Origin of the sequence: Brevibacillus parabrevis, assembly GCF_022701015.1 — a bacterium.
GTDB classification, from domain to species: Bacteria; Bacillota; Bacilli; order Brevibacillales; family Brevibacillaceae; genus Brevibacillus; species Brevibacillus parabrevis.
In genome coordinates this window covers 1,629,138-1,744,480 of the sequence record NZ_CP064090.1, presented here as the reverse complement: position 1 = coordinate 1,744,480, position 115,343 = coordinate 1,629,138, and the positions used below count along the sequence as shown (strand labels likewise).

The following is a 115,343-nucleotide window of genomic DNA, read 5'->3' as shown; positions in this document are numbered from 1 at the left end:
GGCAATGCGCGTTGGGGCTGTCGTCCAAAGATTTTGGTCAAATTCTCTACTTTGATCTTGGGCATATGGTCACCTCCAACTTTTACGCCCGTATCCGGACTGTTCTTTACCCTTACAATTGTAACCAGCCCACTTTTTTACCTCAAACTGGGTGAGGCTCGATAATCGGGCATTTTCAGCGTTCAGAAAAAACTTTACGTACTTTTCTTTCTGTATTCGCAGTTTATCTCGTATATACTGTTTGATATCTCCATTTACATTTTGCTGTAAGGAACGTACAATTCTAGTCAGGTAATATGACTAGAGGAGCTGCTTTTTTCAAAATGGATACGAATCAGGAAAGAATCCTCGAAAAGGCTCAAGAACGCGTGATTGAAACACTTGCCCGCAACATGGATTTGTACGGCATCACCATGTCGACGGGGCTCTTGTATGGCACGCTGCTGTTTCAGGACAAGTCGATGACGCTTGATGAAATGGGAGAAGCGCTGGGAATGAGCAAGACCAGCATGAGCACCGGCGTTCGCACCTTGATGGACTTAAATATGGTAGAAAAGATATGGAAAAAAGGAACACGCAAAGACCACTACGAGGTCAATCTGGACTGGTACCAAAACTTCATCGACTTGTTTTCCGTGAAGTGGCGCCATGCCAGCGAGCAAAATGTGCACAGCCTGAAAAAGTCGCTTCAGGAGCTGCGCGCCCTCCAGCAATCCGAGGAGTTGACGGACGAGCTGCGAGAACGCGTGGAGCTTAGCATCCGCCGGATTGAAAACGGACTGGATTACTACTTGTGGCTATCGCGCCTGATCGACTCTTTTGAATCCCATGAAATTTTTCAGTTTGTGCCGAAAAAAGAAAGCGACTCGTAAAGACAGCTTTCTGACACGTGCAACACAAACAGCCCCCATCCTTGACTGGCAGCCAGCAGGATGGGGGCTTTTTTTACCTTCCGTTCGATTGTTCAAAAAAATCCGAATGATAAAACAGGCGATGTGTTACAATGGTTCCAGCGGATGCAGCCGCCTCTGGCTGTCCCGCTGCCATAAGCGAAGGAGCTGATGAAATATGAAAACAAATACGCAACGGCATGCTCATAGATCGATGAAAACACCCAAGAAAGAAACGGGGGACTGCCCCGGTAGCCCCCTGCATTTTGAGGAGGAACGTGAATGACGCAAAAAACAGCTCTGCTCATTATTGACGTACAAGTAGGGATTGTGGAAGGCCCGATCGGCCCTGTTTATCAAAAGACCTCGCTCGTTCAGACGATCAAAAAGCTGAGGGAAGACGCTTGGAAAAGAGCGATTCCCGTCCTGTACGTGCAGGACACAGATGTCGCGGAGCTTGGCGCTGACGCTTACGCCATCCACCCCGAGCTTGCCCCGCTCCCGACGGAAACCGTGATTCTCAAACAAGCGACGGATGCTTTTCACGAGACCGATTTGCATGAACAACTGCAATCGCTCGGGATTACGCATCTCGTCATGACGGGCTGCAAAACGGAATTTTGCGTAGACAGCGCCTGCAAGCGAGCGACCACCTTGGGCTATGACGTCACACTCGTCAGTGACGGCCATTCCACAACCGACAACACCGTGCTGCGTGCAGAGCAAATTATCGCCCATCACAACGTATCGATGCATGGACTCGGGAACATCGGGCCGTTCATCCTCGTGCGCGATTCCACGGAAGATGTGCTTACACCTGCTCACGATACATATCGCTGATCGATCAGGCTCGTCTTTTCCGGAAGAAGCTGCCTGTCGCTCGCGATCAAAAAACGGGATTGCCCTCGCTGGCATCCCGTTTTTTACGTTTACTCGCCTTTTCGAATAATCTCCTGCACTCGTCCGACCTGGCCATTGGTCAAGCGAACCTTGATCCCGTGCGGATGCGTGCTGGAATTGGTCAAAATGTCCTTGACGATTCCCCGCGTCCGCACCCCTGTGCGCTGATCCTGCTTCAGGACGATATCCACTTCCAGTCCTGCTACGATATCTTTTCGATTTTTTCCGTTCATCGTCATCGCTTCCTCTCTTGTCTGTATAGCCTTTTCGTTCTTTGTTCCACCTATGATATAATCGACGGATAACCTTATTCACATCGGAGGAATCCATGCTTACTTTTGAACAAAAACTGGCGATTATCGAATCATTCCCGGAGTTGTCTCGCCACAACGTCTCGCTCAAACGGGTTAATTTTCACTACGAGGCAAGTCTTCACGACAAAAAGACAGTCGTTTACCATCTGCATCCGAACGGCAACGGCTTTGTGTTCGCAGCGTTTTTGAAGGGCTACCAAAAAGACGACAAAGGCTACGTAAACATTCGCGACTTCTCCGCAGACGAGCTGCGCCAAGTAATCGAAGCTTCCATCCAGTCGCTCTCCGTCAAGCGCGAGCCGCAGCAACCAGCAGCAGATGCCAGCGAACAAGTCGAACAAACCTGGGTCGACAAGCAAAACCGCACGCTGCTTTTGCAGCAAGAAGATTCCCTGTGGAATGTCTACCACGGCATGAACCTGGAAGCTTCTTTTGAGTCTTACGTGGAAGCGGCGCAATATTTGAAGGAAGAAGGCTTTTCTCTTTCGTAAACCGCTTGTAACAGAGTTGTCACGTCCTGTTTTTTTCCTGCCTCCCAGTGCAATCCTTTCGTTGGAGAACCCCTCTTAATATGGTACACTTCCACCTAGCTAGATGTACAATACCTATTATGATCTGGCCCGGCAGTCTTCGAGACTGCGCAGGGCCTTCCCGAAAACAGGGGGATAATTCGGAATGATCAAATACAGGGACACCCTTCTTTTTCAAATTCACAAACAACTGGAAGGCTGGCTCGCTCAGGAAGAGCCTGTCTCCCATGAAGAATTATACCGTTTTGTCCACTCGCTGAAGGGTACAGCCGGAACGATTGGTTTGCACGATTTATCCGAGCTTTCCCAATCCTTGCTGGAACAACTGGACAAGCTGGAGGCGAAGGATTGGCCGACACACGAGTGGAGCGATTTTTTGCGAGAGCTGATCACTCTCTGCTACGAGCATCGGCCCGAGCAAGAGATTTTATTAGAGGACCCCACATTGCCGCAAGAATCCACCTACGAAAACCAGCCTCTTTTGCTCATTCTAGATGATGATGTGACGCTTTTGATGTACCTCAAGGAATATTTGGAGAAGCAAAACTGGTCCGTCATCGCCACTGTGTATCCGCACAAGGCACTCGACTACTTCCACGACCTTAACCCGGATTGCCTGATACTCGACTTGAACATCCCGGAAACAGGCGGTTTTCAAGTCATGCAAACACTCAGCGAGAAAATTAAAAAGCAATACGTCCCGACGACGATCATCAGCATTGATTGCGACCGGGACACGCGCATGCGCGCTTTTCGTCTGGGGGCGGACGACGTCATGTGCAAGCCGCTTGACCTGGAGGAATTGACGGTTCGGCTGGAACGGCAGTTGGGCAGAAAACGCTGGATGGATAAAATCTTGTTCATCGACGAATTGACGGGTGCGTTCAACCGCAATTCTCTTACGGACACGTATCAACGGCTGCTGTCCGATTCGCTGCGAAATTCAACCCCGTTCTCGCTGGCCTTTATGGACATCGATCATTTCAAAAAGGTCAATGACACGCACGGGCACCTCGTAGGCGATGTTGTCTTGAGCCGCTTCGCCTCTTTCATCAAGACAAACTCCGGGAAGTACGACATCTTTTTCCGTTATGGCGGGGAAGAATTTTTGCTGCTCATGCCAAGAACGTCCGGACAAGATGCAAAGCTGCGCATCAAACAGCTGCTGGTCGACTTTCAGGCACTTTCTTTTGAATCGGCGGAAGGCAGCTTTTCTTTGAGCTTTTCTGCAGGAGTCGTGCAAATCGAGGATGGACAAAAGCCTCTCTCGCACTGGATAGACGCCGCTGATACCGCTTTATACGCTGCGAAAAACAACGGGCGTTGCCGGGTAGAGATGGCCAAGCGCAACGACGATCCAGATACGCGCACCGTGAGACTGAAAGTGGCGATTATCGACGACGATTCCTTGACCCGCACCTTGCTCGCCGACTGCGCTCGCGCCAGTCTGGAAGGATGGATTCATACAGACATCCGAACGTTCCACGAAGGCGCCGCCTTTTTTGAATCGTCCTGGCATCAAGGTCCGGAAGCGTACCTTGTCATTTTGGACGGCATCATGCCACACATGGACGGGCTTGATGTCCTGAGACTGATCCGCGCCCTGCCCAACAGCAAGCAGTACACGGTGCTCATGCTGACGGGACGCAGCGGCGAACAGGATATTGCCCGCGCCCTGCAACTGGGTGCTGACGACTATATGACCAAGCCTTTCAGCATAAAAGAGCTGGAAGCGCGCATCAAACGTTTGATCAAACGAATGATGTAGGAATGACATGGAGGAAGAAAAATGGCAACGATCTTATTAGCCGAAGACGAAGCAGTGCTGCGCATGCTGATCGGGGATACGCTTGAAGATGAAGGCCATCAGCTCGATATCGTCTGCGACGGTGAGGAAGCCTTGCAAAAAATTGGCCAGAATCAGTACGATTTGGTCATTCTCGATTACATGATGCCCAAGCTGACAGGCTTTGACGTCTTGACCCAGATGAAACAAATGCCTGAGAAACAGTCTGTGAAAGTGCTCATCCTGTCCGCAAAAAGCCAGCATGCCGAACAGGAAAAAATGCGCTCTGCCGGGGCGGACGACTTCATGCCCAAGCCGTTCAGCCCGCTGGAGCTGGTCCGCAAAGTGGAGGACATGCTAGCATGACTTCATTTCGAAAATACGTAAGGGAAAGCATTACCCGCCGCTTCGCCATCATGATGATTCTCTTTTTCTCGCTGATGGTCGCCGGGGCGCTGGTCGTGCAGATGCTGAACAATCAAGCCTTTACAAACTTTCAATCAGCCGCGCAAACTTCCAGACAGAAGCAGGAGCTGATTACGCAAATCTCGGAGCATACGAACCAGATTTTCTTTCGTGCCCGCGGCTATTATGCTTTTTTAAGCCCATATGAATACAATGAATTGTTCCTCGAAAAGAAAAAGCTGGAACAGTCGCTTCATGCTTTCAAGCAGCTTCCGCTCAGCAGCGAAGAACTTAAAATTGCCACATCCATCGAATCATTTGTAGACAATTTTTTCACCCGCGTCTTCCCTACCTCGTCAGGGTATGCACAGTCGGGTGATTACGAAGGTTTGCGCAAATTTTCGTCCAGCGGGGTAAACATGGAGGTCAACAATTTGATCAGCTATGCCACCCGCTATCAGCAAACGAATGAGCAGCTCATTTCGATGCAAAACCAGCAGTTGTTCCAGGAACTGTCTGCCCAAAGCTTGTGGTTCATCATTTACGTGCTGATGGCTCTTTTGGTATTGATCTGGGTAACGATCAAAACGACGCGCGATATCGGCCGACCGTTGATGCGGCTGACTGCCGATGCCAACCGCTTTTCGCTTGGGGAGACGCCGCAGTTGAACGGCCTGGAGCGTGACGATGAGATCGGCAAGCTCTCCCGCTCTCTCGACTACATGATGCGGCAAATCCAGAACAAAGAAGAGGCGCTGATGGCGCAAAACGAAGAGCTGCAAGCCCAGCAGGATGAACTCGTGATGCAGCAAGAGGAACTGACGGAAGCGCTGGAAAAAATGGCGGAGAACGAGCGCCATCTGGAGAAAAAGAACCAGTTTATTCTCGCGCTCACGAATACATTGGACAAGCAAACGCTTCTGTCGAGCATTGTATCCAACGCTGTGGACAGCATGGAGGCGGACAAAGGCGTCATTCTCGTGCTCGATGCCGATCGGGCTGTTGCCAGTTTCGGTGTGTCTCCGCAAGGAATCGAGCAGCTTTTGCAAGGGATTGAAGACGGTCCGCTCGTGCGCATCAAGGAAACGCACCAGCCGTATGTCATCAATCGCGAAAGCACCATGGGAGAGCGCGGTTTCCTCATGACCCCTTCCCGCACATACGAGCTGTATCTGCCTGTTTTGGACTCGAACGAAGAAGTCGTGGCCTGCATCATTCTTGCCCGGATTGACCGCAAGTTCTCCGAGCATGAGCAACAGGTGGCAATCGGCTTGGCCAAACAAGTCTCGTTGTCATTGGACAAGCTCGCCATGTTCGAGGAGACAAAACGGCAACGGCAAGTCACGCAAGACATGCTCGATTCGGTGCAGGAAGGGATTCAACTGCTCGATCTCGACGGCGGAACGCTACAGGTCAACCGAACCTTCCGCGACCTTATCGGCTTCGATAACTCGCACTCAACAGCGGACTTCAACATCGACCCGTTTCTCGCCCATTTGCAAAGCTGCACGGCGGAACCAAAACGTCTCGCCCAGTATATAAAAGCGGTCACACTGAACGAGGAAGATCCGCAGGAGGACAGCATTGTTTTCGAACTGACCTCCCCTACCAAGCGCTATATTCAGCTGTATGCCGAGCATCTGTACCGCGCGTCCCACAAATGGGGCACTCTCTTGGTCTATCGGGACATCACGAAGGAATACGAGATTGACCAGATGAAATCGGAATTTGTCAGCACGGTAAGCCACGAGTTGCGCACTCCGCTCGCCAGCGTGCTCGGTTTTGCCGAGCTTTTGCTGCACAAAGACTTGAAACCGGAAAGACAGCAGCGCTACATGACGGCTATTTATCAGGAAGCGACGAGACTGACGACCTTGATCAACGATTTTCTTGACTTGCAGCGCATGGAATCCGGCCGCCAAAGCTATGAGTTTGAAAAAGTCGAGATCGACTCCCTCGCCCGCGAAGTGTTTGGGATGTACCGTGCCCAATCTACGCCGCATTCGTTTGAGCTTGAGCTGCAAACGGAGCAAACGACCATCTGCGGAGATCGCGACAAGCTTCGCCAGGTGCTGGTCAACCTGATCAGCAATGCAGTCAAGTATTCACCGGACGGCGGAAGCATCCGCGTCGTTATTCGTGAAGCAAACCAAAAGCTGTTGATCGAGATTCACGATGAAGGGCTGGGCATCCCTGCGGAAGCTCTCCCTCATCTGTTTACCCGTTTTTATCGCGTAGACAATTCCGATCGCCGGGAGATTGGCGGTACGGGCCTCGGGCTTGCCATCGTTCAGGAGATCGTGCGCATCCACCACGGCGAGGTCACCGTTGCTTCCGAGGCTGGAAAAGGCAGTACGTTTACGGTCGCCCTTCCTTTGCCGGAGCCGGCGGTCCGTGCCGAGCTGTTGGCGAACAACGCAGCCGCGGCGCTCGCTCCTTCCGGCCAGTCCAACGGAAAAGTCGTGATTATCGAGGACGACATGAATCTGGCCGAGCTTTTGCGTGAGGAACTGCTCAGCTCAGGCTTTACGGTCTATCCTTGTTCTACGGCCCAAGAGGCGCTCGCCGCCATTTCGGAGCTGCGTCCGGACGCCGTTGTCCTCGATCTGATTTTGCAAGATGGAGAAAGCGGCTGGCAGGTCATTGAAGCGATGCGGGAAAATCCCGAGCTGCAGACGATCCCGATCGTCATCTCCAGCGCTTTTGAAGAGAAGAAAAAAGCGTTTGACCTGGGGGCCAAGGGCTACTTGATCAAGCCTTACCACCCCGACACATTGTCGAAAGCGATCTTGCTCGCTGTGACCAGCCATGAAACGACCGGGCAAATTTTGATCCCAGATCAACTGTAATCCTTTCATAGAAAAAAGGCAGCGGATGCGTTCCGTTGCCTTTTTTCTGTGAAAAACGTCTCGATGTTTTTCATGAAATGGGATGTGACCGCTTGCGGTCAACAAAACGGTCATGACCGTTTTGGGCAGTTATTTCCTTTCTTTTATGCAGTCGGGCAGAAAATCCTGGTATATTCATGGACTTTCCATCACACATTAATAGAGGTGTTACTGTAAGCACGATGCCCTGCAAAGGAGGAGTTCATGTGTATTTCTCGAAAAAAGCAATTGTTCCGGTCGAAGAAGAGGAAACAGATGTATGGACGTGCAGCAATGATGGGTGTACGTGCTGGATGAGAGATAACTTTTCCTTTGACAAGAGCCCGAGCTGCCCTTTTTGCCATTCCGAAATGATTAAAGATACCCGGGTGCTTCCGGTTTTGACCAATCACAGCAAGCGAAACTCCTAATCTCTCCCCTCTTTTTTCTTGCGGGCACCCGCCCTCTTCTCTACAATTAAGCACATAACGTGTACGACTGATTGTTAGAGGAGCATATCTATGAACCGAAAAGAGATGGAAGATCAAGTCATCCAGGCTTACCAGCGCGACGAAGGAATGATGATTCTCGTCTTTGCCCAATGGTGTGTCAACCATGGGCTTGATGCACGTGAGCTGTATCGGGCCGCTTATCCCGCTCAAGGCGAAAATCCACTGCTCGCACAAATGCTGGAAAACACGGTGCCGAAAGAGGAAGCAGAAGAAATCCCTGATGCCACCATCCTCGGTGTCCTGTCGCTCTTTGGCAACGATGATCTGGCCTTCGTGGTCAGCCAAGCGATTGAGGAGCGGAACAAGCCGCAAAAATAAGGCCGAAAGCCACGCACAGGTGTGGCTTTTTTCCTGTCTTCCCAAACATTGGCTTGCACAGATCACAAAGATCAAATCTCTTTCAAAATTTCATTATCTAAGATAGACGCATTCGCAATTTATTGTGTTGGCTGTCCGCAGGGTTGGACGCAGACGACTCGCCAGACGACGAACAAGTAAATGGAGAATGCCTATGTATACCGATTCGAAAATTTTGAAATCGCTGTTTTACGTCCAGTTGTTCTCAAGCTTTCTGGTCGTGGTCGGCCATTTTACTGCTTCTGTGCTGTATTTCAACGATCCGTTCTGGGTGGTCGCTCTCAATCAGATCAGTCGCTACGGCACTGTGCTTTTGACGATCGCCACCGGCTATTTGACCGCTTACTCGTTTGAGGCGAAAAGCCCGACGCCCCGCGACTTTTTTACGGGCAAGCTCCTGTACATTTTCTTGCCTTACCTGGTTTCCGGTATTCTGTACCACTATTTGCTGAAAAAAGAGATGCCGCATACGACCCTTGATTTCACAAACATCCTGATGGGGAAAACCGGCGATCATCTTTATTTTGTGTTCATGATTTGCCAGTATTACGTGTTTGCTTACTTTTTCCGCAACTGGATTACCAAACGCAACATTTTGTATGTCATCTGGCTTCTGCTCGCCGTGCAATACGTCTACATCAACTACTTGCACAAAGGCTGGCTGGAGCTGTCGACGCGGCACATGCTGCCCAGCTGGATTTTCACGCTGTACATGGGCCATCTGCTGTACTGGTACCGGGAGACGATTTTGTCCTTTTTGCGAAACAACCGCTCGATCCTGATGCTGCTTACAGGGATCGCGACCGCTGCCGCCATGTTTTTTGTCGTTTCCAGCAAGCTGTACGTGGCGGTGCATCTGACTTTTGTCTTTGCTACCTTGCTGTCTTTTCTCGTGCTGATGGTCTTTTTCCTGGAATTGGTCGATCATCTGCGTCTCAAGTTTCGCAAAGGTTTGACGTACTTTATTTTCCTGTTTCACTCCGCTTTTTTGATCCTGTTCAAAGATTTTCTGTTTGAGCAGTACGGCGAAGTCGCCTGGGTGTTCCAAAACACCTGGTACTCGCTTTTGTACCTGGGCTTGATCTTCGGGTGCAGCTTCCTGCTCTCCCTCCTGTTGGTCTGGCTGGTCAAAGGGCTGGAGCAGTTGGGCCGATTCGCCGGGAAAGCGCGACGGGAGCGGCTACAGTAAGCGTGTGTCTTGCTTGCTTTTTGTCCCATTCGGTAGACAGTAAACAAAGGGTTCATGCTGTCATGGATTCAGTCACTGTCGACCGGGTGGGGCTTTTTTTGTCAGGAAAAAGGAGGATACTACGCTGGGGGCCATCCACTTGCATCGTGTGGAGGAAAATAAAAAAAGCCATCAAAGTTGATAGCTTTTTTTGTATGATACGTATCGCCTTGCTTTGAATCTTATGTAAACTTGACTCTCCTGATCGCTTACGTGGTTAAGGAGACATCGATTTCCTGGTTCCGGTTATTTGCCCGAATGATTTTTTGCAGCTCTTCCTCATTCAAGCTCTTGATCATGGTCACAAAATTCGCTGCGATTTCAGCATCAAACTGGGTGCCGGCTCCTTCCTGAATCCGCCTCAAAGCTTCTTCCACGGACATGCCTTTCCGGTAAGGACGATCAGAAACCATGGCGTCAAACGCGTCACAGACAGCCAGTATGCGGGCTATGAGCGGGATTTCGTTTCCTTTGAGCTTATCGGGATATCCTGTCCCGTCAACCCGCTCATGATGCCAGCGAATGGCAGGGAGCAGCTCGGGGAAAACCGACGTCCTTTTCAAAATCTCGTACCCGATGACCGGGTGCTCCTTGATGCGTTCAAACTCCTCTTTGGACAGAGCGCCTTCCTTGTTTAAGATGTTGTCTTCTATACCGATTTTGCCAATGTCGTGAATGATCCCGCCATAGTAAACTTCCGTCGACTGCTTTGGCGGAAGTCCCATGAATTTTGCTGTTTCTCTCCCCCAGTGCGCGACGCGAAACGAGTGTCCGAGCGTGTATGGATCGCGCGCATCGATCGATGCCGCCAGGGCGATCAAAAACGAATCATTCAGGTTTTTGATCTCTTCCATCTTTTTCTGCTGATCGCTTATACTCGCAAAATACTGATGGAAAACCGAGCGAAGCAGCAAAACCGTCCCTAGCAATATCGTCAAGGAATACCCCTCGTAAGCTCCTACAAATCGCGCCCCTATCTCCCCCACTGCCATGAGCAGGAGATAAGTCATGCTGCCGCCTTGCAACATGCTTTTTATAATGACTTGAAAAGACACCTCTCTAAAATAGGAAATGCCGGCCGCGGCCAAAAGAGTGTTGCTCAGCCAGTAGACCAGGATCAGCCCGATATCCGTCAGAAACCAATAGTCGGGATAATAGGTGCGGAAAAACTGATCCAAAGTTCCCACCAGCCAAACCGTAATCAAGACTTGGCCACTATTCGCGAGAGCTCTCGATACTTTCGATTTGAATATAAACGAAATGATGATAATCTCCAAAAGCGCTGACCAGACGCCGATCCAGGTGCCATACAGGACAATTCCCGAGAATATCACGGCATTGTTCAAGGTTAAAGGCGAATTTAGCGTGCGAATGGGAGTAAACGAGCTGACCAAGGTCAAAATGGTGTAAGTCGCCATGACTCCCCAATGTTCATTCACACCCCAAGAGGTAATGATTGAAATGATCACCAGCAGCCCGGCTACCGGAAATAAGCATTGAACAAGTAATCCTAGAGCAAAATGACTAAAGTTCTTGGTTGGTTTCATGGATTTTACCCTCGCGGAGTCTGATTAGAGATATTGGTTTTCCCATTACGCGTTGTACAAGCAAGAACGCGCCTATCATAATGAAAATATCGCCAATACTGATGACTCTTGCAATTGGGAACGGCATAAACATTATGTCTGTCAAAAATGGCAAATTGGTTGAATTATCCAAAACCGAGTGCTTGAAATCGGTCCCGTTTACAATCGGATCGACCGAGTATTTCAGCTTCTTTGCAAGTTCGAGGTCAATGGGCATTTTCCCAAAGTTCGACCAGATTGCGATCGCATTAAAGAACCAGCCAATCATGAAAAATCTGATATCTTCATGCTCTCTGTTGGAATAGAAGAAGATGAGTAGACACAAATACGCAACTGAGACAAAAACTCTTCCCCACGTTGGCATGAGCGCGGATAGAATCTGCAAAAGCACAGCGATTCCAAAAACAGAAAATTTATTAAATTTTGGTAATTCTTTTATTCTGCCTCCCCGTATCAATGCCACAACAAAAGAGATGAATATAATATCTAGCAACATGATAGAACCATCCTCCGATACAGTAAAAAAACACCACTAAGAAGCGGTGTTTTCTTACTTCATTCACGCTGTTATGTAATATGCCAGTTTGCAGATGTTGCTCCTACGATTGCCGCAACGAGGAGAAATGCGTAAACTATTTTTTTCATAAAGACATCCCCCTTTTGTATGGTATAAACATGCATTACAATTGAATTGGTATACATATCCATAATAGAGTGCTACGTAGCTGCTACGATCAATTTTACAGTATTAGCCAACTATCGACATTAGTTATCTTAACCTATTTTCAGCACTCTACCTCTGTTTACCTTAGGTATATTTTCCCCCTACTTCATCGGAATTTCAATAGGGAATGTCGTTTTCATAGCTTGTTTTCATAATTTTACCTATTGTATAAAAGAATGCAGTCTTGATCGCTCATTTGCCCTTAGTGCTTTTTCTCTATTCTTCCTGGTTAATGCGGTCCAGGTCGACATGTATGCATATGGGAAATGTTGAATCTAGCAGGAGTTACTGCCATGTCGAGAAAAGGTAGCTCTAGCTGTAGTCAGCATGTTCAGCGGCGCACGTATTGGCGCTGGCCGAGCGTGAGCCATTCCCAGCTTGGAAACTGCTTTTGGGGATTCTTGCCCATCTTAACCGAGAAGCGCTCTCTTGAAAAGCCTGTAACCGGGACAAAAGCCCGGATGTTCCTTGCAGACTCTAGCCAATTTTACAACAAAAATCGCGTTCAGAAAACTCGGCGACCTCTCCCCCGCAGATTACAAGGAAGCGACCGCCGTATCATTCGAGCCTTTTTCGTTGTCCACTCGACAGGGAGATGCGCATAAGCTTAGCCGCAAATGCAGGTCGTTTTGATTGCGCTGGCTGATCAAGTATGTCTGAAGTACATGGAAAAGACCGTCTGCTGATCAGACGACTCGCATGCGATCATCCCGCCATGGCGCTCGATGATCTCCTTGCAAACGTACAACCCGATCCCCGTTCCCAGCTCTTTCGTTGTAAAGAACGGCTCGAAGATGACTGACAGCAGGTCGGGCGGGATGGGAGCGCCATTGTTGGAAATCGTGATCACGGCCATTTCTTCGGTTTGGGCCCCTTTGATCGCCACTTCTTTCTCCCCGTTTTTCCGTTGCAGCGCGTCCAGCGCGTTGGAAATGATGTTGATGAACACTTGCCTCATCTCGTCCCTGTAGCCGACCAAAAGCAGGGCAGGGTCAATCGAGCACGTAATGTGCGCGTTGACATCCACGATGTTTGGATAGAGGAAGGACAAAATCTCCTCGAACAGTAGAGCTATGCTAAAGACTTCTGTTTTTTTATGTACAGCTCCCTTTTTGGATACAAGCAAAAATTGGGAGACACGGTAGTTCAGCTGATGAAGCTCGTTCTCGATAATATCCACGTACGGCAGGTTCGGGTAATCTTCTTTTAGCAATCGGGAAAATCCCATAATGGAAGTTAGCGGATTGCGAAATTCATGGACAAAGCTCGAAGCCATCTGTCCCAAGATCGTCAGCCTGTCTTTGTGAGACCGCTCAATAAACAGCTTCTTTTCCTCCAGATCGCTGTCTTTCAGTTCGGTATATTTGGACACGGCATGCACCAGAAAGACATCGAAGCATTCGTTTATTTTAATGAGTGCTGGAAGCAGAACATTTGGAGAAAAGGGGCCTTTTTGCAAGGTATCAATCACCAGCTCACGCCCCATGCAGACGTTAAAAACAAAATCGCCAATGTTAATTTGGGCTTGATTCCGCTCATGTGCTACTTTATAGGCAAGATCCTTGATGTCCTCATGAGTAATCTTCGAACGAAGATATCCGGCCACCATGCGATACATGGCTTGTCCGTTCAAAGGAATAATCTCGTTGAACTGATCGTGCTCAGCCACCTTAATCCGTCTCCTGAACTCTTCCACTGCCGCATCCTCATGCTCGTCCAAATATAGTGCCAAGTCGTCCATCGCCATCTATCCCCACTCCGAATGATCGGCATACTAATTCCGATAATATTATACTATCGATTCAACATTTATTGACTAAATATTTTTACTACTCCTATCATTGTACACCGTTCGACGCTGAATTACATTTGAAAGTCATTCTTATTGAGAAAACAGCTGAGAAAACTTTTTACGGGGCGACAGAATCGGTGCGCTGTTTTTTTCGAATAAAAAAGCAAAGGGACGGTTGCTCGTTCCGTCCCTTTGCCTGTAAAGCTTTAGTTTAGTCTGACAATAGTTAGCGTGGCCCCGGCGCCAGTCAACAGCGTAGCTGCTCCCAACAGGCCGAAGAGCTGAAGCGTGATCGTCGAGTTCGCTCCCAACGGGGCAATGATTGTGTTGTGGAAGGAAGAGAGGGACAGCGTTGGTGCAACGATTGACGGAGTGAATGGAGAGCCGTTAATGACAAGACGTGTACTGACCAGCAAAGCGGCTGTCGTATTGATCGAATACGACAAGAGGTAATTCCCCGCTGATGGCACGGTAAAGGTGGTGTTGGCGCCATTGACGGTTACACCGTTCAGGATCTGATTGTTGGGCAAAGGTACGTTCGTGCCGCCCAATACAACTGCGATGAGCGCCCCGCTTGTATTTGCACCGAACGCGTTGATGTTTGTGAAGACGGTTCCGGTGGCGCCTGTTGGGCCGGTGGGTCCTGTTTCTCCGGTGGCGCCTGTGGCTCCCGTGGCTCCGGTGGCTCCCGTGACTCCAGTTGACCCCGTGGCTCCCGTGGCTCCCGTAGCTCCAGTTGACCCCGTGGCTCCGGTTGATCCCGTAACTCCGGTTGACCCCGTGGCTCCGGTTGATCCCGTAGCTCCAGTTGCTCCCGTCTCTCCTGTGGCTCCCGTGACTCCAGTTGCTCCCGTAGCTCCAGTTGACCCCGTGGCTCCGGTTGCTCCCGTGACTCCAGTTGACCCCGTGGCTCCGGTTACTCCCGTTTCTCCGGTTGACCCTGTCTCTCCGGTTACTCCCGTAACCCCGGTTGCTCCCGTAGCTCCAGTTGACCCCGTAGCTCCAGTTGACCCCGTGGCTCCGCTTGATCCCGTCTCTCCTGTCGCTCCCGTAACCCCAGCTGCTCCCGTGACTCCAGTTGCTCCCGTAACTCCGGTTACTCCCGTTTCTCCGGTTGCTCCCGTAACTCCGGTTACTCCCGTGGCTCCGGTTGATCCCGTAACCCCAGCTGCTCCCGTGACTCCAGTTGCTCCCGTAACTCCGGTTACTCCCGTTTCTCCGGTTGCTCCCGTAACTCCGGTTACTCCCGTGGCTCCGGTTGATCCCGTAGCTCCAGTTGCTCCCGTCTCTCCGGTTGCTCCCGTAGCTCCAGTTGACCCCGTGGTTCCGGTTGATCCCGTCTCTCCTGTTGCTCCAGTTACTCCTGTTGCTCCCGTAGCTCCAGTTGACCCCGTGGTTCCGGTTGATCCCGTAGCTCCAGTTGCTCCCGTAGCTCCAGTTGACCCCGTGGCTCCGGTTGCTCCCGTCTCTCCCGTGGCTCCCGTCTCTCCCGTGGCTCCCGTCTCTCCCGTGGCTCCAGTTGACCCCGTGGCTCCGGTTGCTCCCGTAGCTCCAGTTGCTCCCGTAGCTCCAGTTGACCCCGTGGCTCCGGTTGCTCCCGTAGCTCCAGTTGACCCCGTGGCTCCGGTTGCTCCCGTCTCTCCCGTGGCTCCCGTCTCTCCCGTGGCTCCCGTCTCTCCGGTTGCTCCAGTTGCCCCCGTGGCTCCGGTTGCTCCCGTAGCTCCAGTTGCTCCCGTAGCTCCAGTTGCTCCCGTAGCTCCGGTGGCTCCCGTAGCTCCAGTTGCTCCCGTCTCTCCGGTTGCTCCCGTGGCTCCAGTTGACCCCGTAGCTCCAGTTGACCCCGTAGCTCCAGTTGACCCCGTGGCCCCGGTTGCTCCCGTCTCTCCTGTCGCTCCCGTAACCCCAGTTGCTCCCGTAACCCCAGTTGCTCCCGTGACTCCGCTTGCTCCCGTAACTCCGGTTGCTCCCGTTTCTCCGGTTGCTCCCGTAACTCCGGTTACTCCCGTGGCTCCGGTTGATCCCGTGACTCCGGTTGACCCCGTGGTTCCGGTTGCTCCCGTAACTCCGGTTACTCCCGTAACCCCGGTTGCTCCCGTAGCTCCAGTTGCTCCCGTGATTCCGGTTGACCCCGTGGCTCCGGTTGCTCCCGTCTCTCCGGTTGCTCCCGTGACTCCGCTTGCTCCCGTGGCTCCGCTTGCTCCCGTGGCTCCAGTTGCTCCCGTCTCTCCGGTTGCTCCCGTAACTCCAGTTGCTCCCGTCTCTCCGGTTGCTCCCGTGACTCCAGTTGCTCCCGTCTCTCCAGTTACTCCCGTGGCTCCGGTGATCCCAGTTGCTCCTGTCTCTCCAGTTACTCCCGTGGCTCCGATTGCTCCCGTGGCTCCGGTTGACCCCGTAGCTCCGGTTGCTCCCGTGACTCCGGCTGCTCCCGTGACTCCGGTTGCTCCCGTAGCTCCGGTTGCTCCCGTAGCTCCGGTTACTCCCGTGGCTCCAGATTCTCCCGTGGCTCCGGTTACTCCCGTAGCTCCAGTTGCTCCCGTGGCTCCAGATTCTCCCGTGGCTCCGGTTGACCCTGTCTCTCCGGTTACTCCCGTAACTCCGGTTGCTCCCGTAGTTCCAGTTGCTCCCGTAACCCCGGTGGCTCCCGTAGCTCCAGTTGACCCCGTGGCTCCGGTTACTCCCGTAACCCCGGTTGCTCCCGTCTCTCCGGTTGACCCCGTGGCTCCGGTTACTCCCGTAACCCCGGTTGCTCCCGTCTCTCCGGTTGCTCCCGTAACTCCAGTTGCTCCCGTTTCTCCGGTTACTCCCGTGGCTCCAGTTGCTCCCGTCTCTCCGGTTGATCCCGTAGCTCCAGTTGACCCCGTGGCCCCGGTTACTCCCGTGGCTCCGGTTGACCCCGTGGCTCCGGTTGCTCCCGTAACTCCGGTTGACCCTGTCTCTCCGGTTACTCCCGTAACCCCGGTTGATCCCGTGGCTCCTGTTGCTCCCGTAGCTCCGGTTGTCCCTGTCTCTCCGGTTGCTCCCGTAACTCCAGTTGCTCCCGTGGCTCCAGTTGATCCCGTAGCTCCAGTTGACCCCGTGGCTCCGGTTACTCCCGTGACTCCGGTTGACCCCGTGGCTCCGGTTGCTCCCGTCTCTCCTGTCGCTCCCGTAACCCCAGTTGCTCCCGTCTCTCCTGTCGCTCCCGTAACTCCGGTTGCTCCTGTAGCTCCAGTTGACCCCGTGGCTCCTGTTAACCCCGCCTCTCCGGTTGATCCCGTAACTCCAGTTACTCCCGTGGCTCCAGTTGCTCCCGTGGCTCCGGTTGACCCTGTCTCTCCGGTTACTCCCGTAGCTCCGGTTGCTCCCGTAGTTCCAGTTGCTCCCGTAACCCCGGTTGCTCCCGTCTCTCCGGTTGACCCCGTGGCTCCGGTTACTCCCGTGGCTCCAGTTGACCCCGTGGCTCCGGTTGCTCCCGTAACTCCGGTTGACCCTGTCTCTCCGGTTACTCCCGTGGCTCCAGTTGCTCCCGTCTCTCCGGTTGCTCCCGTAGCTCCAGTTACTCCCGTGGCTCCGGTGGTTCCGGTTGCTCCCGTGGCTCCGGTTGACCCTGTCTCTCCGGTTACTCCCGTAGCTCCGGTTGCTCCAGTTGACCCCGTGGCCCCTGTTGACCCCGTAGCTCCCGTAACCCCGGTGGCTCCCGTCTCCCCGGTGGCTCCCGTAGCTCCAGTTGCTCCCGTGGCTCCAGTTGCTCCCGTCTCTCCGGTTGCTCCCGTAGCTCCAGTTACTCCCGTGGCTCCAGTTGCTCCCGTCTCTCCGGTTGCTCCCGTAGCTCCAGTTACTCCCGTGGCTCCGGTGGCTCCGGTTGCTCCCGTGGCTCCGGTTGACCCTGTCTCTCCGGTTACTCCCGTAGCTCCGGTTGCTCCAGTTGACCCCGTGGCTCCTGTTGACCCCGTAGCTCCCGTAACCCCGGTGGCTCCCGTCTCCCCGGTGGCTCCAGTTGCTCCAGTTGCTCCCGTGGCTCCGGTTACTCCCGTAACTCCAGTTGACCCCGTAGCTCCGGTTCCTCCCGTGGCTCCCGTCTCTCCGGTTGCTCCCGTCTCTCCTGTCGCTCCCGTGGCTCCGGTTGTCCCTGTGGCTCCGGTTACTCCCGTGGCTCCAGTTGCTCCCGTGGCTCCGGTTACTCCCGTAGCTCCAGTTGCTCCCGTGGCTCCAGTTGCTCCCGTCTCTCCAGTTGCTCCCGTCTCTCCAGTTGCTCCCGTCTCTCCAGTTGCTCCCGTAGCTCCTGTGACTCCCGTTGACCCTGTGGCTCCGGTTACTCCCGTGGCTCCGGTTGACCCCGTGGCTCCGGTTGCTCCCGTAACTCCGGTTGTCCCTGTCTCTCCGGTTACTCCCGTAACCCCGGTTGATCCCGTGGCTCCTGTTGCTCCCGTAGCTCCGGTTGTCCCTGTCTCTCCGGTTGCTCCCGTAACTCCAGTTGCTCCCGTGGCTCCAGTTGATCCCGTAGCTCCAGTTGACCCCGTGGCTCCGGTTACTCCCTTGACTCCGGTTGACCCCGTGGCTCCGGTTGCTCCCGTAACTCCGGTTGACCCCGTGGCTCCGGTTGCTCCCGTAACTCCGGTTGACCCTGTCTCTCCGGTTACTCCCGTAACCCCGGTTGATCCTGTGGCTCCGGTTGTTCCCGTCTCTCCTGTCGCTCCCGTAACCCCAGTTGCTCCCGTCTCTCCTGTCGCTCCCGTAACCCCAGTTGCTCCCGTAACTCCGGTTGCTCCAGTTGACCCCGTGGCTCCTGTTGACCCCGTAGCTCCAGTTGCTCCCGCAACCCCGGTGGCTCCCGTCTCCCCGGTGGCTCCCGTAGCTCCAGTTGCTCCCGTGGCTCCGGTTACTCCCGTGGCTCCAGATTCTCCCGTGGCTCCGGTTACTCCCGTAGCTCCAGTTGCTCCCGTCTCTCCTGTCGCTCCCGTAACCCCTGTTGCTCCCGTAACTCCGGTTGCTCCCGTGATTCCGGTTGCTCCCGTGATTCCGGTTGACCCCGTCTCTCCGGTTACTCCCGTGACTCCAGTTGACCCCGTGGCTCCAGTTGACCCCGTGGCTCCGGTTACTCCCGTCTCTCCTGTCGCTCCCGTGACTCCGGTTGACCCCGTAGCTCCGGTTGATCCCGTGACTCCGGTTGCTCCCGTAGCTCCGGTTACTCCTGTGGCTCCGGTTACTCCCGTAACTCCGGTTGACCCTGTCTCTCCGGTTACTCCCGTAACCCCGGTTGATCCTGTGGCTCCGGTTGTTCCCGTCTCTCCGGTTGATCCCGTAACTCCAGTTGCTCCCGTGGCCCCAGATTCTCCCGTAGCTCCAGTTGCTCCCGTAGCTCCGGTTACTCCCGTGGCTCCAGATTCTCCCGTGGCTCCCGTGGCTCCAGTTACTCCCGTAGCTCCAGTTGCTCCCGTGGCTCCAGTTACTCCCGTAGCTCCAGTTGCTCCAGATTCTCCCGTGGCTCCGGTTACTCCCGTAGCTCCAGTTGCTCCCGTGGCTCCGGTTACTCCCGTCTCTCCGGTTACTCCCGTAACTCCAGTTGACCCCGTAGCTCCAGTTGCTCCCGTCTCTCCGGTTACTCCCGTAACTCCGGTTGCTCCCGTGATTCCGGTTGCTCCCGTAACTCCAGTTGCTCCCGTAACTCCAGTTGCTCCCATAGTTCCGGTTGACCCCGTGGCTCCAGTTGCTCCCGTTTCTCCGATTGCCCCCGTGGCTCCGGTTACTCCCGTGGCTCCAGTTGCTCCCGTAACTCCGGTTGACCCCGTGGCTCCAGTTGATCCCGTAACTCCGGTTGACCCCGTAACTCCAGTTGATCCCGTAACTCCAGTTGACCCCGTAACTCCAGTTGACCCCGTAACTCCAGTTGACCCCGTAACTCCAGTTGACCCCGTAACTCCAGTTGATCCTGTGTCTCCGGTTGCTCCCGTGGCTCCAGTTGACCCCGTGGCTCCAGTTACTCCCGTGACTCCAGTTGCTCCTGTCTCTCCGGTTGCTCCCGTAGCTCCAGTTGCTCCAGTTGCTCCAGTTGCTCCAGTCGCCCCCTTCCCCGCCCCTGTCGCTCCGGTTGGACCCGTTGCTCCGGTTGGACCCTGCATGGTGGAGGCGCTCAACACCGTCTGCAGCTTTGCCTGGAGGAGCATGTCTTGTTTGATCGTCGCATCGACCATTTCTCGTACGCTCTGGTCAATCGCCAGCAAATCATCTATCGTCGCTCCCGCAGGTCCACTCACCCCAGGAAGCGTTCCTAGGACATACTGAATTTTTTCGCCTTCCGCATTCAGGATATGGCTTAGCCCCAATTCCTCCATGGCAAAAGAAGACAGCAACAAGTTAATGGCGTCTTCGCGCGTAATCGTAATTGTCGGGCTGATATTTGGGATATTTGGAAATGACAAAACTCTCCCCCCTTCCCCGTGAAAAGCGCAGCCTCCCATTCCGCTTATTCAATAGCCAAAAGAACACCATCAAACCTCACGGATTCTTCTTCCACTTCTTGGACTGGACCACAACCTTGTGGCTTTTGGTCACGGCGGGCAGTACCTCCCTGTTTAACCAAGGAGCTTGATAATGGCGATTTGTCTCGATAACGGAACGGACGCTCCCCCCGAGATCGCCGTACTTTTTCAATGGCAGGACAATGTCCTTCAATTTCACTTTAAAAGCAGAAGAAAGCGCGCTCGAAGGCGAACCATACCTTTCCAACTGCTGCAAAGCCGAACCAAGCATGGAGCGTTTTTCCCGCTGTGCAGCTTCCCCCTCAATCCCTCGATTGGCAAAAGGCACTCCCCAAAAATCCGCTTTCCGCACACAAATGCGAAAAAAATCATCCAACTGTTCGAGCAAATGAATAAGCTGCTGCTCGGACGATCGGTGACAGGGCGACGTTTGCTGGAGAGCAATGACATGCAAAATGATCTGTTCCACTAGGCCAATGGCCGCTAGACCAAACGAGTACACAGCCGTCCATGACCTTTTGCAAACCTCCGCAACCTGCTCCGATTTCTCTGCCATATGATCTTGCCATGCAAAAAAAGAAGCCATCCCCTTTATCCGGCTAAAAGTTATCCAATGCAACATAATCATCGCTTCCAGCCAAAGACTTGACGATTTCAGCGCCTGGAATAAAAGTGGGATCGCTTCTTCCTTTGGATGTGTTTTGGCGGCAAGCAAAAAAGCTTTGGTGTGACACGCTTGGCATTCCGCCAGAGAAGCCATGGCTTTTTCCATGGCGAAGGCAGCGGCCAAAAGCCGCTCATATCCGTCTGTTCCCCCTGTCGTTCCCTGGCGATTCGTCCAATGAACCACACCCGCAATCATTCGGTCAAACGAGCTATTCCTCATGACAATCCTCGGCAGGATCTCCCGAATCGCCCAGCTTTCGTTCCATTTCCAAAATATTATCCAGCTTGAATTGCAGCAAAATTTGCTTGCTGATGATGCTGCGCAGCATTCTTTCGACGCTTTTGTTAATGCGCAGCATATCTTCCAGGCAAACCTCCTCTTTTTGCAGCAAACGCTGAATTTTTTCCCCCTCCGCATTCATAATATGAGACAGGCTGATTTCCTCCATGGCGACAGAGGTAAGCAACAGATGAAACACTTCCTCGCGCTTCAGCGTGATGCGCGGCGTTATGTCAGGCACATTTGGCAACGACATGTCTCATGACCTCCGTTTCCAGCCGCCGGAAAAAGCAATTCTCTCACACAGACGGCTGCGCTTCTTCCCGGCTGGCAAAGTACCTTTCGTTGTGCAAAACGCTCGGATGCGTAGGATGGTGCAGCTTTGACATCTCGTGGTGAATTTTTGCCCTTCCGTACTCCCCGATCTGATCATAGCAGTAGCACAACTGCAAATGAGGCAGCCACGACCAGGCAGGTTCATCTGTCATCCCCATCATGTTTGGTGGCCGTTCAAGCAAAGTCGCTTGCCGGAACCAGTAAATCGCTTTATGAATATCCTTTTTCTCCAAAAAATAAGCCCCTACCTTGCAGCAAAATTCCGCCCGCGGCGCGTCAAAAGCCAATGTTCTCACCAGGGACTGAATCTGTTTTTCCGGCTGCTGCAAGTTCGCATAACATTCCGCTTGTTTATAGCAAGCCATAATCTGGTCCTCGATCCAGCCCTGTCCGCCATCCAAAAAGGCTTGATATTGCTCGGCCGCTTCCTGATAGCGGCCATGATCGTAAAGTTCGTTGGCAAAGTAGTACTGATCCCTGGGGGAAAACGATTCGTTTCGCTCCTGCCGCCGCAAATAAATTTGCAAATTGCGGTCGGTGTACGCCTTCTCCTTGCGATGCGTGACCGCAATGTCGCTGTGATAAATCTCCCCTCCCACCTCCAAATATTCGTGGACAGCGCCGTGCCAGACAAATTGGCGTTGCCGCTTCACCAGCCGATTTCGCCGCAGGAACTTCACAGGCTGGCCCCGATCGTCAAAGGCAAGGTGATAAGGCATGGAGACACTGTCGTACTCAAAAGGCTCCATTTTCCGCAGCGCCAAAAACCGTTCCCGGTCAGCTTCTTCCAACACATCGTCGGCATCGAGCCAAAAAATATAGTCTTTGCTCGCCTGGCTGAAAGCAAAGTTGCGCGCTGCCGCAAAGTCGTCGATCCACGCAAACTCAAACAGCCTTGCCCCGAATGACCGGGCAATTTCGCGCGTCTGATCTTCAGACCCTGTATCTACAATGATGATCTCATCCACCAAATCGCGCACAGTCGACAAGCATCGACCCAGTGTCTGTTCTTCATTGCGAACGATCATGCACAGGCTGACTGTGAACATGCAGATCGCCCTCCTTAGGCGCAAAATCTTTTTTACATCCTATTTTCCGGCCAAGCCCAATATGTATATCGCTCCTCACATAACTTTGGCTTTCAAAGAATAAGGTTTATCGAAAGCATGATGAAAGAACAACCCAAAGAAGGTGATAGCGTCCATGACACCTCCGCTCATTTCGCTATGCATGATTGTCAAAGACGAGGCCGATCAGATCGAAGCATGTCTGAGAAGCGTTCATTCTGTTGTAGATGAGATCATTGTCGTCGACACAGGTTCAACAGACGGCACACAGGAGCTTTGCCGCAAATACGGTGCGAAAGTCATCGAAGCTCCGTGGGAAAACAGTTTTTCCAAAGCGCGGAATATCGGATTGAAAGAAGCCCGCGGGGAATGGGTGTTGTGGCTCGATGCGGATGAGCGATTGGAGGAAGCAGATCAGGAGGCGTTGCGTCAGGCGGCCATTGCAAGCAAATCGGACGTTCTGTTTCTCAAGCTCCTTCATTACCAAGGCCCGAAAAAAGAAACGGCCTCTCTGCATCTGGCAAGCCGCAACGCGCAAATCCGCCTTTTTCGCAACAAAAAGGGGTTTCAATTTGCAAGGGATATTCATGAAGTGCTGCAATGGCCCGAAACGGTTCCGCAGGACGGGGCGATCCCGCTGATTCCTGTCCGCCTTCACCATTATGGCTACATAGAAGAAGTTGTTACGAAGAAAAACAAAGCCAGACGCAACCTGAAGCTGCTTTTGGAAGAGAGGGAAAATCCCGATCGCGACCCGTGGTGCGACTACCACCTGGCCAGCGAATTTTATCGCGCGCAAAAATGGGAGCACGCCTTCATTCTCGTCAATCAGGCGCTGGAAGGCTTTTTGGGCAAAAGTCAGTTGCCGCCGTCTCTTTTTTACAAGCTAAAATACGAGATTTTGTTCCGGCACGGCAGCATGCGGGGGGCATGGCCCGGCATCGAATGCGCCATTCGGCTCTATCCGGATTACGTGGACCTGCATTTTTACAAAGGGGTTTTCTTGATGGAGCACGGGCTGTACGCCGAAGCGATCCAATCGTTCGAGCGTTGCCTGGAGATCGGGGAAGAGCATTGGGAGCATCTCAGTCAGCAAGGGATGGGCAGCTTTCATGCCTTGCACTATCTCGGACGTTGCATGGAGCGTCTGGGCAAATCAAAAGAGGCGCACGTATACGACCAGACCTCGGCCAACATGGTGCGTACATGTGCCCACACGCCATCGACCAAGGGGTGATAAAATGACGACGCAAACGCGGATTTTGATTGGAAGCCCGGTTTGCCAACAACCGGACGTGCTGCGCATGTTTTTGTTTTCGCTGGAAAAGCTTTCGACTTCCGATATGGCCGTCCACTACCTGTTTGTTGATGACAATAACGATCCTGCTTCGAGCAGACTCCTCCACCATTTTGCCGAAAAGCACTCCGGCCAAGTGGAGATCATCCGCAGCCAGGAAGCACCCTCTACCTACTCTTGCAACGAGACGACCCATATTTGGACAGATGAGCTGGTCTGGCGGGTAGCTTCCTTCAAAAACCAACTGATCGAGCGCGCCAAATCAGGCGGCTACGACGGGCTGTTCCTCCTCGACTCAGACTTGCTGCTCCAGCCAGCTACGCTGGAAACTTTGCTCGCATCGGAAAAAGACATCGTCTCGGAAGTTTTCTGGACGAGTTGGACGCCAGACACGCTGCCAGTTCCCCAGGTTTGGCTTACGGACCAGTACACGCAGTATGAAATCAACCATCGGCTGGAAAGCATCTCTGCCGAGGAACAATACCTCAGAAAGTACGCCTTTTATGGAAAGCTGCGCGTTCCCGGCCTGTATGAAGTGGGCGGCCTCGGCGCTTGCACCTTGATTCGCCGGAAGGCATTGGAATCCGGCGTGAACTATTCGCGTATTCACAATGTCACGTTTTGGGGAGAAGATCGCCATTTTTGCATACGGGCTGTGGCGCTAGGGTTCTCTTTGTTCGTAGACACCCACTACCCCGCGTTCCATCTGTACCGGGAAAGTGACTTTGCGGAAGCGACCGTCTGGATGAAACAAATCTACGGTTCCGCTCCGCTCCGCGTCAAAAAATCCCCCTCTCTTGCCGTGCCCGCTGTGCCCACGTCCCGTCCCAAAATTACTTTGTCCATGGTCATCCACAACGAGGCAGACAAACATCTCGCCCACGTGCTCACCAAGCACAGGGAGTACATCGACGAAGCCGTTATTATCGACGACGGCAGCACAGATGACAGCGCCGAAATTTGCCATGAGCTGCTAAAAGGCATTCCCCTCCACCTCGTCCGAAACCCGACGCCGCAATTCACCAACGAAGTCGCCCTGCGCAAACAGCAATGGAAAGAAACCATTTCTCACCAGCCAGAGTGGATCGTCAACATGGATGCCGACGAAGTTTTTGAAGACGGGTTTGCCACAGGTGTACATGCGCTGCTCTCCAGACAGCATGGCGATGTGTGCTGCTTCCGCCTGTATGATATGTGGACTGAATCCCACTACCGTGAAGACCCGTATTGGCGCGCCCATTATGTATACCGCCCATTCATCGTCCGCTACCGCCCCAACCTTCGCTATCTGTGGAAAGAACAGCCCTTGCACTGCGGACGCTTTCCCGGCAATATTTTCGAGCTGCCTTCCTTTCTCAGTTACTACCGGGTGAAGCATCTGGGCTGGTCATCTGAAAAGATTCGCCAGGAAAAATACGCCCGCTACAAGCTGCTGGACCCAACCGCCCTGTATGGCTGGAAAGAACAATACGAATCGATTTTGGACGCCGAGCCAAATCTCGTGCCGTGGAGAGAATAAGGGGGTTGGTAACATTAACCAGTTGTGGTAAAATCGTTTACAACTATTTGGATAGGAAGGTACGGGTGCGACGTATGCCAACGACAACTTTGTAATGGCCTAAAAAACTGGATAGCCTTGCTCCTGGAAAAACAACGCGTTTTTTCGCCCAGGTGCAGTCTGCCCTTTTTTCCCATTACAAAGGAACGTAACGAAATCTGTAGGCTGTCCTTCTTACGGAGATTCGCTATGGGGAATCTCCGTTTTTTGCGTTCAAAAAAGCCAGTCTGCAAGACATCCAAATAGCAGGTACGTTCCTTACCCTTTTTCACGAGGTGAAGGATCATGCTAGTCATGGAACATACGTGGGTATTAACTCAAACGCCATGCACTCTCCCCGTGCTGCGGTATTGCCGGAGCTGCGGACGCACCGTACCCTTTTTCGATACCAGCATTCGCCGGCACAACGCCAACGGCAAAAACATTTATCGTTTCGCTATCTACAAATGCGAGCGGGACCACACATGGAACGAGAAGCTCGCCATATACAAATCGTTTACGGAGCATGTAGAAGTACCGGAGCAGGAGACAATGGCAGAAAATCTCGCCTTGCCCGTCCTCCCTGTTCTCGATTACAAAGAGCAAGGCGTACAGGAAGTCCGCATCACGATTGAAAGCGCAGATGCGCGGTATCGCCTCGACAAGCTGCTCGCCAGTCGACTGGATGGCTGGAGCCGCAGTCAAATCGTGCAAAAGATCAAGGATGGCCGCATCCGCGTCAACCAGCGGGAAGCGAAGCCGAGTGCGATTTTGTCCGCCAGCGACGTCATCGTCATTGTGATCGGCTGACACTTGCTTGCACCATATTCAATAGCAAAAGGGGCTGTCCCAAAAGTCGAATTTTCGGCTGAGCGACGCCCTTTTTCCTTTCATACGCGTCGATGAATCAATGTTTCCGCTTGCTTGACGTTAGCTAATTCGCCTTTTTGGGCAGCTCCTTTGTGCTCTGTTGGGTCGTGCTGCCAACGCCGCTTATTTTCGCCTTCTGTTACTCAGGCTTATTCTCGCAGCACTACCGTTTTCCTCGCTGCGTCCCAGCTCACTTCCATCCCTAGCAGGGCAGCCACCTCTCTTGCCGGAGCATAAGCGGTTCCATTTTCATGGAGACAATTCAGTTCGTGACCGTTCACCGTTACCGTTTTGGTAGTCGGCTCCCACCCGACCGTTGCTCCCGCTGCCTCCGCGACCAGCCGGACCGGAACATAGGAAGTTCCTGCAATCAGCTTGCCTGTCGTCGCCAGCGTCAGCTCGACAGTGCAGTTATCAACAGGTGCCTGTGGTTTTTGTGGAAAACCTGTTAGCAACCTGTGGACATCCTGTTTAAAACTTTCCCAGGCAGCTTGCGCATTTTTGCCAAAATAAGCTTGCGCCGTGCGCTCATCGACAAAAAAGGCCGGGCAGTTTTTCCCGGTAATGTCGTAATGCCGCCACAACTTATCCACAGCCCAGCCATAACGTTTTAAAAGCTCTGCTGTCAAAGCTACGGTCTGCTCGTACATTTTTGTAAAGCTGCCGTCCGCGTTGACACACATCTCGATGCCAATCGTGCAATCGTTCGGGTACGCGCTCAGCTTTTGCAGCGCCTCTGCCTTGTACGATTTCGCCCCCACGTGATAGCCCATTTCCGTCTCAGGCAAGCACCTGATGATTTGCCGGTCATCCACGATGTAGTGAGCGCTGGCTTCTGTCGTCGGCTTGTTGAAGTAGTTCCGGTTTGCCACCGCATCGGCGCCTTTTTTCTCGTTGGCTGTCCAGTGGATGACCAGTCCTTTCGGGACAATCTTTGTGCCTGGTCTGGCCGTTTGGTTCGTGAGCAGCATTTCCGTGATTTGCATGTTATTTGCCCTCCCCTCTCCCTTTTAGCACCTCTACTGCTCGCTTAATCAATTCCGGAACGGGCAGGCCAATGCGTCCCGCGTTCTCGATAATGCTTAGCAGCTCATTTGCCAGGTAAAAAAAGATCGTCGCGTCGCGGATGAAATTTTGGTCACCAAGCGACATGTCGATCAGATGGGCAATCGCGACCATGCAAAAAATGAACAACTTCCGCGCAATGCCGATCATACCGACCTTGCTTTTTAACTTTCCTTCCATTCCGGCTGCAATCAGGCCAGTGACAAAATCAAAAATGACGAATGCGAGTAGCACACTGAGCAATGCTGACCAGCCGCCAAAAAGAAACGAGGCTGCTGCGCCTCCGATAGCAATTCCTGTTTTGATAAAGTTGTCCATTCGCTCTTCTTCCTCTCTCCCCTCGGTGCAGTAAAAATTGCCCCGGTCGGCTCGGGGCTGGCTCTCGGTCTTGGTGATAAAAAAATACCCTCGGTTTTACCCGAGGGCCGTTGATGGCGTTTTAAAATGGACCACTTAATGGTGTTTCATACGTTATGTTCTCGTGTTTATCCTTTACTGCCCCGGGAACAAACTTTACTTGATAGAAAAACCCGGTATGCCAAGTATCAGGATTATAACGCATGTAAACCTTGAGAATGGGCTTTTCCGGATCGGTTGTATCCCATTCAATACTCTGGTTCCAATTTTGTTTTTTTAAGTTGGCTCCAGTATGACTGTTAATGTGGGTAATGAGCTGATCAATATCAGTAATGGATAAGGTGTCCTCTGATAATTCTTCATTAAAGCTAATCAGCAAAATACTCGCATTCATAACAGTGATTGTGCCAACTGCCGGGCTGGTATCGCTATTCTCGACTTATCCCCTTCTCTCCACGAGGGGTTTCGTTCGAGCCTACACCGCGCGAGCGACTTTCATCGCACACGGCGTTCCATCAACGGATAAAAAGCAAAAAACCTACAACGGGCAAATGTGATTATAAGCTCATAACGTATAACTGGTCCTCTAACTAAAGTTATGCATTGAGACAAATTTGAAGCTAACGGAAAGGAGCCACTCAGCAGCTCCCCCATGAAAAACGCCCTCTCCGCTTGGGAAAAAGCGCTATGCTACTGGTGCTCCATCGGCACTCAGCCTGATAGCTTCCAGGTCTTCTTTTACTGCCAGCTTCAAACCAGTTGGCACACTGTCGTATGTGCGGCGGCCAATACGATCAGAGCTACCTAGCCCCGAAAAGATATGAGCCGGATGCCCAGATTAACCAGTGCTGCTTTCAGCATCAAGCATCGCCTGTACTTCCTCTTGAAGATGTGCGGGAACTTGGTCCATCTTCCGCCTGCCAGCCTTGACCAAACTGTAGTAAATTGCTGCCACTAAGATGTCCCTCCCATCTGCTCTTTCAATAGAAGCAACTCCTCATACAGTTGAGCAGTTGCCTCCATGATTGTGAGCTTGTCATTTTTTTCGGCGACCAGTTCCGCCTCCAGCCTGACAATCTTTTGTTCCGGCGTTTCCTGCTGCTTTTTGCGAATTTCCGTGATGGACTCTTGATTGCTGAACTTCATCAGTCAAAAGCACCCCCATATCCATAGACGTGGACTCGCTGCGTGGCAGAACCTTTTGCAAGGGTGACCCATACGCAAATAGCCCAGTCGGCTGCTGTCTTCGTCTTGTTTGTGAAAATGTAGCCGCGGCCACCGATTACGGCATTGCAAGCATCTTCCCAGGTAGGCGTAGCATCGAGATAGTTATTTGTGACCAGCACACTCTCGATCTCAGAGTCGGGCGGCAAGTATCGCTCCAGCGTGAACAGGATTCGCTCCGGCATGCCGTCTACTGTGAAGAAGGCAGCGACATCCGGGTTGTTGTAGTCCAGCATGAACTCCAGATGTGTCTCGGTGCGGGTAAAAGTGTATACGCGCTCGGATGAAATGCCTGCGCTGTCCGTGGCGACGATCTTCAACTGGTGCTGCACGTCGAGATCAAGCTTGATCCATGCATCATGTGTCAGCTCGAAGGTGTTCTGCTGACCACCTGCGCCTGCAAATGACCTGATTTGCTGCCCATTTACATACTCCGTGAAGGTGAAGGAGTTGCCTTCCGGGTCTGCGGCTGAATACGTGACTGTCGGCCGCTCCGTAAGCGTTCCAAGGTCGCTGTTCTGGCCGCTGATCGTCGGCGGACGGTTCCAGACCACGCGGAACTTGCGCGTGACTTCCGCGCTTTTGCCGCCTTTGTCGTCTTCGGCCCAGACTGCCAGCGTGTGATCGGTGTTCTCCGCCAGATCGACGCCAGCGACATCGACCGCGCCGTCCCACATCCTTTTGCCGCTGTACCTCAGATCGCGAGCAAAAGAAAGAGGCGTGCTGCCGTCTGAAACTCCAGATGCGATGTTTCGGATGGTGCCGCCGTTGATGCGGTATTTGATGGTGACTGCGTTGTCTACGTCCTGATCCAGTGCGCTACCAGCTACAGAAAGTGTAGCGTTTTCGGTCAGCGTCTGGTTGTCAGACGTAGTCAGCGTGACGACAGGCTTCTTGTTCGGGTTTAGGACGCCGTAGTATTTTACTGCTCCGGCCGCTTGGTAAAGCGTTGGCGGCACCGAGAAGTCAGTCTGGAATAATTGGTCATAAAGCGTCGCTGGCTTGGTTCCTGCGCCGACAACAAACGGACCTTGATATGTGACGAACTCGTCCGTTGACTCGATGCGCTTGATGTAGCCGCCGTCTTCGTAGGTTATCGATAGCTTTCCGTTTTTGTCAGACGTGATGCTAGCGTTCTGTCCTTTTACCAGCTTTCTCGGCGCGGCGGGCCAGGTTATGGCGTCTGTTGAGTTGCTGTATCGAATGTAAGGGCTAACCGTATTATCGGAATCTGTACCGTGCCAAACAACATGCAGTTTGTCGTTTGGTGTGGTAATTGCTTGAGGACTTGCTTGAGGGTAGCCCCCGCCGTCGCAAATCATCACTCCACGTCCGTCATTGGATGGGTCCCAGGCGAAACCGAGATAAAAGTTAATGTAAATTCCGTAGTTGTTTGGGGCACTTGACCATACGCTAATGATCGCAGGATTTTCTAATACATACGCTACACATGGACTGGTGATGTTTGTACCTGAAGCATCATAGTACGTCAACTGACTAGCTGAACCAGGCGACGGATCAAGCGTCCCGTTCGACAAAAATACAAGGAAACCAGTGCGAATGTTGAAACTGTTTGAGAGTGTTGAGTTTTTCGTGCTGGCTGCCCACCAAAGTTCGGAACCGTAAGAGTTGACTATTAGGTCAATGCCATTAAATGCGGTTTGTCCCGAGTCGATTGCACCTTTATACAGAACCCAACTTGCATTCAATCCCCATAGATTCGTGTTCGTTGCGCCCGTTGCGTCGATTGCGATAAGGTTGATATCTGCGGTTCCTGTAGTAAACGCAATATACACTACACTATCCTTTGATGCGATCGAGAAGTAGGTCAAGTCACTACTTCCGTTACTCACGTAGCACAATTGCGCCCATGCTTTTCCGTTATTGGTTGACTTGTATAAATAAATGGTTTTTCCTGTAAAATCATAAACGGCCCCCACTAGCCACCCATTGTTCAGCCGAACAGGACGAGCCATCTGCGACACGAGATAAGCCTGGTTGACGACGTTGATCGGGACATACAGCCTTGCATCTTCTTGCTGAATCGTGAAGCGTCGAGTCACTTTGGTTGAGTCGTCACTGCCATCGTTGGCCCATATTTGAATCGATGATGCCTCTGCTGGCAGCAGGCCCGAGACGTCTGTGGAGCCATCCCAGAAACGCCCCGCGCTGTATAGCAATGTTTTGCTAAACGCCTTCGCTGTTGTGCCGTCGGATGTTCCAAGCGTGATGGTCTGTGTTGGGCCTCCGCCGATGGAATACTTGACTGACAGGGGTTGTCCAGCGTCTGCATCAGACACGCTGCCTTCCAACTTGTATGTGTTGCCTTCGGTCAAAGCAAGGTTGTCAGTTGGCTGCGCCAATGTGATGGAAGGGAGACTATTATCAATATAATCAACTGTGACATTATATTGATAGTAGTATGCGTAAGTTCTAGTGTCTTGAGCTGGCCTTGTAACCGTTCCTTCATACCAGATTATAAATGTGGATGGGGTTAAAGCTCCTACTTGTTTAGTCAAAGTCCCGGAGTACCCTCCAGAACTATAGAACTGTGAGTTAGGCATAGAATGATAACCAGCTTCATCAACTGGCCCCGTCTCCGCAGTTTTCACAGTCTTCGAGTCAGCGGGAATATAACTCCCTCCTGTTTGAACTGTCCGACTAACAGCACCGTTTGTAAGCGTAAAGGTTAGTGTATTGCCAGTTAACGAATAGGAAACTGCACCTGTATTTACAGTTACTGTATTTACCTTCTTGAGATTTGGCAATCTTAGTACCTGAGTTTGTGATCGAGAGGTACTCTCTGGATAAGAAATTGACTTTATTGCCACGTTCCTCCCCCTTTCCAAAAGCTACTCGGTTGAGCACCTGTTTTTGCATTCTTCGTTTGCACTCCGCTATACCTCCAACCTACTTTGCGCCTTGTTGTAATAACCCCGAATCACCTTGATCCCGATAATCGTAGAAAGATCATCCTTGAAGTGGTTATGCAAGAAATTTTCCGGCAACGTGCTCTCGATAACGTTCACGCGAGTTTTCAGGTTCGATACATCAGCGGTGAGCACTGCAATAGCAGCGTGAGCGTCCGCGATACCTTGTTCCCAACGGTTTATGTCCACTTCCGTTACTGGGTCATCTTGTTTCCAGTCCATTTTGGCATTGTATGACATCTTACGCCCCTCCTCTCACATCGACAACGAAAGTCAGGTTCACGAATTGCGCACCGTTCATTTCAATAGTGGCCGTCTTTTCTGCGACGACTACCCCTGTACTCGTTCGGATTTTTGCATTAGTGATAACCGAAACGCTGGTGACGTTCTGCGTCGACACCTCTAAGGCAATTGCATCATGAACACCCGCAGTCGGATGCTGCGAAATAGATGCAGCATGGATTGGGACGGAAACAGTGTTATTCAGCAGGATATCGCCTCCCGTTATCCGCGCCAACAGGTCGTTTCGTATAGTCTGTAGATAACTGTGCGTAATCATCTGACCACCTCCTCGTATCGTTTGATTGGGGTCATCCCTACACGAAACTCGCTGACCTTGTGGTACTCTTTAATTCCAACAACCAGCACGTCCCGAAGTTCAACTCTCTCCAGCGACACAGGCTCAAATGCAACCCCGTTGCAATGAACGGGCCTGATCTTCTCGACAGCCTGAACGGCGTTCTTTGTATCGAATCGATCCTCAATCGGGTAAACGTACCGAATCACTTTCTTTTCAAAATCCTCGACCATTCGTACCTGCTTGAATGCTGACGAACTGTAGCCAATCGCCCGCAATACACCTGGAGTAAAGCCAAGGTACGCCCAATGCTTCTGCCTTATATTTTTCCGCCGCTCCTCAACACCCAGCAACTGCTTTTGACCAAAGTAAATCCAATCCCAAACATCCAGCCCCCAGGTCGCTGACCACGGATGGAACTGCCGCAAAACGTCTTCCCGCTCCGCATGAAAAGCATCGACTGCGGTTGCTGCGCCTTCGAAATGATACTCCGCTACCTTGTTCTCGTACCATTGCGGCGGCAACATTTGCCTGTAGCGTTCTGGGATCATGTCGTCACCGCCAAAGCGAGCGAAGCGACAGAGTCAGCAGGCACGGTTAAATTGGCTTCCTGGCCGTTCAGCGTGTAATCCGCAAAGTCGACGACCCCGTCCACGAAAAAGAGCGCCCCGATCTGCTGGTACACGATCTGCGAACGCCCTTTCAAATACGTTTTCACTTGGGCAGCAATCTGTTCCTCGATCTTCGCCTGCTCAGCATCGGGGCGCAGCGCCAGCTTCACTGCAATCGAAACGGGATAAACCTTGGCTGGCAGCACCCGCAGTTCGTGCAAAGCCCGCCTTTTGTCTTCCAGCTTGGTACGCACAGTATTCGCCAGCTCTTCCGTGGCGGGCTGACCGCTCGCATCCGTGATGTACAGATCAATCGACAGATCGTGCCGCGCTTTCTCTACAGCGACTGCTCCGCCTACGCCGTCAACGTTTCGCGCCCAGCGCTCATAGTCCTGGCGGCGGCCGTCGCCTTCTTCGGAGCGCGCCCGATCCAGCAAACGTTTGCGATAGGCATCGTCAGTTTCTCCCTCGTTGCGAGGGAGGCCGAAAAAGACGCCTGACGCGTCCAAATATTCACCGTCTGCCCAAGGAAGAAAGGCTTGCAAAAAGCCGTACTCCAAAAGCTGCTGCTGCTCGCTAAGCTCTTCGGCAATCGGGTAGGCCAAATCGTAGTGGATTTCCCCCTCTCCCGTAGCCGGCGGCGTCTCCCCGCGCTTCTGCGCGAGCACAGCCATCCGGTTCGCGATCCGCTGGTAAATCTGTTCGGGCGTCTCCCGCAAAATCGGCATTTCAGGTCTGTCTATCGTTGCCATGCATCCACCTCCAATCGGGTTGTGCCTCTTGTTCCTTCTATCTCCAGTTGCAAAATGACCCGGCCGCTCGCAAAGCGAATGTCCTGCACGACAGCGCGCTCAATCTCGCTGTGTGCCTCCAGCGCTTCCTCGGTCTGCGCCTTGATCGTCGGCAATGACAAACCGGAGCGCATCCGGCCTTTTTCCGCCAAAAAGTCCACCCCGTACCGCTCCGAGTAAATCGCGTAGCGAAAGCGGCGGGTGTGGAGAATTTTGTGCACCGTCTCCTGCAAGTATTCTGCATATGTTCTCGTGCGCAAATAGCGGCCATCTGGCCCTTGCTTCAACTGCTTCGTCTCCCAATCGAACTGATACGTCCAGGGAATCGGCTCGTCCGTTTGCGCCGTCAAAATGTCTTCCGTGCCCGTCAACTGGGGAAACATCATTCCACCACCCCGAGCAGGAGGTATTGATCGTTCGTGCAGGAAAGCAGGGCAACCTTTTTCCCTACGTCCTCCTGGCGCAACTCCGCAGAGCGCAAGGCGACAATTTCATCCGGCTCCAAAGGCGTTGGGTCTTCGTCGAGCTTGACGGACAACGGCGTGAGCGACAAAAGCTGTCCGAACTCCCCTCGGGTGTTCACCAGCCCGTCCTGTGTATATCCCCTGAGCTTTGCAATGACGGATTGCATGGTTACGTCCTCCTTTCCAGTTGCAGATCCATTGTGTATTGCCCGCCTTTCCAGTGAGCGTTGCAACTGGTGACGATCCAATCGGTAATGGTCTGATTGTTCTTTTCCATGATCTTGATCAGCCAGCCTGCGCGAAGCCTTGCCGCCTGCTCGTCCTCATGACGGACCGAGATCGACCTTGTCAGCGGGATTTTGGACAGCTCGGCAAGCTGCTTCGCTGCCAAAGCGGCAACATTTTTGTCCTCCCCGGCGTCGATGACCTTTTGCATGCGACCAATTTGCTTGACGAGGCTCTCGTTCGCTTTCGTCGCACTGCTCGCCACCTTGTCGTCCTGATAGCGCTCTGCTGTCACCACCGTGTACACATCCTCGATGCTCTCGCCTGTGGAGCTTGTTGAAAGCAAGCTTGCCTTGAACAGCGGAACGATCGGGTTTGCCCCCTCCGGCAAAACGGTCAGCTTGTCGCGCTGGTACTGCACGAAATAGCGGGCGCCTGTTTTCTCGTACGCTTGCTCGGTCAGCGATGTGAACAGAGCCGTATATGATTGGGGAGCAATGCGCTCTTTGGTCGTGAAGCCAAAAGGCGGGCAGCTTATGTTCACGCCCGCCGCCTTGATGACTCGCGCCAGCTCCGTTCCGGCATCGCCGTCCAGCTTGATGCGGGAGACTTCGTTTTTTTGCAAATACCAGCCAAGCTCGTAAGCTGTCGCGGACAAATCCCCAGTCCGATCGTCGCGATCGAGGCGGACAAGCGGACCGTGGAAGATTTGCTGCGCTTCTTTTAGCTGATCGCCGGAAAAGAGCATCAAAAAGCCCGCCGCTTGCAGGGGCGGGGCTTCCTTGATTTGCACACTCAACTGCCCGGCGATTTGCCCGCGGGACGATGACCAGGACAGCTCTGTGACAGCCGGGGAAAGGTCATATCGAGTCTGTTCCTTCCCATATATGACTTTCATCTCATCATCTCCGTTAAAATCCGTGTGCGTCTTCCAGCTTTTTTTGAATCCGCATGCGCATGTCCTCAGCCCGGCTGCTGCCAGCAGATTGAGTCATCGCCTTCTGCTTCTTCGTCTTTTTCGCTACCTTGCCGCTCGTATTGGGACGAGCCGGCTGCTGCCGCGAGATGACGGCGCCAGGGGAGAGAAGCTGCGTCTGGTTGCTCCAGGTAATAAATTCGTCTTTTACAAACAGCGGCAGCTCAATCGAGCCGTGAAAATCGACGTTTTTCCCCTGAAACTTGCCATCGCACGGCCCGATCAGCACATTCCAGGCGAGATTCAACTCGTCGATCGTCAGCAGCACCTCTGATCCTGTCAACCGCTCCAATCCGGCAAGCCACGGTCTCGGACCTTGGTAGCCTTTGACCTCGATGTAAGGAGCTGTAATGTCTCCCGGCAAAAAGAAATCGAAACTGATCGATTTCGGACGTCTGGCCGAGATGCGATTGGCGGCGAGCAACGTGATCGACGTGGTGCCTTCGACATCGTTACCGTAGCCGCGAAATTGGATTTCGGCTGGAGTGACCGGGAATGTCAGTGTGTATTTGCCTTGCATGCGAATCATGTCACCACTCCTCCTCTTGTCTCCAGCGCGTCCAACAGTGCCCTCTCGATGATCGCTCTGATTCTTTGGCTGACAGTTGGATCATTGAGCATTTTCAGCATCGTCGGAATATCTTGCAGCACACCGTCCGCATGCAAAGAAATTGTCAGTTGTGGGATCGTCAAGGAGACGCTCTGTGTTTTTGCATTCGGATTTCCTGCTGGTGAATAGGCAGGGGCAGTTGACCTTTGCGGCGCTGCTTGAGGTGCGCGTGTCCTGCGCCGCTCCTTTCCGAAAAGCTGCTGCTTTTGTGCTGTATCTCCTTCTTTCGCAAGCGACCTGTTCTGCCACCAATTTTTTGCTGTGTCATAGATCGCGCCTCCCGCCATAGAACCTCCGAAGCCACCAATGATGCCGCCGATCGCTCCTCCGATTGCTGTCCCAAGTCCCGGAACAATGGAGCCTACAGCAGCTCCCATCGCCGCGCCAGCAGCTGCGCCTCCCCATCCACCAAGCGCTTCTGCACCTACTTGTGCTGCCGTATCCACTTTATTTTCCGATCCGGCGATTGTCGCAACACCGAGCAAGGTTCCAACGAGCGGTACCCTTCTCAATCCTGCCTTCGCGATCTTTTTCCAGGAGCCTTTTCCTCCGGCTTTTTCGGTTTTATCCGCTTTCTCTCGGCCGCCACTATCCAGTTCAGTCATGTCCGGCAGTTCAGGCATCATGTCTAGAGGAGAAGCACCTGGCACAGCTGCACTGATGCCAAGAGGAGCTGCGCCTGCGACTGCACCAACTGCGGTTGCATTGCGTTTGCCTCCCGTCTGCTTGTTCGCTTCATTACCAGCAGCAGACTTGTTCGACCCGTTCCTGTTTTTATTGCTGTTATTTTTTTTGTTACCCTTATTGTTGGATTTATTCCCCTTTTTACCACCTGCGCCAGAACCGTCGCAGCAGCAACAGCAGCAGCACTCTCGTTTTCCTCCTGCATCCGGATTGAGCGGTTTTTCTTCCTCCGCTGCTTTTCCTTTTTTGCCTATTCTGGCTATAAGCCCCCCTACCGTAGTGAAAAAAGCTTTCGTTTTCGTCCAGATGTTTGTTGCAAGGGCACCGACTGTCAAAATGACGGTCACAGCCGTTACCATATATACGGCACCTTTCCTTACCGTCTCATCCCAACTGTTGAACCAGCCGGTGAAAAGTGCAGCTGTTTTGGAGACCAGCGCAGTGACACCCGACAAATCGCTAGTTACTTTTCCGATCGCGTCCATCGCCTCATGCTTCGCCTCTGCCTGAGCCTGAAGCGTAGCAAAAAACAGGTCGGCCTGGGATGAAGCTGCATATGCTTTATCTACCTCGTTATTCATCTCTGGCTTCATATCGCCGGAGGCAATCTTGACCGTCTTCTCCACAATATTTCCCGAATCGCCGCCCAGACTGGCCATGGCTTTTTGCTGTTCCGCCGCGTTCGAAGAGGCAGCAATCAGCATCATCATTTTTCCCAATGCGATTCGCTGCTCGTCTTTGTCTGTAGAAGCCAGCCCTATAGCAAGCCTTTTGGAATCTTCCTCGGCTCTTTGTTGTGCCATGGCTTTTTTCTGCTCGTCGGTTAGTTTCTTTTCCGGGTCAGACTCCTGAATTTGCTTTTCGTATTTGGATGCAAGAAGCTGTACAAGTCCACCATTGGCGTTATATTCCTGACCCTTGATCAACAGGGCGCCAAACTCCTTGCTATTCAGGGACAGCTGGCTGATTTCTCCGACCACGGCAGCCAGTTTCTCTGGGGTATTCAGCATTTTGCCATTCGCTGTGTTGAATTGCGCGAGGGAATCTACCAGCTTGAGGCTAAGATTGCCTGCTCCCGCATTGTTCATATACTGAAGCGCATTCGCCAGTTGTTCAGGTTTGGCATCAGCCTGTGTTGCGGCGCCAATCGCTGTCATCATTCTTACACTTTCTTCCCCGGCAAGACGAGTCGTGACAGCCAGTCTTGCTGCCTCTTCCACCATTTTTGGATCGACGTTCCCGCTTTTTGCAATCAGAGCCATCGCCGCGGGTTCGGTCAGATAAGGATTGAGCCTTGTCAATTTCGCGGCCATCTCTTCGAAAACTTTCATTTCCGCAGCGCTTTTTCCACTGCCTGCATAAATAGCCCGCTCTTGCCCCGCAGCCTTGGCTTCCGTTTTGACTCCATCCATCGATGTGCCAAAAGCAACACCATTCCAGAGTCCCCCTAAGTTGGCCCACTCCTTTTTCATGTCGTCAAACTTGGGGGCAATGTCTACAAATTTGACTTTGGGCTTCACTTTGTTCAGCTCATCCATGCTGGCCCTGACTTTCTGAACGTCGCTCTTCATTCGACTAAGTCCTGCGGAGAGCTTATTGGTCATGCTCTGCATTTCCCGTCCTGCTCGGCCTACTTCCTTGGTCATCGCGCCCATTTCGTGCAGCATGCGCTTCATTTCCGAACGCGTATCTTTCAATCTAGCAGCATCTGTTGCCATTCATTTCACCTCCTGTCTTAACTGTCATCCAACTTCCTTTTATATCCTAAAGCGGGATCGGAAAAAGCCAAGCCCCTTCACCCGGCCCTTTCCTCATCTTCCAGCTCGACCATCTGGCAAGCCATCACGAACAGCTTTTGCTTGTACGCGTCCACATCGTACTCCAACAGATCCGACGGACGGCCCCGGCCTCTTAAAAAAGCGCGGCACATGTGCCAAGCCTCTCCGTCAGATCGGATCAGTTTTTTGCTTCTTCAATGGCCTCTTCTTCCGACTGGCCTGCGTTTACATCGCGCACTGCCTGGAGCAGCTTGCTGTATCCCTCAGGATTGTCGCGGAAAATTTTCTCCACCAGCTCGTACTTCGTTCCGGCCTTGTACGCCTTTTTCAGCTCTTCCTGGTTCCACGGAAACTCATGCTCGGTCGCCTTGACGATTCGGGCGTCGTTGTAGAGGAACCAGTCCGTTTTTTCTCCCTTGTCTGCCATGCGCTCGCATTCGCGCAGCTCGGACAGGTTCAGTTGGCGCACTTTCCATTCGTCGCCGTCGATGACGACAACCACCTCTTTGCGCGGCGCTTGTTCATTCGCTTTTGCCAAATATTTTTGCAGTTTGCTCATGTCTCTTCCTCCTATTCGATGTAAGCTGGCAATTCATCCAGGTAGTCCGGCTTGTCGATGGACATCCCTTTCAGGTCGTAGGTAGCGTGATCGTTGCCGTCTGCCTTCGCTTCCCACAGCGTGATTTCTTCCGGATTCAACACGATGTTGGAAATGCGGACGCGCTCGGAGTTGCCCGCTTCCTTGTCCAGCGTCTCTCCAATCAAAAACGGCAGCACAGGCGTTTTACCCTGGGTCAATTGCTCGACGCAGTAGTATTTCAAAGCGGCGTTGGTAGCCGTAATTTTCAGCGTGACTTCTACATGCCAGTCATTGACCGTCTGGATTTTCCCTTTTTGCAGACGGTTGGTGTCGCCGTACTCGACCTTGAGGACCATCTTGCCCTCCAGTGTTCCGTAGATCGGATCTCCATTTTCATCGTAAACTTGGCAATTTTTCAGTTTGATATCGCGTGCAATAGCCAATTACAGCACCTCCCAGTCAATGTCAAAGTATTCGATTGCATCCAATGGCTTGGCCGACAGCAGGAAGCCGCGGCGATCGCCGTTTCCGTTCTTTTTGTCTGTAAACGTCCAGCCTGTCTCAATCGCGCCTTGCTGCTCGCGCACGGTCAAATAAGCGTTGACCGCAGACACAAACACCGCACCGCCCAGGTCGTTGTTGCCCAGCTTGCCTTTGTACTTTTTGCCGACTGCATTGATGTCGTTGACGATCTGGTCGAGCGTCATGCTGACGCGGATTTTGCCGTAATCTTCCCGCTCGTGTGCACCCAAAACAGCCAACGTGTTCACGGCGCTCTCGATGATGTACACCTCGCCGTCACGGGTGGCGACCAAGGTTCCCGAGCTGAGCGCTTGCAAAATGTCGGTGTGGCCCCAGTCTTTCAGCGCTTTTTTCAGCGGCACGACAACCGCCGTCAACGATTCGTGCGCAGGCGTCGCCGCGATCATGCCCGCTACCCATGCCGCCCACTGCAGGCTGCCGTATGTGTTTCCATTGTTGTGCTGGCCAGCGATGGCGCAATTGACGACATAACGGGCATTTTGCGCGACAGAGCGCTCCACATGCTTCTCCATGTTTTCATCGTCCGCAGCCTTGCCGCCAATGACCAGCGTGCTCAGCTTTTTGCCCAGCTTGCGGCGATCGCTCATAAACTGCTTGGCCGCTGCCTGCACGGAAGCATCGTCGAACGGCAAGTACATGGCGTCAAAATCCGCACCGGAAACAGCCATGAACAGCTTGCTGGAATCCGCTGCCGAGAGTGGCGCTGTCCCGCTGGTGCCGCCTGTCAAATTCGCTTCGGAAGCTACGGCAATCGCCGCATCGCCCAGCTTTTTCACGCGCACGTAAAGCGACTGGCTTGTTTTCGCCACCAGCTCATCTGCATCCGCAAACGAAAACTTCTCGGTTTGCAGCGGCCCTTTTACTTGCAGCTCCTTTTTGCCCGGCTCGGAAGTAGAAGCGACGATGACGACGCGCAAGTCGTTGCCCAGCAATCCCGGATAAAGCGCCTCGATCCGCACGGCATTCGCCTGCTCGTAAGCTGCCTTCGCCGCTGTTCCGTTCGTCATGCGATACGCCAGGACGGTTGCCCCGCCTTCTGCCGCAAGTTCGACCGTATCCGCTTTGCCAAACGTTTGCGCCATGCGCTCCTCGTAGCTGCCCAGCTTCACCAGTTCATCCGGCGCTCCCCACTCTGCCTGGTACGGAACCAGAACAACACCGCTCTTTGGTACTACTCGTTCTTTTGCCTTTGCGATCAGTTCGACCGTTACGCCCGGCCGTTCACGTTGAATTGTCATGCTTACACCCCGCCTTTGTATTTGGTCAATCGATTTTTTACTTGCCCTTCCGACAGCTGCTCGTTGTCTGCCGCCATAAAAAGAGCGCCTGCTACCTCGAACCGTTCGGCTTCCAGATAGGCGGCGCTCAAAATCCACTCCTGTTTTGTTTTCACAACATCAGGTTGCTGCTCTTTTTTTGCCACTAGGAACGTCCCTCCTCAATCTCAAATTCGTTGATGGTCGCTTCCGCCGCTTTCGGCACCGTGACGACGTACGTAAACCGAAACGCAATTTCCGTGCGATCCCGCTTATCCCGCCAGATTCGCAATGTCGAGCTGTCGATGTCGATGGACAAATCCGACGCCGTACCGCGATAGCTGTACTGCGACTTGCGCAAAAGCTGGCGCAGCGGCTCGTCCGACAGCCTCTGGTACACGCCAGCTGTTTTCGGATAATGCAGCACGATCCACGCCTCTGACTGCACTTGATAGGAAGCATGGCTCCTGCCCGTCTCCCCGATGCCTTGCGTCAGCAAAAACGCGGCCGGTGCGGAAAAACGCTGAGCCATCCAGTCGTCGACGTTGACGACCGTTGCCAGCTGCGGATAAGCTTCCCCGATCAGTTCGGAAAGAACGGACAACTCGCGATCCTCCATCCTCCCACCTCCCTTGGTTGCACTGCTTGCCTGCTGTTTGTCACATGCCAGCTCCCTCCTTCGTCGGATTAGCGAACAGGAAAAGCCACCTGGCAATTGACCAGATGGCTTCTTGTGTCTCTTACTTGATTCGCTTGAGTCCATTATAACCTTTTGCGCGGATCAAAATGGATTTTTCACGTAAGTGTCAGGGAGTGTCAGCTCTTGTCAGCCTTGTTAGCCAGTGATTCGCCCGCCCTTTTGGAAAAAGCCGCTCGAAGATCGTTCCAGCTCTTTCAACGATTCCAGCTACTTCATTCCAGCTCCAGAAAAAAAGCCCGATCCTGGCATGTCGCGCCAAAATCGAGCTTCTCGCATCTTCTGCGTATTCACTTTTCGCTTTTTCATCCCGTCTGCTGCATTTCATCCCCGTACATCGCCCACGCCATTTTCAGCACAGCACTCCGCTTAATCTCGTAGTAGCGTTGGCGGGACACCCCGATCGCTTTGGCGATCAAATTGTTTTTCTCCCCATCCAGCAGCGCTTCCACAATCAGGCGCTCCTGTTCGCTGCGAATCGTTTCTACCGCTCTGTTGATCCGCTCGATTTTGTCCTGCAAATTTTGCAGCCGCTTCTGTTTCCGTTCCCGGCGAACGACTTCCGCGTGTGTTTTGTCGCTGTGGGAGCCTTGGCCTTTTGGCATGGCTGAATCCAATCCGTACTGGCTGACCATGCCTTCCCCGGCTTCCCGCAAATAGCGCTGAATGCGAACAATCTCGATTTGCATGTAGCTGTAATCGCGAATTTCTTCTTCCGTCTTTTGCAAAACAGAGAGGGCTGGAGCCAACTCGTGCAAATCAAAGCGGACTTCCCGTTGTTTACTCGCCTCTTTCTGAATCGGCCGTGCTGGCTTTGCTTGCTGCTGCTGCAAATATCTGTCCCACTCCGGGCACGATTCAATTTTGCCGATATGCTGGTCATGGACCTGGCAATGCGTCCGCTTCCCCCAGCACGTCGCCGGGCAACCTTCGCACACCGCTTCCATCAACATGTCTTTACTGATCAAAGTTGTCGTCGTCATTCTCTTTCCCCCTCGTTCTCTCGTAAAAGCTGTAGAGATACATCGTTTCGTTTTGCTGCTATCTATCTTTTTCGTACCTTTTCTGCTAAAATGCTCTGCCCGATGATCACTCCGACCAACAGGGCGCAAGCAACGATCAATGCTGCCTGTATCATCTCTGCAAAAATCCCCTTCCCCCATGGAATGATATGGAAACAAAGGACAGCGCCGACTCCTCAACTATTCTTGCGGATGCTGCTTTTCATGGACAGGAGGATCGATTTTTTTCTCACTCGGTTCTGCCTCCTTCTCTTTCTCCTTGTTCGCTTTCAACTGCACATCCAAAATGTTGTTGATGCGAATCTGCAAATCGACATGCTTGAACGTCACTACCAACACGAGAAAACAAACGACCACAGCGAGCACCTGGACATAATCCATCGACATCATCGCTGCCCATCCTTACTTTGAATCAATAGGCGCTCTCTGATCGTGCTTCCTCGGCTGAGCTTCGTGCTTGTCCATTCGCCTGCCAAAACGAGATTCTTCTTCGGGGAGAGCACAGGGAACTGGCTCGTGAGTACCGCTTTGCACTCTCCTGACCGTCCTCTGCGCACTCGGCAATGAGAACTCTCGCCTATGCAGCCGATACGGCCTATCGCTTGTTTTTGCATACTCTCACTCCTTGCCTGATTCCATTTTTGGAAATAAGATAGTTTGCTTCCCCTAAAAGATAGACAGGAACGTTTGTTCTCTTTGTTAGTACAAGTATCTCATACAATCCATTTCAGTTCAAGTTATTTCCAATCATTTTTTTCCTTGACTTTTCTTGATCGAACGGGGTTAAATGCCCCTGTATTTATTGCAAAATTCCGCATAAAAAGAAGCGCGATTCTCTGGAAAAGAACCGTGCTTTGAACGATAGCCACAACTCAAAAAGTACACCACTCTCATACTTCGTTGGTTACGTAATGCTTTCTTGCTGCCTTTCTGCCTGAGCGTTCCCAACCACGCCATCCACCATGCATAGCTGAAAAGCCGTGCGCAAAAAACGCAAAAGAGCCAGCGTCTCCTCCCGATGCAGAGAACGCTGGCTCTTTTGCGTTATTCCCCAAGCTTCTTCCGTTCTACTCAATCCCAAATGTTCGGACGTTCGATTCCCATCGTCCTCATGTAATCGAGCAACTGCCCGGTATGAACCGATTCATGGTACGCAATCCGGAGCAGCATGTCGCCCAACGTTCTGACGTACCCGACATCGGAACGGTCGATGCGGATGCTCTCCAGGTCGCTTTTGTCCAACTCTTTGACAAAGGCGAGAAACTCGTCCCGATACGGCTTAGCAAAAGCCAACTCTTCCTCAATCGAGGTGAACGGCTTGGTGTCATACGGATTCGGCAGAGCAGACAGAGCGGAGCTGCCTCTTTGAATCAAAATCTGATGGTACAAAAACTCGCCCTCGATGACGTGCCGGATCATTTCCCCGCAAGTAAACGCTTTGTTGTCGGGCTTCCAATCCAGCTTGTCTTCCGGGATCGCCCTCCACACCTTGATGCTGCGGCGTCTGACTTCCTCGAAATTCAGAATCAAAAGATCAGTCGCATTCATGTCTGCTCCTCCTCTCATTGCCTGTGCTTTAGTCTTTTTGATACAGATCGCACGTCTTCACGTGGTCATTTACCATCCCTACTGCTTGCATGAACGCATAGCAGATCGTCGAACCGACAAACGTAAACCCGCGCTTTTTTAAATCCTTGCTCAGCTTGTCGCTGATCTCGGTGGAGGCAGGCACATCTTTTAGCTCCTGAAAGTGGTTGTGAATCGGCTTGCCGCCAACAAACGACCAGATGTAGCTGGAAAAGGAGCCGAACTCCTCCACGACCTTGAGAAAGGCGTGAGCGTTTTTGACGACGCCCCTGACTTTCAGCTTGTTCCGCACGATGCCCTCATCCTGCAAAAGCTGCTCGATCTTGTCCTCGTCGTACTGCACAATCTTTGCCGCTTCGAAGTTGTCAAAAGCCCGGCGGTAGTTCTCCCGCTTTTTCAGGATCGTGTACCAGCTCAGCCCCGCCTGCGCGCCTTCCAGATTCAAATATTCAAAGAGCAGCCGGTCATCGTAGACAGGCACTCCCCACTCCTGATCGTGATAATCCAAATACAACGGGTCCTGATTCACCCAGCCACATCGATTCATCAAAAGGAACCTCCCAGCAAATGCGAACATATATTCTTATACAAAGAATATACAATCTTTGGCTATTCTGCAAGTTATTCTTGCTCATTCTCGCAATTTTTCTCCCAAAGCAAAACGGTCATGACCGTTTCGTTGACCGCAAGCGCTCACATCCCATTTCATAAAAAACGTCGAGACGTTTTTCACACAAAAAAGACCCTATCAGCGCAATAGGGCCTCCTCTCTTTGTTCACGCTCGCAAAATCACCGCGCGCGGTGAAAAAAAACGCTCAAGCCGTCAAAATAATCGGCTTGCCGCGCGTTATGACGACGGTGTGCTCGTACTGGGCGGTGTAGCTTCTGTCCGGCGTCACCAAAGCCCAGCCGTCCTTCCCGTCCTGCACATACTCGGCTCCTGTGGAAATAAACGTTTCGACAGCGAGCACAAGCCCGTCCGTCAGCAGCCGTTTGTCCCATTTGTCGTAGTAGTTCAGGATGTCCGTCGGCTCCTCGTGCAAGCTTTTGCCGATGCCGTGGCCTGTGAGGTTTTTGACGACCGTAAATCCTTTTGCCTTCGCTTCATTGTGGACGATGCGCCCGATCTGGCTCAACTTGGAGCCAGCCCTGGCCGAATCCAGCGCCTTGTACAGCGACTCCTCTGCGCATTTGCACAGCGCCTGCTTCACAGGTTCTCCCTGTCCCACGACAACCGAAGCGCCTGTATCCGCAAAGTAACCTTCCAGCTCTGCGGAAACGTCGACATTGACGATGTCGCCTTCCTTCAATACCGTTCCATCGGGAATCCCGTGCGCCACGACATGATTCACGCTGATGCACGTCTGCCCGGGGAAGTCGTACGTCACCTGGGGTGCGGAGCGCGCGCCGTACTTCGCCAAAATATCGCCGCCGATCCGGTCCAGCTCTTTTGTCGTGATCCCCGCCCGAACGGCCTGCAGCATCGCTTCTCTCGCTTCTGCCACGATTCTCCCGATCCGCTGCAAAGCGAGCAAATCGTGCTCATTTTGAATCGACATGTCATTTCCCCCTTCATTAAATATATGGCCAAAATCTATTTCCAGCTCCGCTCCCATTTATTGGAACACACTTCCGCGCAAATCGCAAATGCCAAAGGCTTGAACCAAACGGCAAACCAGGCGCGCTAGGCCGGACTGACCACGTACTGTCCTCCCCCTGCCTGCTGCCTGATAAATCCGATCGAGACTCGATTGAACTCTTCCGGCTGATCCACATTGACGACATGGCCGCAATTGTCCAGCATGCAAAGCTGGGCGTGCCTTCTGCGGCTTACACACGACTGGACCGAGGGCAAAAACATATAGTCCTCATCTCCCATGATAAACAGCGCGGGAATCGCAGGCTCTTTCGTCAGCAGCCCCGCGAGAAACGCATTGATTCCGTACGTCAGCCTGAACCAGCGCTTGAACTCCTTTTGACAAAGCTTTTTCGCTTCTCTGACAAATAAGGAGCGGGATTCGCGATGGCGTTCCCGCGGCATGATCACCCAGGCAAACAGCTTGTACAGCCACATGTACGGAACGATATGCTTGACGAGATTGCCCAGCGCAATCAAGATTTGCGAGCGCAAGTTCAGCTTCGTCACGGCTCCCGCCAAAACCATCGAGCGTATTTTTTGCGGCGCAAGCTCGGCGATGATCTGGACGATGATCGTGCCCAGCGACACCGCTACGAAATGAGTGGAAGCAATGTTCTCGTGCTTGAGCACCTCAATGATATCTTTGCTGATGTCTTCAAACGTGTATTTAGCCCTGGGCTTCCCCATATGCTGCTTCGACTTGCCGTGACCGCGCAAATCGACGAGGAGAATATTGAAATGCTCTTTGTAAGCTTTGATCTGTTTATACCAGATGGATGAGCTGCCGCCCGCCCCGTGGACGAAGGTTACCCATTCATAGGCATCTCCGCGTATGTACGTCTTATAATGGATCACTTATATCCCCCCAGAGTATTATAGCGGAGGGATGCTGCATGTGAAACATTTTCCATTTTATTGAAAAGAAAAAGGCAGGATGCCTGCATTCCCGCAGCTCCCTGCCTTGCCTGTACAGCCATGTTTTACGCTTTTCTTTTCCTGCGCAACTGATAGTACGTCACCGCAAGAGCAAGCGCCAGTACCGTTCCTTTAATAATATCGTAGGCGTAATACGGCACGTTCAGCATCGTCATGCCGTTCAGCAACACCCCGATCAAAATCGCGCCGACGAACGTACCGAATACGTTCGGCTTGCCCGCGCCGAAAACGGAGAAGCCGACAAACGCCGCCGCCACTGCATCCATCAGCATCGAGCCGCCGCTGCTCACCTGGCCCGTACCGATCCGCGCTGCCAGAAGCATCCCGCCCAGTCCGGCGAACAGGGCAGACAACACATAAGCGAGCGTGCGATAGCGATTCACGGGAATGCCGGAGAGACGCGCCGCTTCCAGATTGCCGCCCGTCATGTACAGCATCCGCCCTTGGCGAGTATACGCCAAATAGACGTGTGTGACCGCGACCAATAAAAAGGTCAAAATGACGGGAACAGGCAGGGATAAAATTTTGCCTTGTCCGAGCCAGAGGAACCATTCCTGGAATTTCCCCGGAGCCATCGAACCGTCTTCCAACGGCATGTTGGCGTAAATCGAGTAGCCTTTTGAATAAGTCATATGAAGTCCGTTGACGATGTACAGCATCGCCAGTGTCGCCAGCAGATCGGGAATGCGGATTTTGACGACCAGAAAAGCGTTGACCAATCCGACAATCAGACTGAGCGCGATCGGGACGACCAAAGTGGCAAACACGCCCTGCTCGTACCAGACCATCATGGAAGCCGAAACGACTGTGGTCAACGACACCGTCGAACCGACAGACAAGTCGAAGCCTCCGACAATCAGTGAAAACGTAACGCCAATCGCGACGAACGTTACGATCGAGATGGAACGCAAAATGTCTGTGATGTTGTCGTACGTGAAGAAATACGGATTGGTCAGACTGAACAACAGCATGACGATCACAATTACTGCGACTGTACCGTATTTGTAAATAAAATCAAACAAGCTGAATTTTTTACCTTCCACCTTACTCACCCCCGCTGGCATAATACATCATCGTCTCCTGTGTCGCGTCCGCGCGGCTCAGCTCCTTGACGATTTTCCCTTCAAACATGACCAAAATCCGGTCGGCAATGCCCAATACTTCGGCAAACTCGCAAGAAAAGTAGAGAACGCCCTTGCCCTGCTCCGCCAGCTTTCCAATCAGGCGGTAAATATCGCTTTTCGCCCCGATGTCGACGCCTTTGGTCGGCTCGTCGAACATGAACACTTGCGCATCCGTATCCAGCCATTTGCCAATCGCGACTTTTTGCTGGTTTCCTCCGCTGAGGTAGCCAACCAGCTGTGTGATGTCTGCCGTCTTTACGCCCAGACGGCTCACCAGCTCCCTCGCCTGCTTCGCTTCTGCCCCTCTGCGGACAAATCCGAGCCGCGACCACTTCTCCAAAGCGGAGACAGACAAGTTGTTCTGGACAGATTCCTCGACAAAAATGCCTTCTTTGCGCCGTTCTTCCGGTACGAGGACGATTCCCGCATCAACAGCGTCCTTCGGCGACCGCAGCCGCACCTCTTTGCCGCTCAGCCTGACTTGTCCCGCCTCGGCGGTATCCGCTCCGAACAAAAGTCTCGCCAGTTCCGTCTTCCCGGCTCCAACCAGCCCGACAATCCCGACAATCTCGCCTTCGCGAACGCTCAAATCGGCGCGGCGAACCTTGCCGCCAGCCACTCCCGCAGCTTCCAGAAGCACCCCGCCTACAGGCACTTCGACTTTCGGGAACTCTTCCTCGAAGCTTTTGCCCAGCATGTTGCCGATGACCTCATCCATCGTCGTGTGGGACGTCTCGCTCGTCACGATCAGTTGACCGTCCCGCATGATCGTGATTCGGTCGCATATCTCAAAAATTTCCGGCAGGCGATGGGAAATGTAGATGATCCCGACACCCGCTTTTTTCAACTGGTCAATGATGAGAAACAGCCGCTCGCTCTCCTTCGTGCTCAACGGAGCTGTCGGTTCGTCAAAAATGACGTACTTCGCTTTTTGCACGGTCGCGCGGGCAATCAGGATCAGTTGCTTTTCGGACAGCGTACATTCCTCGACGAGCATGCGCACAGGGATGGAAAAGCCGAAGCTCTGCAAAATGCTTTCCGCTTCCTTGTGCAAGCTCGGCCAGTTCATGAATCCTTTGCGGCCTGCCGAGACAATCTGATCGAGCAAAATGTTTTCCGTCACGCTCAAGTACGGGATCAGCGCCGTATCCACTTCCTGGTACACGCACTGGATACCTAAAGCTTTCGCATCCTGGGGCGATTGGATCGACACCTCTTTGCCATCAATCGTGATGCTCCCCCCGTCAGACTGATACGCGCCCGTCAAAATTTTCATCAAGGTACTTTTCCCCGCCCCATTCGCCCCTAAAAGCGCATGAACCTCGCCAGCCTTGACCTCAAAATCGACCGAACGCAGCGCAGGAACGCCGGAGAACTGCTTCACAATCCCTTTCATCTGCAAGCTGGACACTTTTCGCCCCCCCTTAAATAAGCAAGATTCCCGTTGACTGATCAACGGGAATAGCCAAATCAACCAGCTCTATATGCTTACTTGCCCCACTCTTTCACGTACTGGGACAAGTCGCCCATTGTCACTTTTTTGTCCTTAGGCAAATCTTCTTGTTTCACCAGCACCGGATTCAGCTTCACGCTGTCTGGCACTTGCTCGCCTTTGATTTTTTGGAAAATAGCCGCTGCGTGAGTGCGTCCGATGTTCGATGGATCTACGGCTGCAGTCGCTGCCCATGGCGAATTTGCTTCCTGGATCAGTTGCAGGTCTTCATCACTCAGGTCGATGCCGTATACTTTGATTTCTGTGCGGCCTGCTTGCAAGATCGCACGGGTTGCCCCTTTGGCAAATTCATCCCAAGATGCCCATACAGCCGTGATGTCGCCTTTGTTCGGATATTTTTTCAGGATGGCTTCCATCTGTGCTTGGGTATCCAGCGCCGTGTTGTTTGTCGCGGAACCGAAAGCGGCGACTTCCTTGATATCCGGATATTTTTTCAGGAACGCTTCATAAGTCACCTGACGTTTTTCCATCGGGGCAAAGCCTGCCACCCAAATTTTCACGATGTTGCCTTTGCCGCCGGAATCTGCCGCCAGCTTTTCCAGGCTCAGTTCTGCCAGCTTGTTGTCGTCTTGCTCGACAATCGGCACGCCAGGCAGCTTGATGTCTGTGTCGAACAGAACGACCGGGATTTTTTTGTCGACAGCTTTTTGCGTACCTTGTTGCAACGCTTCCGCTGTACCGTGGTCGATCAGGATGCCGTCGAAGTTTTGGTTGACCGCAGCGTCAAGATTCGACGCCATTTTCGACAAATCCGTATCTGCGTTGAATACTGTCAGCTCTCCGCCGTTTTTCTCGACTTCCTGCTTCACACCGTTAATGTATTGAGCCGAAAACGTTCCTACATTTTGGCGCATGATCAGGGCAATCCGTTTCGCTTTTTCGCCGGAAGCGCCGTTTGCCGCCGTGTTTTTCGTATCGGCTCCGCCGCCGCACGCGGTCAAGGCCACCGATACTGCCAGTACGAGTGATGTGATAAGGCCCAGTTTCTTTTTCATCGAAAAATCCCCCTTTTTCTTTGTTCCTTGTTGTGCTGCAAGCCGAGGAGGCGACGACCTTCCCTTTCCAAAAGGAAAAGCCTCTTTCAACAGATGAAAGAGGCTTGATCGACAAGATTCGCGCCTCTTATCTGTCAGGTATCGCTACCTGTTGGAGTTAGCACCTTGGCTCGCAAGACATTGATCTTGCCAGCTAGGTTGCCGGGCGTCATAGGGCCATTCCCTCAGCCTTCTCTGGATAAGAGTAGTTATTATTTTCGAAACCTTTGTATTAGTATATAGAGACTATAATCCGTGTTTTACCCATCTGTCAACTAGGTTTTTAAAACTTTTCTCCTTTAAATTTATTCCGTCGGCGCGTCCAAATTTTGGAGGAATCGTGTAGGCTCTTGTCGAAATATCGTAGATTGAAGCAGCCATGCAAATTTGCGATGGGGATGTCCGATGATTCTACTAAAAGAAGTAATTTTGCAGATGTTTTTTGCTCTGACGCCATTTGTCCTGTTCAATATTTATTACCGCGACCGAATGCGCAATTACAGCCGCGCTTTCATTCTTGTGACCAGCTCGATTTGCATGTTTCTGGCCATGACCTTCGCGACCAGCGTCTCGGAAGGCGTGATTTTCGATATCAGGCACATCATCGTATTTTTTGCCCTAGTCTATGGGGGAGTGCGGATCGCGCTGGTCTTGCTGATCGAGTCCGCGCTATACCGCTATTATTTGGGTGGTGAAGGCATCTGGCTCGCGCTGCTTGCCCTGGTTGTCACCTTTGCCATCTCCCTCCTGATGTATCGGCGTTACAAAGCCAGTTATCGGAAAACACTGTATATTTTTTTGACGGGCGCGCTCTTTTCCCTGGTAGCTTTGGGGTTGACCTATCTATACTTTCCCACCTATGTATCCCATCATCCTGCCTACTACTTGTTCGTGATCCCCGTTCAAAACTTTGTCGGAATTTGGCTTTTGTTGTCGCTATTTAGCAAGTGCGTATCCGACAAAGAACTGTTTATTCGACACGCCCAAAATGAAAAAATCGAAACGATGAGCCATGTCGCCGCATCGCTTGCTCACGAGGTGAGAAATCCGCTCACAGCGGTCAAAGGATTTTTGCGCCTGATCCAGGAAAATCCCGAGAATATTACGAAAACCGATCAGTACATCCGCATCAGCATGGACGAAATCCAGCGGACGGAAGCGATCCTGACCGAGTATCTCGCTTTGTCCAAGCCGCTCAAGGAGCGCACCGAGCTAATCAACGTATGCGACCAGCTTTACGTCGTGCGGGAAGTCATGCTGCCTTTTGCCAATATGCACAATGTCGAGCTGGAGCTGCAAGCTTATGAAAAGCCTGTCACGATTCTGGCCAATCCCGACGAGTTCAAACAAGTCTTGGTCAACTTCATCAAAAATGCGATCGAAGCTTGTGAGGAGACGGTCAACGGCAAAGTGTCCCTCTCGCTGTTCATTGAGAAAAGCAACGCCATGCTGATCATCAAAGACAACGGCATCGGGATGGACGAAGGCCAGATCAAACGCCTCGGGTCCATTTATTTCTCGACGAAAACAAGCGGAACCGGTCTCGGGCTTACGTACTCCTATCACGTCATCCACGCGTTCGGCGGGTCGGTAAGCGTGTCCAGCAAGCCAAAAGTCGGAACCAAATTCACGATCACGTTTCCGTATCACGCGCAACCCTAGCCGTCAGTCGAGTGATCTGGGCTTAAACGAGCGACCTGGTCATGAATACTTGCTTGGCCATCACGTCAAAACCCGCCCTTTGCAAAATGCGGATGGTCATTTCGTTGGAAGCTGGCAAATTGACCGTGAGGCGATACAGCTCCTTGTCCCATGGCGAAAAGACATGGGCAAGAGCACTTCTGACAATCGCCTCCCGGTCGGCCCGTTCCGGCCTTGCCTCACACTGAAACAGCAAGGCTGTCGTTTGTTTTCCGTTTTCAAAAATCCGTCTGTACAAGGCATAGCCGATTACTTGTTTGTTCTCATCGCGGACGAGTACCGCTTGCTTGTTCTCAATCGTTCTCCACTGAATATCCCAAAGCGGTTTGGTCCAAAAGTCCAATGAATACACGTCATCCGGCATGCCTTCAAGCAATTCGTAGGACGGACTTGCTTCCTTTTGCAAAGCGGAAAGCACGCCTTCTTCTGTGGAAGACGCCTCGACGTTTTTCAGCGAAGTTGGATGTGACCGCTTGTGGTCATGAGCTTTTTGTTCCAGAAAAATCGACTGGTCACAGACGGCGAAGCCTATTTTCTCGTACAAGGCTATCGCCCTATCGTTCTCCCGAATGGCGACCAGCGCCGCAAGCTGTACACCCTGCTCCCGATATATTTGCAAAGTCGCTTCCATCAAGGCTTGGCCCACTCCGCTCCGCCTATGCTCCGGCGCTACCCCTGTCCCGCCATTCCACCCAACTTTTTGCCCGTCCCGCTCCCAAATTCCATTCAGTACAATTCCGGCAGGATCGCCGTTTACAAACGCAACCAGCGAATGCGTTGGCGACAACTCTTCCTTACCCATTTTCCAGATGAGTGTGTCCGCCGTCTTCGACTGATCGAAAAAGTACCCGGAAAACCCTCTGTTGTAAGCTAAAACAGTCTCTGCCACCGTACATTGCTCCATTGATTTCAAAACCAGCACAGCCATTCCTCCTCGGCTTGGATGACATACGCGTTTATTTTATCAAATAATTTTAAATTGATAAAATATTTTTGATTAAAGGATTTGCAAGCGAGTATCTTCGGCCGTAAGAAAACACCAGCGGCCTCTTCCGGCTTTTTTCTTGCTCAGCCAAATAGTCGCAGGCAAAAGGAAATGTTACATAGAAAAGACCGCCTGACCAAACCGTTCTGTCAAGCGATCCGTGACGATCCTTCCGCATGTTTGATTGCTCTGTTCCCTTTTTCTAATGGTGGACGGGCGGCACTTGTTGCTCGTTCTTCGGATGTTTTTCAAAAAACAGCAAATCGTTTTGCCGGTTCAATGTAGCTAAAAATACTTGCTCAACCGCGACGCCGCTTTTATGTAGCTCCTGCAAAAGCCAGTTTTCATCCCGCTCGCGATAGGTCAACACTTCTGCGCATATTTTCCCCTCGATAATCACAGGCAAGGAAATGCCTGTCGAAGCCGTCTTGATTTGCAAATCTTGTCTCGTCACGGTCTGCTGTGCCGATTTTTTCAAGACCGTCAAACGCCCGTTGGCCTCGATAATCGCCATATCAATCTCGGCGAGATCGAAAATATCTTTTTCCCGCAGCATTTGCAGCACGTTGTCGAGGGAATAGCGGATTTTTTTCAGCTGATCGACGAGAAACTCGCCGTTGTAATAAACAACCGTCGGCTCAAACGTGACCATTTTTCCAAAGCGCCTGGAAACGACCGACCATTGCGACACGATTCGTTGCAGCACGCCCAATGTTACAATCGCGACAGCTATGGGGATATGGTGGACGTTCGGTTCGGCGATATCGGCCCCTGCCACAGAGCCTAACGTGATGATCACCATAAAATCAAAAACAGGCAGCTCGCCAATCGAGCGTTTTCCCATGAATAGCGTCACAATCAACAATAGCGGCAAAATCGAGCAAACCCGCCCGATCACGATCAAGCTTTCACTGAACAGCTCCACCCACTTGTGCCCCCTGCTCTATGCCTTTCTTCATTTTACTATGTAAAGTTTTGGAAGCAATTATACAAGTTCGCCGATCAAGAAAGGCCGTTTCCCGATTTCCCGAGCTGACGGCCTTGAAAAAGACGTTGCTATTTTCATATCGCAGAAAATTTTCCATTATATGGACCAAAAAATTATATGCTCCCCAGCCGCTGCGATGTTTTGTGGGCAGCATCCTGCACGCGCTCGATCAAATAGTTCAACCGTTCTTCTTTCAAATCAAAGGTGACGATTCCGATGCTGAGAGCACCGATTACTTTTTGCGTATAATCAAAAATCGGAGAGGCAACAGAAGCTGTATTCTCTGTCCGTTCCGCAAAACTCACCGCGTAACCAGCCTTGCGAATCTGGGCCAGCTTCTCCATAAATGCAGGCGTCTCCTCCTCGCCGACGAGCTGAAGCACGGTCTGCCTCGCTTCCTCCTCTGGCATGTGCGCCAAAACGACCTTGTTCGCTGCACCGATGTGCATCGGGATGCGCAAGCCAAGCTGATCGTAGATGCGAATATTGTGCTGGCTGTCCACTCGATCGACCACGATCGACTCCAAACCGCTCGGCTGGCTGAAATAAACGCTTTCCTCGACTTCTCTGGCCAGCTCCTCAATCATCGGTTTGATCACTTTGCGATAATCGATCCGATCCAGGACGCGAAGTCCAAACTCCATCCACCTGATTCCCAACGTGTACTGCTTCGTCGCCGCATCGTGCTCCACCAAATCGTGATTCATCAAAGTGTACAGGAGGCGATAAGTCGTACTCACCGGAAGCTGGCATTCTTTCGCCAAATCGTTGATGGTCCACCACTTTCTATGCTCGTCCGACGCAAGTGCCGTCGCAATCGCCATCGCCCGATCAAACGATTGAATCACTGTCATTTCCCCTTTTTCTATGTTCTCGTCTATCTCATATCTTAAACTACTCGCTACAATTTTGTGAATCGCAAAAAATTTTACACAAATCCCCGCATCTGGCGCGGAATAGCGATTGACAGTGCAAAATCAGAATGTGTACACTTAAAGTGATTTTTCGAAATATGAACAATATTCCATAATACGGAATAAAGGGAGGCAACTATGTTCCAAGGCAGCCAATCCATGGTCAAAAAGATGAAGACAGTCATCATCAAGCATCCCCGTGAAGCTTTTATCAGCCAGGCCCACCTCGAAGAATCGTGGAAAACCTTTAACTATACAGACCGTCCTGATTGGGACAAAGCTTTGCACGAGTACGAGAAGTTCGAAGCCATTTTGCAAGAGCATGTGGAAAACGTCCTGCATCTCCCGCAATCAGACAAAACCGGACTCGATTCCATCTACGCCCATGATCCGGTGAAGTTCACGTCCAAAGGGGCGATCATCCTCAAATCCGGCAAAGAGCTGCGCCAGGGTGAAGCAGAAGTATACAAAGACTTTTTGCAAGCAAACAACATTCCGATTCTCGGACAGTTGACAGGCGATGCCCGCTCCGACGGTGGCGACCTCGTCTGGCTGGACGAAAAAACGCTTGCCATCGGGCTAGGCTTCCGCACCAACCAGGCGGCGATCGCGCAAATTACGGAGATGGTCAAAGATTTCACGGAAGAAATCATCGTCGTTCCGCTGCCATACGACCGCGGCCCGGCGGAGTGCCTGCACCTGATGTCGATTATCAGCATGGTTGACCACGATCTCGCCGTCGTCTATTCCAAACTGATGCCTGTTTTCTTTCGTCAGCTGCTCATCGACAGAGGCATTGAACTGATTGAAGTTCCCGACAACGAATACGATAACCTGGGCAGCAACGTCCTCGCGCTCGCCCCTCGCCTGTGCATGGTCGTAGCGGGCAATCCGATCACAAAAGAGCTGCTGCAAAAAGCGGGCGCTACGGTGTACGAGTACGAGGGTCATGAAATCTCGTATAAAGGCACGGGCGGCCCTACTTGCCTGACTTCTCCGGTTGAGCGGGTGTAGTTTACATGGAATTGAGAAGCGGAGAAATTCGTTCTACCAATGAAAACAAGCCATAATAGAGATTCTATGGCTTGTTTTTTTTTTGCCTGGTTATGTGTTCTATACAAGGAGTAATTTTTGCAAAGAGTTTTGATAAAGGATATTATTAGATTACGCATTAGTAGTAATTATCTGGAAACTCAGTAAAGTTATGTATTCGCTTTGATCTCATGTCCGGCAACAAGATTGAAAAAAATGGGTTGGACTTGGAAGCATCGTTCACTATTTTGGAAAATCCAAACGATCAATAAGTCAATGGGTTAAGGAGTTAGAAGATGCTAAGCTTATAGAACGTATGCAAAGGAAGCGAGCGAGATATCAAAACTAAGGTAGTAAAAGCCAGCAAAGATTTGTATCATGATCAAAAAAATAAAAGAGAGTGTGAAATATGAAAAAAATATTATTGGTTTGTATCATGGTAATGTTGATACTAGCATCGGCTTGTGGAAATGTTGAAATGACATCAAATCCACCTACTTCTAGTGAGCCTAAACCTGAAACGGATGAGTCTATTATTCCAAAAAACACATCCGATTGTTTTAATGCAGAAAATATAAATTTAGATAGTGAAACTGAAAAATATTTCTATGGAGTTTGGAAAGTTGAGAAGCTTTTAGGATTTGCAAATTCATGGAATGATGCTTCTGAATATCCAACAGGGCAAAAATTTATTGGAGATGAAATTATAATCAAAAAGACTTTTTTCATCAAAAGGACTAAAAACTATAAGAAATATCAATATGAACTAAAAATCCATTATACGAGATTACAGCGACATGCTATAACTCTACCTCTTTTTATAGATTATATAAAATAGATATCCCAGACTTAAATGAAAATGATGTAGTAAAAGTAATAGATATAAGTGACCCTTCTACAAACATGCACATACCTGTAAGTGTAGGTTTTTTTCTTGTTAATAACGATAGGCTGATCTTGATATCAGAGGCAACTATTTTTGAGCTAAAAAAAATTACTGATTAAATAGGTGACAAAAAAAGAGAGCCTCGACAAAGCCGGCTCTCCTAACCTAAATCAAACAATTCCGCGTAACGTAACGCAGCAACTTGTGCCACGCTTACAGAAAATGCTGCATCCAAATATTTGGCTCCACGTACTTGGCCTCGTTTTTCTCCACATCCATCCGCACAGGGACAAGCGCGTCCGGAATGATATACGTGCCGGACTCAGGGAACTTCAAGCCTGTCCATTCCTCCCAGTTGGCAATGCTTCCCACGATCGACATGGATTCCGACGCCACTTTCATGATTTTCGCCCCCATCTTCCAATGCGTGCGAACCCACGGATCAAAAGGAGCGCCGTCTTCCGTGTTCCATTCGATGTAGTTTTCCATCGGGGTCAACGGATACTTGTGCTTAAGCGATGGGCGAACAGGCGCCACCATATATTCCAGCCCGTTTTGCTTCGCAATGTCTTTCATCGCCGCCACCATGTGACGACTCAGTCCAAGACCGCGATGCGCAGGGTCGATTGAAATCGAAAGCGCCGACAACGTGTTTGGCTTCTGGCCTTGGGCGTGTCCTTCAATCCCGCGCAGGAAGACGTCCCCCCAGCCCTTCGGCATTCCTTCCAGCGTGCCGTCCCAGTAAAAAGGAATCGAGTTGCCCACGGCCATTACCTTGTCGTTTTCATCGGTCAACAAATATTGAAAAGAAGCAAACCACTCTTCCAGCCGATCGTAGTGCTGGTCGGCCACTTCGTCATGCAGCATGAAGGTAGACCAGCTGGCAGCGAGCACTTCGGCCATCTGATCGTTCAAATCAGGACGTTCTGCTTGTGTATACACCTTGTATGCCATTCTTTCCATCCTCCCAAAAACATCGCTGTCTCTCTGTTCGCCAAAAGGCTCCTCGCTAGAAAGTCAGGAAATCCTTTCCACGACTCTTTCATTCTATCAAAACTTGTTTGAAGCACAAACTTTTTCGCCGAATCGCCCTTTTCCGAAAAAAACTTCTGATTGCTGCGTCACAAAAATTGCCCCCGCCTCGTTATATGGTCAAATCGCAGCGAGGAGCTGATCTCCATGAAAGAAATGACTGTAGTCGTAGTCGGTGGCGGCTATGCCGGAATCAATGCCGTTAAAGCAATCCAGGACACATGCAAAGGACGCCCTGCACGCATCGTCCTGATCGACAAGGAGCCTTACCATCTGCGCAAAGTTTTGCTGTTCAAGCCAGCTGTCTCCCAAACCGATATCGCCATCCCGTTGAAAACCATCTTCCCCGCAGGCGTTGAATTTTTGCAAGGTACGGTCGTTTCTGTCCAGGGAAGCGCCAAGATGATCCATTATGTAGATAAAGGCGGAAAAGAACTGTCGCTTGCGTATGACGTGCTCGTCCTCGCGGTAGGCAGCGTCGCCCGCCGAGCAGAACCGGAGCAGGGCGGAATCGCCTTGTCTGATGTGGCAGCCGCCGAGACGATTCGCAACACATGGCAGCAAAATATGCGGCTGGCCGTTTTGGAAAAGCGCCCCGAAGAAAGACAGCGGCTTTTGACAATCGCTGTCGCAGGAGCGGGCATCAGCGGCATCGAGACAGCTTCCGAGCTTGCTTTTTCCATGCGGCAGGAAGCGCAACACCTCGGCATCGCTCCCCATGAAGTCACTGTCTACTTGCTCAATGCGCAAAATCGCCTCTTCACGGAAGGACCTGTGAAAATGGCGCGCAAGCTGGAACAAGCTTTGCTGGACGGCGGAGTCACGGTTTTGCACGGGACAAAAGCCATTCGCGAGCAGGACGGCAAGCTGAGTCTGTCCACGGGCCGCACGCTTGCTGTCGGTCTGTGCATCTGGGCGCTCGGTCTGCTGCCGAACCCGGCGCTGCGCCATATGGGTTTGCCGCTCACCACACACGGGCAGCTTGTCGTGGATGAATCGTATCGCGTCGCTGGCGCTCCCTTTGTCTACAGCATTGGCGATTGCGCCCGCATCGTCGACCCTGCAAGCGGACAGGCGGACCGGATGACGTGCAAGGAAGCAACCGGGCAGGCCACCCGTCTCGGCAAGATCATCCTGGCCGATCTGGATGGAACGCCGTCTCCCGTTCATAAAAGTTACATGGACTTCTACTGCGTCGGATTGGGGCCGGAGCGGGCGATCGTCTGGACGCGCCAATGGGGCGTGGACATCATTTTGACGGGGAAATTGGGCTGGAAGCTGCGTCAGTTCACGTGGAATATAGCCAGCATGATAAAATAAGGAAAAAACGATGCTGACACTAGACGCCAGAGGAAGTGAACATGCGATGGAGGCCCTTTATCAGCAATACAAAGGATTGCTGTTTCGTCTCGCCTACCAGCTCACAGGCTCGGCCACAGATGCGGAAGATATCGTACAGGACGTCTTTTTGAAAGCGTACGATGTCGAGCTGGAACAAATCGCAGAGCCAAAAGCCTACCTGTGCAAAATGACGACAAACCGCTGCCTCGATCTGTTGAAATCGGCACGCCACAGGCGGGAGCTGTACACGGGGCCATGGCTGCCCGAACCGATCCCTACTCCCGGAGCGGACAGCTACGAATCGGTCATCACCAAAGATTTGTTGTCGTACGCCATGCTCGTGCTGCTCGAACGCTTGTCTCCGGTCGAGCGTGCGGTCTTCGTCCTGCGCGAAGCTTTTGCCTTCGACTACGACGAGATTGCCCAGCTTGTCGGAAAAAGCCAGGCCAATTGCCGGAAAATCATCAGCCGCTGCAAAGCCAAGCTCGGTTTGGATGCAGACGAACAGCTTCACGCGCACGAAAAAGAAATCGGCGAAGAATGGATCGGCCGTTTTCTGCATGCGCTGGAACACGGCAATGTCAACGCTTTGCTCACGCTCTTGTCCGCAGATGCTGAACTGCTCTCGGATGGCGGTGGAAAAGTATTCGCTGCCATACGTCCGGTCGTGTCTGGCAAACGTGTCGCGGAGTTCTTGCTTGGCTTGATGCGCTTCGCCGCACAAGGCTCTCCGTACGAAGTAGGGCTTGCTTCGCTGAACGGCCAAACGGCACTCGTCATCCGGCAAAATGACGCAGTAGATACAGTCGTTTTCCTGCACAGCAAGGCAGAAAAAATTCACCGCCTGTACTTCGTTCGCAACCCGGATAAACTGAAAGCTGTCCTGTAAAGGCAAAGCACTGCCCCCTTCGCTCTCGGTACGAAGGGGGCATGTTCACGCTCATGACTTTGTTCACTTACAGGCGAAAGCGCTGGACGATCTCTTCCATCGAATGCGTCAACTCCGCATTGCGTTCGGAGATGGTCGCGATTTTCTGGTTGTTGTGCGCGATAATTTGCGCCTGCTCGGTGATCGCTTCGACGCTGTATGCGCTTTGTCCCATGGAGCTTGTCACTTGCTCCACAATCGCGACCACACTGGCAATCGACGAATTTAATTCTTCGAACGAAGCGCTGAAATCCGTCAGCAATGTGTTGAAATGATGTGCGTCGCTGTTGTATTGCTCTGACATGTGAATCAGCTTGCCGTAATCAGGGCGGACTTTGCTGTCGATAAACTCCAGCACGCTGGAAGAGTTTTCTGCGAGATTGTTCACGGACTCGCGCACGATGGCGATAATTCGCTGAATATCGATGACGACCGCAGACGACTGTGTCGCCAGCTTGCGTATTTCATCAGCCACGACGGAGAAGCCTCTTCCGCTTTCCCCGGCACGCGCCGCTTCAATCGCGGCGTTCAAGGCGAGCAAATTCGTCTGCTCGGAAATATGCAAAATCGCTTCTGCCAACAAATTGATTTGTCCCATCGATTCGGTCGACTGCACAATCGCCTGCTCCGTTTGCTGCTTCACGCTTTGATACAACTCGGCTGCCGATACTTGCGCCGCAACGGCATTTTCCTTCAACACATCGGCTCGCTGGCTTACGTCCTGAGAGGTAGCCGCTGCTTCGGTCGTGCGCAAAGTGACTGCGTGAACGACATGCTGAATATCAGTAAGAGTAGCGTTCATTTCTTCCGTCGAAGCCATTGTCTCTTGCATATGCGACAGCAAGACAGCAGTCGCCTCCGCCGTTCCGCTCGATTGCTCGCTGACGGCCACTGTGGATTGCTGCACGCTTTGCGCATTTTCCGCTACCACATGAGAGACGGTCGCAAGCTTGCTCGCCACTTCCCGCAATTGCTCGCGCATGACCAAAATCGACTTCGCCATCAGGCTGATCTCATCCTCCGTCACCTGCTCCTTCGCCACGATCTGCTCGCGCAAGTCGAACTCGGCTGTTTGCGCAATCATCTTGCGCATGTGATCGAGCGGTCCGGTAATCAAGCGGCTGAGCACAAACGACAAGATCAGCGCTCCTGCCACCGCTGCCGCCATTTTCAATAGCGCAGACCGGAGACTGTTGGCGAGCACTTCGTTGCGCTCCGTATTGTTGTAGACGATTTCCACTACACGGGAACGGCTCAGGTCGTTGGCGCTCTCATCCAGCTTGTATGGGATGTAGCGGTATGTTTGGTCGTCCTCTCCCGTACTCTCGTGAAATTCCTTGATCGTCTGCGTGGAGAACGCCGCTTCAAAAGTTGGCGCAAACCGCTGCGCGATGCGCAAAGCTTTGCCGTCCTCCCCTTTTTTGCCGAGCGCGTAGCCATCGTGCGAGTAAACGGTGATTTCTTTCACAATGCTGTATTTGCCTGCGATCTCCTTCGAGACATCGAGAAAGTTGAACGTCTGGAACAAGTCGCTGTCCTGCAAATTCATGCTCGCTTCCAGCAAATATTTGTGATCGCCGGTTGGGAGATAGGCGAACTTTTTGATCTGCCCGCTGTTGACGGACACTTCCATTCCGTCGGCGGAAAACTCGCTTCCGTCGATTCGTTTTTTCAACACCTCCGCGAAAGCTCCCGATTGGCTAAAATCGAGTCCCACGTCAGAGGCGACACTGGAATGCACTACTTTGATGTTTCGATCAATGACGAAAAAATCCATTCCGTACTGCTCGCGCAAAGCCGCATAGTCCCACGCCGAAAGCGCCGAGTTGGCCTGATAGTTTTTCGCCAGCTTTTCCAGTGCGCCCTTCATCCGCTCCTCCATGTCTTGCTCGAACACGCCGTACACGAGATCGACGTTTTTGACGGCATGAATGATCCGATCCTCGACTAGCTGATACTGCACTGCTTTTTCCGAAAGGATCGTGGCCTTGAGCTGCGAATAGTCGATCAGCGACAGCACAATCGCGACCAGCATCGTAAACAGCGAGATCATGACGCTGAGTTTCATTTGAAAAGACACAAAATTTCGTTTCATAAGTATGCTCCAATAGTCTCCGTATTTTTCAACAAAACTCAACATAATTTACCATATCTTAACTTGTCAATATTTCTTCCTGATGACTTTATTTTGCAAAAACTATGTCTTCTTACCTTTTTGCGCTTTTTATGTCCATCCGAACATATGACAATCGAACTAAGGTTAACATCGTGCCAATAGTGTCAATGAACACCGTATGAACTTATGCCCTAAACCACTGCATCAAATCGTTCCTTGTGTTAAAATCACCTGGAATCAATATCCATCACAGGATATCCATTCTATTTTTATAAGGAGGGCACGTACACATGCGTCCACCAAGCAACAACGAAATCATCATTCCTGAAAATCCCGTGTCACAATTTTTGTTCACCAGCACCCGTTCGGCATGGATCTGGCTGATCATCCGCGTGTATGTCGGCTACACTTGGCTGACAGCAGGCTGGAAAAAAATCCATACCGACTCCTGGACGGGAGACAAAGCTGGAGCTGCCATCGAGGGCTTCGTCAAAGGCTCGCTCGCGAAAGCAGCGGAAGGAAAAGACGTCACCTCCTGGTACGGCTGGTTTTTGGAAAGCGCCGTTTTGCCAAATGCCAAGCTGTTCGCTTTTATGGTCGCTTACGGCGAGGTACTGGTCGGTCTCGGACTCATTCTCGGCCTGCTTACCGGAATTGCCGCTTTCTTCGGCGGATTGATGAACGTCAGCTTCCTGTTCGCAGGGACAGTCAGCACCAACCCGATGCTGTTTGTTTTTGCCACATGGCTCGTTCTCGCTTGGAAAGTCGCTGGCTGGTACGGTCTGGACCGTTGGGCTTTGTCGTACCTGGGCACGCCTTGGACACGATCGAAGTCGCGTAACGTGGGCATGCACTAGCCTCCCGTTCCATTCATCATCCTGCATACGGCAGGCAAAAGACGCTGGCTGCACCGGAATCTTCTGGTGTCGGCCAGCGTTTTTTTATTCAGGATCAAATCGCTTGCAACAGCAGCCGCTTTCCGCTTTGCTGCTGATTCAAGGACAAATTGTATGAATTATTCCCGGTTTTAAAAACAGAATATTCATGAATATTTATACAGAATGTTTAATGACATATACAGGAAACTGAATTATCCTTCTACATATGAATTTTTAAAAATATTCAAACAACTAGGAGGTACTGATGAAAAAATGGTTGCGAGTTGCCTGTAGCACCGCGTTACTAGCAAGCCTCATGATCGGCTGTACGACGAAGCCCGCTGAAAATGCCCAGCCTGCCGCAAGCCAGCAGCCCGCTGGCGCGACCGAAAAACCTGCCTCGGGAGAACCGATGGTCTTGCACTGGAGCATCACGGGCGAGCCTCCGACGATGGACCCCGGCATTGCTACTGACGCCTCCAGCATGGACATGATCAATCTCGCTTTTGAAGGACTGACTATCGTCGATCGGCAAGGTCAGATGATCAACGGAACAGCAGAGAGCTTCACCAACTCCCCTGACTTTACCCACTTCACTTTTACCTTGCGCAAGGATGCCAAATGGAGCAACGGCGATCCGGTTACCGCCCACGATTTTGAATACGCTATCAAGCGCAATCTCGATCCGAAAACCGCCTCCGGCTACGCTTACCAGCTGTTCTACATCAAAGGCGGCGAAGAGTTTTTCAACGGCACAGGCAAAGCAGAAGATGTCGGCGTCAAAGCCAAGGACGATTACACACTCGACTTCACCCTGCGCTCGCCTACGCCATTTTTCCGTGAATTGACCTCATTCACTACTTACTATCCTTTGCATAAAAAGACACTGGAGAGCAATCCGAAATGGGCAAGCGACGCCTCTACCATCGTCGGAAACGGCCCGTTCGTCATCGACCAGTGGGAGCATAAAGCGAAGCTGGCCTTTTCCAAAAGCCCTACTTACTGGGATCAGGCCAACGTCAAGCTGGATCGGATTGAAATCGTCGTAATCGAAGACAACAACACCGCTCTCTCGATGTTTGAAAACGGCGATCTCGATTGGGGCGGCTATCCTTCCTTCGGCCTTTCCCCTGATGCAATCGGGCAAATCAAGGAACAGGGCAAGCTGGTCGTCGCCGATAATCCGGGGACAAAGGCAGTCATTTTCAATACGCAAAAACCGCCTTTTACCAACAAAAAAATTCGCCAGGCTTTCTCTTACTCCATCGAACGCCAACAGTTAATCGACAATATTTTGCAAACCGGGGTACCGCCTGCATACGGTTGGGTGCCGACCTCGATGGGCTTGAACCCGGACGGCTACTTCAAGGAAGACATAGACAAAGCCAGGCAGCTGCTCGCGGAAGGCATGAAGGAGCTGGGGTTGAGCGAGTTCCCGAAAGTGACGTACTACTACGACACGGGAGAAACCGACAAGAAGATCGCCCAGGCGTTGCAGGACGAGTGGAAGAAAACGCTCGGCGTGAACATCGAGATTCGCACAGCCGAGTGGAAAGTGTTCAACGACGACGTCCAGAACGGGAAATACGACTTCGGCATCTGGCTATGGGGCGCCGATTTCAACGACCCGATCAACTTCCTGGAAATGTACAAGGACAAAGAAGGCGGCAACAACGTCGTACGCTTCGACAACAAAGAGTACCGCGACTTGTTGAACAAAAGCTACTATGAAACCGATGCCGCGAAGCGCAAACAGCTGATGTTTGACGCAGAAAAAATTCTCATGGAGGAAATGCCGCTCGCCCCTCTGCACTTCCGCGGCAACGCCTATGTGAAAAACGACAAAGTCAAAGATTTCGTGATCTTCCCGCTCGGAGGCTCGTATTTCAAGTACGCGTATGTAGAAAAGTAGCTCGCTTCGCTTGTCCGAAGTGGCCGAATCGCTCGAATCCCCAAAAGAAAGAGGAGCTTTGCCTGTTTGATCGGCAAGGCTCCTTTACTTTTTGCTGAAAGCGTTCCTAGCCCCAGCCCCGTCTCGTCGGGAAGTCGGACAGTCAGGAAGTCAAGCTATCTCCTATCCCCTCAGTGACCGCAGCAAGCTGGCTGTCTCGTGCGGATGGCTGAGCGGAAAATGATGGGCCAAATCATGGCGGTGTACCGCGATCTGCCTCTCCCCAAGCGCTATCTCCTGCTCGCTTGTCAGGCGATAGGCGCTGTCTTGATTTCCCCATACAAGGTGAACGGGAAAAGCGGCAGCTTGACCCCACTCCATTTGCTGAAAATCGTGCATGAAATAACGCAAAACCTCTGCGTGTGTCTTGCTGATGCGCGGTGATTGCAGAAGGCTTTTTGTCTTGTCCAGATAGCCAGCCGGCACCTCAGCCACGAAGCGAAACATCCCTTGTTCAATCATCGTGCTCTCCAGACGGGGGCGGGTCAGCTGCTTTTGCAAAAAGCGCTGGAGCAAGCTCTCGCTCTTCCCGATTTGCACAAGCAGCGGGTTCTGCTTCGGGGCGTGCAGCGGCGGTTGCAGCAAATACACTCCGGCGATCTTGTCCGGCACTCGCTTGGCCGCTTCCCATGCCAGGAAAGCACCAAACGAATGCCCTGCCAAATGGACGGGAGCAGGCAGCTCTCGGAGCGCGCTGGCGACCGCCTCGATGAAGCCGCCCAGCTTTTGCTCCCGGTGATGATAGGGCGATCTGCCAAAGCCCGGCAAGTCCCACAGCCATACCTTCTCCTCGCCAAGCTGCTCAGCCAGCGGGAACAAATCGCCAAGCTCGCTGAACAAGCCGTGCAACAGTACCCATGGCGCTCCCTCCACGCCTGGCTTCTGATAGGCAGCCAAGCCTGCGACTTTCGCCCGCCGAAAAGCATCGGGAGCGGCATCGCCCCGGGCAGACAAGCGATAATCGAGATCAGCCACAACGCTTGGCAGATGGCTGTCCGCTTGATATTCGCCCACGCCCCTCGTTTGCTTCATTTGCTGAAAAGGCGCGAGCGGGAACTGTTTTTTCACGATAAAGTCCATCGAGTTGGCCGGAACGCCGAGCAAGCGGCTGCCTCCGTTGCGCACGATCGTTTTCAAAACGGACAGCGGGAACGGGACGGACGGCGGCTTCATTCGCAGTTCTTTTGCCATGAGTTGCACCAGTTCCGGGAAAGACGGCGTCGCCCCGCGCTCGTTCAAGGCGTAGTACGTCTGGTGCGCGATGCCTTTTGCCTCGACAATTCCGACGATCACTTCTGCCAGATCGTCCACGGCAAGCAGCGGGAGCCACCATTCTTTTCCGCCGGGCAATACGGGAAATTTCCCCTGCCGCATGGAGTTGACCACAAGTCCCAGGCCATCCGTCTGCTCGGTGCTTCCCGTATGCCGCGGCCCGATGATTGTGCTCGGATTGACGACAACCAGCGGCATTCCTGCTTGATGAGCTTGCTGCCGCACGTACAGGTCAGCCAAAAACTTGTATTTTTCATAGCCTCCCGCATGATCGAACAGCTTGTTCTCGGCGAACACATCTGTGGCAAGCGTCGCGCTCGCATCGTCAAAAGGGCTCATGTAGCCGACAAGGTGAATGAGCTTTTGCAGCCTTTTGCGCTGGTGCAGCTCGCCCGCCAGCTTCAACAGATGATCGGCTCCTTGCAAAATGACTTTTCTGGCCGCTTCCTCACCGAGCGAGATATCCATCGGCACCCCGGCATGAATGATCGTATCTGCGGCAAGCACCCGCTGGTAGTCAAGCTCTGACAGCCCCAGCCTCTCCTCGCGCAAATCCCCCCGTACTGCGCTGCTGTTCGCCTGCTCTTCGGCTGTCATTGCAGCCAGTTGCCTCTCCCACTTTTCCAGGGAGCGCACGAGCGCCAACACCGTATGTCCTGCGCGTGCCAAGCGCCTTGTTACCTCCCGGCCGATAAACCCTGTCGCTCCTGTTATCAATACAACTGCCATAAAATGAACCTCCCTTTAATAGGACTAATTGGTACTAATCAATTGCAAAAAAAGCCTACACTTGAATCAAGTGTAGAAAAGTAGCGCCTGCGTTTATAAAAGCTTCTGTGTTGCCGTAAGACTCGGCAAGCTGCATGGCTCCTTCCAAAATCGTGATGAGAAGCGCCGCTGTCTCGGGAACCGGAATCCCTGCCTTGAACTCTTTTCGCTCAACTCCTTCTCTTAGCACATTTTCCGCTACTCCTTGCAGCTCGCGCATAAACGCGTGGATGCGAACCCGAACCTGCGGGATTTGCGCGGACAGAAGGGACAGGATCGGACAGCCTCCCACACAGTCTCGCCCGTTCAGCTCGTCAGCCAGTGCGGCAAAAATTTGCTCGATCCGCCTCGCAGCGGTCAAGTCCCTGGCCTGGGCAATCTCATCAAGCACCGTGCGCAACAATTGGGCGCGGTAGTCCAACACAGCGACAACAAGCTCCTCCTTGCTCTTGAAATGGTAGTAAATATTTGACTTGGAGACTTTGCTCTGCGCCACGACGTCATCCATGCTCGTATTCATCAGCCCTTTTTGCAAAAACAGAGCGGATGCGCTGGCAATCACATGGTCGCGATTCGAGATTTTTTTCATGATTAGAACTATATAGTCCTAATCAAATAATGTCAAGCGACAAGCTGCTCGGCACATGCAGTTGGCAACAAAAAAACGTGCCCGCGGGAGCCACTTAAAAACATGGCGTCGCCTGGACACGCTTCGCTGGTTGCAATCCGCTTACTTACCGGACACGGGCGCGGGAGCTGGAGCAGGGCCAGCCCCTTCTGTAACAGGAGCATTTTTCAGCTTTTCTCTCGCTTGCTCGATTTCCGTTTGTGTCAGCGGCGCTCCTGTCGAGAAGCCGTCAATGATTTTGCCCAATACGTTAGGCGCAAAATCATCTTGCGCATACAACTCGATCGTATACCCGTCCTTCTCCCAAATGACAATCCCGTTCGCCATGTACACTTTCGTTCCGTTCAGCACTTGCGTTTTGACTTCCTCTGTCGTTCCGATCCCGTTTTCCCCGCCTTTCGAGATCAGGAAGTTCACTGTTTTATCGCCATGCGCATATTGGACTTCCGCCATGCTGTCACCGTGAACGACCGTGTTGACGTACTCGTAATCGGCTACCCAGGATGGCGCGGGAAAGTTCGAACCGAGTACAGCGCGGGCTTCCTGCACCGTCAGATTGGGACGCGGCTGCAAAGTCACGGCACGGGCGCCGTCTGCTCCGGCTTGGACGGCTGCATTTTCGCTTGCAGGTGCAACAGGCTCTTTGTCATATTGCACAATTTGCAAATTCCCCACTTGAAACCGCGCCAAAATAGAGGACAGCATTTCTTGGGCAAACGAGGTAGTCGAGAAAGCTCCCGTCAGGCAGACAATGGCAGCGACACTGGCCGCAACCGTTTTCCAACTGCTTTTTTTCATCACGATCTCATCCTTTTCCACAGGCTTTGCCTGGATTTTTCCGGCTTTCAGCTTGTTTGCAAGCCGGTTGTAGATTCTGTCCCTCGCTGCCTGGTCATCCAGCTCCACATGAGCGAGATAGTCGGCCAGCTCGCGAAATTCGTCTGTATCCTGCTTATTCCTCATGCCGAAAACCTCCTTTTTCCAGTTCTTTTTGCAGCTTCTTCAAGCATCTGTACAGCACAACCCCGATATTCGAACCGCTGACGCCAAGCAGCTCTGCGATTTCTGCGTTTTTCAAGCCTGCCGCATACTTCATGCCGATGATGTTGCGTTCTTTGTCGCTCAGCTTTGCCAGCGCCCGGAACAAAGCGGCATGGCGGTCATCGCGGATCACGATGTCTTCCGGAGACGACTTGGGCAAAGCCAAATTCAAAATCGAACTGAGCGAGAAGGCGGCCCTTTTTTTCTGTGAGCGGAAGTAATCCGTCACCGCATTTCTGGCAATGGCGAACAGCCATACTTCAAAACTCGCTTTTTCCGGCGAAAAGCGGTTGTATTTGGCAATCACCGCTTCGAATACGTGGCTGCATACTTCCTCTGCCGCATAGTGATTGTCGATCCGGTAGCAAATGTACTTGTAGACGCGTTTGTAGTACGCATCGTAAATCTCGGCGAACTTTTCCGCTGCCATGCACTCATCGTGGCTCTCGTTCAGCTGATTTTGGTGGATGCCCGTTTTGGTGCTCATTTGAACAATCTCCAACTACTTCCCCTCCCTTCCCTCCCGACTCAGACATGGTACAGGAACAAATTGCGCAATTTGTTGTGGTTGTCCGTGAGTCTCACGCTAGTTAATACGGAAAAAAACAGATTGTATTAACAAATCGGTCGAGAAAAGTACCCAACTCTTTTTCGAGCACAACGAAAAAAGCCGACATCGTTCGTGAACGATATCAGCCTGTTGCTGCTTTTTAGCGAACCCTATGTGTCCATCTGCACATGATCCCACTCGTCTTCCATGTGACGCACGAGCCAGTTTAGTGCCCTGTGTCTTTCCATGACGACTCCCGGCTCCAAACCTCCCGCCACGGTCCGGTTGTTGATGCGCGCATCGACGCACGCCCAATCGTAGCGATAGATCAAATCCGCCTGATCCAAAATCTCCGCCTTGCTTCGCACGACGGCGTTGTCGTAGAAAGTTTGATAGTTTCCCGCGCTGCGCAATACATCGATGGCATAGCTGACATCGCAAATCTCGCTCGGAAACTCCAATTCTTTTTTATAGCCGAGCGCCCACAACAGCACCCAGTAGCATTCGTACATCCACGCCATCTGCACCATGTCGTTCTGGCTTGGATTCGGGTCGTCGAGGAGCTTTCTTTCGTTTTCCGTAAAGAAGTCTGCCGCGCCGTACTGCTCGATAATTCCTTCGATGAACTCGCGCTCTTCGGCAATCTCCCCGTTCTCCGCGATTCCGGCGGCGTAGACGGCAATCAGGCACAAAGCAATAGCCCGCTGCACGATCTCTTCCTTGGTCCTGATGACAGCATCCTCATCCCCGACGATGACAGGCAAATGGTTAATATACGGGACGCCTTGCTCCTGCAAAAGCTGGATGTTGCGCGCTTTGCGCTCTTCCCCGGACTGGGATGGACGCACGTGCCGATCGATAAACTCGGTGCTCACCGTCACCAAATAGTCGTCCACCTCTGATTCGCCCTCGGTGTTCAAAAGCAGGCGGCCCTCTTTATCGAGCATGTGGCCTGTCGGGAGGAAAACGATGCCGGATACTTCCTTGGCAATCGCCAGGACAGCAGCGAACGTTTCCTGGTCGATTTCCTTGCTGGCTACGATGCCTACGGCCACGTTGAGCGCGGTAATCTGGATCAGCAGCTTTTCCTTGACCTTTTCATGCGCCGTCTCAATCTGGGCAAAAAATCCGTACATCCCTTTTTTCATCTGCAAAAAGCGCTCCGGATCGGCTTCCTCGCGCATGAAGTTGAAGGCCAGTGTGCTTTTGCCAAACCATTTCTTGTCTGTGACAGTCACGCTTTGTCCGTCCGCAGCAGCTTGTACTTCTTTGTCTGGAAAAGTCTCCTTGATCGCATCGACTATTTTTTGATAGTCAGCTATGGAGACGTATAGTGTACATTGATTCATCGTTGCTCCCCGCTTTCGTTTCTATCTTTTGTCTAGACGAAATTTTGCCACCAATAGTCAATTATGGTATTCTACCCCTGTTCCGTGCAAGTTTACATCTACCTATTTTGATGAAGAATCTACCATATTCCGTTTGGAAGGTGATCCGATGAAAAACATTTTGTTGGAGGAATTTTCTCCACTTTGCGACATTCAAGCCTTTGTCGAAGAAGATGAATCTGGCGTTTATTTTTATTTGTGGGACTACCCCGGTCAGGAACACGCGAGTATTCGCTCCTGCTGGGTGCGCAATTACGGGCCAGCTCCCGAGACACTCGATTTTTCGGCCATGGAAGACGGAAACGCTCCCATGCTGCCGCGCAACTGCTGCGCCCATCCGCAAGGCGCGGAAAAGCTCGACCCAGATGAGCTGTCAATTGTCTGGCTGACAGAAGGAGACGCCGCAGCTTTGCTTTATCAAGACGAGGTGCTGTGCGTCATTCCCGGCTGGGCGGGGCAGCAGGCAGACGGCTCCAGCTATCCGGCTTATGCGCGAGACTGTATCGCAGAATCTCCTTTCTGCTTTCCGCTCGGCACACCAGACACAAACGCTTTGTTTGCGCGAATCGAAGCTGCCCGGCAATTTTGGGCGAGCTGGGACGAAAATCCTTGGCCAGACTTGCAGCATCAGTATCTCGACGCGATCACGGCAACGCTTGGCCCGGTCAAAAACTATTACGGCATCGACGGCGGTCACTGGCCGCCGAAAGCATTGGTCACGGTGGAAAAGGGCGAAATCACCTACGCCGTCACCTTGGGCGTCTCCATCGTGCCGCAGCCAAAGGTCGAGCTATATACCGAATCACCGGAACAACTGCGCCGCTTCGAGCTGGCTTTTGCCTGCGAAACCAAATGGCTGGCCGAAAATGAAAAGCAACTTTTGGCCTACATCAGCGGGCAAACAACGCTGCCCTGGTCGTACATGACTTTTCTCGCCCAAGGGCACACCATCCCTTGTCAGGAGATCAGCGAGGTAGACGGCCGCTTCACATCCATGCTGCTCGCCAAGCCCCAAAGCGCCCCGGCGCTGGCCTTCCCGACGGTTTACGGCGATCCGGTCAACCTGCTCTGGATGATTCCCATCACGAGTGCCGAACAACGCTTCGCGGAGGAAAACGGGTCGGAAGCATTGATCCGTCTGGCTGTTGGGACGGAAGCGGAATGGATTTTCAATGGGATGGAAAAGTGGATGCGTTGAGTGAATGCGTAGAAAAAGTTCGGATTCGCCATGCCGAAAAGAGTTGCCTAGCATGATAAAAAGCTTCGCTGCATTTTGTGCGCGAAGCTTTTTCGTGCTTGTTTTGCTTGTGTGTTTCTCCTGTTTCCTCCCTCCGCTACAGCTACGATCAACACCATCTTTACAAACTAATCCTTCTCTCCGGCTTCCAATACAACAACGCCGCTTTAAACTGATGCACATACGCAGGCTTGCCATCTACCCAGACCAAATATTGGCGCAAAATCGCCTCCGCTTTCTCCCGATCATAGGACGGCTCCATAATCGCGCTCAAATTTTGGCTGACAAACTGCTCCTCCGACTCGTACACGTACGTTTTTTGCAAAGGAAGAATGTTGCAGTTCACGTCAATGCCCAGCTCATACAGCAAATTGGTCAGATGAATATAGTCTCTGCGCGAAAACTTGATTTTGTACCCGAGCTGCTGATGAATATCCCAGTAGTGCGGCTTTTCCGGCCCGCTAGTCATCCCGATCACCGCCAACCGCCTGGCCGAATTGTTCATATTGACCATCGCCTGATCAATCGCCTGCATCCGATAATAGCAGTTCACACCAAACACGACATCATGGACGGGCGGCTCGTACTCTTCCCACTTGGCATGGACAAAGCTCATGTTGGATAGCCCTTTCGCACGCGCCCCCTGCTCCAGATAGCCCAGCACACTCGCGGAACTGTCTACGCAAGTGAGCGACCGCGCTTTGCTCGCCGCCGCAAACGTGTAATTTCCCCATCCCGGCCCAATCTCCAGCACTTCATCGTCTTCCTGAATAAAGGAAAGCAGCTCCCTGCCAATCTCCCGCACATAGTCATCCGGCTCCGCTTCCGCCGTTTTGCGCTGCAAAAATTGATCCCAAAAGCTTTCTTCCAGCTGGTCGTCAGTCATGCGCTCGGGCAGCTTGCCTTCCCAATTTTTCATCCCTTCCATCCAGGCTTCCCTGGACTTCATCCCTAGCCTTACTCCGTAGTACATGTTCTCCCCCTTGCTTATCGCGACTCTGGCAGCGTGGCCGTCAACTTCAGACCGCTGCTGCCCTGCCCGATCTCGACTTTTACTCCGTACACCTGCTCCATATTCGCAGAGGTAAACACTTCCTCCGGCCGCCCGGAAGCATAAATTTGCCCTTGCTGCAGCAAAAACACGCGATCTGAATATCTGGCCGCCAGCTCCAGATCGTGCATGATCAACACGACCAGCACTTGCTGCTGGAGGGCAAGCTGCCGAACCAGCTCCAGCACCTCCAGTTGATGGCGAATATCGAGAGCGGACGTCGGCTCATCCAGCAGCAGTATTTCCGGCTCTTGGGCAAGCGCTCGCGCAATCAGTACCTTTTGCCGCTCGCCTCCGCTCAGCTCGTCCATATAACGCTGCGCCATTTCCGCAAGTTGCAGCCGCTCCATGATTGCTCCCGCTACTTCCAGATCGTGAGCGGTCACGTTCCACTGCATGTACGGTTTCCTGCCCAGAAGCACCGTCTCCAACACCGTTAACGGATAGCCGAAAGCCGTGTGCTGCGGCACGTACCCCAGCGTTTTCGCCAACTCGTTAGCCGAATAGGAGCGAATGTCTCTGTCTTTGATCCAGATCCGCGCTCGTTCCACCGGGATAATCGACGCCATGCTTTTGAGCAAGGTTGTTTTCCCGGCACCGTTTGGCCCGATGATGCTTGCGACCTCGCCTTTTTGCAAGTTCATCTGAATTTGCTTCAGAATCATCTTCGTTCCGTACTTGATCGATAAATCCTTGACCTGCATGTACACCCGACCGTCCTCCTTATGCCCAGTAGTCCTTGCGCTTTTTCAACAGCAAATAGACGAAAAACGGGGCGCCAAACAACGCGGTGATGATGCCTACCGGAATCTCGATCGGAGATAATACCATGCGGGCTGCCGTATCTGACAAGAGCAGCAGCAAAGCGCCCATCAGGCAAGAGCACGGCAGTAAAAATCGATAATCCGTCCCGATGATGATTCTGCTGATATGCGGTGCCACCAGCCCGATGAACCCGATAATCCCTGTGAAGGCAATCGTGACGGAGGCCATCAAGGTAACGAGCAAAAGGCACACCCAGCGGACTTGTTTGACATTGACGCCGAGCGTTCGCGCTACATCTTCGCCAGCGCATAGCGAGTTCAGGTCCCAGGCGTATTTCAGCAAAAGGACAAGCGAGATGATCACGAGCGGCAGCAAAATGTGCAGCACTTGCCATTTCGCTCCCCAAAATCCTCCCATGAGCCAGACAACCAAGTCTTTCAACGCTTCGTTGTTGGAAAAAAACTTCAAACCGGAAACGCCCGCCGAAAACAGTTGCCCAATGGCCACCCCCGCCAAAAGCAGTACGGTCGTCGAGCTGTTTTTGAGCTTGGCGATGCCGTAGACCGCGCCCACAGCGAGACAGCCAAACACAAAGGCATTAAGAGCGATCATCCACTGTCCACTCGAAACGAGGTTGATGCCAAACACACTCGTCCCGGCCACGATCGCCAATGCTGCTCCAAAAGCCGCTCCGCTCGATACGCCGAGCGTAAAAGGGTCTGCCAGCGGATTGCGCAAAATCGCCTGCATAATCGCACCGGCACATGCCAGCGAAACTCCTGTAATGATCGACATGACCATGCGCGGCAGCCGAATCTCGTATACGATGTAGGCGGTCATCTCATCGGAAGCGCGTCCGGACAAAATAGCCAAAAGCTCAGGCAACGCAACTTCTACAGCCCCTTGACTGACTGCGTAAAGCGTCAGCAGCACCAGCAGGAGGAAAAGGCTTGTCAAAATGAGCAGCTTGCTTTTCACGCTCCCGTGATAGATGGCCTGGATCGGTCGCTGCACTGGCTTGCTCAGCGGTTGTCCTTGGCTGTCATTGAACATCTTTGAACGAATAGTGCCAAATGCCTTGGTATGGCACGCCTAACCATTTTTCAAAATACTCTTTGGCATACTGCTCGGGATCGATATCCTGGAATTTATCCGGGTACAAATATTTGGCTAGTTGGAGATTGCCGATATACCGCTTGTCCGATCCGACAAAGTTGGTGTAGAAAAAGTAAATGTCTTTGCTTTGCCCCGCCTTGAGCCGCGAAACAGATGTCGTGCTCATAATATGGCGCAGCGCTTCTTCAAACGGCTTCGTATCCTTCACATTGTAGCCACCCAGCCAGGTGCCGTGCAGGGTAATGACCTCCGGGTTGCGCTTGAGCACATATTCCTCGTCGACCATGATCGTAGTCGACGCCTCCGCCGGATTCCATTGCAAGTCGGCAGCGTCTTTCCCGCCAGCCAGAATCGTCGCGTAGCCTTCCCCTACTCCTGGCTTCCCGTCTAACGACTGGCTGGGGAAAATCCGGTAGCCCCCGTTCGTATTGAGAAATCCGGCTGACAAGGCAAGCACCTGTTTTTTGTCTTCCTCCTTGATGCCCGCCACCCGGTCCGCTAACAGCTTTTCAATCGAATGCTTCCAGGCGAGAAATTCGTCTGCCTTGTCCGATTTATCAAAAATTTTGCCGAGCAGCTTCAGCTCCTCATCCATCTGTTCCGGCAAATAGTTGTTCATTCGCACGACTTTGATTCCGGCTGGCTCCAGCTTTTCCTCCAGCGTCTTGTCGGGGCGATTCGTATAGGCGAAGACGATTTGCGGCTTCAAGCTGATGATTTGCTCCAGATTGATCTGCTTCGTTTCCCCCACATCCGGCTTGCTGTCAAATCCGAGGTACGGGTTATTTTTGACCGTCGTGTCGCCTGTAGCCAGCACGTACTGCTCGGCTCCCAGCAGCTTGATCGCTTCTGCCGTGTTGCGATTGAGCACGACCACCCGCTCTACTGGCAGCTTTACCGTGATCGCAGTCCCTGCGGAATCTTGAAAAGCAAGCTCCTGCTTTTCCTGCGGCACCGCCTGTTCAGTTTTCTGTTCCGCAGGCGTTGACGATGACGGTGAAGCAGCAGAGCAGCCAGTCACGACCAAAAAAATCGTGAGCAGGCCAAACAGCCATACTTTGCCGATCCAGCTTTTCCGGTTCTTTTGCAGCATCGTTTCCACTCCCTATCTTTTTGTGATCAATAGAAAAGCCCCGTCCCGCCGGACGAGGCAAACGTGTAGAAGTAATCAGTCGACATCATGAATAAATAGACACAAGCTGTCGCAGCTTCTTCCTACACCTCACCTTTTCCGCGAAGGATTACGGGTGTGACAAACTAGGTAGGTCTCCTGGCTTTTGGCTCATCGCGCTCTTTCGTCTTCCCCGATGGTTATGCTCCATACCGAGTGACATGTTGGAAAGAGAACTCACCAATTACAGTGGCGGGACCGCTCGGGATTTTCACCCGATTCCCTGTTACCCCTTGCTCTCGCAAAGGCACCTAGCTGCATGCTATTCTTGGCTGATTATACCATTATTTTCATAGGGAGGGGGGACCGTAAAAACAAATCGGCCGCTTCCTTCCCTCTTTTGCCTTCGCCCGAAAAAAATCCGCCGTTCTCAGGTGGTCGTATGGTTGTCGTATGCGATTATGGCCCGGTGCTTTCAGCAGTTTTAGGCAGTCGGCTCCACTTCATCCGCCACAGGCGTGCCAAACTGCTCTCCCCATTTGATCAAGTATTCAATCACGGGACGCAGTGCTTCTCCCCGCTCTGTCAGCTCGTACTCCACCTTTGGCGGAACGACCGGGTACACATGCCGCAGCACAATCCCCGCCTCTTCCAGCTCCCGCAGCTGTTCCGCGAGCATTTTGTGATTCACGCCCATGATGTTTTTCTTCAGCTCACCGTACCGCTTTTTCCCGTTCATCAGTTGGCAAATAATCGTCGTTTTCCATCTTCCTGCAAGAATGGAAACAGACAGCTCGATCGGACACTGAAACTGTTTGCCGTTTATTTGATAAATCACCTGTTGGTTCCCCATGGTTCTCACTTCCCTTTTGGTAAGTATTCAACGAAAAAGTGCGTACTTACTTTTTTACAGTGTATTCGGTAAGATCACTTTTGTAAAACACGATTTCAAGGAGGCCCTCATGGAAAAATTCGTTCAGGTTGGTCCCATAAACGTCGCATATGCAGTAGAAGGAAGCGGACCTGCCGTGCTGTTGATCCACGGTACAGGAGGCAGTTACGAAGGCACGTGGGGCAATCTCGGCAAGGCGCTGGCACCTGACTTTACCGTCATCACCCCCAATTACAGCGGCTCGGGCAAAACGCAAGACGACCGCGAGCGGCTGGAGCTGGACGATCTGGTCGAGCAAAATGTGCAGGCAGTTATGCAGGAAGGCTTTACGCACTTTCATGTCGTAGGCTACTCGCTCGGCGCTGTCGTTGCAGCTGCCATCGCCGCCAAATACCCGGAGCGAGTCCAATCGGTGACAGCGATCGCGGGCTGGGTAGAAAGCGATCTCGCTGTCGCCTATCAGTTCGATCTGTGGCAAAAGCTGTTCCGCCAGGATCGGGAGCTGTTCGCCCAATTCGCCATCCACACTGGCTTCAGCCCGGCGTTTTACAGCTCGTTTCAAACACTGGAGCAGTTGCATGAGTTTACCGCCAATTTGGCTGCGACACTTGCCGAAGGTACTGGCAAACAGGCTGAACTTGACACTCGCATCAACCTGCGGCCTTTGCTTGGCAAAGTCACTGCCCCAGCACTGGCCATCGGCTTGACTTACGATCGCATGGTGCCTGTGGAGCAGACAAGGGAAATGGCCGCTCTCCTGCCTGACGCGCGCTACCACGAGATCGCTTCGGGACACCTGGTACTGTGGGAGCAGGAGGCAGAGCTGATCGAAACCGTCCTGTCCTTTGTCCGTTCTACCCGATGACTTCCCCAAAATAACTTACCTTATCTGGAGGATAACATGATCCAAAAAGAACAGATTTTGCAAGCATACGAAACTAGACACGCCACTAAAGAATTTGCCGCAGACAAAACGATTGCACAAGAAGACTTCGCTTTCATTATGGAAACGGCTCGCCTTTCTCCCAGCTCATTCGGTTTTGAGCCTTGGAACTTTCTCGTCGTGCAAAACCGCGCTCTGCGCGACAAGCTGTCTGTCGTTTCCTGGGGGGCGCAAAAGCAACTGGCTACAGCGAGTCATTTTGTCATCATCCTGGCGCGTACCAAGCAAGAGATGGCGGCTGATTCCGACTACGTAGTGAACCAGATGAAAAACGTGCAGCTTTTGCCGGAAAACGTCATCACCGCGAAAAGCGCCATGTACGACAAATTTTTGAAGCAAGATTTTGAGCTGTTTGCAGACGAGCGCGTCATGTTCGAATGGGCAGCCAGACAAACGTACATCGCCCTTGGCAACATGATGACCTCAGCCGCCATGATCGGCATCGATTCCTGCCCGATCGAAGGCTTCGACAAAAAACAGGCAGAGGAACTCCTGCAAGCTGAAGGACTGCTGGACAAGGAACGCTTTGGCGTAGCCTGCATGGTTGCCTTTGGCTACCGCAAAAGCGAGCCGCGCCCGAAAACAAGACAGCCGCGCGAACACCTCATTCGCTACGTCGAGTAACGACATCGCTACTGCCACTATTGCCGCCCCGAACAAGAATGGATGTTCGGGGCGGCCCTTTTTCCATTATAGTTGTTTCTAGACGGAAATGACGCCATCCGCGCCGTTTTCCGTCATGCGAAATGCTTTTCTGGCGATGCACACCGCATCAATATACACCTTCAACATCGGCGGCACGCCGTAATTCCACATCGGGGCAACAATAATATAGCCGTCAGCGGAAATAAACTGCTCGGTGATTGATCACCGAATACCACATTTTTCTCAAAAGCAAACCATCCAATTGCTCAGCCATTCACCCATCCATGTTCAATAGATTGGTATTCTTTCGGCCGAAGCTGCTTCCATTCACGTGGTATGATAAGTTTGTTTCTTGTCAATATCATTGTTAACGAATATGTCCAAGGTTGTGATTATCATGTGGAAACCTGATCGGTCCAGCACGCAAACACTCTATCACCAAATCGCCGATGAGATCGAGCGCAGGATTTCTTATGGAGAATATCCTCCTGGAAGCTTGCTCCCCTCTGAAAGAAAGCTGGCAGAGCAGTTGGGGGTCAATCGAAGCACCGTCATTTTGGCTTACGAAGAGCTGCGTGCACTCGGCATCATCGAAAGCAGGACAGGCAGCGGCACGCGCGTCTGCAAAAACAAATGGGAAGCGACCCCCAAACACACCCCAAACTGGCATCGGTACGTGGAGGGCGGGCAGTTTCTCCCGAATTTGTTTTACTTGCGCCGCATTCGCGAGGCCCTGCAAAAAGACGGCATGATCGACTTTGCCAGCGGGGAGCTATCCGCGCAATTGTCTCCGGGTCAGGAAATCAGCACCTTGATGAAAGAAAACCCCTTTACGGAATATTTAGGCTACGACAATCCCCAAGGCTTCACGCCACTGCGCGAAGAACTCGTTTCCTATTTGTCGCGGTATCGGCAGATCAACACGACAGACTCGTCCATTCTCATCACATCGGGTTCCCAGCAGTCGCTTTATTTGATCACACAATGTTTGCTCGCTCCCGGGGATGCCGTCGCCATAGAAGATCCATCGTATTGCTACTCTTTGCCGATGTTTCAGTCGGCCGGCCTGCGCCTGTTCCGGCTCCCGGTCAGTCCGGAGGGCATCGATCCCGAAGATATTCGCTCCTTGTATAAAAAACACCGGATCAAAATGATTTTTCTCAATCCGACTTTTCAAAACCCGACAGGCATTTGCCTCAATCCGGCCCGCCGTACCCAACTGCTGAACGTGGCCAGCGAGCTGGGGCTTCCGATCGTGGAGGACGATCCATTCAGTCTCACGTCCTACGATGGCGATCCGCCTGCCCCGCTCAAATCGCACGACCAGCTCGGCTCCGTCCTGTACATCGGTTCCTTTTCCAAAATCGCGGCCTCCGGCTTGCGCGTCGGCTGGATGGTGGCCCCCCACTCCGTCGTGGAACGACTGGCAGACGCGCGACAGCAGATGGACTTCGGCCTGAGCGTCGTTCCGCAAAAAATTGCCGCCCAATTTTTGCACTCCGACTTCTTCCTGCCCCACCTGGAGCAACTGCGGATGCGCCTGCTCTATCGCCGCGATTTGCTGGTGGAAGCCTTGCAAAAGGAACTGCCCGATCTGGTGACGTTCACGCTTCCGCAGGGCGGACTGCATTTGTGGTGCAAAATTGTGCCCGAGATCAACGACAACCAGCTGTTTGAAGAAGCTCTGCGGCGCGGCGTGGTTGTCGCCCCCGGAAGTGTGTACGGATCTGACTCCGGTTATATTCGCTTCACCTTTGCCCGCCCGAAAGAAGCAGAAATCACGCGTGGCGTAGCCAAATTCGCCTCGGCTCTGCGTGCGGTTTTAAGCTGATTCGCGCCACAATGTCCAGAAAAAGAAAACCTCCTGTCGCGAGTTTCTCAGGCTGTCGACTTTCTCGACGGCCTTTCTTTATGGCCTCCGCAATTCAGGGGAAAAACTTTAAAAGCTATGTACAGCATTGTGCTACTTTCAATTCGTCACTTTTTCTTATCCATAAAGACCCATCTTCTTTGATCATATAATCTATTTTATTACTCTTTAGAGCTTCTATCTGTTCTGAAGATGCTCCATCAGAAAATTTATAGTAATCGGTTCCAGTCCACACATATAAAAATCCAAATACTAGCACCACAACTATTGCTGTTGCAGCCAAAGGCACCATTAATTTATTCTTCATAAATATCACCTTCTTTCAAAAAGGAGAATCAGGAATGATTATTCCTGGTTCTCTTTTTTCTTACTAAATAGGGGGAAGATCTTGATCTGCATAATCCTCTTCTTTACCTGTAAATTTATCTAGTGTCCAGGTACTCTCTTTTTTAGGGTTCGGTTTATTAATTTTTTTAAGCTTTCCGCTTTTGTATAACTCATCAATCGCAATTTTAATGTCTGAACGACTGCTATCACTGTCTATCCCCTCTTGTGCTGCTTTGTATCGTCCTTCTGCATTATTGTGCATATCCATTTTATATGTTAGAGATTTTTTGTTTTGATAGGAAGCACCATCTTCGTGCGCATTCGTCCACTTTTCTGCCCAACTATCATTCACTGCCCATACTATCCACATATTCCATAACGCATGTCGAAAAGCATCTGATTCTTCATCAATACCATTTCTACCGAAAGCTAATTCTGTATAATTCCATGCCCCTTTCCCAGCCATAAGAGTCACCATCAGAGCTTGAAGCCAGATTCATCCGGCATTTATCTCGTTCCGATTGACCAAAATGAAAAAGTGGAAGCCGATTTCTTCCGTAGCAACAGGCAAGTAGCTTTTGACAATGCGCCAGAGGAATTTCAAGCTGTTCTCCTAGCGCTGCTGCTGGCAAGATAACAAAACGGGACAGGGCTTTATCGACAAAAAGAGAAACTCGCCAAAGGAGTTTCTCTTTTTGTCTTGCCCTATTTTTGCAGCAGCTTGATGTCCTCCACGATCTCGTCGTAAGGCGGATCGGTCATGCCGTCATAGCGTGCCACCACTTTGCCGTTCTGATCGACCAGGTAGAGCAGCGTGTCATGAATGACTTGTTCAGATGCAGCGTCTTTGGCAATCGTAGCCCGGAACGAACGCAGCAAAAACGTTTTGATTTCGGCAAACTCGTAGCCGGTCAATGCATGCCAGTTGGAAAAATCAGCAGCGAATTTGCCCAAATAAGCCTTCAGTGCCTCCGGGCTGTCTTGCTCTGGATCGACCGAAAAGGAGACCAGCTCGACGTCCACTCCCGCCTCCTTCGCTTTCTTTTGCAACTGCGCCATGTTGGCTGTCATCGTCGGGCAAACCGTCGCGCAGTACGTAAAAATAAAGTTGGCGACCCACACCTTGTTTTCTACATCGGCTGAGGAAAAAGGTTTTCCATCCTGGTCAGTAAACGCGAAAGGTTGCACGGGTATGTTCAGCTTGCTTGCCTTTTCACTGCCGCAGGCGGTCGCCAATACGATTGTGATGACTAAAGTGATGAACCAGACTGCTCTTTTCATCGCATATTCCTCCCGCTCTATTCCTTTTTCGCAGACAACCATTTTGCCAGTTGGGAGATTTCTTCGGTCTTCAGGCTCTTTTCATAGCCCGGCATCCCTCTTGCACCCGCTTTGATGATGTCTCCAATCTGTTCCTCGGTCAGCCTGGAACCTGCTTGCTGCAAGCTCGGGCCGACCCTGCCGGACAAATCGTTGCCATGGCAGCTCATGCAGTTCTTTTTATATAGCTGCATCGCGCTTGTATCTTCAGCGGAAGCCGTCACTTCCGCCTGTTCTTCGGCTGCTGGGCTGCCGCACCCGGAAACTGCGGCGAGCAGAAAAAATACGATCAGATAAGAAGCCACTCTCATAAGAATCCCTGCCCTTCATCTGGTCTACCAAAATGGACGGCCTGGCGTATCGACGACCATGCACACGAAGACAACCAGCAAATAGTTTACGGACAAGATAAAATTCGTTTTCGACCATTTCTCATTATTTGCTGTCACAACCCCACTGATGGTATGTCCCATCCAGATCATGCCGAACAGCAAAGAAACCGCGAAAAACACAACCCCTGCATACCCTAGCAGGTACATCGCCGTGACCGTCGGGAGCAGAAACAGTACGTACGGAATCATTTGCAGCTTGGTTCGGGCGATTCCTTTGACGACAGGAAGCAGCGGAAAGCCAGCCGCTTTATACTCGTCCACGCGCCGAATCGACAGCGACCAGAAATGCGCGGGCTGCCAAAAATACAGCAAGGCAAACAACAACCATGCCCCGGCATCAAGCTCGTTCGAAGCGGCACAATACCCCATCACCGGGGGCATTGCGCCGGACACCCCGCCAATCGACGTGCTCCATGTCGACTTTCTTTTCAGCCACATCGTATAGACGCACCCGTACATGAACATCCCGAACAGTCCGAGCCAACCGACCAGCTCGTTTCCTTTCCAGAACAAAAACAGCTCGCCGCAAACACCGAGCACCAGGGCGTACAGCAGCACGCCCCCGGTTTTCAGTCGACCAGCCGCGAGCGGGCGGTCTTTTGTCCGCTGCATTTTGCGATCCAGCTCGTAATCCCAAACATTGTTCCATACGCAGGACGCCGCCATCGTCAGCGCCGTCCCGGTCAACAGCCACAAAAGAAGCAGCCAATCCGGCTCCCACTTGCTAGCCACCCAGTAACCGCCAAATGCTGTGATCAAATTCAACTGTAGGATGCGGGGTTTGGTCAGCTGTATCCAGTCTGCGAGCATCCGGGCCCCTCCTTTTGTTTCTTGCTCATATCGCTACCATGTTGTACATCATGATCCAGATGGAGCCGACCACGATCAACAGGACGATAAAAATCCCGAGCAAAAGCGACATCAGATTGTACCTCGGTTTTTCCTCGTCCCTCAGGTGCATGAAGAACACCAGCTGGACGATAAACTGCAACAGCGCCGCCGCCAAAAAGACGATTGTGCTGCCCAGCCCTTCCAGCCAATTGTTTACGAGGACGACAATCGGGATAATCGTCAACACGATCGAGCAAATAAACCCGGTGACGTAAGATTTCAAGGAACCGTGTGCCGTTTGGTTGCTCACTTTACTTCACCCCCAGCAAATACACGATGGTGAAGACGAAAATCCAGACGATATCGAGAAAATGCCAGAACAGGCTGACGATGTTGACTTTGCGCTTGGTCACGGGCGTGATGCCGTGCTTGGCGATTTGGATGATCAAAATAATCATCCAGCCCAGGCCGAGAGCAACGTGCAAGCCGTGCGTCCCGACCAATGTGTAAAAGGCAGTCAGAAAAGCGCTCGTGCTGATCGTTGCGCCTTCGTGCACCATGTGCATAAACTCGTTGACCTCCAGGAACAAAAACGACGCTCCCAGAAAAATCGTCACCCACAGCCAGTTCATCAGAGCAAGTCGATTGCCCTTGTGCATCGCCAAAAGGGCAAGGCCGCTCGTAAAGCTGCTCGTCAACAAAATAAACGTACTGGCGTAAATGCCGTTCATCTGAAAAATGTCTTTCGGCCCTGGCCCGCCGTCCGTGTTGCCTTGCAGGACGATGTAAGTCGCAAACAAGGTCGCAAACAAAATGACGTCCGTCATGAGGTAAATCCAAAAAGCAAAGGTGCGCATTTCCTCCTGATCAGGATGTTCATGGCCGTGGCAGTGATGCTCGGCGTTGCTATGCGTCTGAGCCATTACTTGCTCCCCCTCCTTGCCGCAGCCTCAACCCGCTGCACTTCCTCCACCGGGACGTAATAGTCCGGCTTGTAGTTGAACGAATGGACGATCATGCAAGCGAGCACTCCCACAAATCCCGGTACCGTCAGCCAAAGCCAGTCAAATACCAGCCCGAATCCGCTGAAAAACCAAAACATCGACATGATGATCGGGATACCGGAATTTTTCGGCATGTGAATCGGTTCCAGCTCGACTGCCGGAGCACTCCAGCCTCTCTGCTTCTTCTCCCACCAGTCGTCCTGATGAGTCACCTGCGGCAAAGTAGCGAAGTTGTAGAACGGAGCGGGAGACGGAATCGACCATTCCAGCGTTCGCGCATTCCACGGATCTTGGGTTCCTTCCCGATCCATTTTTTTCAGGCTGTGCGCAATATCCCAAACTTGCACGATGAAGGCTGCGCCCATCAGGACGGCCCCGATCGTGGAAACGAGATTCATTTCAAACCAGCCTTTGTCCCAACCGTACGTATATACCCGACGAGTCATCCCCATCAGACCGAGCGCGTATTGAGGCATGAAGCACAGGTAAAAACCGATATTCCACAGCCAGAAAGCCAGTCGGCCGAGACGTTCGTTCAGCTTGAAGCCAAACAGCTTCGGCCACCAGTAGTACAATCCGGCGAAAAATCCAAATACGACTCCGGCGATAATGACCTGATGGAAGTGGGCTATCAGGAAATAGCTGTTGTGATACTGGAAATCGGCAGGCGCGACAGACAAGAGCACCCCGGTCATCCCGCCGATGACGAAGTTCGGAATAATCCCGATCATCCACAGCATCGGTGTTTCAAAAGTGACTTTTCCGCGGAACATCGTAAACAGCCAGTTGAACACCTTCACACCTGTCGGAATGGCAATCACCATCGTGGACAGGGCAAAGAACGCGTTGACATCTGCCCCGGAGCCCATCGTAAAAAAGTGATGCGCCCAGGTGAGGAACGACACTACGCTAATAATCATCATGGCGAACACCATGGATTTATACCCGAACAGCTTTTTCTTCGAGAACGTGGCGGCGATCTCGGAGAAGATGCCGAATGCAGGCAGCACGAGAATGTATACTTCCGGGTGGCCCCACATCCAGATCAGGTTGATGTACATCATCGGGTTGCCGCCGCCATCCAGCGTGAAAATATGTCCGCCCAAATAGCGGTCGATGAACAGAAGCGCCAAAGTCACGGTCAAGATCGGAAAAGCAAACACGATGGCGATACAGCTCGACAGCACCGACCACGAGAACATCGGCATTTTCATCAACGTCATGCCGGGCGTGCGCATTTTCAAGATCGTGACGATGAAGTTGATCCCTGTCATCAAGCTGCCGATCCCGGAAATCTGGATGCCCCAAATGTAGAAGTCTTGCCCGTAGCCAGGGTTGAATGTTTTATCCGAGTACGGCGGATAGGCCAGCCACCCGGCATCCGGCGAGCCGCCGATGACAAACGACAAGTTGAACAGCATCGCTCCCGAGAAAAACAGCCAGAAGCTCAGCGAGTTCAGAAACGGAAAGGCTACGTCACGCGCCCCCAGTTGCAGCGGTACGATCACATTGAACAGCCCGAACATAAGCGGCATCGCCATAAACAAAATCATGATGACGCCATGCGTGGTAAAAATCTGGTTGTAGTGCTCGGCGGGCAAAAATTGCAGCTCTGGCATGGCGAGCTGCGCACGCATCAGCAGCGCGTCGACCCCGCCGCGAAACAGCATGAGCACGGATGCTAAAATGTACATGATGCCAATCCGTTTGTGGTCGACAGTCGTCAGCCATTCGCGCCAGAGCCAGCCCCATTTTTTATAGTAAGTCAGCACAGAAACGATCGCGATCAGCGTCAAAGCGATACTGACATCCGCACCGTAGATGAGCGGATCGCCTGTCACAAAAAACTCCGAAGCAAATTCTTTCACTTTATCCCACACGTCTTCCTCTCTCCTTCCTTCTGGCTATTCCTCGATGCGCACTTCCTTGCGTGCCTTCACGGACAAACCGTGGTTGTGCGAAGCAGCGTATTTCGTCACTGTCATCTCAAACAATCCTTCAGGGAAAGAGGAGAAATAGCGGACATCCGAGGTGCCTTGCTCTGCCAGCTTTTTATAGCCATCCAGAGTCAATGCTGCCGATGTTCCTTTCACTTCGCTCACCCATTGATCAAAAGCTTCCTGCGATGTCGCCTTGGCCGTGAAGTACATGTCCGCGAAGCCCTTCCCCGTGTAGTTGGCGCCGGAACCCATGTACTCGCCCTGCTCGTCCGCTTGCAGGTGCAAAACCATCGCCATTCCCGACATCGCATAAATCTGTCCGCCAAGCTGGGGAATCCAGAAGGAGTTCATCGGAGCATCTGAGGTAATCTCGAAGCGGATCGGCACATCTTCCGGGAACTGCACGTAGTTCACTGTCGCAATCCCCTGCTCGGGATATTGGAACAGCCACTTCCAATCCAGATTCGTCACCTGAATCGTGATCGGTTCGACTTTTGACTCTAGCGGTTTGGACGGTTCGAGCGAATACGTATAGCGAACCGTAATAATAGCGATCAACGTAATGATGACAACAGGAATCCCCCACCAGGTCGTCTCCAGCGCCGTGCTGTGCTCCCACTCCGGGGTGTACTTCGCCTTTCTTCCTTTCCTGTCACGGTATCGCCACACAATGACAAAAGTCAGAATCAAAACCGGAACAATCACGATCAAGCATAAAAGCGTAGACAAAATCATCAGGTCCTTTTGCTGTTCACCGATCGGCCCCTTCGGATTGAGCACGAGATATTTATCTGCGCACCCGGTCGTCATGAACAGCAGCAGGAACATGTACAAAACGGACAGACAGCGTACTGTCTTGGACGTTTTCATGTCCTCATCTCCTATCACCATGCTCGGTACTGGTTGAAACAAGTCCTACTGTAAGGGCGATCCAATCGAGTGTCACCAGCCAATGAGCAAGTCCTTGAACCAGCCATGTTCAAGATTTGGTTGCATTTACGACAAGGTTTGGTCACAGAAAAAGACAGCCCGTAGCAAAGGCTGCCTTTTTTTGCAGATCACATTTACTTGAGTACACGTACAGTCAAAAACGCTGGGTCTTCCGAGCCTTGGACAGGCAGACCTGCCTCCCGGTTTCTTTGCGCGTAAGCCACATTTTCCTTGGAAATGACTTCACCCGGAATAAAAATCGGGATTCCTAGCGGGTACACCATGACAAACTCGGCGATAACTCTCCCCTCCGCTTCTGCGACGGGCACGATTTCGGTCGGCGCGTAAAAAGCGTCACGCGGCGTGGCAGCAAGCTGCGGAATTTGTGGCAGAGGCATGTGCTCCTCTGCCAGCGCCTTCGCCTGCTCTCGAAAATGCAGCGACAATTCTTCCAGCGCATACACGAGAATTTGCAAATCCGCTTTGCTGTCGCTCGGTGTGACAATACAAAGGATGTTGTGCAAATCGGACAGCTCCACTTCAATATGGAAGCGCTCCCTCAGCCATTTTTCCACCTCATGCCCGGTCAGCCCCAGCCCTTTTACGGAAATGACCAGCTTCGTCGGATCGTAGGCGACCACCCCGTTTTGTCCAATGATCTCGCTACCCATGCAAGTCAAATACTCGATCCGATTGATTTCCTGACGCGCCTGATTGGCAAGCCGGATTGCCTGATCCAACAGCGTTTTGCCTGCGGTCACCAGCCGTTTGCGCGCTACATCGAGCGAGGCGAGCAGCAAATAAGACGTGGACGTCGTGGAAAGCATGCTGGAAATCGCCTGTACGCGCGATAGCGAAATCCGGTTTCCCTGGATATTCAGCACCGAGCTTTGCGTCATGGAGCCGCCAAGCTTGTGCATGCTGCTCGCCGCCATATCTGCGCCTGCCTGCATCGCGGACAGCGGCAATTTCGGGTGAAAATGCACATGCGAGCCATGAGCTTCATCGACCAGTACAGGCACTCCTCGCGCGTGCGCTACCTTCACAATTTTTTTCAGGTCGCCTGCTGTGCCAAAATAGGTCGGGTGAATAACCAAAACAGCCTTGGCGTCCGGGTGCTGCTCCAAAGCTTCTTCGACGGATTTTGGAGTGATGCCATGCGCGATCCCGTAGACCAGGTCCATTTCCGGATGCAGAAAAATCGGATGCGCCCCCGAGAAAATAATTCCGCTCATGATCGACTTGTGCACATTGCGCGGCACAATGATTTTTTCGCCCGGATGGCAAACCGACATGATCATCGTCATAATCGCTGTACTGGTTCCTTGCACGGAAAAAATCGTGTGCTCGGCGCCAAAAGCCTCGGCAGCCAAGTCCTGGGCCTCTTGAATAATCCCGGCAGGCTGGTGCAGATCATCCAGCGGCCGGATGTTGATCAAGTCGATAGACAAGGCATTTTTGCCGATGAACCAGCGAAATTCCGGGTCCATTCCTTTGCCTTTTTTATGGCCGGGTATATGAAATTGAATCGGATTTTTTCGGGCGTGCTTGACCAGTCCAGTAAACAACGGTGTTTGGTCTTGATTTGACATGGCTCCTCCTTCGCTTGTTCAGCCTTTTCTCAAGTGTCAGCCTGTAGTGTGGCAAGCTGATTATAGGACATGCCGCTGTCTTTCTTCTGATCCAATCGCGCTGTTTCTTACCCATCCAATTTGTCTCCATGCCAAAAAGCCGTCCAACGCAAAAAGCCACCTGTATTCTGGTGGCTTTTTGCCGCTTTTATGCCAAAATCGGTTCACGGGGCGGATCGGTTTTGGTTGCCCGCGCGAGATTGGTCATCATGCAGCCCTACTTTTTCAACAACCCGCCATGATAGAGCAATTCATAGACAATCTCATCCTGGCGGTAAATAAATTCCTTCCCCTGAAAAAGAGTCACATTCCCCTCATTCGTATCGACGTAGCGCAAATCGTCCTGCGTATGCTCGAACGCCCCCAAAAAGCGGCCCTCCGCGTACATCTTCGACAAGCTCGCCTTAATGACCAGTCCCGCAGCATGCGCGTCGATTCGCTCCGGCTTGGTAATGTAGCCAAAATAATTCATCGCCCACACCGGACTTTTTTGGAAGTACACGACCTCTTGCCCGATAAAATCGCTCTCGCCCAAATAGCTGTCGTGATAGGCCCAATCCCCGCTTGCATATTGAATGTCCTTGGACCCCAGCCGATACGGCAACAGGCGCTTGGCTCCTCCAACGTATGTGTGCTGCTTGGCTTGCACGACAAACGCTTCCAGGTCGGCAACAGAAAAAAGCTCACGCATTCCCCAACACCTCTTTTTCGGTTCGTTTCCTCTTACATTTCAAGAAACGCGAGCAATTTCCTGTAAAAATTTTCTTTCAATTCCAAAAAAACAAGCCACCGCATCGGATGGCTTGCTGCTCTTCCTGCCCCTGAAAATTTTGCCCGGTTGGAGATTGCCCGGTTCGCAGGGAGGGAAAAAGCGCTTCGGCGTTCTGCTAACGCAGCAGTCCCACTTTAATCCCTTTGTTCAGGATGTTCTCATAATCGATAAACGCGTACAGATCGTCTCCGATGTACGGGCTGATCTGCTGCAATTCTTCCAGCGTCAGCTCCTCGATCGCCTTCTGGTTGTCTTCGCAGTAAATCACGATCGAGCCGACGATGCTGTGGGCGTCGCGGAAGGCAACCCCTTTGCTGACCAAATAGTCGGCAACCTCCGTCGCGTTGAGAAAGCCCGCTTTTACTGCCTTTTTCATCTGCTCGTGATTGACCTTCATCGTCGCGATCATGTTGGACATGATCGCCAGGCACGAGAGAACGGTATCCAAAGCGTTGAAAAACGCCTCCTTGTCTTCCTGCATGTCCTTATTGTAGGCCAGCGGCAGCCCTTTCATCGTCGTCAATAGCGAGGTCAACGAGCCATACACGCGTCCCGTCTTCCCTCTGATCAGCTCGGCGGCGTCCGGGTTTTTCTTTTGCGGCATGATGCTGCTTCCCGTCGAGTACGCGTCATCGATTTGCACGAAGCGGAACTCCTGGCTGCTCCACAAAATCAGTTCCTCGCTCAGACGGCTGAGGTGCATCATCAGGATGGAAAAGCCGGACATCAACTCCAGCAAATAGTCGCGATCGCTCACCCCGTCGAGGAAATTGTCGACTGGCTTTGCGAAGCCGAGCGCTTTTGCCGTCATCTCCCTGTCGATCAGATGTGTGGTGCCTGCGAGAGCGCCGCAGCCGAGCGGGCTTTCGTTCATGATTTCGATTGCATTGGCGATTCGCAGTTTGTCGCGGCGCAGCATCTGGTAGTACGCCATCAGATGATGCTGGAACGTCACGACCTGGGCGCGCTGCAAGTGGGTATAGCCCGGCATGATCACGTTGTTTTCGCGCGCCTTCGCTTCCAGGCTGGCTTGCAGCTCCTCGATGCTTTGCATGACCTCGTGCGCCTTGTTTTTCGCATAAAGCCGGATGTCTACCGCCACCTGGTCATTTCTGCTTCGCGCCGTGTGCAGCTTTTTCGCTGTGGCGCCAATCCGCTCGGTCAGCTTCGCTTCGACAAAGCTGTGAATATCCTCGTAATTGCCGCCGATCTCCAATGTGCCCGCTTCGATCTCTTCCAAAATGGCGAGCAGCCCTTTGACGATCTCCTCGCCTTCTTGCCGGGTGAGCAGCCCGCTATGCGCCAGCATGTTGACGTGGGCCACGCTTCCTTTGATGTCCTCTGCATACAGTCGCTGATCGACATGCAGCGAGCTGTTGAAGTCTTCCATCAGCTTGTTTTCTTCTTTTCTAAAACGGCCACCCCAAAGCTTCATAGCTACGTTCTCCTTTATGATCGATAAAAATGTTTGCCGCTCGCTTGCGCCTACTCCTCGGCAAGCTCTGCGACGTTTCCTTTTTTGCGCATGTACCAGACACCGTTGTACACCGCAAAGTAGTAGAAGATGAAGCCTGTCACTGCGGCGACGATCGACATGAACGGCTCAGGCAGGATGCCGATTCCGCCAAAGTTGCCGAGGTAGGACAGCCCGATGAGCACGAGGATGTAGGCGATCAAATACAGTCCGCCGATGATTTCCTCCGCTTTGTACTTGCGGATGAAATGAACGATCAAGTAGCAAGCCAATCCAATCAGCAAGCCCGTAATCCCCAGCTGCACCTTGCTCCATTTCGTCCAGTAAATGAGCAGAGTGGCGAATACGAACGCCAAAGGCGCAATGACACTCATGCCCGGAAGACCTTTGTCTTTGGTCAAACCAACCTTGCGAAACACCATGACGGTTACGCACGCAGAGGCGTACTTGTAAATGCCGATCGCGCCGACGATCGCGACAATTGCCGTCCAGCTTTTCAGCGGGAACAAAAACAACAAGCCGATGACAAAGTTAAAAGCGAGCGCGCGAGTCGGTACGCCAAAGCGCTTGTTGATCACCCCGAAATAACCGGGCAAAAAGCCGCTTTTCGCCATCCCGAATACATGTCTGGAAGTTCCTGCTGTGTAAGCGAGCGCAGAGCCTGTCGGAGACACCATCGCGTCTGCTGTAATGATCCAGGAGAGCCAGACCATGTTGGCAATCATCGCGAGATTGGCAAAAGGAGAATCAAACTTGATGCCGCTCCAGCCGTTCGCAATCATCTCCGGCGGCACAGCCCCGATGAAGACGACTTGCAGCAGCACGTACATGATCGCCGCCAAGACGAGCGACGCAATCAAAGCCAGCGGAATGTTTTTGCGCGGATTGACCACTTCGCCGCTCATCATGATGACGTTTCCAAATCCGGTGTAAGCAAAGAAAATTCCGCTTGTGAGCACCGCGCTCAGACCCGCACTGTAGCCATTCGGCGCAAAGCCCTGGCTCGTGAAGTTTTCCGGGTGAAAGCCTGTCATGAAAAAGGCGATAATCGTCAGCACCGGCACAACAAATTTTATGACCGTAATAATCGTGTTCGTCACAGCAAACAGCTTCACGCCGAAATAATTGAATACAACGAAAAAGACCATGAGTACCGTAGCAGCCAACATCCCTGTCGTCGTCAACTGTTCGTTGCCCACGTCGTAAAGTCCGGGCCAAAACTGATTCGCGTACTGAATCACGCCAGCCGATTCTACCGGAGCGGTAGCGCAATAGCCAAGCCAGATCGAGTAGCTGGTCACAGTCGCCAGCATGCTTCCGTGCGAGTACAGCGGATAGCGTCCAAGTCCCCCGGACTCGGGTCTGACCCGCCCAAGCTCTGCGTATACGAGAGCGATAAACGTAATAACAATGGCACCGATTAACCAAGAAATAATAGCGGCAGGACCTGCCAGCTTCGCTGTTGCCCAAGGGCCGAACAGCCAGCTGGAACCGATGATTCCCCCGAGAGAAAGTGCCGTAAGAGACCAAAAGCCCATTTTCTTTTTCAGGTATTGTTCTTGATCCATGAATTTCCCTCTCTCTTCACGTCGTCGTTGTGCTCATAGCTTGCCCGCAAAAAATGGATACTCCTTTCTCTTCGGCCTGTTGATCCGCAAAGCTGTCTTCCCTCGCCAGACTGGATATGTTCAAATGAGTGCGATTGTCCAGCGACTTTTATTTAAGGGTAATAAAAGGGTAATTACCTAAAATGCATTATATTTGAATCATTCTCATTTTTCAACGCATTTTCGCCAAAAAAAAATAACCATTCAACCTGCGAATGGTTATTTCAAACGATATCTTTTGCTTGGCCTGCCCCGGGCGGAAGAAGCTTCTTCCCCGACGCATTCCGCCAAATCTGCCTCGCACAGACTGACCATGAAGCGGCGCGCATTGCGCTCGTCCCAATAAAGATGCGTCGCCAAGTCCTTGATCGTAAAGTCGTTCCAGTTCATTCTTTTCATCAACGCCGTGACTTTGTAGTAGTTTTTCGCACTGAGCTTGACTTCCTTCAGCTTCTCGATCAGCTGCTTGTCGTCGCTTCGAAAGGAAAAGCTCAGCTCTTCTTCGTCGCCCGCCGACTGGACAATCGTGCCGTCCTCGCGGATGATCACAATCCCGTGCTCGGCCCGGTCTTTGGATAACTGGAGGGCGCGCTCGGCGTTTATTTCCGCTGTATGCACGGTGACACCGTAGCCGATCCCGACACTTGCGGCATGCTCAACCTCTTTTGCCAGTTGCTGGAGCGTCTCCTGAAGCTCCCTGATTTCCCGCTCGATTGCCCCGCGCGAGCTGATAATCACGTAGCGGCCGTTGCCTTTTTCCAGCAAAGAGCCGTCCAGCTTTTCACAGTACCGCAGCAGCGTCTCTTTTACCTTCATCTCGAAGTATTGCAGATGGTAGGAGCTTTTCGCCTTTTCGCTGATTTTGGCGAATTGCTCGATTTCCACCAGTTGTACGCCAATCTGCGTGTCCTTGTAATAAAACGTTCGGATTTTTTCCGCGAGGATGCGCAAAGCCTGACGAATTTCCATATCTGTACTTTCGATCCGATAAGCGGGCACTCCGGCTTCGGTCAACGCAAAATAGACGGCTTCAAAGCACGTCAGAGCCCCTTTCGTTTTCCCGGCCCGGTACAAGTCCAGATGAAAGTCGATCAGCTCTTGCGTACTCGAATGAACGTCAAAGGTCTTCACATACATGTCCTGCGGCGCAATTTCGATCTGTTCCAGCGCCTGCTCCAGATGGGATGTCGTAATCTCGTCGATGCTCACCTTGCTCAAAAATTCGTGCTGATAGTACCCCATATGCAAAAGACTTTTGTAAATGCCTGATTCCGTATGCTGGATGTAGACCAGCTTTTCGTCCGTGCTTAACGTATTTTTCGCCACCATGTACGAGATTTGGCCAGAGAATAGCCAGGCGTCGACTTGCTGGTCGTATTCGCGGACGATTGTTTTCGTTTCCTGAAAGTCGCTGTATGAATAGCCGATAAATTTCATCGTCTGCTCGTATTCGTTCCCGAGCTGGATAATTCGTTCAACAGATGTATGAGGACCGACAACCCCAACTGTATACATGATTCCCTCCTGTTCCAGAAGACTCCTTATCTACCATTCTATCTGTTCCGGGAGGGAATTGACAGCCGCTACAGCTTGAATACGCGCACGGATGATTGCAGCTCTTCCGCCATCTGGGAGAGAGCGGCGGCAGAGGAGGCGATTTCTTCCATCGATGCCAGCTGTTCTTCGGCCGCAGCCGTAATATTTTGCGTGCCAAGCGCCACTGACTGCGCTACATTCGTAATTTGTGAAATCGTTTGGACGACTTGCTCGGTGCCCGCTGACATATGACCGGAAGCTGCGGAGACTTCCGCGATCCGGGCTGCCACTTCCGTCACGGACTGCTGTATTTCTCCGAAGGTTTGCCCGGCCATCTGAACGACGTTCATTCCTTCCCGCACTTCCTTCGTGCCTGTGTCCATCGTCGCCACAGCCTTCGCCGTCTCTGCCTGAATCGTCTGGATCAGGCAGGCAATCTGTTCGGCAGAAGCGGATGATTGCTCCGCCAGTTTGCGGACTTCCGCCGCGACGACAGCGAAGCCGCGCCCGCCTTCTCCGGCCCGGGATGCTTCAATCGCTGCGTTCAACGCCAGCAAATTGGTTCGCTCCGCAATGCTCGTAATCGCTTCTGTAATATGGCCGATTTCCGATGAGCGCTCGCCCAATCCTCTGACGACTTGCGCCAGCTCGGTCATGGTGGAGTGAATAGCGTCCATTTGCCGCGTGGTCGTATGGACAGCCTGATTGCCTGCCGAAGCCATGTTGGAAGCTTGATTGGAAATGACAGCTACTGCGTTTGCCTTGGTCGCAATCTGCTCGGAGTCGCCGGACATCTCCTCCACGACCCGGAAGCTTGCTTCCACACTTTGCACCTGCTGATCCGAGCCATTCGCCACTTCTTGAATGGAAATCGCAATATGTTCGGTCGCTTGGCTCGTCTGCTCTACACTGGCTGTCAATTGCTCCGCGGAAGCCGCCACTTGCTGGGCCGTCACGTTCACCTGGGAAACGATTTCGCGCAGCTTTGCCAGCATGTTGTTGAAGTCACGGGTCAGCTCTGCGATTTCGTCCGTGCTTTTTACCGGGAGAGCTTCCATGCGCAAATCGCCTTCTGCAACAGCATTTACTTGCTGGGCCAGCCTGTTCAGGCGAGAGCGGATACTGCGAGTAATCGCAGCAGCCCATACCACCGCTACCGTAACGGAGACGGCAATCAGCAGCAGTGTGACTTTTCTTCCCTCGTCATAGATCGCTGCCGCTTGTTCGCTCTCGTTATTTGCCCCGTCATGGTTGATTTTGATCAGGGCATCGAGGTCATTTTTCATGGCCTGAAACAGGGCAGACACTTCGCCAATTACGTCCTTTATGTCGGCGCTGTTGTTCTGTCTGGATGCGTCCATCAGCTTGTCGTGCAGTTGTTCATACGACTCCCATTTGCTCTTGAAGGAACTGAAAATTTTCTGGTCCTCGACGTCGTCCTCCTCCAGGGTGCTTTCGTAAGACGCCATATCCTCCCTGACTTCCTGCAAGGTCAGCGCAAGCTCCTTTTCCAGCGGCTCTTTCTGTTCCTTGTTTTGATAAAAGACATGCGAGAATACGAGCGCATGGACATGCTCGGTCAAGTAGTTCAGATGGTTGATGTCTTCTACGGCCGGCAACCAGCTCGTATTGATTTCCACCGCCTTCTCGTTCAAATTTTTCATTTGATAGATGCCAAGCCACCCAATCGCCGCCATCAGCAACAACGTCACTGCGAATGCTGTGTACAGCTTTTTTCCGACTGTGAGTTTCATACGATTCTTCTCCTACTCTTAACGATTCCTGTTTGTACTATGTACCCTTTACAAAATACGTTAAAACTCATTGAAAGCATAAAATGTCGATTAATCAGATCAACAAATAAATGATTGGATCTGTGCCATAGAAAAAGGAGCCCGGTTGGTTGAATGCCAACGGACTCCACAATTGTCGGTTACGCCCTCTGCTTGACGGTAACCGGGTATGTTATGCTTTTGTCGCCATTTTCGATCGTAATGATGATCACCGTTCCATCTGGAGCATCCGGACTGACTTCCAGCAAGCCATTTTCGCTGATTTTTGCATATTCCGTATCATCCAACGAATACTTTGTGCCCATGCTCGATTTGGTGATGTCGCTGCTGCTCCGATCCGTATACTTCCCTTTGACCTTCAATTGCAGCGTCTCTCCCGCATAGACAACAGCTTTTGCCGGAGACACGGCGATGCTGTCCAGAGAATACACACTGACCGTCATTTTCACCGTGCTTTGCCCGTTTTGGATGGTGATCGTCGCTTTCGAACCACTCTCCGCCTCCGGCAACACCGTGATCAGACCTTCCTCATCCACCTCAATCAACTCAGGCTTGTTGGACGAATAAGTCGTACCGTCTTCGGAAGCAGTCAAATCCACTTTTCGGCCGCTCGTCAAAGCTCCTGTCACCTGCACTTGATACGTCGCTCCCTGCTCAAGCTTCACTGTACGTTGAGCCACAGCGAGAGAGCGCAGCTTTGTTTCCGCCAGCATGTACGTCCCTGGCGTGCTGGTCAGAAAAAGCACCTGCTCCCCATCATGCTTGACGTATCCTTCGCCTTTGCCTGTTGCACCAGCCTTCCAGTTTTTTCGAGCGGCATCATACGCATAAGGAGTGAACTTTTTCGAGGAGTAGGCGTACGGTATTCCGATCAATACCTCTCCTTTGGCAAAGCTCTTGATTTCTTTTTCCCCGGCAAAAACCCGGAAATCGTATGCATCGCTTGTCTTGGAAAACGTAGCAGGGATCGTTGCCTCTTCGTTTTCTTCGACCACCACGGCTATCGTCTCAGCGTTGTAGCGGGCAAAAAAGGCTGGCGGCAGCTTCACGCTTGCTCCCGATTGCGCCATAACGGTAACGGCAAACTGTTGATTTGCCAAAGTCTCGACCAGCTCTTCCGACAGCAGCACAGTCGGCTCTTGGGACGCAGAAGCAGCACGGCTGGAACGCAGCTGTTCGCCATTGTCCTCTACGTCCGCCGCTTCTTCGTCCACCACTTGAATGAGCAAGTGCCGTTCGAGATCAAACAGGTCGGACTTGCTGCCAAGCTCCTGGCTCCAGTCCTGCACCAGAGCAGCAACCTCGTTCAGCTGTTCGCTCGTATCCGCTACTTCTGTATGCTGGGCTACCTGGAGGATGCTTTTGTGTTTGAGCAGCTTGTCCATAGCTTCACGGAAAGGCTGAGCCACTTCTTCCCTGACCTGATCATCTTCCAGCTCGACGATCACGTCCCGAATCACCGTGCTTACGAGCTTTGCCCCTGCTGCAAACACTTCCGAATCATCCAGTTTGCTTTGAGCAAGACCTTCGTTCACTCCCTTTTCTAAAAAGAGGGACAGCGCTTCTCTCAATTGCTTGTCGGAAACTACTCCTTCTTTCCATTTGACAACGAGCGGAGACAAAACTTCTGTTGAAGTGCTTGCTACGAGTTGAAGCTTCTCGGTATCGCCAAGCTTGCTGCCCATAACTTTATCTGCCAAGTGCGCGAGCGATTTATCCACTTGCTCGGCAATTCTTTTTGCGTCAACTGATTCCTTGATTACCTCTTTTGCCTGTTCATTCAAATGGTTCTGCGATTCCGGAATCGTTTCGGAATGTCCTGGATAAGTTGGTGGGTTCGGCGTCACAGGCGGAGCGCTATCCCTTGTCACACTCAACTGGTATGTCTTGGTCGAGCCGTTCCGCGCCGTCACGATAAACGTAATATCGTTTTGGCCTGGATTCAGGCTCACCTCTTTGCTTATATCGTTCACTTCAGCCGCCCCGTTAATGGTCAAGGTTGCCGTCTGATCCAAAGTTGCCGCCCGAAACCGCAAGCTGCTCACTTCGTTGGGCACTCGCAGCGTGTATTGCGCCACACTTGGCTGAAAAGCAGGTGTCATCGTACCTTCTTGCAGCCATAGACCTTTCAGTTCGTGAGAGACGACAGATACGGTCCGCGTCACGGGCAAAGCTTCAATTCCGTTGTCGTCCTGAACGTTATACACCAGATCGTAGTCTCCCGGTTCACTCGTAACCACCTGACCAGTCACTTGCACCTTGTTCGTAATGTCGTTGTTGTTTGCGTCTCTCGCTGAGTAGCCTGGTTCTTGAAAGCTTTGACCGAACGGCACATACATTGTGTTGCCGCCAACCAGCGAAATTATCGGCTTCGTGATTTGTTCCACGGAAAACTCCGCTTTCGCTCCAGCCGTCAACGAAGCAGGAAGGCCACTGGTTGTTCCATCGTCTAGTAAGCTGTATTGAAAAGACGCTGTCCCTTGGAAGGTAGGGTCCAATGAAAATTCTACCTCTTGGTCGACAAGTCTGACCGTCCCGCCTACTGCTTGATCAACATCTGCCACTGTCAATGTTTGTCCGTGCTCATTGGCTGGCCCTGCCTGATCATTTGCCGTCAACAGCGAAAACGGAATCATCACTTTAGGCGTTCCTTTTGTCACCGTCGCGAGCTGATCGTTCTGGGCGGTCGGTGCATCGTTCACTTCCTGCACCGTAATGACCGCCGCCGCCGCTCCGCTTAGCCCTGCACCATTGGCATCTTTGGCTGCTTTGACCTTGAAGCCGAACAGATCGCCAGCTGGCGTATTCGCATCCGCATTAGGCACGAATTTCAGCCCTGTAGCACCATCTGCTTTTTGCAAAAAGTTGCCATTCGTTAACTCAGTCACTCCATCGTTCAAGTAAAGCTTTCCGCCCTGAATTTCGCTGACCTGAAAATGGGTCACGCTGCTGGCGTCCGCCGGGTCAGGAGTAATCACCAGTCCACTTGAAGTTGCGGTATCTTCCAGGGTAGTAGCTGGGGTCACTTGCGGTTGTTTGGCTGCATATTCGAGCACGAGACGCGGGTAATTGCCGTCTATGATTTCATTTGACCCAAATCCGAAAGCCCCTGTCTGTGTATTGCTCAAAAGCGCAAATGTCACGTTCTGGCTTTGCGCCTCTAGCTGGAGGCGAAGAAAATTGGTTACGTCAAATTCCAGCCAATCGCCTTCTTGCAGATTTTGCCCAAATGAATCAATGACCGGATCATTGGGATTCAGCGGAAAATCGTCGTCCCATGCTCCGTAGGTGGAGCCGTACAGAGTGAAGCTCGGAACCGTTTGAGCGTCCCCGTTCACATTGGTCACGTACAATTTGAGCTTGGCCTTGATAAATGACGTATCAAGCTGAGTCAATGGGAATTGCACGGCTGCTTTTTGCATGCCAAAATTTTCGTCTAATCCTACATAGTTGGAGCTGTCCTCAAAATAGCTCCCATCTTCGACTTCCCCGCCGGAGTACCAATAACCATCCACTGTAGAATTGATTTCTTCCAGTGGTCCCTGAGCGTGGGATTGCGCTGCAAATCCAAACAGGCTCTGTATGGCAAGCAATCCGATTGCTGCTGTCTTGATCATTTTGGCTTTTTTGTGTGTTAGGCTCATGTTTTCCTCACCTTTTGTACGTCTTGTCATCAATAGCTGTCTGTTTACGGATTATGCCGCCCAATGTTCTGGTAATAACCGGCAGGATAGATGTCCCATTCCCCTTCGAGGCTGAAGCTTTGCGAGCCTGTATAGATTCCCGACTTGCGAACAATCGTGCCCGTTTGCGCCAGGATCGGGGAGCGGTTATTCGGATCGGGATTCCCCAAAACATCCACGATTTGACCATCTTTTTTCAGCACGAAAGCCGTGACATATCCTTGGTAACTCATATGAACTTCTTCGTTGTAATAAGTAGCTGGAGTGATATCAAAGAAGTCATAGAAAATCGGGTCGATAATAATATAGGTCATTTTCGGAAACAGCGGCATGATTGGCTTTGTCTCCACTGCTTTTGTCTGCGTACTGGTCATGTACCTGTGAATTTCCAGCTCGTACCCTGTGACCTTTTGACCGTTGTTGTCTCCCTGGAAAAAGAGCTGTAGCGCATTGCGGCCATCTGTTCCGTATACATAATCCGAGAAGAACAGTTGCGGCTGTCCTTGCTGCTGAATATCTACCTTGATTAGCGCAACCTGGTCGCTTTGATTGGCAACCCACAGCCCGCTTCCAGGCACGCTTGCAGGGATCAGCTGGAGCTTGGTGCCCATCACGGTGCCGCCTGTGCCATTATTGAGGATTTGCAGGGAGTTGGCCGGAGCGCCCGGAAAATATGTGTTCAAGTCCAGTTGCACGATCATGACCCCTGATTTGGTCCTGATCGTGACCTGCCCGCCTGCGACGAACTCATAGGCGTGAGCTGTAAAAGTAACGTCTTGTGTGCCGCCCTTGCCGTCATTGGCCGTGACCGTAATCGTGACCACTCCTTTGCCGACCGGAGCAAGACTGAGCATGTTGCCGCTAATGGTCGGCTGCACGATATTTTGCGCCGTTGCCGTTGCCTGGTACTGCAAGGCGTCGTTATCCGGGTCAGCAAAAATAGTAGACAGATCGATCTGCGGGTAAGGCTGGCTTCCTGGCAGCAGCGTCTGATTGCTGATCGTGCCTACTGCCGTCGGCGGCTGGTTGTTACTTTGCGCCGCTTGCTTGAGCACGGTAAGTACAAACGGTTTGGTGTTCGAGCGGCTTCCGTTCGTGATGGTCGCCGTCAATGTGACGGTAGCGTCTTGCTCGATAGCTTGCGGGCGCGTAACCGTGCCGTCCTGCGCAATCACAGCCGGGTTATCCGAACTCCATGAGATCAGCGAGCCATTTGCCCCTGTCGTCGCCAAGACTACATTTTGCGTAACATGATCCGCGTCATCCCCGCTGGCATAACCGATGGTCAGCGCCTGGCGATCAGCTTCAAGCGGGTCTTCTGTCACGGTTACGGAGACAACGGTAGCAGCTGTTCCCCCTCTTCCGTCATCCGCCACGATGGAAAAGCTGTCCGTTCCTGTAAAAGCATTTTGTGGCGTATACGTCCATGCTCCGCTCGGCAGAACGACCACAGCCCCGTGTGCAGGAGTTGTGGAGCCGAGCAAATACGTGATGGTGTCGCCATCCAGATCGGTCGCAGCAACAGTTCCGCTTGCTAACGTATTTTTGAACGTTTGCGCCGTATAGCTGCTGTTGATGACAGGCGGGTTATTCGCAGCGGGAACGTTCGTAACCGTCTGGGTTGACGTGTAAGTTGCCGGCACCCCGCTTCTCGTTCCTGTGCTGGCGATAGGTGTCACTTCAAACGTCACATGCTTCCCTACATCATCCTGCTGCAACACATACGTTTTTTTGTTCGCGCCGGAAATTTGCACCTTATCGGAACCGTCCGACAGCGAACCGCGGTACCATTTGAACAAGGACAAGCGCTCCGGGTTGTTTTCCGCATCGGTGTACACATAGCTGCCCGTCAATGTCTCGCCTGCTTGGAACGTACCGGAAATCGTTACTTGGCTGGCAACAGGCGCCTGGTTTGCAGGCGGTGTAGGTGGAGTCGGCGGTGTTGGCATAGCAGGTTCATTCGCGTACGCCACTGTCGGTATGTTGACTTCGCTTTTCACATTTACCGAACTGTCGGCCAGCACGAGCTTGTCTATCGTGCCCGATCCTTCCACACTGGCGCTTGCATTCGCTTCAATTACTTCGATTTTGCTCTCTTTGGTGGTTTCGATCCGCGTTCCTTCAGCGTCTTTGTCTACAACCACCTTTGACACAACAGAGTCGACTACCACCCAGGAAGGAGATGTAATTTGCAGCGTACTGTTAGTAGCTGCTTTGCCTTCGATCACGACAGGGAACTGTGTGGACTGGGCAGATACCTCTACCTCTGGCAGCTCAACCTCATCTTCGAGAACAAGCCGTGCGCCATTCTCATCGGTGATCACCAGTCGGTCGGCTGAGACATTATTTACATGCAAACTGTTGGAAGCAACGTCCTTCACCTTGATCTCCCCTGAGACGTGAACGTTGTCCAAAGTGACAGAACCGCCGTTGTCGATGACGAGATCGCCGTCCAGCTTCGTGTTTCTCAGTAAAACAGTAGTCTCCTTGCCTTTTATCTCGATTGTTCCACTCGTTTTATATACTCCCGATTCCGGGCCAAATTCTCCATCTTTGGAAATCGCCGCCGGAACTTGCTGCTTGCTGACGACATCGATTTGATAAGTCTCCGTCTTCCCAGCGATCGTTGCCGTAATTTCCGCAGTTCCCGCCTTCTTCGCCCACACTTTTCCTAGCGAAGTAACAGAAGCAACTCGCGGATTTTCACTTGCCCAGGTAACTTTATCATAAGCGACAATCGCACCTTCGCTGTCTTTCGCTACTGCCAGCAATTTCGCTTCCCGATCATTGCTGTCGCGCAACTGCAATTCAGAATTTCCCCAAGTGTTCAAAATCTCGATCGATTCTACCTCGGAATCTTTCGGCGCCAAAACAATAGAACGCTCTGTCGGTTCTGAATCTTCATAGCCGATGCGGATCGTTATTTCTTGCTCTGTGTCGGTTGATTGAAAAGGTTTAAAGGGAATAAAAAAGGTTCGCGTAGATTCTTCCCATTTTGCTGGGAGGGGGGATAAGGAGTGTGTCTCAGAATCTTGCGTGTAAGAGAGGGTAAACTGTCTGGTCTTAGGATTTCTTTCCGGGACCGAATAAAATGGAACGGTGATAAGGCCATTGGTCACTTTTATTTCGGAGAAGTTAACATTTTCCGCTGTAGAAGAAGTGGTTGTTTCGCTTTCAAAAGCGAATGAGGGTGAAACGGGACAAGAAAAGGAATAAACAAGCAGGCATAACAGGATCATTCGCATGACCCAATGATTCAGTCTCATCGTGGTTCCCCATTTCATGTTCGGCGTATTTGTCTAGCTGATCATGGTTTCCTTCGAATAAAGAGCAAAGCGCTGTCTTCCACCCCTCCTTTTCTCAAAAAATAGTATAAACGATGAACTAGGTCTTTGGCATCATTTTTCCTTTCATTTTTCCTTTCATTTCCCCAACCTTTTCCGCAGTCCGCCCACCACGAGCAGCAGCACAGGCAAAAACAAGCCGTACGTCAATGAGTACGGCATCCAAATCTCCGAAACAAAGTTGTCAAAATACGGCCGATTGGGCATCGTGGCAAGCGCGACGATGACCATGATCATCGCCAGAGGCAGCGTCAGTCTGCGATAGTCGGTCAATCGCAGCGTCTGGGCAATCCCGCAAGCCGTGGCATAATAGCAAACCGTTATTTTGATAAACAGCGTGATGAACCAAATGACAGCCATCAAAACCTCGATGCGTTCAAAAAAGTTGCCGACGCTAATTTTTTGCGCCAGCGTGTAGCTTGGATAGGCAAGCAGTACGGTAATGTTGGGACCGAGCACCAGCACCGCGACGGTTGTAATGATCGTCAGGAAAAAATTAGCAATCAAAATGCCCATAATATACGCCTTCGCTGCGTGCCGCGGCTGTTTCACAAGCGGAAACAGAAAGATCAGGACGACCGATTCCAGCAAATAGCCCATATAGCGGAAGTTGCCGCCAAAAACGGGCGCCATCCCATGGGCAAGGACAGGCTTGAGGTTATCGACCTTGATTTGCGGGGCGATGAACGCAATCAGCGTGAAAAACAGCAGCAGAAAATACGGAAACAACAGCTCGGAGACACGCGCAAGCGGCTCCATCCCGCAGCGGGTTCCCATGACAATAATCGCCGCAAACAGAACGAGAATGATTTCGATCGGCGTCTCCTGCATGATCTGTGTGGTGACAAAATCGCCGATTTCCATCAGCATCAGTGACGCATCGATAAAAAAATAGGAAAGGAACAAAAAAGCGACCGCTTTTCCTGCCCACTTGCCCAAGATGTCTTCGCTGTATTGAAGTATCGTCCGATTCGGATGCCGCAAGCTCAATGCCGCATACAAACTGGTCAAAAGAAAGCCCTCTCCCCAACCGATCAAAGCCGAAATCCACGCGTCCTGCCGGGCGGATGTGGCGGTGAGCGAGGGAACGTACAAGACTGCATCGCCAATGACGAACAGGGTTACCAAAATAAAAAACTGCCTCGCACTGATCAGACTGTTGCCAAGCACCCTTGTTTCCCTCCCTTCTCTTGCGCACCGCTTATGTTCACCGTTACTCCACCATGCTTAAAATCAAGTCGCTGAACGGCCGATAGACGAATGTAATCCAGTCCAGCGGGTTCGGAATGTTTGCCTCCACCGCTTCGGCGATGCAAAGCCCTGTCCCGAGCAGCAGCAAGCAGCCAAAAACAAAAAGCTCCTTTTTCAAGCCGTTCCTTTTCAGAAAAGGAGCTTCGATCGCTACGATCACCAGACTAATCAGCAAAATCAACAGGATCATCCACATCGGAACAAGTCGCACCTACTTCTTGCCAGGAATATCCTTACCTTTTCCACAACAGGAAATAGTTATGCTCTAATCCTTTTTGATAAAGGGGATAAAAGAATTGCCGACTTTGCCCGTTCGCCGAAGCTTCACATCTACGTTGATTTTCACCTTCAGGTCGGCAAAAGCCTCGTTCCAGTTGCGCTTGACCTTTTCCCAGCCCTTTGGATCGTTCTGGTAAATGACTTGCCCAAATCCGAACGCATCGGAGTGAAATTGCTTCTGCGCTTTTGTAATCACATTCTGGATTTTTTCCTTGATTCGCTTTTCTACCTCTCGCTCCAATTTGTAGATCGTTTGCGACTTTGCAAGGTCAATCGCGCACGCTACTTCTCCTACATTTCCTTCCGCTTCGATTTTCACCTCGACTTGCGGTTTGCCGTTTACGACACGGCCATCAAGCGTCGATTTGCTGTGAATGATTTCAATGATGAGCTTGCTGTTTTTGTCGCACGGTATGGCTTCAACTGTGCTGTCCAGCCTGTCTGTAATATAGCTGAAGCCGATGCTTTCCTTTTCATTAAACCATCCTTGCAGCTTGTCTTCTTTGAAAACGCCGATATCCTCATACTTGAGCAGGGTAGAGACGCTTTCCTGCTGCGGGTTGTTTCCGTTGCTTCCTGTCTGAACCTTGCCTTTTACAGTAACCCCTACCAACACTGGCTCCGACCCTTCGCTCAGCAGCTGTGTAATAAATTCGTCCAGTTGGATCGAGATCACGGAGCCCCATGCTTTTTCGCCTGTTTCCAGGCTTTTGTACAGCTTGGTGGCAGGGATTTTCTCCAGCGGATCAAGCATGCTCAAAATGTGCAGGGCGGAAGTATCTTTCGCCAAAATGACGTAAAAATCCGGGCGAACTTCGTGATCGCGAAACAACAGGTCGAGCACCTCTTTTGTCCCTTCTCTCGCTACCTGCTCCCCCAACACCAATACTTGAATATGCGAAAAGTACAGCCGGCGCGGAGTCATGGTCGTCAAGCGGCGTATCCCCTCAAAAATATCCGCAGATCGCATGCTGTACGTGGCTACTGCCGACTGAGTGCCTCCTGCCCCGTCCTTGGAGGCGGCAACTCCACCCGGATTGACGATTTGCGTAGACAACAAATATTCTCCGTCCACCTTGTCGATGCCCACCGCCATGACAATCGCCAAGTCGTTCAATTCCCTGCGGTTCCAGCACCCTGTAGTCAACAGCAGCAGAACAGCGGCCAGAACGAACACCGCCTTTCGTTTCATGCTATTCCCACCTCGGCAATCAATTTAATGAACAGACTCTCTCGGAGGATTGGGCTTGTTGTCATGCTCTCTGATACTGTTTTTCGGCCGTAAAAAGTAGGGACGCGTGTGCATCATCCAGATCGGCAGGCGCAACAGCGTATCTCTCTGGTCGGCCAAATTCAACGGAGCGAGCGGCGACATGTACGGAACTCCGAACGAGCGCAAGGTGCACAAATGCAGGCAAAGCGCGATCAAACCGACAAATACGCCAATCAGGCCAAAGCTGGCAGCAAGTGCAATCAAGCCGAAACGCAGCATGCGAATCGGAATGGACATGGAAAACGACGGAAACACAAAGCTCGTAATCGCCGTGATGGAGACGACGATGACGGTCGCAGGAGATACGAGTCCGGCCTGTACCGCCGCTTCGCCCAAAACGAGTGCCCCGACGATTGAGATGGCAGAACCTACGGCACGCGGCATGCGCACTCCGGCCTCGCGCAGCAGTTCAAAAGTCAGCTCCATCAGCATCGCCTCGACAGCAGCCGGAAACGGAACACCCTCCCGCTGGGCCGCAATACTCATCAGCAAGTTCGTCTGGAGCATTTCCTGGTGAAACGTCGTAATCGCTACGTAGATGGAAGGACCGAGCAGCGCGATAAAAAAGGAAAGCAGCCGCAACATGCGAAGCAGGCCAAAATCCGAACGCTGATAGTAATCCTCCGGCGACTGAAAAAACTGGACGAAAATCGCCGGAACCAGCAGTACAATCGGCGTTCCGTCTACCAGGATCGCGACCCGCCCCTCCAGCAGCCCCGCTGCTACCGAGTCCGGCCGTTCGGTATTGTAAATCGTCGGAAACGGCGTAAAGGCCGCGTCCTGGATCAGCTCTTCTATGTTTCCGCTCTCCAAAATGCCATCGATATCGATCCTGTTTAACCGCCGCTGCACTTCCGCAATGACGTTTTCGTCCGCAACCCCCTTTATGTACATCACGCTCACTTTGGTCTGGGTCATTTTCCCGATCTGTTTCGTTTCCAGCCACAGATGACGGTTGTTGATCCTTCTTCGCACCAGCGCGGTGTTCGTCCGCAAACTTTCCGAGAAAGCCTCCCGGGAACCACGCACTACGGTCTGTACAGAAGTCTCCTGGACACCGCGATCCTCCCACTGCTTCGTATTGACGATAAAGCCCTGCGTACACCCCTCCACGAGCAGAACCGTATCTCCGGTCAATACAGCATTGAAAAGCTCGTCCAAATCATCCAGCAGCTCCACTCCACCCATCGTCAGCATGAAATCCTTGATCAACGACAGCGGCTCGTCTGCCAAAGCGTCATCGGACGGAATTTCCCTTTTGTGCGCATGAACCATGAGCGACTCCATGAAGTTGCTGATCAGGCTTTTATCGACTAATCCTTCTGTGTACAGAATGCCTACCTCGATTTGCCCAATCGCTTCCATCCGTACAGTTCTGGTCACGAGGTCGGTGCTGTTCCCCAGCTCCCTTTTCACCACTTCCATGTTCTCTTCCAGCGAGCTGCTGAACGGCACTTGTTGCTTGGCGTTATGACTCATTCTCCAATCACTCTTTTTCCAAATCAGGATAGCTTTACTATCCCTCAGCGAACATGGCTCTATGCCCATGAAAAAAAGCCCCCTGCACGTACAGGCGACTTCTTCGTTCTCTGGCATGTATATCATCGGGCGAACCTTTTGCTGCCCCGGTTACAGCTCGCTCTCTCGCAGCTTGACCACTGCCTGTGTGCGATTGCGAACTTGCAGCTTGGCGTAAATCTGGTGAACATACACCTTGACTGTCCCGATCGTCAGGTGCAGCCTGCCCGCAATCTCAGCGTTGGACAACCCTTCTCCGATCAGAGACAGCACTTCTGCCTCCCGCTCGGTCAATTTGTCCAGTTCAGGCGACACGCGAATTTGAATGTCCAGCGCCGGAAACTCTTTTTCCATCGTCTTGAGCAGACTTGCCATATAGTCAAGTTCTTGCCTGGAGCACGCCTTGCTTTTGTAGAGGGCGTACAGCATTTTGGCGACCTCTGGCCCCTCGTCCAAAAAGATGCGCACGTAGCCTTCCGGTGCCGCCAACATCACCGCTGTGCGAATACATTCGGCTGCCTCGTGATGCCGCTTTTGGCTGTGATAAGCTTGGCTGAGCAAAATCAGCGTCTCGATCCGGCTCCCCAGCCGATCCTTCACCTCTGTCTCATGCTTCAGCCGGGTCAGCAGTTCACACGCTTCATTTTCCCTTTTGGCAGACAAGTACACACGAGCCAAAGTCAACCGTTCAAACTCGTGCCGGGAATGAATCAAGTCTTTGCTCATTTTTTCAAATTGGCTCGCCCATTGCTCTGCTTCTTCCCGCTGATTTTCGTCCAGCAACAGCCGCACACGAAACGCGTCCAGGAAAGCAATCCAATGAGGCGGGGCTTTTCGCTGGCGACACAGCTCCGCTATTTCCGCAAGCGGCAGCCACATCTCCGCCCCGCGCTTCTCCGCCTTTCGCCAACGGGTCAAAACCAGATAAGCCGGGACCAGTACGCCAAAATTCATCGTATTGCTTCCCAACTGCAATGCTCTTTGCACAAAGTACGTCAATTGCTCGAACTCGTTTTTCTCATAATACAGCTCTGCCATTACAATCGAGCCGTATGCGAGAATCCCCAGGCCGCTGTGCTTCCAAATCGTTCTGATGGCAGGGTAAAACTCGCTTACCTTGGACAAATAGCCGCTTAACGCCACGCGACTGCGAAGCACAAAAGCCTCGTCTCCATTCAGCTCAATCCCGACGATAAAATAGCGGCTGAATTTTGGCTTCATTTTGACCGATTCTTCCAAGTACGAAAGGGAGAGGGCAATATTGCGCAGGATCAACTGCACGTATCCGCGAAGCACCCAGATTTCTACCCGACATTCCTCAAGCCCCTCATTTTTGCCGTGCAGACCATCCTCAGCGAGATGCAACAACGCTTCTGCCTGCTCAAGCTCGTCCGATAATGCGTGCATCCAGGCAAAAGCAATGCACAGCTCGGGATGACTCTTGAGCCACACTGTATCAAAACGCCTCATCCAACGGCGCAATGTCACATTTTCGTGCTGCTTCAACATCCAGGGAGCGTGCTCGACGATCAGCCTGGTTGCACGCGACCAATCACTGCCCTTGAGCGCGTGGTCGATTGCTTCTGTCATCCATCCGTGGCCCTCAAACCATCGACTGGCAGCCACATGAAGCGTTGGCAGCTGTTCACTGTATGTTTTACGCAAATGCGTGTGCAAAAGATCCGCAAATAAATGATGGTAGCGGTACCACTCGTTGACTCCATCCAGCGGTACGACAAAAGAGTTCGTACGTGCAAGCATCTCCAAAATGGCGTGGGCATCCGGCTCACTCGCTACGGCTGCGCACAGTTCCCCGGACAGGCGCGGCAATATGGAAGTTTTCAGCAAAAATTGCTGTACCGATTCCGGCAATCGCTTCAATACTTCTTCGGTCAAGTAGTCTTCCACGTATTTGTCATTGCCGGAAAAGCTGTGCATGGTAACCGTGGAGCCACCCTTCCCCTGCATGGACAAAGCAGCCAACTGCAACCCGGCAATCCAGCCCTCTGTCCGTTTGCTGAGTACGTGAATGTCCTCGTATGACAAATCTAGCCCGAGCAGTTCGTTAAAAAGCTGACGACATTCCTCTTCATTGAACCGGAGATGCTCCGCGCCCAATTGTCCCAGCTGTTTGCGTACGCGCAAGCGATGGAGAGACAGCGGCGGCTCCTCACGGCTGATGAGAATGACGTGTAAAAAAGGCGAGGCGTGCTGGAGCAATGTTTGCAAACCTTCGTGAATCGAGCGCTCCTTGATCAGATGATAGTCATCCAGCACCAAATAATAGTCGGTAGGCATTGCAGCGATTTCTTCAAGCAGCATGGAGAGCAGATTGTCTGCTGACGCCGCATAGGTCAAATCGAGCATCGCAGAAGCTTCACGACCAGCTTCCCGTTGTGCCATGCTCAATGCTTTTGCGAAGTAGCGCCAAAAACGGGCCGGATCGTTATCCGCCTCATCCAGCGACAGCCATCCCGCCGGCTTGCCGATACTCGTAATCCACTGACTAACGGCTGTTGTTTTCCCGAACCCGGCCGGAGCGCAAATAAGGATCACTCTGGCTGTCCTGACTTCATCGATTTCTTCCACCAATTGATGCCGATGCAACAGGTCCGAACCATATGTAGGAACATGTAATTTCGTTGCGATAAGTGAACTGTACTTTCCTTGATCCATGTGCATCTCCCTGCCTAAAAAGAAAATGACCCCACAAAAGAGCAGCCTTTTTGTCTCGATCCAATATGTGCACAAAGTTATTATGTGGAATCCTTCCGAACAATGCAAGTAAACTGCCTTATAAGAAAAGAACGTTATGTGGACGCAAAAAAGCCCTCCAGCTAGAGGGCCCGTGGACGGCTTGCTTTTTACTTGATTAAATCGTATCTCCCGTAAACCAAAAATACCCTCCGGTCGCGATCGCCAAGACTACTATGATAGCGAAATACCATTTCGTGAATCGAAGGTTTACCCAGGTGCCTTCCCACCACATCGTGAGGTAGGCGACAACCCCCAGCACTAAAACAGCGACAAAAGCAGTCATAGGCGTACTCATCATAATCACCCTGTATATGGTTTTTCTTACATCAGCTCGCTTCCTAATATAATCGTCGCAACTATCGTGTGTCACCTATCTTTAGGTAGGTTTCTTGCAGAAAAGCAAAATTTGACAGAGTGAATTTTGAAGTGTTTAAATGTTATATGTTTACATTTTTGTTGGAGGTGCACAAGTTTGGAGAATCATTCATTGCCGCAAGCAGATTCATCGGTAGCTCCCCCAATTCCACCACCAGACAGACCGATTCTGGAAGGACCGCAATTAATGGGGTCCATTACGCAGACTTACGGAGCGTCGATTTTTTTCCTGCGTTGGGGAGCGCATGTGATAGATTACATTTTGCTCATTTTTTTCGTCTTAGGGGTGGTCGCGCTGGCTGGGCGTTCGTCTGACGATCCGTCCATTATCGGGTTGCTTGTTTTCGTACTCGGAATTTTATCTTACTACGTTCTTCTGGAAGGTTTTACTGGCTATACCATCGGGAAATTCGCCCTGCGAATCAAAGTGGTGAATCAGGAAGGTCAACCGCCAGGGCTGTGGAAATCGGTCATTCGTTCCTTGATCCGCATCGTCGAAACCAACCCGATGCTCATCGGCGGATTGCCTGCCGGGATCAGCGTACTGGTGTCGAAAAAGAAGCAACGGTTCGGCGATATGGCAGCGAACACTTTTGTCGTGAAAGTAAAAGATTTGAAAAACGAGAGCAAGCAGCTGACCACCAGCTTTGCCATCGGCTTCTCCTTGTTGGCCCTCGTTATCATTGCTTGCGGTATTTATGGCGTTTCCTTTTATGCCAAGCAAGACTCGTTAACAGGTTCGTTTGAGAACAAAGCTTTTTTTAACAAGGCTCTTTTCGCAAATTTTGTTGCTATTGCTGTTGTGGAAACGTGTGTTCTATAATGAAAATCAGGAAGTCTATAGGATTTCCATTTACCGTGAATGCACGCTTCGCTTGGTACTATAAATATCAAGCAACTCACGGCTTTTCTAAAAGCAACAATTTCTTAGAAAAGAGCGTTTAACAAGGACAAAACCATGCAAATCATTGCTCCGACTTCCTGGAGCGAGAATGCTAGTCTTCACCCAGACGCATCCATTGCCCTTTCCAACAACTTCGCGGACAAGCATCTGCTTATTCTCGCGGACTCTAAAGAAGAATTGGACGGTTCATTTGATTATCCCCAATACGTCGATTTCGTGGAATCAAACTTGTTCAGTGAATTGACAGATGCAAGCGTGAGCAAGCATGTTCAGCTCACGATTGACGGACGTCTTTCCACTCAATTCACGATGCAGGGGAAGGTCGATGGTCAAAGTATTTCCTATCTTGTAACCGTCACAGAGTCTCCGACGCACTTTTATCAGATTATGTGCCTGACGCAAACGAGAAAATTTGACAGACTGCATGACGAGTTCAAGCAAATAACCGCCAGCTTTCACGAAATGCCGGCACCTGCTACTCGCAAGTAATCGCCGGAAAAAGTGCTCGGCTTCGCCAGGCGTGCCTGCAAAGTCGCGCCTCCTTTTTCCAAGCCAAAGCTCATAAAAAATGGCTGCCCACAAGGACAGCCACTTTCTTTTATCTTGCTGTTTTTTCTGCATGGAGAAATTGGGTGAGCAGCTCATTAAACCGCTCGGCATGCTCCCAAAACATCATGTGCCCGCCCAATACTTCCACTGCGGACTCGGGGGCATGCTTCTCCATGAACCGCTTTGCAGTCTCGGCCCAATGCTCAGCCACAATCGTCAGCGTCGGCACCGACTCGCTCGCAACCTTTGCCTCTACCCGGTAGTCAGAGAACATCCCGGACGCGAACAAGTTCGCCGCGATATAAGGAGGCGTTTTGAGCGATTGCTCGATGATCCAGGAAAGCTCATTTTCCGCAAGCTCTCTTTGCACCATGACCCCTGTCGCGTAGCCCGAGATAAACTCCCGCTGCTTCTCGGCATCCCGCGTGTAGTAGTTGTAGGCGGCGGCGATTTCATCGAGCGGCCCTTCCACCCAATCTTGCTCGTGGTTGGTGGAGAGCGGCTTCGGCGACAAGTCGACGAACACAAAAGATTTCACGTTTCGCGTGCTGTGCTGCCGAACGTATTCCCACATCGTCAAGCAGCCAAATGACCAGCCGACCAGCGTCACATCCACAAGCCCCAGCGCCTCGATGACTTTTGCCAAGTCAGTACCGTGCGTGGCATAGTCGTTGCCGTGCATCGTCACGGACGATCTGCCATGGCTTCTCGGATCAATCGCGATCACCCTGTTAGTCTTTTGAAAATGCTCGATCTGCTTGTGAAACACTTCGGTTGTAAACGTCCAGCCCGGGATCAGGACGATCGGATCACCTTGTCCCACGTCCTGCACAAAAATCTCGACCCCTGGCTCCACCTTCACGTATTTTCCACCTTGCAACATGGTCGCAGCCGCCTCCCATCGTGAGTGAATACTCAGACTTTTTATCCGTTATTCTCTTCACTTACGGAAAAACCCTTCTTTTCAAAGATCAGGCGAGCACATCCGACTTGCGTAATCGCCGGAAGACAACTGTACTGATTCCCACTCCGAACAATGCATTCATCAGCAGAAAAACCACGTTGCTGCCAAAATCAAGTCCCTCCTGGCTCAATACCCCCATCCCCACTGTTAACAGCGAATGCGGGAAAAACAATCCGAGCTTCAGCACATACATTCCCAGCCCGAAAAAAACGGCACACAGACCGATGCCGACTGGCGTTGCAAAGCTTTTGATCCGCATCGAGAGCGCCAATTGAAAAACCGCGATCGTCATCGCCGCGATCCATCCGCGCAACAACCAGCCGGGCAATTCTGCGGGAAGCGACGCGGAAAGCCCTGCCAAAAGCCCGCCGCATACATACAGCAAGCAAAAGAACGCTTGGACTAGCAACAGAAGAGTTGCCACGACTCCCAGTTTGGCTGCAAACAGGGCCGCAAGCGATACAGGTGCGGTCAACACCAGATGCCAGTTTTTGTTTTGATGCTCCAGCCGGCATTGATACGAGCAGCCGATCGCAATGAGGATAGGAAAGAAAAACTCTCCGTAGAACAAGCCAACCTGCGACCACAAGCTGTACCATTCCTTTTGCAGCGTCCCTTGGTTCATGACGTAATTGGCCCAGCCGATGATGACGCTGACCAAAGGCAGGAGCATGAACACCACCCAAATATGGGAGCGGCGCATTTTCAGCCACTCCGCCTGAAAGCATTGTTTGATCATCACTTCTCCCCCTACCCTTCCAGTCTGGATGCATGACGTCTTCCCATGAGAAAAAGCAGCGCGGCAACCGCCAGCAAAACAGCCGCGGCAGACGAGATCTGGCCAGCCTCCCGGACGACGAATTGCATCTTTTCGCTCGCATACTGCTGCGTAACGGGACTAAGCCCCGTATAGTACGCCCAGACGAATACGCGTCTTGCCGCTTCCGGAAACAAATCGCCTACCATTCCGAGAAAACCGCCGAGCATCCCCAGGCAAAGCGCAAACGCCTGATTTTTCACCACCGTAGAAATCCACTGCTGCAAAGCAAGGACGACCAGCGTCGTGACCAGCGTGCCGAAGAGAAACCGTGCCAACAGCACAAGCGGAACAGACGTCAAGTACCCCGATTGGACGCCAAACACCGCAATCGCCAGCAGCTGGCACAGGCAAACGCCCAGCATGATCAATCCGGCGCAAGCGTACTTCGCCGCATACAGCTTCCCTGGCTGCACGGCCATAGAGCGAAGCAGCCTCCACGTATTCCCTTTATGCTCCATGTCGCAAATCCGGGAAACGACAATAGCCGAAAGCAATGGCAAAAACAGCCCGTTCATCGTGGACAGCATGGCGACGATCACTTCCCAGCCCGCGCTGTCACGATTGCGCTCAAAAGACATGCTGACGGCGATCAACGCCCAGACAAGCTCCACCGTCAGGAACAAAAGCGCCATCGGCAGCACGTATTTGCGACGCAGCTTGTAAAACTCAAGCGACAGCGCCTTCCTCACAGACTTTCGCCTCCTCCTGTAAGCTTCAGGAACATGTCTTCCAGGCTTCTTTTCTGTTCCTCGATGCGAAGCACATCAATATGTTCAGCCAGCAGAATCCTGTTTGCCTGCGCTACCTGTCCATCCGCAAGCTTTTCAAAAACAAGCGCGCCCTCCTCCACGCCGGGGAAAAAGCCTGCCCGCATCAACACGTCCCTCGCCGCCCTGTTATCTGTCGTTTTGATGATAATACGCGGCTGGTTTTTTTTGTGCAGCTCGCTCAGCTTGCCCTGGAACAGCATGTGACCATGATTGATAATGCCCACGGAAGTCGCGATCTGGTCGATTTCGGATAAAAGGTGGCTGGAAAGCAAAATCGTCATTCCATATTGTTGCGGAAGCGCTTTGATCAGCTCCCGGATTTCCCCGATTCCCGCAGGGTCCAAACCATTCGTTGGCTCATCCAAAATCAACAGCTTGGGAAACGACAGCAATGCCATCGCAATTCCTAGCCGCTGTTTCATCCCCAGTGAATACTTTTCAACCTGCTTCTCCTTCTGTTTTTCCAGACGCACGATTTTCAGCGCTTCCTCGATGTTTTTCGCCGGAACATCGCGCAGCTTCTGCACGACACGCATGTTTTCCAGTCCGGTCAAGTGCCCGTAGTACGAGGGCGATTCAATCAGTGAACCGATTTGACTGAGAACGAAGCGGCGGTTTGCCTGAAGCTCCTTCCCGAACACCTG

The 115,343-nt window shown here is 52.1% G+C and carries 107 protein-coding genes and 2 riboswitches (2 of these 109 cut by a window edge); of the genes, 25 read left to right on the top strand and 82 right to left on the bottom strand.

The annotated features are described in order from the left end of the window. On the bottom strand, positions 1 to 65 hold the 5' end (the start) of the coding sequence (gene proV, locus IRJ17_RS08315; RefSeq protein WP_217022167.1) for a glycine betaine/L-proline ABC transporter ATP-binding protein ProV. The gene continues 1,159 nt to the left of window position 1, outside the view; only the first 65 of its 1,224 coding nucleotides appear in the window; the start codon lies at positions 63 to 65; the stop codon falls past the left edge of the window. 258 nt (positions 66 to 323) lie between these two features. On the opposite strand from proV, the gene IRJ17_RS08310 reads away from it, so the two are divergent. Beyond that, a complete protein-coding gene (locus IRJ17_RS08310; RefSeq protein ID WP_063226756.1) occupies positions 324 to 872 on the top strand; it encodes a GbsR/MarR family transcriptional regulator in 549 nt (182 codons plus the stop codon). Positions 873 to 1,172: 300 nt separating this feature from the next. Continuing rightward, positions 1,173 to 1,730, top strand: coding sequence for a cysteine hydrolase family protein (locus IRJ17_RS08305; RefSeq protein WP_122966539.1), 558 nt, complete (start codon positions 1,173 to 1,175; stop codon positions 1,728 to 1,730). 89 nt (positions 1,731 to 1,819) lie between these two features. Here the strand turns inward: IRJ17_RS08305 and IRJ17_RS08300 are convergent, their stop codons facing one another. Beyond that, positions 1,820 to 2,023 (bottom strand): YwbE family protein, encoded by a 204-nt coding sequence (locus tag IRJ17_RS08300; RefSeq protein ID WP_063226754.1) that lies wholly within the window; start codon positions 2,021 to 2,023, stop codon positions 1,820 to 1,822. A gap of 95 nt (positions 2,024 to 2,118) precedes the next feature. On the opposite strand from IRJ17_RS08300, the gene IRJ17_RS08295 reads away from it, so the two are divergent. The 7 genes from IRJ17_RS08295 (at position 2,119) to IRJ17_RS08265 (ending at position 9,750) form a co-directional block, all read left to right on the top strand. Further along, positions 2,119 to 2,595, top strand: a complete 477-nt coding sequence (locus tag IRJ17_RS08295) for a hypothetical protein (RefSeq protein ID WP_122966538.1) — start codon at positions 2,119 to 2,121, stop codon at positions 2,593 to 2,595. A 184-nt stretch (positions 2,596 to 2,779) separates the two neighbouring features. After that, positions 2,780 to 4,402 (top strand): response regulator, encoded by a 1,623-nt coding sequence (locus IRJ17_RS08290; protein ID WP_122966537.1) that lies wholly within the window; start codon positions 2,780 to 2,782, stop codon positions 4,400 to 4,402. A 21-nt stretch (positions 4,403 to 4,423) separates the two neighbouring features. Next, a complete protein-coding gene (locus IRJ17_RS08285) occupies positions 4,424 to 4,786 on the top strand; it encodes a response regulator transcription factor (protein ID WP_122966536.1) in 363 nt (120 codons plus the stop codon). Next, positions 4,783 to 7,674 carry an ATP-binding protein gene (locus tag IRJ17_RS08280; protein ID WP_173598568.1) on the top strand — a complete coding sequence of 964 codons (2,892 nt, stop codon included), beginning with the start codon at positions 4,783 to 4,785 and terminating at the stop codon, positions 7,672 to 7,674. The genes IRJ17_RS08285 and IRJ17_RS08280 overlap by 4 nt, the downstream gene beginning before the upstream one ends. A gap of 245 nt (positions 7,675 to 7,919) precedes the next feature. Continuing rightward, a complete protein-coding gene (locus IRJ17_RS08275) occupies positions 7,920 to 8,123 on the top strand; it encodes a cold-shock protein (protein WP_063226749.1) in 204 nt (67 codons plus the stop codon). A gap of 90 nt (positions 8,124 to 8,213) precedes the next feature. Beyond that, a complete protein-coding gene (locus tag IRJ17_RS08270) occupies positions 8,214 to 8,522 on the top strand; it encodes a hypothetical protein (RefSeq protein WP_122966534.1) in 309 nt (102 codons plus the stop codon). A 193-nt stretch (positions 8,523 to 8,715) separates the two neighbouring features. Next, positions 8,716 to 9,750, top strand: a complete 1,035-nt coding sequence (locus IRJ17_RS08265) for an acyltransferase family protein (protein ID WP_173596618.1) — start codon at positions 8,716 to 8,718, stop codon at positions 9,748 to 9,750. Positions 9,751 to 9,998: 248 nt separating this feature from the next. Here IRJ17_RS08265 and IRJ17_RS08260 read toward each other — a convergent pair whose 3' ends face one another. From IRJ17_RS08260 to IRJ17_RS08230, 7 genes are all read right to left on the bottom strand, one after another. Next, positions 9,999 to 11,258: an HD-GYP domain-containing protein gene (locus tag IRJ17_RS08260; RefSeq protein ID WP_242774235.1), complete on the bottom strand. Its 1,260-nt coding sequence runs from the start codon at positions 11,256 to 11,258 to the stop codon at positions 9,999 to 10,001. Between the two features lie 55 nt (positions 11,259 to 11,313). Then, a complete protein-coding gene (locus IRJ17_RS08255; RefSeq protein ID WP_122966531.1) occupies positions 11,314 to 11,871 on the bottom strand; it encodes a DUF5317 domain-containing protein in 558 nt (185 codons plus the stop codon). An 874-nt stretch (positions 11,872 to 12,745) separates the two neighbouring features. Continuing rightward, positions 12,746 to 13,846 carry a histidine kinase N-terminal domain-containing protein gene (locus IRJ17_RS08250; RefSeq protein WP_122966530.1) on the bottom strand — a complete coding sequence of 367 codons (1,101 nt, stop codon included), beginning with the start codon at positions 13,844 to 13,846 and terminating at the stop codon, positions 12,746 to 12,748. A 251-nt stretch (positions 13,847 to 14,097) separates the two neighbouring features. Further along, complete coding sequence (locus tag IRJ17_RS08245; RefSeq protein WP_242774232.1) at positions 14,098 to 20,289, bottom strand: alpha-helical endospore appendage domain-containing protein; 6,192 nt, start codon at positions 20,287 to 20,289, stop codon at positions 14,098 to 14,100. A gap of 76 nt (positions 20,290 to 20,365) precedes the next feature. Next, positions 20,366 to 21,121 (bottom strand): hypothetical protein, encoded by a 756-nt coding sequence (locus tag IRJ17_RS08240; protein ID WP_141254276.1) that lies wholly within the window; start codon positions 21,119 to 21,121, stop codon positions 20,366 to 20,368. Positions 21,122 to 21,224: 103 nt separating this feature from the next. Beyond that, positions 21,225 to 21,551: an alpha-helical endospore appendage domain-containing protein gene (locus IRJ17_RS08235; RefSeq protein WP_122963797.1), complete on the bottom strand. Its 327-nt coding sequence runs from the start codon at positions 21,549 to 21,551 to the stop codon at positions 21,225 to 21,227. 43 nt (positions 21,552 to 21,594) lie between these two features. Further along, positions 21,595 to 22,680 carry a glycosyltransferase family 2 protein gene (locus tag IRJ17_RS08230; RefSeq protein ID WP_122963796.1) on the bottom strand — a complete coding sequence of 362 codons (1,086 nt, stop codon included), beginning with the start codon at positions 22,678 to 22,680 and terminating at the stop codon, positions 21,595 to 21,597. A 154-nt stretch (positions 22,681 to 22,834) separates the two neighbouring features. Between IRJ17_RS08230 and IRJ17_RS08225 the strand changes: the two genes are divergently transcribed. The 3 genes from IRJ17_RS08225 to IRJ17_RS08215 all read left to right on the top strand — a co-directional run bounded on the left by IRJ17_RS08225 (position 22,835) and on the right by IRJ17_RS08215 (position 26,342). After that, positions 22,835 to 23,935, top strand: a complete 1,101-nt coding sequence (locus tag IRJ17_RS08225; RefSeq protein ID WP_242774229.1) for a glycosyltransferase family 2 protein — start codon at positions 22,835 to 22,837, stop codon at positions 23,933 to 23,935. A 4-nt stretch (positions 23,936 to 23,939) separates the two neighbouring features. Continuing rightward, the gene (locus IRJ17_RS08220; RefSeq protein ID WP_173600213.1) at positions 23,940 to 25,514 is read left to right on the top strand and encodes a glycosyltransferase family 2 protein; all 1,575 of its coding nucleotides are present in this window, start codon (positions 23,940 to 23,942) and stop codon (positions 25,512 to 25,514) included. 324 nt (positions 25,515 to 25,838) lie between these two features. After that, on the top strand, positions 25,839 to 26,342 hold the full coding sequence (locus IRJ17_RS08215) for a S4 domain-containing protein (RefSeq protein ID WP_122963793.1): 504 nt from the start codon (positions 25,839 to 25,841) through the stop codon (positions 26,340 to 26,342). A gap of 209 nt (positions 26,343 to 26,551) precedes the next feature. On the opposite strand, the gene IRJ17_RS08210 is transcribed toward IRJ17_RS08215, so the two are convergent. The 30 genes from IRJ17_RS08210 to IRJ17_RS08075 all read right to left on the bottom strand — a co-directional run bounded on the left by IRJ17_RS08210 (position 26,552) and on the right by IRJ17_RS08075 (position 50,587). Further along, the gene (locus IRJ17_RS08210; protein WP_242774226.1) at positions 26,552 to 27,388 is read right to left on the bottom strand and encodes an N-acetylmuramoyl-L-alanine amidase; all 837 of its coding nucleotides are present in this window, start codon (positions 27,386 to 27,388) and stop codon (positions 26,552 to 26,554) included. Position 27,389: 1 nt separating this feature from the next. Next, positions 27,390 to 27,785, bottom strand: a complete 396-nt coding sequence (locus tag IRJ17_RS08205) for a phage holin family protein (RefSeq protein ID WP_063226740.1) — start codon at positions 27,783 to 27,785, stop codon at positions 27,390 to 27,392. Positions 27,786 to 27,906: 121 nt separating this feature from the next. After that, a complete protein-coding gene (locus IRJ17_RS08200; protein WP_122963791.1) occupies positions 27,907 to 28,218 on the bottom strand; it encodes a hypothetical protein in 312 nt (103 codons plus the stop codon). 444 nt (positions 28,219 to 28,662) lie between these two features. Further along, the gene (locus IRJ17_RS28125; protein ID WP_267901895.1) at positions 28,663 to 28,779 is read right to left on the bottom strand and encodes a CD1375 family protein; all 117 of its coding nucleotides are present in this window, start codon (positions 28,777 to 28,779) and stop codon (positions 28,663 to 28,665) included. Beyond that, on the bottom strand, positions 28,779 to 28,970 hold the full coding sequence (locus tag IRJ17_RS08195; protein ID WP_122963790.1) for a hypothetical protein: 192 nt from the start codon (positions 28,968 to 28,970) through the stop codon (positions 28,779 to 28,781). The genes IRJ17_RS28125 and IRJ17_RS08195 overlap by 1 nt, the downstream gene beginning before the upstream one ends. Beyond that, positions 28,970 to 31,567: a hypothetical protein gene (locus IRJ17_RS08190; RefSeq protein ID WP_242774219.1), complete on the bottom strand. Its 2,598-nt coding sequence runs from the start codon at positions 31,565 to 31,567 to the stop codon at positions 28,970 to 28,972. Before IRJ17_RS08190 ends, IRJ17_RS08195 begins: the two co-directional genes overlap by 1 nt. 378 nt (positions 31,568 to 31,945) lie before the next feature. After that, on the bottom strand, positions 31,946 to 32,218 hold the full coding sequence (locus IRJ17_RS08185; protein WP_122963787.1) for a hypothetical protein: 273 nt from the start codon (positions 32,216 to 32,218) through the stop codon (positions 31,946 to 31,948). Between the two features lies 1 nt (position 32,219). Continuing rightward, entirely contained in the window at positions 32,220 to 32,537 is a 318-nt protein-coding gene (locus IRJ17_RS08180) for a hypothetical protein (protein ID WP_122963786.1), read from the bottom strand. Further along, positions 32,534 to 33,106 (bottom strand): hypothetical protein, encoded by a 573-nt coding sequence (locus IRJ17_RS08175; RefSeq protein WP_242774216.1) that lies wholly within the window; start codon positions 33,104 to 33,106, stop codon positions 32,534 to 32,536. Before IRJ17_RS08175 ends, IRJ17_RS08180 begins: the two co-directional genes overlap by 4 nt. Then, complete coding sequence (locus tag IRJ17_RS08170) at positions 33,103 to 33,918, bottom strand: baseplate J/gp47 family protein (RefSeq protein WP_242774212.1); 816 nt, start codon at positions 33,916 to 33,918, stop codon at positions 33,103 to 33,105. The genes IRJ17_RS08175 and IRJ17_RS08170 overlap by 4 nt, the downstream gene beginning before the upstream one ends. After that, positions 33,906 to 34,340 (bottom strand): DUF2634 domain-containing protein, encoded by a 435-nt coding sequence (locus tag IRJ17_RS08165; protein ID WP_173597642.1) that lies wholly within the window; start codon positions 34,338 to 34,340, stop codon positions 33,906 to 33,908. Before IRJ17_RS08165 ends, IRJ17_RS08170 begins: the two co-directional genes overlap by 13 nt. Further along, complete coding sequence (locus tag IRJ17_RS08160) at positions 34,340 to 34,588, bottom strand: hypothetical protein (protein WP_173599379.1); 249 nt, start codon at positions 34,586 to 34,588, stop codon at positions 34,340 to 34,342. Before IRJ17_RS08160 ends, IRJ17_RS08165 begins: the two co-directional genes overlap by 1 nt. A 2-nt stretch (positions 34,589 to 34,590) precedes the next feature. Then, positions 34,591 to 35,544 (bottom strand): XkdQ/YqbQ family protein, encoded by a 954-nt coding sequence (locus tag IRJ17_RS08155; protein ID WP_173597644.1) that lies wholly within the window; start codon positions 35,542 to 35,544, stop codon positions 34,591 to 34,593. 13 nt (positions 35,545 to 35,557) lie between these two features. Beyond that, positions 35,558 to 36,151, bottom strand: a complete 594-nt coding sequence (locus IRJ17_RS08150) for a hypothetical protein (protein ID WP_242774209.1) — start codon at positions 36,149 to 36,151, stop codon at positions 35,558 to 35,560. Then, positions 36,148 to 38,634, bottom strand: coding sequence for a hypothetical protein (locus IRJ17_RS08145; RefSeq protein WP_242774207.1), 2,487 nt, complete (start codon positions 38,632 to 38,634; stop codon positions 36,148 to 36,150). The genes IRJ17_RS08150 and IRJ17_RS08145 overlap by 4 nt, the downstream gene beginning before the upstream one ends. Before the next feature lie 77 nt (positions 38,635 to 38,711). Next, on the bottom strand, positions 38,712 to 38,846 hold the full coding sequence (locus IRJ17_RS28120; RefSeq protein WP_255679189.1) for a hypothetical protein: 135 nt from the start codon (positions 38,844 to 38,846) through the stop codon (positions 38,712 to 38,714). A 26-nt stretch (positions 38,847 to 38,872) separates the two neighbouring features. Next, positions 38,873 to 39,253: a phage tail assembly chaperone gene (locus IRJ17_RS08140; RefSeq protein ID WP_122963778.1), complete on the bottom strand. Its 381-nt coding sequence runs from the start codon at positions 39,251 to 39,253 to the stop codon at positions 38,873 to 38,875. 11 nt (positions 39,254 to 39,264) lie between these two features. After that, positions 39,265 to 39,717: a hypothetical protein gene (locus IRJ17_RS08135; RefSeq protein WP_063231751.1), complete on the bottom strand. Its 453-nt coding sequence runs from the start codon at positions 39,715 to 39,717 to the stop codon at positions 39,265 to 39,267. After that, positions 39,718 to 41,055, bottom strand: a complete 1,338-nt coding sequence (locus tag IRJ17_RS08130; RefSeq protein WP_242774205.1) for a phage tail sheath subtilisin-like domain-containing protein — start codon at positions 41,053 to 41,055, stop codon at positions 39,718 to 39,720. It abuts the gene before it with no gap. 2 nt (positions 41,056 to 41,057) lie between these two features. Beyond that, on the bottom strand, positions 41,058 to 41,240 hold the full coding sequence (locus IRJ17_RS08125; RefSeq protein ID WP_122963776.1) for a hypothetical protein: 183 nt from the start codon (positions 41,238 to 41,240) through the stop codon (positions 41,058 to 41,060). Further along, positions 41,240 to 41,692, bottom strand: coding sequence for a hypothetical protein (locus tag IRJ17_RS08120; protein ID WP_122963775.1), 453 nt, complete (start codon positions 41,690 to 41,692; stop codon positions 41,240 to 41,242). The genes IRJ17_RS08125 and IRJ17_RS08120 overlap by 1 nt, the downstream gene beginning before the upstream one ends. A gap of 383 nt (positions 41,693 to 42,075) precedes the next feature. Next, on the bottom strand, positions 42,076 to 42,753 hold the full coding sequence (locus IRJ17_RS08115) for a hypothetical protein (protein WP_229049757.1): 678 nt from the start codon (positions 42,751 to 42,753) through the stop codon (positions 42,076 to 42,078). A 219-nt stretch (positions 42,754 to 42,972) separates the two neighbouring features. Further along, on the bottom strand, positions 42,973 to 43,182 hold the full coding sequence (locus IRJ17_RS08110; protein WP_063231744.1) for a hypothetical protein: 210 nt from the start codon (positions 43,180 to 43,182) through the stop codon (positions 42,973 to 42,975). Between the two features lie 681 nt (positions 43,183 to 43,863). Continuing rightward, positions 43,864 to 44,340 carry a DinB family protein gene (locus IRJ17_RS08105; protein WP_122963770.1) on the bottom strand — a complete coding sequence of 159 codons (477 nt, stop codon included), beginning with the start codon at positions 44,338 to 44,340 and terminating at the stop codon, positions 43,864 to 43,866. 28 nt (positions 44,341 to 44,368) lie between these two features. Then, complete coding sequence (locus tag IRJ17_RS08100) at positions 44,369 to 44,926, bottom strand: DNA-3-methyladenine glycosylase I (RefSeq protein WP_242774201.1); 558 nt, start codon at positions 44,924 to 44,926, stop codon at positions 44,369 to 44,371. A 269-nt stretch (positions 44,927 to 45,195) separates the two neighbouring features. Then, positions 45,196 to 45,939 (bottom strand): type I methionyl aminopeptidase, encoded by a 744-nt coding sequence (gene map / locus IRJ17_RS08095; RefSeq protein ID WP_122963768.1) that lies wholly within the window; start codon positions 45,937 to 45,939, stop codon positions 45,196 to 45,198. Positions 45,940 to 46,064: 125 nt separating this feature from the next. Then, entirely contained in the window at positions 46,065 to 46,874 is an 810-nt protein-coding gene (locus IRJ17_RS08090; protein ID WP_173597650.1) for an alpha/beta fold hydrolase, read from the bottom strand. A gap of 125 nt (positions 46,875 to 46,999) precedes the next feature. Continuing rightward, entirely contained in the window at positions 47,000 to 47,998 is a 999-nt protein-coding gene (locus tag IRJ17_RS08085) for an ABC transporter permease (RefSeq protein ID WP_122963766.1), read from the bottom strand. A gap of 1 nt (position 47,999) precedes the next feature. Next, positions 48,000 to 49,490, bottom strand: a complete 1,491-nt coding sequence (locus IRJ17_RS08080; protein WP_242774198.1) for a sugar ABC transporter ATP-binding protein — start codon at positions 49,488 to 49,490, stop codon at positions 48,000 to 48,002. A 77-nt stretch (positions 49,491 to 49,567) separates the two neighbouring features. Further along, on the bottom strand, positions 49,568 to 50,587 hold the full coding sequence (locus tag IRJ17_RS08075; RefSeq protein WP_063231736.1) for a sugar ABC transporter substrate-binding protein: 1,020 nt from the start codon (positions 50,585 to 50,587) through the stop codon (positions 49,568 to 49,570). 124 nt (positions 50,588 to 50,711) lie between these two features. Next, positions 50,712 to 50,832, bottom strand: a riboswitch (SAM riboswitch). Between the two features lie 199 nt (positions 50,833 to 51,031). Between IRJ17_RS08075 and IRJ17_RS08070 the strand changes: the two genes are divergently transcribed. Further along, complete coding sequence (locus IRJ17_RS08070) at positions 51,032 to 52,288, top strand: ATP-binding protein (protein WP_242774195.1); 1,257 nt, start codon at positions 51,032 to 51,034, stop codon at positions 52,286 to 52,288. Positions 52,289 to 52,310: 22 nt separating this feature from the next. Here the strand turns inward: IRJ17_RS08070 and IRJ17_RS08065 are convergent, their stop codons facing one another. From IRJ17_RS08065 to IRJ17_RS08055, 3 genes are all read right to left on the bottom strand, one after another. Then, positions 52,311 to 53,249 carry a GNAT family N-acetyltransferase gene (locus tag IRJ17_RS08065; protein ID WP_242774194.1) on the bottom strand — a complete coding sequence of 313 codons (939 nt, stop codon included), beginning with the start codon at positions 53,247 to 53,249 and terminating at the stop codon, positions 52,311 to 52,313. 265 nt (positions 53,250 to 53,514) lie between these two features. Next, positions 53,515 to 54,237, bottom strand: coding sequence for a DUF421 domain-containing protein (locus IRJ17_RS08060; RefSeq protein ID WP_122963758.1), 723 nt, complete (start codon positions 54,235 to 54,237; stop codon positions 53,515 to 53,517). 176 nt (positions 54,238 to 54,413) lie between these two features. Further along, on the bottom strand, positions 54,414 to 55,148 hold the full coding sequence (locus tag IRJ17_RS08055; RefSeq protein ID WP_122963757.1) for an IclR family transcriptional regulator: 735 nt from the start codon (positions 55,146 to 55,148) through the stop codon (positions 54,414 to 54,416). A gap of 204 nt (positions 55,149 to 55,352) precedes the next feature. On the opposite strand from IRJ17_RS08055, the gene IRJ17_RS08050 reads away from it, so the two are divergent. Next, entirely contained in the window at positions 55,353 to 56,228 is an 876-nt protein-coding gene (locus IRJ17_RS08050) for a dimethylarginine dimethylaminohydrolase family protein (protein ID WP_063231733.1), read from the top strand. 427 nt (positions 56,229 to 56,655) lie between these two features. Further along, positions 56,656 to 57,084: a hypothetical protein gene (locus IRJ17_RS08045; protein WP_242774192.1), complete on the top strand. Its 429-nt coding sequence runs from the start codon at positions 56,656 to 56,658 to the stop codon at positions 57,082 to 57,084. 261 nt (positions 57,085 to 57,345) lie between these two features. On the opposite strand, the gene IRJ17_RS08040 is transcribed toward IRJ17_RS08045, so the two are convergent. Next, a complete protein-coding gene (locus IRJ17_RS08040; protein WP_242774190.1) occupies positions 57,346 to 58,086 on the bottom strand; it encodes a GNAT family N-acetyltransferase in 741 nt (246 codons plus the stop codon). A 225-nt stretch (positions 58,087 to 58,311) separates the two neighbouring features. Here IRJ17_RS08040 and IRJ17_RS08035 point away from each other — a divergent pair, with 225 nt between their 5' ends. Together IRJ17_RS08035 and IRJ17_RS08030 are read left to right on the top strand one after the other, a co-directional pair. Beyond that, positions 58,312 to 59,484, top strand: coding sequence for an NAD(P)/FAD-dependent oxidoreductase (locus IRJ17_RS08035; protein ID WP_242774188.1), 1,173 nt, complete (start codon positions 58,312 to 58,314; stop codon positions 59,482 to 59,484). A 46-nt stretch (positions 59,485 to 59,530) separates the two neighbouring features. Further along, a complete protein-coding gene (locus IRJ17_RS08030; RefSeq protein WP_242775246.1) occupies positions 59,531 to 60,394 on the top strand; it encodes an RNA polymerase sigma-70 factor in 864 nt (287 codons plus the stop codon). 67 nt (positions 60,395 to 60,461) lie between these two features. Here IRJ17_RS08030 and IRJ17_RS08025 read toward each other — a convergent pair whose 3' ends face one another. Then, the gene (locus IRJ17_RS08025; protein ID WP_242774185.1) at positions 60,462 to 62,528 is read right to left on the bottom strand and encodes a methyl-accepting chemotaxis protein; all 2,067 of its coding nucleotides are present in this window, start codon (positions 62,526 to 62,528) and stop codon (positions 60,462 to 60,464) included. A 311-nt stretch (positions 62,529 to 62,839) separates the two neighbouring features. Between IRJ17_RS08025 and IRJ17_RS08020 the strand changes: the two genes are divergently transcribed. Continuing rightward, positions 62,840 to 63,406: a DoxX family membrane protein gene (locus IRJ17_RS08020; RefSeq protein ID WP_122963751.1), complete on the top strand. Its 567-nt coding sequence runs from the start codon at positions 62,840 to 62,842 to the stop codon at positions 63,404 to 63,406. Positions 63,407 to 63,692: 286 nt separating this feature from the next. Further along, entirely contained in the window at positions 63,693 to 65,339 is a 1,647-nt protein-coding gene (locus tag IRJ17_RS08015) for a peptide ABC transporter substrate-binding protein (protein WP_242774183.1), read from the top strand. 162 nt (positions 65,340 to 65,501) lie between these two features. Here the strand turns inward: IRJ17_RS08015 and IRJ17_RS08010 are convergent, their stop codons facing one another. The 5 genes from IRJ17_RS08010 to IRJ17_RS07990 form a co-directional block, all read right to left on the bottom strand. Continuing rightward, positions 65,502 to 67,379, bottom strand: coding sequence for an alpha/beta fold hydrolase (locus tag IRJ17_RS08010; RefSeq protein WP_173599392.1), 1,878 nt, complete (start codon positions 67,377 to 67,379; stop codon positions 65,502 to 65,504). A 55-nt stretch (positions 67,380 to 67,434) separates the two neighbouring features. After that, positions 67,435 to 68,007 (bottom strand): TetR/AcrR family transcriptional regulator, encoded by a 573-nt coding sequence (locus tag IRJ17_RS08005; RefSeq protein WP_122963748.1) that lies wholly within the window; start codon positions 68,005 to 68,007, stop codon positions 67,435 to 67,437. Between the two features lie 141 nt (positions 68,008 to 68,148). Beyond that, positions 68,149 to 69,009 carry a hypothetical protein gene (locus tag IRJ17_RS08000; RefSeq protein ID WP_242774181.1) on the bottom strand — a complete coding sequence of 287 codons (861 nt, stop codon included), beginning with the start codon at positions 69,007 to 69,009 and terminating at the stop codon, positions 68,149 to 68,151. Then, the gene (locus IRJ17_RS07995; protein ID WP_242774178.1) at positions 68,999 to 69,574 is read right to left on the bottom strand and encodes a sigma-70 family RNA polymerase sigma factor; all 576 of its coding nucleotides are present in this window, start codon (positions 69,572 to 69,574) and stop codon (positions 68,999 to 69,001) included. Before IRJ17_RS07995 ends, IRJ17_RS08000 begins: the two co-directional genes overlap by 11 nt. A 233-nt stretch (positions 69,575 to 69,807) precedes the next feature. Beyond that, complete coding sequence (locus tag IRJ17_RS07990; RefSeq protein WP_173597663.1) at positions 69,808 to 70,986, bottom strand: DUF4272 domain-containing protein; 1,179 nt, start codon at positions 70,984 to 70,986, stop codon at positions 69,808 to 69,810. Between the two features lie 148 nt (positions 70,987 to 71,134). On the opposite strand from IRJ17_RS07990, the gene IRJ17_RS07985 reads away from it, so the two are divergent. Beyond that, a complete protein-coding gene (locus IRJ17_RS07985; protein ID WP_242774168.1) occupies positions 71,135 to 72,223 on the top strand; it encodes a suppressor of fused domain protein in 1,089 nt (362 codons plus the stop codon). Between the two features lie 160 nt (positions 72,224 to 72,383). Here the strand turns inward: IRJ17_RS07985 and IRJ17_RS07980 are convergent, their stop codons facing one another. The 5 genes from IRJ17_RS07980 to IRJ17_RS07960 all read right to left on the bottom strand — a co-directional run bounded on the left by IRJ17_RS07980 (position 72,384) and on the right by IRJ17_RS07960 (position 77,158). Further along, positions 72,384 to 73,235 carry a class I SAM-dependent methyltransferase gene (locus IRJ17_RS07980; RefSeq protein ID WP_122963743.1) on the bottom strand — a complete coding sequence of 284 codons (852 nt, stop codon included), beginning with the start codon at positions 73,233 to 73,235 and terminating at the stop codon, positions 72,384 to 72,386. 14 nt (positions 73,236 to 73,249) lie between these two features. Next, positions 73,250 to 74,017: an ABC transporter ATP-binding protein gene (locus IRJ17_RS07975; protein WP_217365748.1), complete on the bottom strand. Its 768-nt coding sequence runs from the start codon at positions 74,015 to 74,017 to the stop codon at positions 73,250 to 73,252. Between the two features lie 19 nt (positions 74,018 to 74,036). Next, entirely contained in the window at positions 74,037 to 75,092 is a 1,056-nt protein-coding gene (locus IRJ17_RS07970) for a FecCD family ABC transporter permease (RefSeq protein WP_229049759.1), read from the bottom strand. A gap of 28 nt (positions 75,093 to 75,120) precedes the next feature. Then, complete coding sequence (locus tag IRJ17_RS07965; protein ID WP_242774165.1) at positions 75,121 to 76,287, bottom strand: ABC transporter substrate-binding protein; 1,167 nt, start codon at positions 76,285 to 76,287, stop codon at positions 75,121 to 75,123. 150 nt (positions 76,288 to 76,437) lie between these two features. Further along, positions 76,438 to 76,635: riboswitch (cobalamin riboswitch) on the bottom strand. Between the two features lie 154 nt (positions 76,636 to 76,789). After that, complete coding sequence (locus IRJ17_RS07960; protein WP_173597666.1) at positions 76,790 to 77,158, bottom strand: winged helix-turn-helix transcriptional regulator; 369 nt, start codon at positions 77,156 to 77,158, stop codon at positions 76,790 to 76,792. Between the two features lie 109 nt (positions 77,159 to 77,267). Between IRJ17_RS07960 and IRJ17_RS07955 the strand changes: the two genes are divergently transcribed. Beyond that, positions 77,268 to 78,062, top strand: a complete 795-nt coding sequence (locus IRJ17_RS07955) for an alpha/beta fold hydrolase (RefSeq protein WP_242774162.1) — start codon at positions 77,268 to 77,270, stop codon at positions 78,060 to 78,062. Positions 78,063 to 78,101: 39 nt separating this feature from the next. Then, entirely contained in the window at positions 78,102 to 78,764 is a 663-nt protein-coding gene (locus IRJ17_RS07950) for an NAD(P)H-dependent oxidoreductase (RefSeq protein WP_423751963.1), read from the top strand. Between the two features lie 78 nt (positions 78,765 to 78,842). Here the strand turns inward: IRJ17_RS07950 and IRJ17_RS07945 are convergent, their stop codons facing one another. After that, positions 78,843 to 78,941, bottom strand: a complete 99-nt coding sequence (locus IRJ17_RS07945) for an NAD(P)H-dependent oxidoreductase (protein WP_242774157.1) — start codon at positions 78,939 to 78,941, stop codon at positions 78,843 to 78,845. Positions 78,942 to 79,182: 241 nt separating this feature from the next. On the opposite strand from IRJ17_RS07945, the gene pdxR reads away from it, so the two are divergent. Then, entirely contained in the window at positions 79,183 to 80,616 is a 1,434-nt protein-coding gene (pdxR, locus tag IRJ17_RS07940) for a MocR-like pyridoxine biosynthesis transcription factor PdxR (protein ID WP_173597669.1), read from the top strand. Between the two features lie 115 nt (positions 80,617 to 80,731). On the opposite strand, the gene IRJ17_RS07935 is transcribed toward pdxR, so the two are convergent. From IRJ17_RS07935 to IRJ17_RS07820, 23 genes are all read right to left on the bottom strand, one after another. Next, complete coding sequence (locus IRJ17_RS07935) at positions 80,732 to 80,962, bottom strand: hypothetical protein (protein ID WP_242774154.1); 231 nt, start codon at positions 80,960 to 80,962, stop codon at positions 80,732 to 80,734. Positions 80,963 to 81,025: 63 nt separating this feature from the next. Next, positions 81,026 to 81,448, bottom strand: a complete 423-nt coding sequence (locus IRJ17_RS07930; RefSeq protein WP_242774151.1) for a DUF6973 domain-containing protein — start codon at positions 81,446 to 81,448, stop codon at positions 81,026 to 81,028. Positions 81,449 to 81,687: 239 nt separating this feature from the next. After that, a complete protein-coding gene (locus IRJ17_RS07925; RefSeq protein WP_173597671.1) occupies positions 81,688 to 82,263 on the bottom strand; it encodes an SCO family protein in 576 nt (191 codons plus the stop codon). A 17-nt stretch (positions 82,264 to 82,280) separates the two neighbouring features. Further along, a complete protein-coding gene (locus tag IRJ17_RS07920; protein WP_173597672.1) occupies positions 82,281 to 82,613 on the bottom strand; it encodes a c-type cytochrome in 333 nt (110 codons plus the stop codon). Between the two features lie 24 nt (positions 82,614 to 82,637). Next, positions 82,638 to 83,504, bottom strand: a complete 867-nt coding sequence (cyoE, locus tag IRJ17_RS07915) for a heme o synthase (protein ID WP_242774148.1) — start codon at positions 83,502 to 83,504, stop codon at positions 82,638 to 82,640. A 25-nt stretch (positions 83,505 to 83,529) separates the two neighbouring features. After that, on the bottom strand, positions 83,530 to 83,835 hold the full coding sequence (cyoD, locus tag IRJ17_RS07910) for a cytochrome o ubiquinol oxidase subunit IV (RefSeq protein ID WP_242774146.1): 306 nt from the start codon (positions 83,833 to 83,835) through the stop codon (positions 83,530 to 83,532). A gap of 1 nt (position 83,836) precedes the next feature. After that, complete coding sequence (gene cyoC, locus IRJ17_RS07905) at positions 83,837 to 84,448, bottom strand: cytochrome o ubiquinol oxidase subunit III (protein WP_217023252.1); 612 nt, start codon at positions 84,446 to 84,448, stop codon at positions 83,837 to 83,839. Next, the gene (locus IRJ17_RS07900; RefSeq protein ID WP_242774144.1) at positions 84,448 to 86,409 is read right to left on the bottom strand and encodes a cbb3-type cytochrome c oxidase subunit I; all 1,962 of its coding nucleotides are present in this window, start codon (positions 86,407 to 86,409) and stop codon (positions 84,448 to 84,450) included. The genes cyoC and IRJ17_RS07900 overlap by 1 nt, the downstream gene beginning before the upstream one ends. Positions 86,410 to 86,433: 24 nt before the next feature. Continuing rightward, positions 86,434 to 87,339: a ubiquinol oxidase subunit II gene (cyoA, locus tag IRJ17_RS07895; RefSeq protein ID WP_242774133.1), complete on the bottom strand. Its 906-nt coding sequence runs from the start codon at positions 87,337 to 87,339 to the stop codon at positions 86,434 to 86,436. A gap of 194 nt (positions 87,340 to 87,533) precedes the next feature. Beyond that, a complete protein-coding gene (locus IRJ17_RS07890) occupies positions 87,534 to 88,991 on the bottom strand; it encodes an aminotransferase class I/II-fold pyridoxal phosphate-dependent enzyme (RefSeq protein WP_242774130.1) in 1,458 nt (485 codons plus the stop codon). A 256-nt stretch (positions 88,992 to 89,247) separates the two neighbouring features. Beyond that, entirely contained in the window at positions 89,248 to 89,721 is a 474-nt protein-coding gene (locus tag IRJ17_RS07885; RefSeq protein ID WP_242774127.1) for a DUF5680 domain-containing protein, read from the bottom strand. A gap of 196 nt (positions 89,722 to 89,917) precedes the next feature. Then, complete coding sequence (argH, locus tag IRJ17_RS07880; RefSeq protein WP_173597677.1) at positions 89,918 to 91,237, bottom strand: argininosuccinate lyase; 1,320 nt, start codon at positions 91,235 to 91,237, stop codon at positions 89,918 to 89,920. 50 nt (positions 91,238 to 91,287) lie between these two features. After that, positions 91,288 to 92,844 (bottom strand): APC family permease, encoded by a 1,557-nt coding sequence (locus tag IRJ17_RS07875; RefSeq protein ID WP_173597678.1) that lies wholly within the window; start codon positions 92,842 to 92,844, stop codon positions 91,288 to 91,290. Between the two features lie 258 nt (positions 92,845 to 93,102). Next, a complete protein-coding gene (locus tag IRJ17_RS07870; protein WP_122963725.1) occupies positions 93,103 to 94,398 on the bottom strand; it encodes a hypothetical protein in 1,296 nt (431 codons plus the stop codon). A gap of 68 nt (positions 94,399 to 94,466) precedes the next feature. Continuing rightward, positions 94,467 to 96,173 carry a HAMP domain-containing methyl-accepting chemotaxis protein gene (locus IRJ17_RS07865; protein ID WP_242774124.1) on the bottom strand — a complete coding sequence of 569 codons (1,707 nt, stop codon included), beginning with the start codon at positions 96,171 to 96,173 and terminating at the stop codon, positions 94,467 to 94,469. Positions 96,174 to 96,352: 179 nt separating this feature from the next. Next, positions 96,353 to 99,856: an immunoglobulin-like domain-containing protein gene (locus tag IRJ17_RS07860; RefSeq protein WP_242774121.1), complete on the bottom strand. Its 3,504-nt coding sequence runs from the start codon at positions 99,854 to 99,856 to the stop codon at positions 96,353 to 96,355. A gap of 44 nt (positions 99,857 to 99,900) precedes the next feature. Then, on the bottom strand, positions 99,901 to 102,765 hold the full coding sequence (locus IRJ17_RS07855) for an immunoglobulin-like domain-containing protein (RefSeq protein ID WP_242774118.1): 2,865 nt from the start codon (positions 102,763 to 102,765) through the stop codon (positions 99,901 to 99,903). Between the two features lie 552 nt (positions 102,766 to 103,317). Further along, positions 103,318 to 104,409 (bottom strand): GerAB/ArcD/ProY family transporter, encoded by a 1,092-nt coding sequence (locus IRJ17_RS07850; protein ID WP_122963721.1) that lies wholly within the window; start codon positions 104,407 to 104,409, stop codon positions 103,318 to 103,320. Between the two features lie 43 nt (positions 104,410 to 104,452). Then, positions 104,453 to 104,686, bottom strand: coding sequence for a hypothetical protein (locus IRJ17_RS07845; RefSeq protein WP_122963720.1), 234 nt, complete (start codon positions 104,684 to 104,686; stop codon positions 104,453 to 104,455). 69 nt (positions 104,687 to 104,755) lie between these two features. After that, positions 104,756 to 105,961 carry a Ger(x)C family spore germination protein gene (locus tag IRJ17_RS07840; protein ID WP_173597682.1) on the bottom strand — a complete coding sequence of 402 codons (1,206 nt, stop codon included), beginning with the start codon at positions 105,959 to 105,961 and terminating at the stop codon, positions 104,756 to 104,758. 24 nt (positions 105,962 to 105,985) lie between these two features. Continuing rightward, the gene (locus IRJ17_RS07835; protein WP_173599409.1) at positions 105,986 to 107,521 is read right to left on the bottom strand and encodes a spore germination protein; all 1,536 of its coding nucleotides are present in this window, start codon (positions 107,519 to 107,521) and stop codon (positions 105,986 to 105,988) included. Positions 107,522 to 107,671: 150 nt separating this feature from the next. Beyond that, positions 107,672 to 110,236, bottom strand: coding sequence for a winged helix-turn-helix domain-containing protein (locus IRJ17_RS28115; protein ID WP_274874431.1), 2,565 nt, complete (start codon positions 110,234 to 110,236; stop codon positions 107,672 to 107,674). Positions 110,237 to 110,432: 196 nt separating this feature from the next. Next, positions 110,433 to 110,612 (bottom strand): hypothetical protein, encoded by a 180-nt coding sequence (locus tag IRJ17_RS07820; protein WP_122963716.1) that lies wholly within the window; start codon positions 110,610 to 110,612, stop codon positions 110,433 to 110,435. A gap of 267 nt (positions 110,613 to 110,879) precedes the next feature. Between IRJ17_RS07820 and IRJ17_RS07815 the strand changes: the two genes are divergently transcribed. Together IRJ17_RS07815 and IRJ17_RS07810 are read left to right on the top strand one after the other, a co-directional pair. Continuing rightward, positions 110,880 to 111,515, top strand: a complete 636-nt coding sequence (locus IRJ17_RS07815) for an RDD family protein (protein ID WP_242774113.1) — start codon at positions 110,880 to 110,882, stop codon at positions 111,513 to 111,515. Between the two features lie 135 nt (positions 111,516 to 111,650). Further along, entirely contained in the window at positions 111,651 to 112,085 is a 435-nt protein-coding gene (locus tag IRJ17_RS07810; protein WP_242774111.1) for a hypothetical protein, read from the top strand. Between the two features lie 109 nt (positions 112,086 to 112,194). Here the strand turns inward: IRJ17_RS07810 and IRJ17_RS07805 are convergent, their stop codons facing one another. The 4 genes from IRJ17_RS07805 to IRJ17_RS07790 form a co-directional block, all read right to left on the bottom strand. Further along, complete coding sequence (locus tag IRJ17_RS07805) at positions 112,195 to 113,028, bottom strand: alpha/beta fold hydrolase (RefSeq protein ID WP_242774109.1); 834 nt, start codon at positions 113,026 to 113,028, stop codon at positions 112,195 to 112,197. An 88-nt stretch (positions 113,029 to 113,116) separates the two neighbouring features. Beyond that, positions 113,117 to 113,848 (bottom strand): ABC transporter permease, encoded by a 732-nt coding sequence (locus tag IRJ17_RS07800; RefSeq protein ID WP_242774107.1) that lies wholly within the window; start codon positions 113,846 to 113,848, stop codon positions 113,117 to 113,119. A gap of 11 nt (positions 113,849 to 113,859) precedes the next feature. Beyond that, complete coding sequence (locus tag IRJ17_RS07795; protein WP_242774105.1) at positions 113,860 to 114,618, bottom strand: ABC transporter permease; 759 nt, start codon at positions 114,616 to 114,618, stop codon at positions 113,860 to 113,862. Next, on the bottom strand, positions 114,615 to 115,343 hold the 3' portion of the coding sequence (locus IRJ17_RS07790) for an ABC transporter ATP-binding protein (RefSeq protein WP_242774103.1). The gene runs 183 nt beyond the window's last position; the window shows 729 of its 912 coding nt (coding positions 184–912); the start codon falls outside the window, past its right edge; it ends in the stop codon at positions 114,615 to 114,617. The genes IRJ17_RS07795 and IRJ17_RS07790 overlap by 4 nt, the downstream gene beginning before the upstream one ends.

Coding starts and splice junctions, on each gene's coding strand:
- IRJ17_RS08310 (WP_063226756.1), top strand. CDS start 324: ATGGATACGAATCAGGAAAGAATCCTCGAAAAGGCTCAAGAACGCGTG.
- IRJ17_RS08305 (WP_122966539.1), top strand. CDS start 1,173: ATGACGCAAAAAACAGCTCTGCTCATTATTGACGTACAAGTAGGGATT.
- IRJ17_RS08300 (WP_063226754.1), bottom strand. CDS start 2,023: ATGAACGGAAAAAATCGAAAAGATATCGTAGCAGGACTGGAAGTGGAT.
- IRJ17_RS08295 (WP_122966538.1), top strand. CDS start 2,119: ATGCTTACTTTTGAACAAAAACTGGCGATTATCGAATCATTCCCGGAG.
- IRJ17_RS08290 (WP_122966537.1), top strand. CDS start 2,780: ATGATCAAATACAGGGACACCCTTCTTTTTCAAATTCACAAACAACTG.
- IRJ17_RS08285 (WP_122966536.1), top strand. CDS start 4,424: ATGGCAACGATCTTATTAGCCGAAGACGAAGCAGTGCTGCGCATGCTG.
- IRJ17_RS08280 (WP_173598568.1), top strand. CDS start 4,783: ATGACTTCATTTCGAAAATACGTAAGGGAAAGCATTACCCGCCGCTTC.
- IRJ17_RS08270 (WP_122966534.1), top strand. CDS start 8,214: ATGAACCGAAAAGAGATGGAAGATCAAGTCATCCAGGCTTACCAGCGC.
- IRJ17_RS08265 (WP_173596618.1), top strand. CDS start 8,716: ATGTATACCGATTCGAAAATTTTGAAATCGCTGTTTTACGTCCAGTTG.
- IRJ17_RS08255 (WP_122966531.1), bottom strand. CDS start 11,871: ATGTTGCTAGATATTATATTCATCTCTTTTGTTGTGGCATTGATACGG.
- IRJ17_RS08250 (WP_122966530.1), bottom strand. CDS start 13,846: ATGGCGATGGACGACTTGGCACTATATTTGGACGAGCATGAGGATGCG.
- IRJ17_RS08240 (WP_141254276.1), bottom strand. CDS start 21,121: ATGGAAAAAGCCATGGCTTCTCTGGCGGAATGCCAAGCGTGTCACACC.
- IRJ17_RS08235 (WP_122963797.1), bottom strand. CDS start 21,551: ATGTCGTTGCCAAATGTGCCTGACATAACGCCGCGCATCACGCTGAAG.
- IRJ17_RS08230 (WP_122963796.1), bottom strand. CDS start 22,680: ATGTTCACAGTCAGCCTGTGCATGATCGTTCGCAATGAAGAACAGACA.
- IRJ17_RS08225 (WP_242774229.1), top strand. CDS start 22,835: ATGACACCTCCGCTCATTTCGCTATGCATGATTGTCAAAGACGAGGCC.
- IRJ17_RS08220 (WP_173600213.1), top strand. CDS start 23,940: ATGACGACGCAAACGCGGATTTTGATTGGAAGCCCGGTTTGCCAACAA.
- IRJ17_RS08215 (WP_122963793.1), top strand. CDS start 25,839: ATGCTAGTCATGGAACATACGTGGGTATTAACTCAAACGCCATGCACT.
- IRJ17_RS08210 (WP_242774226.1), bottom strand. CDS start 27,388: ATGCAAATCACGGAAATGCTGCTCACGAACCAAACGGCCAGACCAGGC.
- IRJ17_RS08205 (WP_063226740.1), bottom strand. CDS start 27,785: ATGGACAACTTTATCAAAACAGGAATTGCTATCGGAGGCGCAGCAGCC.
- IRJ17_RS08200 (WP_122963791.1), bottom strand. CDS start 28,218: ATGAATGCGAGTATTTTGCTGATTAGCTTTAATGAAGAATTATCAGAG.
- IRJ17_RS08195 (WP_122963790.1), bottom strand. CDS start 28,970: ATGAAGTTCAGCAATCAAGAGTCCATCACGGAAATTCGCAAAAAGCAG.
- IRJ17_RS08185 (WP_122963787.1), bottom strand. CDS start 32,218: ATGTCATACAATGCCAAAATGGACTGGAAACAAGATGACCCAGTAACG.
- IRJ17_RS08180 (WP_122963786.1), bottom strand. CDS start 32,537: ATGATTACGCACAGTTATCTACAGACTATACGAAACGACCTGTTGGCG.
- IRJ17_RS08175 (WP_242774216.1), bottom strand. CDS start 33,106: ATGATCCCAGAACGCTACAGGCAAATGTTGCCGCCGCAATGGTACGAG.
- IRJ17_RS08170 (WP_242774212.1), bottom strand. CDS start 33,918: ATGGCAACGATAGACAGACCTGAAATGCCGATTTTGCGGGAGACGCCC.
- IRJ17_RS08165 (WP_173597642.1), bottom strand. CDS start 34,340: ATGTTTCCCCAGTTGACGGGCACGGAAGACATTTTGACGGCGCAAACG.
- IRJ17_RS08160 (WP_173599379.1), bottom strand. CDS start 34,588: ATGCAATCCGTCATTGCAAAGCTCAGGGGATATACACAGGACGGGCTG.
- IRJ17_RS08155 (WP_173597644.1), bottom strand. CDS start 35,544: ATGAAAGTCATATATGGGAAGGAACAGACTCGATATGACCTTTCCCCG.
- IRJ17_RS08150 (WP_242774209.1), bottom strand. CDS start 36,151: ATGATTCGCATGCAAGGCAAATACACACTGACATTCCCGGTCACTCCA.
- IRJ17_RS08145 (WP_242774207.1), bottom strand. CDS start 38,634: ATGGCAACAGATGCTGCTAGATTGAAAGATACGCGTTCGGAAATGAAG.
- IRJ17_RS28120 (WP_255679189.1), bottom strand. CDS start 38,846: ATGTGCCGCGCTTTTTTAAGAGGCCGGGGCCGTCCGTCGGATCTGTTG.
- IRJ17_RS08140 (WP_122963778.1), bottom strand. CDS start 39,253: ATGAGCAAACTGCAAAAATATTTGGCAAAAGCGAATGAACAAGCGCCG.
- IRJ17_RS08130 (WP_242774205.1), bottom strand. CDS start 41,055: ATGACAATTCAACGTGAACGGCCGGGCGTAACGGTCGAACTGATCGCA.
- IRJ17_RS08120 (WP_122963775.1), bottom strand. CDS start 41,692: ATGGAGGATCGCGAGTTGTCCGTTCTTTCCGAACTGATCGGGGAAGCT.
- IRJ17_RS08115 (WP_229049757.1), bottom strand. CDS start 42,753: ATGACGACGACAACTTTGATCAGTAAAGACATGTTGATGGAAGCGGTG.
- IRJ17_RS08110 (WP_063231744.1), bottom strand. CDS start 43,182: ATGATGTCGATGGATTATGTCCAGGTGCTCGCTGTGGTCGTTTGTTTT.
- IRJ17_RS08105 (WP_122963770.1), bottom strand. CDS start 44,340: ATGAATGCGACTGATCTTTTGATTCTGAATTTCGAGGAAGTCAGACGC.
- IRJ17_RS08100 (WP_242774201.1), bottom strand. CDS start 44,926: ATGAATCGATGTGGCTGGGTGAATCAGGACCCGTTGTATTTGGATTAT.
- map (WP_122963768.1), bottom strand. CDS start 45,939: ATGTCGATTCAAAATGAGCACGATTTGCTCGCTTTGCAGCGGATCGGG.
- IRJ17_RS08075 (WP_063231736.1), bottom strand. CDS start 50,587: ATGAAAAAGAAACTGGGCCTTATCACATCACTCGTACTGGCAGTATCG.
- IRJ17_RS08070 (WP_242774195.1), top strand. CDS start 51,032: ATGATTCTACTAAAAGAAGTAATTTTGCAGATGTTTTTTGCTCTGACG.
- IRJ17_RS08050 (WP_063231733.1), top strand. CDS start 55,353: ATGTTCCAAGGCAGCCAATCCATGGTCAAAAAGATGAAGACAGTCATC.
- IRJ17_RS08045 (WP_242774192.1), top strand. CDS start 56,656: ATGAAAAAAATATTATTGGTTTGTATCATGGTAATGTTGATACTAGCA.
- IRJ17_RS08040 (WP_242774190.1), bottom strand. CDS start 58,086: ATGGCATACAAGGTGTATACACAAGCAGAACGTCCTGATTTGAACGAT.
- IRJ17_RS08035 (WP_242774188.1), top strand. CDS start 58,312: ATGAAAGAAATGACTGTAGTCGTAGTCGGTGGCGGCTATGCCGGAATC.
- IRJ17_RS08030 (WP_242775246.1), top strand. CDS start 59,531: ATGGAGGCCCTTTATCAGCAATACAAAGGATTGCTGTTTCGTCTCGCC.
- IRJ17_RS08025 (WP_242774185.1), bottom strand. CDS start 62,528: ATGAAACGAAATTTTGTGTCTTTTCAAATGAAACTCAGCGTCATGATC.
- IRJ17_RS08020 (WP_122963751.1), top strand. CDS start 62,840: ATGCGTCCACCAAGCAACAACGAAATCATCATTCCTGAAAATCCCGTG.
- IRJ17_RS08015 (WP_242774183.1), top strand. CDS start 63,693: ATGAAAAAATGGTTGCGAGTTGCCTGTAGCACCGCGTTACTAGCAAGC.
- IRJ17_RS08010 (WP_173599392.1), bottom strand. CDS start 67,379: ATGGCAGTTGTATTGATAACAGGAGCGACAGGGTTTATCGGCCGGGAG.
- IRJ17_RS08005 (WP_122963748.1), bottom strand. CDS start 68,007: ATGAAAAAAATCTCGAATCGCGACCATGTGATTGCCAGCGCATCCGCT.
- IRJ17_RS08000 (WP_242774181.1), bottom strand. CDS start 69,009: ATGAGGAATAAGCAGGATACAGACGAATTTCGCGAGCTGGCCGACTAT.
- IRJ17_RS07995 (WP_242774178.1), bottom strand. CDS start 69,574: ATGAGCACCAAAACGGGCATCCACCAAAATCAGCTGAACGAGAGCCAC.
- IRJ17_RS07990 (WP_173597663.1), bottom strand. CDS start 70,986: ATGAATCAATGTACACTATACGTCTCCATAGCTGACTATCAAAAAATA.
- IRJ17_RS07985 (WP_242774168.1), top strand. CDS start 71,135: ATGAAAAACATTTTGTTGGAGGAATTTTCTCCACTTTGCGACATTCAA.
- IRJ17_RS07980 (WP_122963743.1), bottom strand. CDS start 73,235: ATGTACTACGGAGTAAGGCTAGGGATGAAGTCCAGGGAAGCCTGGATG.
- IRJ17_RS07975 (WP_217365748.1), bottom strand. CDS start 74,017: ATGCAGGTCAAGGATTTATCGATCAAGTACGGAACGAAGATGATTCTG.
- IRJ17_RS07965 (WP_242774165.1), bottom strand. CDS start 76,287: ATGCTGCAAAAGAACCGGAAAAGCTGGATCGGCAAAGTATGGCTGTTT.
- IRJ17_RS07960 (WP_173597666.1), bottom strand. CDS start 77,158: ATGGGGAACCAACAGGTGATTTATCAAATAAACGGCAAACAGTTTCAG.
- IRJ17_RS07955 (WP_242774162.1), top strand. CDS start 77,268: ATGGAAAAATTCGTTCAGGTTGGTCCCATAAACGTCGCATATGCAGTA.
- pdxR (WP_173597669.1), top strand. CDS start 79,183: ATGTGGAAACCTGATCGGTCCAGCACGCAAACACTCTATCACCAAATC.
- IRJ17_RS07935 (WP_242774154.1), bottom strand. CDS start 80,962: ATGAAGAATAAATTAATGGTGCCTTTGGCTGCAACAGCAATAGTTGTG.
- IRJ17_RS07930 (WP_242774151.1), bottom strand. CDS start 81,448: ATGGCTGGGAAAGGGGCATGGAATTATACAGAATTAGCTTTCGGTAGA.
- IRJ17_RS07925 (WP_173597671.1), bottom strand. CDS start 82,263: ATGAAAAGAGCAGTCTGGTTCATCACTTTAGTCATCACAATCGTATTG.
- IRJ17_RS07920 (WP_173597672.1), bottom strand. CDS start 82,613: ATGAGAGTGGCTTCTTATCTGATCGTATTTTTTCTGCTCGCCGCAGTT.
- cyoE (WP_242774148.1), bottom strand. CDS start 83,504: ATGCTCGCAGACTGGATACAGCTGACCAAACCCCGCATCCTACAGTTG.
- cyoC (WP_217023252.1), bottom strand. CDS start 84,448: ATGGCTCAGACGCATAGCAACGCCGAGCATCACTGCCACGGCCATGAA.
- cyoA (WP_242774133.1), bottom strand. CDS start 87,339: ATGAAAACGTCCAAGACAGTACGCTGTCTGTCCGTTTTGTACATGTTC.
- IRJ17_RS07890 (WP_242774130.1), bottom strand. CDS start 88,991: ATGTCAAATCAAGACCAAACACCGTTGTTTACTGGACTGGTCAAGCAC.
- IRJ17_RS07885 (WP_242774127.1), bottom strand. CDS start 89,721: ATGCGTGAGCTTTTTTCTGTTGCCGACCTGGAAGCGTTTGTCGTGCAA.
- argH (WP_173597677.1), bottom strand. CDS start 91,237: ATGAAGCTTTGGGGTGGCCGTTTTAGAAAAGAAGAAAACAAGCTGATG.
- IRJ17_RS07875 (WP_173597678.1), bottom strand. CDS start 92,844: ATGGATCAAGAACAATACCTGAAAAAGAAAATGGGCTTTTGGTCTCTT.
- IRJ17_RS07870 (WP_122963725.1), bottom strand. CDS start 94,398: ATGTATACAGTTGGGGTTGTCGGTCCTCATACATCTGTTGAACGAATT.
- IRJ17_RS07865 (WP_242774124.1), bottom strand. CDS start 96,173: ATGAAACTCACAGTCGGAAAAAAGCTGTACACAGCATTCGCAGTGACG.
- IRJ17_RS07860 (WP_242774121.1), bottom strand. CDS start 99,856: ATGAGCCTAACACACAAAAAAGCCAAAATGATCAAGACAGCAGCAATC.
- IRJ17_RS07845 (WP_122963720.1), bottom strand. CDS start 104,686: ATGTGGATGATCCTGTTGATTTTGCTGATTAGTCTGGTGATCGTAGCG.
- IRJ17_RS07840 (WP_173597682.1), bottom strand. CDS start 105,961: ATGAAACGAAAGGCGGTGTTCGTTCTGGCCGCTGTTCTGCTGCTGTTG.
- IRJ17_RS07835 (WP_173599409.1), bottom strand. CDS start 107,521: ATGAGTCATAACGCCAAGCAACAAGTGCCGTTCAGCAGCTCGCTGGAA.
- IRJ17_RS28115 (WP_274874431.1), bottom strand. CDS start 110,236: ATGGATCAAGGAAAGTACAGTTCACTTATCGCAACGAAATTACATGTT.
- IRJ17_RS07820 (WP_122963716.1), bottom strand. CDS start 110,612: ATGAGTACGCCTATGACTGCTTTTGTCGCTGTTTTAGTGCTGGGGGTT.
- IRJ17_RS07815 (WP_242774113.1), top strand. CDS start 110,880: ATGGGGTCCATTACGCAGACTTACGGAGCGTCGATTTTTTTCCTGCGT.
- IRJ17_RS07810 (WP_242774111.1), top strand. CDS start 111,651: ATGCAAATCATTGCTCCGACTTCCTGGAGCGAGAATGCTAGTCTTCAC.
- IRJ17_RS07805 (WP_242774109.1), bottom strand. CDS start 113,028: ATGTTGCAAGGTGGAAAATACGTGAAGGTGGAGCCAGGGGTCGAGATT.
- IRJ17_RS07800 (WP_242774107.1), bottom strand. CDS start 113,848: ATGATCAAACAATGCTTTCAGGCGGAGTGGCTGAAAATGCGCCGCTCC.